We start from the raw sequence: 114,428 nt of genomic DNA, 5'->3' as shown, positions 1-114,428 counted from the left end.
CTCATGCATGATGAATCCGTGATTAACTGGCTTGGTTCATTCGACCCACGAAGCACACGGCTGGCATCTGTCTGTACTGGGAGTTTGCTTCTTGCCAGTGTTGGGCATCTTGACGGGAAGAGTGCCACTACACACTGGACTGTCCTTGATATTATGGAAGAAACATTTCCGAAAGTTAAGGTGGATCGGAGCCGCCACGTCATTATGGATGAAGAAGTTTTCACCTCCGCAGGAATCTCCGCCGGTATCGATCTTGCCCTTCAGATGGTCCGACTCGATTTTGGAGATGTACAGGCAGATTGGACTGCCCGTCACATGGAGTACGCCTTTGATAGTGACAACTTTCAGCGACGAATTGATATGAATCGTAGCTGACCCACGCGGTATGATATTATCCGTAGGCGTGAATTCCTCATTGGAATTCCTTAAACTCTCGCTCATTTCCATTTGAGACAGAAATAAGTAAGGAGTTAACCAGAATGAACAGACGACTTATTGCGTTGCTGGTATTTTTCACTTTTGTGGGGTGTTCCAATCCCCCATCTGATACCTCTCTTGTCGCCGTGCCAGTGGTGGACGCTGTTTCTACTCTGGATGCTGGTTTTGATGCGGAAACCCAGCGGAAGCTCGAGGAAAGGTTCGATTCTTACCTTAACTCGGATAATCTCCGGGAGTGGATGAAACATATGTCCTCCAAACCTCACCATGTAGGTTCTCCATGGAGTAAACAGAACGCTGAGTATATTGCCGCCAAGTTTGAGGAGTGGGGTTATGAAACTGAGATTGAACAGTTTGATGTTTTGCTCCCCATCCCAAAGGTGAGACTTTTAGAAATGGTCTCGCCTACCCGATTCACAGCAAAGCTTAAGGAGCCAGTTCTGGAGGAAGATGCTACTTCGTCCGTCATGGAAGATCGTCTCCCTGGGTACAACGCATACTCTGCCGATGGTGATGTGACAGCCGAACTGGTCTATGTCAATTACGGCATTCCTTCCGATTATGAAGTCTTGGAACGTCACGGTATCGATGTAAAGGGAAAGATTATCATTGCCCGCTATGGAGGTTCGTGGCGTGGGATCAAGCCGAAAGTGGCCTACGAAAAGGGGGCCATCGGCTGTATCATTTTCTCTGATCCCAGGGATGACGGCTACACACAAGGCGACGTTTATCCTGAAGGACCGTATAGAATGGAACACGGTATCCAGCGGGGATCGGTGGTGGACATGCCTATGTATCCTGGAGACCCTCTAACTCCGGGTTACGGCGCTGTGGATGGAGCCGAACGCCTCGATTACAAGGAAGCGCCCACTATTATGAAAATTCCTGTGCTTCCCATTTCCTATGCTGATGCCCAGCCGCTGCTGAAAGCTATGGAAGGTCCTGTGGCGCCGGCCAACTGGCGGGGGGCGCTGCCCATCACTTATCACCTGGGACCAGGACCTTCAACAGTACACCTGAAACTGGAATTTGAATGGAAACTGAGGACTGCCTACAATACCGTGGGGAGATTGGTTGGGAGCCAGTATCCCGATGAATGGGTTATGCGAGGGAATCACCATGATGGCTGGGTGTTCGGAGCTACGGACCCCATCAGCGGTATGGTTTCTCTCATGGAAGAGGCACGGGCTGTTGGTGAACTGACAAAAACGGGATGGAGGCCGAAGCGGACCATCATCTACGCCGGCTGGGATGCGGAAGAGCCAGGACTGCTCGGTTCCACTGAGTGGGTGGAACACCACAAGAAGGAACTCAGCGAAAAGATGGTGGCGTATATCAATACAGACGCTACCAGCCGGGGATTCCTCGGTATCAGTGGTTCACATACGCTGGAGAAGTTCGTGAATGAAGTAAGAGAAGAGGTGGATGATCCTCTTGTGGACGCTTCCTTACAAGAGAGGCTTCGGGCTAGGATGATGGTGAGCGGAAGTAAATATGCCGGCAGGGAAGATCTTCCCATTGGCGCCCTCGGTGCAGGCTCAGACTATACCGCCTTTATCCATCATGTTGGCATCGCTTCTCTGAATATGGGTATGGGGGGGGAAGCCGGCGGTGGTTCTTACCACTCCGTTTACGACTCCTTTGATCACTATACCCGCTTTATGGATCCAACCTTTGAGTACGGCGTGACCCTTGCAAAATCAACGGGCAGAGTGACACTTCGGCTTGCTGATACCGATGTGCTGCCATTCCGGTTCACCAATTTTGTGGATCATGTGGAGCAGTATGCAAAACAGTTGAAAGAATTTGCGTTAGAAACGAGAGAGAAGACCAAACACAACAACAAACTTGTTGATCAAAACGCATATTCGTTGATGGCTCACCCGGATAAAACTTATGTGGTGCCTAAGAAGCTCGATTCTGTTCCTTCGTTCGATTTCTCACCAATCGACAATGCTCTTGCCCGCCTGAGAGCGAGTGCGAACAGATATGAAGTAGTACTGACGAATATCATAAAAAGAGACGACCGACCGTCCGGAAGTGATGCGCAAACCTTGAACCAGATTCTCATGAAAAGTGAACGGGCCATGACGAGGGCGGAGGGCCTCCCCCGTCGGGATTGGTTCAAGCACATGATTTATGCGCCCGGTTATTATACCGGTTATGGTGTTAAAACATTCCCTGGTATACGGGAAGGGATAGAGGAACGAAAATGGGATGAGGTCAGTCTGTTTATCGGTGAAGTGGCGGCAGCACTCAACCGCGTTGCTGATGAGGTGGACAAGGCTACTTCTCTGCTATTGTAAAGGAGATCCATATCATGAAGAAGGTGCTTACGGTATTAGTCTGTTTCTTAACTATTTTTTCAGTCAGGGCCGCTAACGGCAGGCTGGCGATAATAAACGCAGAGCTCATCGATGGAAAAAGCGACCGTGTCCAGAGCGGTGTCACAGTTCTCATTTCCGATGGGAAAATTGAGTCAGTCAAGCGCGGTGGTAAAGTACCGAAAGATTATGAAACTATTGACATTGCCGGAGCAACACTTATGCCCGGATTCATTGACGCCCATACACACATCAGGTCTCTTTCCTCAGCAAAGCGTGCGCTGGAGTCCGGAGTTACTACGGTCCGGAGCGCCAGCACACCCAATTATCAGGATGTCAATCTTCGGGAACTGGTGAAATCAGGTGTCCTCTCCGGCCCCGATATGGTGGCGGCCGGTGTGTTTGTGACACCAAATCTCGGCGAAACGGCTCTGGCCGATCCGCGCCTCTCTGTTCTCATGAATGGAGTCAACAGCGAAGAGGAACTTCGAATGCTGGTTCGCATCAATGCCGACCGAGGAGTGGACTTTATCAAGACGCGGGGTACTGAACGGGCCGGGTTGCCCAACACCGATCCCAGGAAGCAGACTTATACCCAGGAACAGCTGGCCGTAATTGTGGATGAAGCCAACAAACACAACATTCCGGTTATGGCTCACGCTCATGGTGATGAAGGAGGTTATGCAGCTGTGGCCGCAGGGGTCAAAAGCATTGAACACGGCACCTATCTCAGCGAAAAGACCCTGAAGCTGATGAAGCAGAAGGGGACATATCTTGTTCCCACATTTACAACAGTGGTGGACCTTACCGAGCCGGGCGGCGACTACGACAATCCTGTTCTTTTCATTCGTGGTCAGCACATGTTGTCAGCCCTAGAAAAAACGGTAAAACGTGCCTATGAAATAGGCATTAAAATTGTCACTGGTGCGGACACCGGATACGGCCCCAACAGCGTCACTCGGGTGGGAATGGAGATCACCAACTTTGTGAAGCTGGGGATGAAACCGATGGATGCCATCCGCTCCGCTACAAGCGTCGGTGCGGAGCTGCTACAAATTTCTGACAGAACAGGTACTGTCACCGTGGGCAAGGAAGCTGATCTTGTTGTGGTTCCTGACAATCCGTTGGAAGACATACGTTCCGTTCAGGATGTGGTGTTGGTCATCAGTAACGGTGTGATTGCCATGAACCGTCTGCCATTCAGTAAGGAGTAGATAATGAAGTTTTCCAGATACCAGTTAGTAATCTCTGTAGCGATTGCGTTATCTTTTCTTTCCGCCACTCCTCAAAAGGCGCTTAAGATTTTCATCTCCGTGGATATGGAAGGCATCGGCGGCATAGGCACGGGGAAAATGACCAGTTATGGCGGAAAGGATTATGAAATAGGACGCAGGCTCATGACAGGAGAAGTAAATGCGGTGGCACAGACCATTTTTGAGAATGGACCGGCCCATATTCTGGTGAACGATTCCCATGGTGACATGCAGAATCTGATCCATCAGGACCTGGATCCGAGAGTCATCTACATTCAGGGAAATATCAAGCCGTTGGGGATGGTGCAAGGTCTCGATTCATCCTTTGACGCAGCCATTTTTCTCGGTTATCATGCCCGCGCGGGAACTGCCCGGGGATTCCTGGCCCATACAGGCTCTGGAGCTGTTAAAGGACTCTGGCTCAACGGTTTGGAGGTGGGTGAAGGCGGACTGAATGCCCATTATGCCGGTGAACAGGGTGTTCCTGTTATTCTGGCGGCGGGGGATGACGTTTTCACTGCTCAATTTGGTATACTTGTGAAGTGTGAACTGGTTACCACCAAGACAGCGGAGACTGCCCAGGTGGCTCGCCTGAAACATGGTGAAGTGGTCCGCCAGGAACTGGCTGAAGCCACCAGAAAAGCTCTGAAGAATCTGAAAAAAACCAAACCACTCAAAGTAAGTAATCCCGTTAAAATTAAAATGAAATTCTCAACCACCACTCAAGCGGATGTATTACAAGCCATCCCTGGAGTTGCTCTTGTTGACGGTTTCACGGTGTCTTATGAAGCCAATAATATGCGAGAGGCCTATCCTTTTATAAGACTGATGTATAAGTATGTGAAACCTTAAAAGAGGCTTAATGAATTCAGCATCTCCCGGACTCAAACGATCTCTTGGCATCTTTGACGGCATAGGCCTCCTTGTGGGGATCACTATCGGTGCCGGGATCTACTCCACTCCCCAGATCATCGCCGGCTACCTCAGTTCCTACGGCACGATCATGCTCCTCTGGATCGGTGTAGCTCTCTTTGTCTATGTAGGAAGTCTCATCTACGCGGAGCTAGGTAGTCGCTTCCCTGAAACGGGCGGAGAATATGTTTATATTCTTAAGGCTTTTGGGCCGTTCTGGGGATTCCTATTCGGTTGGGCTCAGCTTTTTATCATCCGCACCTCACCAGCCGCAGGCCTCTCGCTGGTTACCGCCAACTATATCGGTTTTTTCATTGACCTGAATCATACAGAAAAAATCATTATAGCACTGTCAGTCTTAGCCCTGTTCGGAGCATTGAATGTGGCTGGAGTTAATAAGGCCAGTTTCTACAATAAGCTCTCTTCAGCCGTAAAGATTGGTGGGTTGGCGATATTGGGTGTCATCGGGATGCTGCTGGTAAACAGTAAAGGGGATTTTCTGAGTCAAGCCTCTCATCCAACAGCGACACTCGGTCCGGTGGGGAATGTTATTGCGGCGCTTATGCTTGTCCTCTTTTCTTACATCGGCTGGGACAGGGTCGGCTATGTTGCAGGGGAGATGAAGAACCCGCGTAAGGTTATACCTCTCAGTATGTTTCTAGGTATGGGTATCATCATTGCTCTTTACCTTTTGATGAATACGCTTTATCATGCTACGCTGGGGATAGAAGGAATGCGGGATAGTACCATCGTCGCTTCCGACGCTGCGGTAAAGATTTTCGGCTCGGCCGGAGCCGGCGTTGTATCGCTGCTTGTGATTGTTTCGGCTACAGGCAGTATTAATGGTACCATTATGTCGGCAAGCCGTGTTTATTACGCCATGGCGCAAGATGGCCTGTTTTTCAGATGGTTGGACTATATCCACCCCAAGTTTCAGACCCCCACCCGTGCTATCTTTGCTCATTGCGTATGGGGAGCCGTCATCCTGGTCGTCCGTGGATCTTTTGAAACAATCGTTGCCGGGATGGTTTTTGCCATTCTTATCTTCTACATCTTTACCACTATCGCCTTGTTCAAATTCAGAAAAGAAGGGGCTGGATCCGAGGATGCCTATGAGATTCCCGGTTTTCCCGTTGTCCCGGGGCTCTATCTGGCGGGAATCGTAATTCTCATTTGCCTCCGGGGCTACTATGAGTGGGGGAAATCAGCCCAAGATCTAGCATTTGTGCTGACGGGGATTCCAGTCTATTTTCTCTGGTTCAGATCAAAAATAGACAGCTGATGGGATAAAGTGATGGTAACAATGCTTAAAGGATATTCTATGAAACATGTACTTCTACTTGCTTTCGTGACCACTTTAATCTTTGCAGGTGAAAAACCGGACAGCCTGGGGAATGCGCTTCCTATGGAGGCCACCAGGACAGTCTCCTTTACAACAGATGAAGGAACGTGGCTCTCTCTGGACATTTCTCCCAAGGGAAAGACTATCGTCTTCGAACTCCTTGGTGATCTTTACATACTTCCAATCCGAGGTGGCAAGGCCACCCGTATCACTTCCGGGATGGCTTTCGATTCCCAGCCGGCCTATTCGCCTAGCGGTGATTGGATCGCATTCCTGAGTGACCGTGACGGTGCGGAAAATTTGTGGATTGCCAGAGCTGACGGGAGTGAACCAAAGCAGCTAAGTAAGGATACCAACAAGTCGTTTGCTTCTCCCACATGGACGTCGGATGGCGACTACGTCATCGTATCTCGGTCTGGCTGGGGGACTTTTGAGCTTTGGATGTACCACGTGAAGGGCGGTTCAGGTGTGCAAATCACAAAGGCGAGCCCAGATAACGACACACCGAGAAGCCGTCAGCACAATGCCCTTGGTGCTGACCTTTCTCCCGATGGAAAGTTTATTTATTATGCTCGGCGCATTGGAGGTTTTTCCTACAATGCCCAGTTTCCCATGTGGCAAATCGCCCGTCGTGATATGGTCACCGGGGATGAAGATATCATTACCAGGAATGAGGGGAGTGGCATCCGCCCGGCCATTTCTCCGGATGGCAAAAAGATGGTCTACGGTACAAGGTATAAGACCAAGACCGGGCTCCGGATTCGCGATCTTGAAACAGCTGAGGACAGTTGGCTCATCTATCCTGTGCAAAGGGACGACCAGGAGTCTCGCTTTACACGGGATCTTTTGCCGGGCTACGCCTTTCATCCCAACGGTAGGGAAATTTTCCTCACTTATGGTGGGCAGATTCACAGTGTGGATATCAGGACCGGAAAGTCAAGGCGAATCCCGTTTGAGGCCAAAGTTGAACAGGATTTGGGCCCTAACCTCAACTTTCCCTATAGGGTTGCAGATGGCCCTGTCCGTTCTCGTATAATCATGGATCCAGCTCAGTCTCCAGATGGAAAACAACTTGCTTTTTCTACGTTTACTCATCTTTATACCATGGAATTGCCTGAAGGAATACCTCAACGGCTTTCTTCAAAGGATGTGGGTGAATTCCAGCCTTCCTGGTCCCCGGATGGGAAATGGCTAGCTTATGTAACCTGGACTCACGCCGGTGGTCATATTTGGAAGATTCGTGCCCGTGGCGGGAACCCCATCAAACTTACAAAAACCCCCGCCTTTTATGCTGAACCGATATGGACCCCGGATGGCGAAAGAATTATTTCGTTGAGAGGATCATCTTATCTGAGAATTCAATCACCCAGTGAATTTGGTGGACCAAACACTCCTATGGATCTGATTAGTGTGGATGCCAATGGCAGCGATTTTAAAATGATACTTCCTGCCCGGGGTTTGGGCAAACCTCACTTCCTAGAAGGTATGTCCGATCGTGTTTACCTCTACAGTGGAAGAAACGGGATTGTTTCCGTGAGACTTGACGGCTCCGACAGGCGGGAACACCTCAATGTCAAAGGGAAAGGAAATTATGCCTCTACAGAACCGGTGCCCGCTAGGGACGTTCAGCTTAGTCCCAATGGAAAGTGGGCCTTGGCCAGTGTTCAGAACCAGCTCTACTTCCTGGCGGTTCCCAAGGTTGGCGGTTCGGCGCCAGTGGTGAATGTCAGCTCTCCCTCAGTTCCTGTAATAAAATTGACGAATATCGGTGCTGACTATTTTGGGTGGAGCGATGGCGGGAAAAAGGTCACATGGTCCATCGGTTCAACATTCTATAGCATGCCAGTCGATTCTCTATCTTTTGAAGAGATTGAGAAGGAAAAAAGTGAAGACACAGAAGATGATTCAGATAGCGAGGAAGAGCCAAAACCATTACTGGAGGAAGCTCCTTTTATTCAAGCTGTAGAGGTTATTGTTGAAAAGGAAAGATATTCACCTACCGGTACAATTGTTTTAAGTGGTGCACGCGTTATCACCATGAATGATAATCAGATTATTGAGAACTGTGATATTGTTATCGAAAATAACAGAATCTTACGCATTGGTAGAATCGGTACCGTACGCATTCCCGACGATGCTGCAATCTTTGATGTATCAGGGATGACGATTGTTCCCGGTTTTATCGATACTCATGCCCACTGGATGGAAGTGAGGAAGGGTATACTGGATCTCCAAAACTGGAGTTTCCTTGCCAACGTTGCTTACGGCGTGACAGCCGGACTAGACGTTCAGACATCCACAAATGATATGTTTGCTTATCAGGATCTGGTGGAGACGGGACAGATCATCGGTCCCCGAGCCTACAACACCGGCCCCGGAATTTTTTCCAATAACAACTTCCAGAGTATGGAAGAGGCTAAGGGTGTCATTAAGCGGTATCGGGATCACTACCGGACACGGAACCTGAAATCCTATGTAGTGGGTAATAGGAAGCAGCGTCAGTTTGTCGCCATGGCTGCCCACGAGCTGGGTATGATGCCTACTACAGAGGGTGCGTTGGATTTAAAATTAGATCTGACACATGCTATCGATGGCTTCCACGGAAACGAACATGCACTTCCCATTGTGCCACTCTACAAAGATGTGGTTGAGTTAGTTGCTCGGAGCGGCATGACTTATACACCAACCCTTCTTGTGGCTTACGGAGGCCCCTGGGCGGAGAACTATTTTTACACCAACACGGAAGTTCACGATAATAAGAAAGTTCAGCGTTTTATACCCGATAACATCATTCAGTCGAGGACGCGTCGCCGCCCTTGGTTCCGGGATGATGAACATGTTTTTCCGAAGCTGGCGGCCCAAGCCGCTAAAATTACCCGCGCCGGTGGGCGTGTGGGCGTGGGTGCTCACGGACAGCTTCAGGGCATTGGTTACCATTGGGAGCTGTGGGCGCTCCAGAGCGGTGGAATGACAGAAATGGAAGCGCTGAGAGCTGCCACCCTCCACGGCGCTGAAATTATTGGCGTCGGCCGTGACCTCGGCTCTATCGAAAACGGAAAACTGGCTGATATGATCATTCTTAAAAAGAATCCTCTGGAAGATATAAAAAATACCAATACTATCAGGTACGTCATGGTAAATGGCGAACTTTTCGACAGCAACACTATGAAAAAATTGTGGCCTGAAGAGAAGGAGATAGAACCGCTCTGGTGGTGGGACGACGGTCCGGCAGAAAAATGAGAAAACTTTTTTTTATTGCTGTTTTGTTCATATTTGTTGTCTGTGAAGACGAGGAAGAACCACTCGAAGAACCACTCTGCAACATAAAGGCAACACTTGAAGACTACAGCGACCTGGATGGTTGCGGATTTGTCATAATGTTAAAGGACAGTACTATCCTTGAGATAGGAGATTATGATGAAGAGCCAGACTTTAGTTTCAGAGACGGAATGGCAGTGAACATCTCCTACGAACAGATGGAAAGCATCGCTACTATCTGCATGGTAGGTCCTATTGTCAGAATTACTTGCATGGAAAAGAACGGGAATGATGGCTGAACTGATTTTTAGTGATGTCTGGGCTAGATCCTGGGGTGAGAGGCTAGCTACCAGCGATGCCTATCGTACCGCCGCTGATAAATGGGAAGGTGATATTGTCATGGTTTTGGAACCTGATGCCAAAATGGGTATAGAAAAACAGAGTGTTTATCTTGATCTGATGCACGGTGACTGCCGAGAAGCGCGGGCTGCTACGGAAAGGGATTTGGATGAGGCAGTTTATGTCATATCAGCACGAGCGGAAAACTGGAAAAAGATTCTTGAAGGATCACTGGACCCCATCATGGCACTCATGCGGGGCAAGTTGAAACTGGAAAAAGGGAATTTGGGAAGCTTGTTACCTCACACCTCTGCTGCAAAGGAACTTGTGGTTGCAGCCCGTGAGATTGAAACCGATTTTCCTGAAGGTTGGAATTAGCTGTATTAACTTTGTCTTATCATGTTAGAGTAAATGTATGAGAACTGAATTCACGACTCTCTCCAACGGTCTTAACAGAAATCATGTTATGTCTCGCCTCTGGGAAAAGGCGAAAAAGCTCGGCACTTGGAACCCGGATGACATTGACCTCTCTAAAGACAAAACTGACTGGGGAAACCTATCCGATTCTGAACGTGACCTTACATTGAATGTTGCCACACTCTTCCTGTCTGGAGAAGAGGCGGTCACCCTGGATCTTTTGCCTCTTTTAAGTGTAGTTACCGGTGAAAATCGTCTGGAAGAGGAAATGTATCTCACTTCTTTTCTCTGGGAAGAAGCCAAGCATGTGGATTTCTTTCACCGTTATCTTGATACTGTTATGACAGATTCGGGTGACCTCAGTCGTTACCATACAGAAAGTTACAGGGCCATTTTTTATGAGACTCTTCCCAAAGCCATGGCACTTCTTAAGAATGATAAATCGCCTCAAACCCAGGCCGAGGCTTCCGTGACTTACAATATAGTGGTTGAAGGGATTTTGGCGGAAACGGGTTACAATGGTTGGTACCAGATTCTTCAAGAATCAGGTCTTCTTCCAGGCATGCTGGAGGGGATCAAATTTGTACAGAGAGATGAATCCCGTCATCTTCGTTTTGGTGTCTATTTTATTTCTCGCCTGGTGGCGGAACACGGCGATTCCGTCTGGGATGCGGTGGAGAAGAAAATGGAGACCCTTCTGATGCCGGCCATCGGTGTTATCAACGAACTGTTTGATTATCAGGAAGCTAAACACGGTGAGGTAGCATTTGGATTGAAGCGGGAGGATTTTGTGGATTTTGCAGTTGTTCAATTTCAGAAGCGGATGGATCGTATTGAAAAATCCCGTGAGTTATCATTGGAAGATGTCATGTTTAAGGACTTAACAGAGGACTTTGATCCCGAACCTTTCTGAAGTCGGTTGAACATATAGATGTTCGAACCAACGGAGAGCTCATTTATCTGGAGGATTCAACCCACTGGCTTCAGCACGAAGTGCCGGGAAAAGTTAATTCTTTGCTTCTGGAATTTCTCAGCGCCTGAACTCTCCTAAAAAACCTGATTAGCCCTCAAATTACAATGACTAATAACAGATTCAATTGTAAGTTAATAGAAGGGAATTTTTCCTCAGTTTAAGCACGGGGCATTTTTGGAAGATCTTTACCATAAACGAAGTACATATTTCGGTTTTCAGAAGGAGTACATAGCCGAATTCGTTTACGGTGGTATTGATGGTACTATCACCACGTTCGCGGTTGTTGCCGGTGCTGCTGGTGCGGAACTCGCCCTTCCCATTGTTTTGATTCTCGGGTTTGCCAACCTCATTGCCGATGGCTTTGCTATGTCTGTGGGGAGTTATTTTTCCGCGAAGGCTGAGCATGAATCGTATGAGAAACACAAAGCTGTGGAATATTGGGAAATTGAGAACCTTCGTGAAAAGGAGGTTGAGGAGATTCGGGAGATCTACCAGAATAAGGGATTCACAGGGGACTTGTTACATCAGGTGGTGGATGTTATAACATCCGATGACGACGTGTGGGTAGACACAATGATGAAAGAAGAGTTGGAATTGATGAAAGATGAAAGGCCGCCGTGGAAACGGGGGCTGGTCACATTTATCGCATTCAACCTTATCGGTTTTATTCCGTTGATGGCTTATGTCCTCGCTGGGTTCACAAAAGCCAATGCGTCCGATCTTTTTATGGTCTCATCTATTTCTACGGGGGCCGCCCTGGCTCTCATCGGTGCCTTAAAAGGATTTGTCACCGAACAAAGCCGAATCAAAGGGATTGTTGAAACAGTTCTGCTAGGCGGTGTCGCCGCTACCATCGCCTTTTTTGTTGGTGACGTCCTGGAGAAAATCCTTTGACATTGGCATTCTAAGTTAAGGTACCCTGTCAGCTTTGCCGGAAGCGGTCACAAATGGTCTTATCGTTTCAGTAGAGAGTGAATTCATTCCTGAACGCTCCAATCCTGACCAGCCTCTCTTTTTCTTCGCCTACCATATCACGATAAGGAATGAGGGTGACCACCCGCTTACGCTTAAGAACCGCTACTGGCACATCACCGACGCAGCCGGACAAGTAGAAGAAGTTCGGGGCCCTGGTGTTGTAGGTTATCAACCGCGGCTGGAAAAAGATCAGTCATTCCAATATACCAGTTTCTGCCCCCTTCGGACGGAATTCGGCATCATGAAAGGGACCTATGAGATGGTTTGGGACGACGGCGAAACCTTCGATGCAGAAATTCCTGCCTTTCAGCTGGTGACACCTCATTCGGTCAACTAATTATACAATATTGAAAAAGGGGGAATTATGAAAACCGGTACAGTAAGAGAATATGATCAGTCGAAAGGATTTGGTTTCATCGAATCTGATGACGGGGACGATCTCTTCGTCCATGTCAGCGGATTGCGTGTAGATCTCCAAAAACAGGGATTGAGACAGGGCCTGCATGTTCAGTTTGATGTGCAATATGATGTGAAAGGTGATAGGGCTGTAAATGTGAAGATTGCTGACTGACTGATTTCTGAATGACGGATTGGTTCAGTGCTATTGCCGAGCTAACGGCTGATTTGTCCGATATCGTCTGGGGTGTCTGGACAATCATTCTCCTTTGCGGAGTTGGTTTACTTCTTACTTGGAAAACCAAGTTTGTTCAGGTCACAAATTTTGTAAAATCCCTCAGGTTAATCTCCAGTGGTGCTTTGAAACGGGACAGTTTAGTAGAAGGAACCGGTGACATTTCTCCTTTCCAGGCTTTCACCACCGCACTCTCCGCCACCATCGGCAATGGAAATGTAGCGGGCGTTGCAACTGCCATTGCCATAGGTGGTCCCGGCGCCGCCTTCTGGATGTGGACAGTGTCTTTATTTGGAATGGCAACCAAATATGCGGAAGCTGTTCTTGGTGTAAAATATCGTCAAAAAGCTGAGGATGGGACCATGCTGGGAGGGCCTATGGTTTATCTCAAAGAAGGTCTTGGTATGAACCGGTTGAGTCTCTTTTTTGCTATCTCAGCCCTTTTCGGTGGGATCGGGGCCGGCAACATGACTCAGTCAAATTCTATTGCTTTGGTCCTGTTCAGTGATTTCGGCATTCCAAAATGGTTCAGTGGGCTGGTGCTGGCATTGGCACTTTGGGCAGTCATCATCGGTGGCATTCACAGGATAGGCCGCGTAGCGGAGAAACTTGTCCCTTCAATGGCGCTGGTTTATGTCCTCAGTTGTCTTGCTATACTCGTGGTGAATATTACAGAAGTACCCGGGGCATTTGCTTTGATTATCAGGAGTGCATTCAGTGGTACGGCTGCCGCCGGGGGATTTGCTGGTGCTAATGTGGCCAGAGCGATGGCTTACGGTTTTCGTCGGGGGACTATCTCCAGTGAGGCGGGTGTCGGTACTGCCGCAATTGCTCACGGTGCGTCACGAACCACGGATCCTCACCAGCAAGGTATTATCGGAATGATGGGTGTATTCATTGACACCATGGTTGTTTCAAGTATGACAGCTCTTGTGCTTGTTTCCACCGGTGTATGGTCCTCCGGCCTTATCAGTACCGAAATGACATCAGCTGCATTCAAAAGTGTGTTACCGTTCGGCGGTGCCATTATTGTGCTTGTATCGGTACTCTTCGGGTTTACAACAATGGTGGGATGGGCATACTACTGTGAACAGTCCCTCCGTCATGCCGGTGGAATAAAACTGTCCATCCCTTTTCGATGGGTCTATTGCGGACTTGCTGGTTTGGGTGCAATATTTCAGGTGAAACCACTCTGGGATTGGGCCGATATCTTCATGGGTTTCATGGTGTTTGCAAACCTTACAGCCCTTGTTGCCCTTAGCGGAGAGGTAAGAAAGATTAGTAGATCATGAGTAAGGTAAATCCCGTTGTTATTTCTACCTGGTATCACGGAGAGAAGGCCAATGATGCATCAGCAAAAGTCCTTTTGGGCCGTGGTTCTGCACTGGATGCGGTGGTGGCTGGTGCAGCGGTTTCAGAGGAGGATCCCACCGTCATGGACGTTGGCTACGGTGGACTGCCAGATGAGGATGGTATCGTCACTCTGGATGCCGCGGTCATGGGATCTGATGGTCGCAGCGGTTCGGTGGCAGGAATGGGAGGGATTGTCAATGCGGCAGCGGTGGCTAGGAAAGTGATGGAAGAGACCAAACACGCCATGATTGTTGGTGAAGGAGCGAAAAGATTTGCACTTAAGATGGGGTTCCAGGAAAAAGATCTTCTTACTGAAGAGGCACAAAGGCGGTGGCTGGAGTGGAAAGAAAATCCTGAGCAATCGACGTCATGGCTAAATGGTCAATCCAATCACGAAACATTGGGAATTGTTGCCATGGATCAGAAAGGTGATCTGTCTGGGGCATGTACCACCAGCGGTGCTGCATGGAAGATTCACGGTCGAGTGGGTGATTCACCTCTCATTGGTGCGGGGCTTTATGTGGACAATGAAGTAGGTGCTGCCGCAGCCACCGGGGCGGGTCTGGAAGTGATCGCCGTCTGTGGAAGTTTCCTAGTCGTAGAAAATATGCGGCAGGGAATCTCAGCCCAGAAAGCCTGTGAAAATGCTCTCCAGAGGATAATCGACAGGCACGGGGGAGATGTGGAATTTCAGGTCGGTTTTGTGGCCCTCAGGAAAGATGGTGAAACGGGCGCTGCTTCAATCATGAATCCATTTGAATTTGCTCTCTTTCGTGATGGTAAGAACCGGTTGGCGAAGGCAAAAGCAATGCTGGATAAACACACTTCGTTTTATAACATCTATCGATGAAATTGGTCTAATGAGTCTGAGACCTTCAACAGCTGAAATGGAATCTTCACTGAGCATCATCCGGGAATTTTTGTCTATAACTCCCCTGAATATAGAAAGTGACCTCAGTACACTTACGGAAACCACAACCTATGTGAAACATGAGTATAAATCACCAGTTAACTCATTCAAAGCCAGGGGGGCTTTAACACTTGTACATAGTCTTTCGCGATCCGGTGATGTGACAAAAGTGATCACCGCTTCAACGGGTAATCATGGTTCCGCCATGGCTTATGCCTGCCAGAAATTTGATTTGCCAATCACAGTGGTTGTGCCGGAAGGAGCAGATGAAAGTAAAGTTGCCTTGATCCGCAAATTTGACGCCGATCTTCAATTTTTAGGCAGAGATTTGGACGAAGCGAAAAACCAGATCTTGGAGTGGACTCTGCCCAAGGGTCATTTGTTTATTGAAGATGGGGCTGTACCAGAAATTGTGGTTGGTACCGCTACCATTGGTTACGAGATCGCGCAACAAATCGATGAAAATCTTGATGTAGTTATAGTTCCTGTGGGAAACGGCTCTCTTATTAGCGGTATTGGCACTGCTTTGAAAGAGAAGAATCCTTCCACCCGGGTCATAAGTGTGCAATCGGAAGAGGCTCCTTGTATGACCTATTCATTTCATGAAAAGAAGCCTGTCAATACAGACAGTTGCAATACCTTTGCTGGCGGTATCGCTGTTCGTGTGGCTATCCCGCAGGCGGTAGACCTTATGCTGGATGTTGTGGATGATGCCATACTGGTTTCCGAAAATGACCTCAAAAGGGCAATGGGACTCTTTTTTAACAACGTGGGCGTGTTGGTAGAAGGTGCAGGTGCCGCGGCCTTGGCAGGTGCATTAAAATTGAAGGATGATCTTAAGGGAAAATCCATTTGTTTATTGGCCACAGGCTGCAATGTGGATAGTTTTCTTGAACAGGAGATTCTCAGGGACTATGTGTAATAGGATGAGAGGCATCCGTGGTTGATCTAGTCATAAGAGGCGGGAAAGTAATTGATGGAACGGGTAAACCGGCAGTGAGGGCTGATGTTGTTATCAGTGGCAGCTCTGTTGTATCAGTAGGCGATGCGTCGGAAGTGAAGGGAAATCTTGAATGGGATGCCAGTGGCAAAGTTGTCTGCCCTGGTTTCATCGACATCCACAGTCATGCCGATTTTTCTCTTATGGCTGATCGTCGAAACGAAGGTGCTATCCGTCAGGGTATCACCACGGTGGTGACCGGCAATTGTGGTCACGGTCCGGCCCCTGCTAATGACATGGACCTCGCAAAACGCAATACTGCAGGTTTCAGCGAAAGCTGGGATGTGGACTTTTCATGGGGTTCTTTTAGCGAATATATGGATGCCCTTCTCTCTCCGGGACTTTCTACAAATGTAGCACCCCTTGTGCCGCACGGCTCGGTTAGATTAAGTGTAATGGGTCACTCCACTGGAAAAGCTTCTACTACTGAACTTGAACAGATGAAATCTCTTGTTGAGGAGGCCATGACTGCCGGTGCCGTGGGGTTCTCTTCAGGTCTTGAATATTCCCCGGGGATGTACGCGGATGAGGATGAACTGGTGGCCTTGACAGCAGTTTCGGCAAAACATGGGGGTATCTACGCCAGTCATATCCGAAACAGGGGGGAACAGTTTGAAGAGGCGGTAGAGGAAGCCCTCAGTATCTGCCGAAGGGCTGGACTTCCCGGGCAACTGTCTCACCTAGCGCCAAGGCCCTATGCGCCGGACGGAACTTTTGACCGTGTCCTTGAAATGGTTAACCGTGCCCGCGAAGATGAAAACTTGACCGTTGGTATAGATACTTTCCCTGACGAATGGGGTCCTGGCATGGTTGTGGCACTGCTGCCTCCATGGGTCTATGAAGGGGAGCGACAGGAGGTCCTTAAGCGTTTGGGATCGCCTGAAACAGTTGAAAAATGTCGCGATCATTTTTCTGACCCTACAAATTATCTGCTTCGGCTAGGAGGATTGGAAAAATTCTATCTCTCCTCGTCAATAGCTCATCCCGAACTTGTCGGGAAGAACTTTGTAGAAATCGGCCATATGTTTAATTGTGATCCTGTTGAAAGCATTTTCAGGCTGGTCCTGGCTGATGGAGTCGACTTCTATAATGTTATGTTAAGACATATCTTTGCCACCAGGCCTGAACTTGAAAAACTTCTTATGGATCCCTACTGTAGTATTGAAAGTGATGGCGTTGTGACTGCAACTGATGGTCCACTGTCCAACTTTACCATGAACCGGTCAAGTTTTGGTTACACCATTCGATTTGTCGAAGAATACGTTCTCCGTCACAATCTGTTTACCCTGGAAGAGGCCATCCGTAAAATGACCTCTCTTCCTGCCACCTCAGCCGGTTTGTCAAACCGTGGTTGCATTCAAGCCGGAAAAGCTGCTGACCTTGTTGTCTTGGATTTAGATAGGTTGTCAGATAATAGTACTGACCAGGCGCCTCAAGCTTATCCTTCTGGTGTTGAAATTGTGGTGGTTAATGGTGAAGTAGTGTTGGACCACGGTCACCGTGCGGATAAATTGCCGGGTGGCCTTGCATAAGTCAGCCTAGCTAATGCTGGCAGATAGTCGTCTTGCTAAAGTGTTTTAAAAGAATGCTTTGTCATTCAGCGGGGCTTCATTCTGTTATTGAATAACCCCTTAAGGAGAATCAGTTAATCAGCTGCATACTGAGTTGATCTTGCTGATGGTTTTTACATCATCCATCAATTTGTTATTGTACGCGCGCAGATGATAAGGCCAAATTATTCAGGTACATTATAAGTTAAAACAGACAACTTTTGGTTCGGTCATTTCCTGTAACGCAAACTTAATTCCTTCTCTGCCGAGTCCGCTGTTTTTCACACCACCAAATGGCATGAGATCCACTCTGTAATCAGTGGAGTCATTGATAATAATTCCTCCAACATCCATGTGCTTAATGGCGTGAAAAGCGTTGTTAATATTGCTGGTAAAAATCGCTCCATGCAGACCATAGTTTCCTTCATTGGATTTTTCAATGGCTTCATCCAGGGCGCTGACTTTGTACAACGTCACAACGGGTCCAAAAATCTCCTCGCAGTCCAGTTTCGCTCCAGTGGGCATGTTTTCCATAACCGTGGGTTGAACTAAGCTCCCTTCACGAATACCGCCCGTGAGACAAGCCGCTCCCATTTCCACGGCTTCATCCACCCATTTAATCACGCGTATTGCTTCTTTTTCATTGATCATGGGACCCATGTCTGTGTCTTCATCTAATTGAAACCCAGTTTTGTATTGTTTGGTGCGGACAACAAACTGATTTCTGAATTCACTGTAAATGTTTTCATGGATGTAAATCCGCTGAACGCCGATGCAGTTCTGTCCCACCGCCCAAAAAGCACCGGAAACACAGGATTCCACAGCTGGATCTAAGTCGCAGTCATTCATTACGATCACCGGAGAATTTGACCCAAGCTCCATGCCGACCTTCTTCAATCCAATTTTCTTCATAATCTCTTCCCCTGCTTCCACACCACCAGTGAAAGAGATCATTCGGACACGATCGTCAGAGACCAGAGCATCACCGATCTCATTCCCGTAGCCTGTTACGACAGATAAAACCTTTTCAGGTAATCCTGCTTCTAATAAGCATTCCGCAAGTTTCAGCGCTGAAAGCGGGGTAACGGTTGCCGGTTTCAATACAACAGAATTTCCACCGGCTATGGCTGGCCCCAGTTTATGAGCAACCAGATTCAGCGGATCATTAAAAGGTGTAATGGCAGCGATGATCCCGATGGGGAAACGATAATAGTATCCGACCCGATTTTCAGAACCTTCCGCAGAATCAAATGGAATGGTTTCACCGTTAAGCCGCCGGGCTTCTTCTGCAGAAATTGTGATCGTATTTATCGCTCTTCCCACTTCCTTTCGAGCTTCTTTTATTGTTTTTGAACCTTCTGTTGCAATAGTTTTTGCCAACTCATCGAAGCGGGTTTGCATTATTTTAGCTGTCTTTTTCAAGATGGAAATTCTTCTGTGTACGGGCATGTCTCTGTTAATAGTAAATCCTTCTGCTGCAGATTCTATTGCCTTCTTGACGTCGTCCACAGTTCCTGCTGGAACTGTATCCAACACATTACCGTCGTATGGATTTAGAACGTTGATTTTTTCAGGTTTATCGACCCATTTCCCATGGATGAGCATTTTCATGATTCATTCCTTTTTTGCAAATTATTAATAGACAGAATGTCCGATAAAATGGAAAAACCAGTTTCTGTTTTCCCCGCCCCTGCTCCAACGATAGTTACATCACCTAAAAGGTCTGTAGCAAATGTCAGTGCGTTGGTCGATCCCATTACCCCTGCTAAAGGATGATCCATCGGAATCATTTTCGGTTTTACACTTGCCGCAATTTTGCCATTTGATTTTTCTACAGAACCGATAAGCTTCCATCTGGCATTTTTCTGCTTAGCATCATTGATCATTTCTGGGGTGATACCAGTAATCCCTTCACGATCCACATTTTCGGCAGAGATGTCGGCACCCATGACAACATTGGCAAGAATAATGACCTTTGCCATCGCATCATATCCTTCGACATCTCCAGCTGGGTCTGCTTCGGCATATCCAAGTTCCTGTGTTGTTTTCAGAACATCCTCATAAGATTTCCCCGCTTCCATTTCTGTTAATATATAATTTGTTGTTCCATTCAGAATCCCGCTCACAGCGGAGATGGAACAACCAGCTAACGGTCCCTTTGCAAGGTTCAGTACTGGTGTACCGGACATGACAGTCCCCTCGATGAAAAATTGTACACCATATTTTTCAGCTGATTGCTTCATTTCACTATATTTTATTGTCGCCGGACCTTTATTGCTCGTAACAACATGTTTGCCGTTTTTAAATGATGTTTTACAATGAGTAAGTGCCGGTTCTGCTGTTTTTACATCCGTGTAGGATAATTCGCACACTATATCAGCATTGGAATTTTGAATTGTTGTTACCGCGTCCCACCCGAATTCACATGGTGCTTTTTCACCTTTGGGTTTGTACTCTTCCAGTGATGTACCTGATTTTACTAAATCGAGGAGCTGATTAACATTCAGTCCGTCAGGGCAATAAACAGATCCTTTCAACAGGTCGGAAACTGCCACTACTTCCCAATCAAGATCGTGGTTTTCTTTTAATTCAGTCTTTTTGTTAATTAGAATTTCACAAAGACCTTGGCCTACTGTTCCGAAGCCGATTAACGCAAGTTTGTATTTCATGGGATTGCCTTATAGAATGTATGGTTTATTTAATTCAGGTTTTATTAGAGTGTTTTCAAGATCAAATATGAAAGATCAGGGTGCTCAATCCTGACAGAAATCCGAATCGCAAATGGGTTGATGTATGCCAGTTTCCGGCCTTCTTCCTCTTCTTGCTGATATAATAGATGGAGGGAATATGCTTGTGAAGTTAATTGATCAGCTCACCCATTCTCGGGTCAGTTCCAATCTGTATGGGAAAAGATATCTTCCACCGTTTCTCGGCGTCTGATAAGGCGTGGCTTACGGTTCTCCAATAGCACTTCTGCCGGTTTGGGTCTTGTATTATATTGATTTGCCATACTGAAGCCATAAGCACCAACGTCCATGACAGCGATCAGATCACCTTCCTCTACTTCCGGAAAAGATCTGTCTGTTGCCAGCCGGTCGGTGTTTTCACAGATGCCACCGGTGAAATCGGCCACAAGCTTTTCCGGTGCGTCCGGCTCCCCGACCTTGAAAATCTTGTGATACGTTTTGTAAAGGGCGGGACGAAGGAATGTATTCATACCTGCGTCCAGGCCAACAAAGTTCTTGTAGCTCTCTTTGATTCCTGTGACGCGGGTCAAAAGGAAACCAGCATCAGCGATAATGATCTTCCCCGGCTCGATCATAAACTTCGGGACAGGACCGTTTTCAGGCTCATAGAATTCATGGAATGTTTTACCCAGCTTTCCAAAAAGTTCTTTTGAATCCAGCGGCTCCTGATTGTTCTCATAGGGAATGCCGTAACCGCCCCCTAGGCTGATAAAGGAGAATCTGAATCCAAGTTCTTTCTCAAGTTTCCGAGCGTTTTCCAGTATTGCAGTGAGGAGATGGACAAAATAGTCATTGTCTAGGTTCCCTGAGCCGCTCATGCACTGAATCCCGAATTTCTTAACACCATCCTCTTGGGACATACGATAAGCGTTGGCGATCTTTTCTTCTGGTATCCCGAATTTGGCTTCTTTGCCGGAGGTGACAATTTCAGGGAAGCTCCCGCTACCGAAACCGGGATTGAGTCGGAATGAGACCTGTTTTGGAATAGCGAATCTCCTGAGCCTCTCATAAGATGAAATATCATCGAGGTTCAAATGTTCTGCCGATTCAATGGCCAGTTTCAGTTCCTTGGTGCTCTCATAGTTTCCTGTATAAATACGCCGCTCCTGTTCAATGCCCACTTCGTCGGCAATATACAGTTCACCGGGTGATGAACAGTCGGCGCCCAGGGTCGGGAGCGATTCCTTCATAAGTGAGAGCAAGTGGGGGTTTGTGTTTGCTTTCAGGGCGAAACAGATCTGATAATTAGAGAAGGCTGAAGAAATGTCATTGTCAAGGTTGGTAAGATTTGACAGGAGCTGTTTCTTGACATACACATAAAGGGGAGTACCGTACTGTTGTGCTAGTGCCTCCATGGCTCTGTCATCAGCGATGACGGGGAGCAAAGGGTGGTTTAATTTAGATGCCGCCATAGATTGATTCTGTTTCTTCTTTGAAAATATGACGTTGTGATGAGCTACTCAACCTGTTTAGTATCATCATCAATCTGTTGCACTCTCATTCGGGATGAGTAAATTTGACGGTGAGATGAAAACAGAGGAAGTCCAAAATCTAATTGAAATTGGCCTGGACGGTGCCGAGGCAGAGGTAACCGATCCTCAGAGAACCGGTGATCATTTCTCCGCTACAGTAGCCTGGCGCGGTTTTGAAGGCATGTCTCTCATCCAGCAGCATCAGGCTGTCTACAAAACTCTTGGTGACTACCTTACCAAGGAGATTCATGCACTGCAGTTGAAAACTTCGGCTCAATAAAATAAGGAAGTAAAATCATGGATATGAAGGATGAGATTCAGAAAACAATTGATGAGAATATGGTGGTTCTTTATATGAAAGGGACTAAGGAAATGCCCATGTGCGGTTTCTCCAATTCTGTTGTTCAGATGATGAACAACTACGGAGTTCCTTATGTAGATGTGAATGTTCTGGAAAATCCTGAGATCAGGGTTAATCTTTCTGAGATTACCAACTGGCCCACTATACCGCAGCTTTTCATCAATGGTGAAATGGTAGGCGGCTGCGATATCGCACTTGAACTTCATCAGTCGGGGGAGTTAAAGAAGATGCTAGAGGTTGCTGAAAAGAAGGCGCTCTCAGAAGACGGCTGACCAGACCTTCATTTGTCCTCTTTTTAACTTCGGCTTATATTCCCGCGCAATTTTGGCCCCTTCGTCTAGCGGTTAGGACTCCAGGTTTTCGACCTGGCAACAGGGGTTCGACTCCCCTAGGGGTCACGCCAGATAAAGTCCGCATAAATTGCGGACTTTTTTGTTTGACCGCGTCCTAAATTCCGGAAATTTCTATCTCATGGGTATTTTAATCACAGGATCGTCTGGTTACATCGGGACTGAGCTTTGCCGGCGTCTCCAAGCCGACCGATCAATAGGTGAGATTATCGGTATTGATGTTCTTCCCCCAAGAGAAACATTTGAAAAACTGATATTCTATGAGCGGGACTGTTGTAATGATCTCGCCGATATTTTCCAGAGACAAAAGATTGAGACAGTTGTTCATCTTGTGTTTGTACTCAACCCCATGCACGACAGCAAAAAGATGTACAGGATAAATGTGGGGACCCTGGAGAATGTCCTTGATAATGTGAAAAAGTTTGGAATTCAGCGTCTGGTGGTGACCAGTTCAGGGACAGCTTACGGGGCCTATCCTGACAATCCTGAACGGATCACTGAAGATATGCCTATCCGTGGCCATACATACCAGTATGCCAATGACAAGAAGATTGTTGAAGAAAAACTGGCCGAATTCGAAAAGGAAAACTCTGGGGTAGATATAGTAATTGCCCGCCCAGCGGTGGTTTGTGGTGCCCATATTGGAAACCTCATTTCTCGCTATGTTTCCAAACCTTGGGTTCCTTTGGTGAAAGGCTCTACTGCAAGAGTACAGCTTCTCCATGAAAAAGATGCCGCCGACGCACTGTTTGCTCTGGTTAAAGAAGCGAAAGCCGGAGCGTATAACCTTGGTCCGGAAGAAACTTTAACTCAGGATGAACTGGTCTCTATCACTGGCGGTATACAGTTGAGACTGGGGCCAAGGATCATCCGGATGTTTTCTGGTCTCGGGTGGGCACTCAGGTTAAAATTTCTTTCTGAGGCGCCCAGTTCCATGCTCGATTTTGTGGAGTTTTCCTGGGTGGTGGATGGTTCCAAAATAGAAAGAGAGACTTCTTTTCGGTATAAGCACTCTTCGAAGGATTCCTTGCGTGATTTTGTGGCTGCGACCAAGCAATAATCTGTGGCGGTTCTCCACCCTTTTGTAACACATTTCCCAATTGCACTTATCACCGCAGCGGCGATGATGCAGTTAATTGTTCTCATCCGTCCCGGCTGGATGGACAAAAGAGCGCCCATCTGGACTCTCGGTTTTTCACTGGCCATGTCCTTTTCTTCAATGCTTTCAGGACAAGCTGCCGCCAATGCCTCCATAAGTGAATCTGGACTGAATGGGCCGGTTCAGTCGCTCATGGAACAGCATGAAAACTTTGCTACTTTCACTGTCTGGACCTCCCTGGTGGTTCTCATCGGTTGGTTGTGGCTACACTTCCGATTTCCTGGTGACCGGCGGATTGATCTGGTTGTATTTGCGTTTTTGATACTCCTGACTGTGGCCGTTCTTTACACCGGATATTTTGGTGGTCAGCTCATGCATTACGGCGTTGGGGTTGGTCAATTTTGAATCGGCGCCGGTTCTTTCGTAACCTTGCCGCAGTAACCCTGCCCCTGGCCGTCCCACGACTTTTTTCCCGTGATGAAGATCCAGCTGGCGTCCACCTTCCATCAGGGCCCATCGCTGACGTTCACGTACACCTGTTGGGGAGCAATCCGGATAACGGCTGCTTTTTAAGTAAACGTTTCCAGCGATCCTTTGCTTTGAAATTCTCGCGGCTGTTTGTGGACTTCGGCTCCGGCGAAACGCCCGAAGAACAAGACCGGGCATATGTAAATCGGCTCATGGATCTGATTGCCAAACTTCCCGACAGTTGGCGTGGGGTTCTTTTAGCAATGGACGGCATTTATGACTCATCCGGTCAGCTCGATTTTGGCGAAACTCTGTTTTTGATCCCAAACGATTATGTCTTGTCCGTAGCGTCTGAGACTGAAAAGTTGGTGCCGGGTGCTTCCATCAACCCCTACAGAAAAGAGGCCCTTTACGAGCTGGAACGTGTCGCTTCCCTAGGGGCGGCTGTGGTGAAGTGGATCCCCAATACCATGGGCATCGACCCTTCCGACAAACGAATAGTTCCTTTCTACCGGCGCTTGAATGAACTGGAAATGGCACTACTTACACATACGGGTACCGAATATGCGGTGGGCGGTGCGGTGGATCAGAAATTGGGAAACCCTCTGCTCCTTCAGTTACCGCTGGAGGAAGGGGTGACCGTAATCGCGGCCCACTGCGCATCGGGAGGAGGGGACTCCAACGGTCCTTACTTCCGCCAATTCCTCAATATGATTGATGACTTTCCAAATCTCTACGGTGATATTTCAGGTCTTTCTCTTCTTCACAAATCATCCAGCTTGCGACACCTGATAAGGAATCCTCACTATTTTGACAAACTGTGTTACGGCAGTGACTTCCCTCTCTATTATACTCCCGCTACCAGTCCGTTATATTTTCTCGGTCTCATCTCTATGTCAAAGGCACTGGAACTTCAGAAAATTGACAACGATCTGCTGAGAGATGTTTCTACTTTAATGGAGCTGAATGCACCGCAACCATTTTTCAGGCGGGGGTTTGAAGTTGTGAAAAAGTTGAGAACTGCCGGCTCGTGAAACATTTCTGGAAAATGCTCACCATTGTACTCAACGTGGTACCAAATCCGGTCGGCCGGCTGCTGACACTATATCGCCGGGAGCCAGCTGTGGAAACATCATTTTACACCACAACCGAAGGTGAAACTGTGCCCATGCGCATCTATCATCCCGCAAAGTTGAAGAATGCACCGGCACTTGTTATCTATCCCGGTGTCACACCAGCAGCAGAAGAACACGAAGCCGTCAATATGCTTGCCCGTGCCACAGCTCTGGCAGGGGTCAGGACGTTCCTGCCACGCATACCCGCCATGAAGGAGGTTTTTGTTCGGGAGGAATCAATTGAACATATGATAAACGTTTATGAAGCTGTAGAGATACGAGAGGATATTGATAAAGAACGGATTGCGTGTGCAGGCATGAGTTTCGGTGGAAGTCTTTTTATAAAGGCGTGCTTGGATGAGCGGTTAAAAAACCGGCCGGCCAGTGTAATCTCCTACGGGAGCTATTTTGATATCAAAGAGTCGCTCCAGTTTGTTATCACCGGCCGCTGTTCAGACGGGAAAAAGGAATATGTTTTCGAGCCACACAACTGGGGCCGAATTGTCTTTTTCTATAACTACCTGGAATATCTCGATAACCCATGCAATCCTGAAAACATACGCGCCTACCTGCTGGATCAGGTGGCCAATGACGGAGAAAACGAGGGAGAACTTTATGCTTCTTTTCCAAAAGAAGATAGAATCCTTATTGACAAAATTGTATCCGACCAGAGCAAGGAGTCTGTGGAGATGGTGCAACAAGTGATGGATAAGATTGAAAATATACTGTTGCCGCTGTCCCCGGTTCAATTTATTGATGAAATTGACTTTCCACTCTATCTAATTCATGGTGCCAGCGACACCATGATACCGTTTACGGAAACTGTCAGATTCAGACGGGCTCTCGAAGAGAGAGGGAAAGAGGTTCACACGTTCATCAGTACTCTTTACGCTCATTCGGAAATAGAGGGACACGGTAAAGGACCTCTTGGATTCATCTCTGAGCTTTGGCGGATGGGCCGCTTTATAAAAATGATGTTGAAGCCGGTTTTGTAGCGTTAGGCCCGCGAATATTGCCGAAAAACCGCTCGTCGGGCACTCGTCGAAAAAACTTGACTTTCTCGACGAGAAAGTGATAATATCCGCGGCGGGATGCACTTATAGCATTCTCTAACTGAAAAATAAGGAGAATATCATGGCTGAAGTCGTCGCAAGAACAGGCGTTAGAAAAGAATCTGGATATCTGTATTACCTCGGAAAGAACGGTAATGTATGGCGTTCCAAGATGGCCCGTGCAGGTAAAGGTGGAGGCAATGCGGAAGAAGTTGCCAAAGCTGGTGTTAATCGGCAGTCAGGTTACCTGTACTATATTGATAAAAATGGTGATGTTTCCAGATCTCCAATGGCCAGAGGCCGCTAATATCTGAGTCATAAAGACGGTAGAAAACCCCCGGACTCCGGGGGTTTTTTTTGTTGTTGTAGCGGAACTTCATAATCGCCGTTAAATTCCCAGCAATTCACATAGATTGGAAAGAACGCAGATGAAACGTCTTATTGTTATTGCATTATTTTTCTCAGTTGTTGGAGCTCAGGTTGACTACAATTCAAAAATCCAGCCCATTTTCAATCAAAATTGTATCAGCTGTCACACAAGTGGCCACAGCAGTGGACTCAACCTAACCTCTTATGCTGAAATGATAAAAGGCGGGAACAGTGGTGTGGTAGTCAAAGCTGGAGATGCTGCCAACAGTCTGGTGATACAACGTTTGGAGGGGTCTGTTTCTTCACAGATGCCACCAAGCGGTGCACTTGCTGATTCCACCATTGATCTAATTAAACAATGGATAAATGAAGGGGCGGCGGAGAATATTTCTATTACTACTGAAAGTCAATTGCCTTCACACTTTGAGATTTTAGGAAACTATCCCAATCCGTTTAACCCCTCCACAAGAATCGTCATTAACACGATGACTCACGTCCAAGGGCAGGCAAGTATAGTTACGATTTCCGGTCGGTCGGTCTACGATTTTGGCCCTATCACTCTTAAGCCCGGGAGCAATTCTCTTGTCTGGATGGGAAAGAATTATCGTGGTATCACGCTCTCTTCTGGCATCTACATTTTTATTCTAAAGTACGATGATCGCATCCTGGCGCATAGAATGGCACTTCTGAAGTAAGGCGTTACATTTATAGTTTCACTAACGATTGAAAAATAAGATTCCTCGAATCGGATCCCCTATAGGTCTATTCCTGCTACTTGGCTGCGTTGATATGGGGAGCGAACCAAAAACAGATGACAATTCCAATGAGTCAGTCAGTTTCTCCAGTGACATCCAGCCTGTTTTTGATATCAGCTGTGCCACGTCAGGATGCCACAGAGCGGGACACTCAACCAACCTCAATCTAACGAAAGGGAACAGTTACACAAATCTCGTTAATGTGAAATCAATGAATTATGCTCCATTAAAATTGGTGGATCCTGGCAAGTCGGAGGATTCAGTCCTTTATCTGAAAATAGTGGGAAGTTCCGAGACCGGTTCAAAAATGCCGCCTGGTGGTACACTCAGTGATGCCAGTGTCGCCAATATCCGAGCCTGGATTACCGAAGGTGCTGAGAACAACTAAAGAGAGTCAACGATTGCTTCTCAGAATAGCCATCTCCTTTCTATTGGTACAATCAGCTAGCGCTATCCCTCGTTTTGCCATCAAAGAGGGGTCATCGTGCAATACTTGTCACGTGAATCCCGCCGGAGGAGCCTTAAGAAATGACTACGGCATGCTGATCGTCTCAACTGATGAACTGCCCATGCCTACAACAGGTTCGCTCATCACTCTGGATGACGTGGGTCAACTGACTGATCATCTCCGGATCGGTGCCGACCTGCGAATACAGGCCATCACCGATAGCGAGGAGTCAACTGCTTTTCCCATGCAGACAGATTTGTATGCCTATTTTGATCTAAAAGGGATGATGGGTCTTTACGTAGAGTTGGAGGTACTGCAGGAAAATACGGAGTACTGGACAAACGCTTTCTTTCCATTCCTCAACAGCTACGTCAGGGTAGGAAGAATGCGACCCATGTACGGACTCATGCTGGACGATCACACCTCTTTCATCCGGGGAGGGAATCTACAGAGAACTCACGGCCTTCTTAAAGAAGGGCTACCCTTTTCACCTTTGACTCCTCCGGTTAATACTGCAGAGCTGGGTATGTTCAGGTCAGACTTCCTGTTTACTGCGAGTCTCTCAAACGGATTTTTGGCAGGCGAAGCAGCTGAAGCCACTTTTCTCGGGCCGCCATCTAATCGAACAGCAGTCATCAGAGCTGAGTATTCCTCCTCTCTAGGAGATTATAGTGGTTTAGCAGGTGCATCGTACCTTTCCGAAGGTGACACAGAGATTAAAGGTTTTTTTGGCGGTATCTCCCGTGATCGGCTCACTTGGACAGGCGAGGTGGATTTTGCCGGTGGCTGGACAGGTGACGTAAACAGTGTGGCTTCCTACAGTGAGATCGCCTGGATGATAAAACCGGGAATACATTTGCTTGCTAAATATGATTTTTTTGATGAGGATATTGAATTACTGGAAAATGCTCTTTCTAGATTTTCGTTGGGTGCTGAACTTTACCCATTCAGTTTTCTGGAGTTAAAGATTCAAATGAGAAAAACACATGTGTCGGGCACCGGAATGTCACCGATTGAATTCCTGTTTCAGACCCATGCCTGGTTTTAGAGAGGAGGAAAATGAAAAGAATATTGATAACCCTTCTTTTGGTGGCCGTTTCCCACACACTGGAGGCACAAGACACGAAAAATATCAAGATACTCTCTTTCAAAACGAAGAAAGAGGTGATGGATTTCATGAAAAAGAACATTGCCCCGTCACTTGGCGTAAAATGTGCCTACTGTCACAATGTACGTGATTTTCCATCTGATGAGAATAAACATAAGGAGATTGCTCGCCAGATGATGATCATGACCCAGAACATAAACAAGAACACCCTAAATCCACTGGCTTACGAACCTGTTACTTGCTGGACGTGCCATCGAGGGAACATTTATCCTCCAAGGAGCAAAGATGATAAGAAAAAAGGCCACGAGCATTGATTTGAGGAGGTGAATTATGTCTATTGAAAAAGCAGTAGCGTACGCTGAAGAAAACAGGGACCGTTTTCTTCATGAACTGAAGGAACTGGTAGCCATCCCCAGTGTCTCCAGTAGTTCGGAGCATAAGCAAGATATACAAAGGTGTGCTCAATACGTCAGGGATGCGATGAAAGTAGTTGGTTTTGAACGGGTAGAAATGGTGGAGACAGAAAGACATCCAATCGTCTATGGAGAATGGCTTGGTGCTCCAGGTTGTCCAACGGTATTACTGTATGGTCACTACGATGTTCAACCTGTGGATCCACTTGAATTGTGGGAAACGCCTCCGTTTGAAGCATCTGAACGTGACGGACGCCTTTATGGCCGAGGAACGGTTGACGACAAGGGACAGTTTTATCTTCACCTTAAAGCTATGGAATCTTGGATGAAAACAGCTGGCAAGCTTCCTTTGAATATCAAATGTATTGTCGAGGGTGAAGAAGAGGTCGGAAGCGAAAGTCTGGAACCTTTTCTCAAAGAAAACCAGGATATGCTCGCCGCTGATGTGGCTGTGATTTCAGATACCAGTATGGTAAAGAAAGGATGGCCTTCCATCACATACGGTTTGAGAGGTATCGCCTATTTCCAGATCGATCTCAGGGGATCAGAACAGGATCTCCATTCCGGTATATTCGGTGGTGCCGTGAAGAACCCGATTCATGCATTGACGGACATCATAGGGCAGCTGAAAGATATTGATGGGCACGTCACTATTCCCGGTTTCTATGACAATGTAGTGAATGTGGCAGAGGAAGAGCGGGCCGCTATGGTTGAGCTCCCTTTTGATGAAGAAGTTTTCCGGCAGGAGGTGGGTGCACCGGAACTGACCTGGGAAAAAGGTTATTCTGTGCTGGAAAGTCTCTGGTGCCGTCCGGCCCTCGATGTGAACGGCATCTGGGGTGGATTTACGGGCGAGGGGTCAAAAACGGTTATTCCGGCCGAGGCACACGCCAAAGTGAGTGTGCGACTCGTCCCAAATCAGGAACCGGATGTAATTGGTAACCTGTTTGAAAAATACATTAATGAGATATCCCCACCTGAAGTGGAAATAACAGTGCAGCGCATGCACGGCGGCAGGCCTTTTTTAGGTGATCTGACTCATCCTGTCTTTGGTGCCGCTAGCCGGGCCCTGGAAAAAGGGTTCGGGACAAAAGCAGTTTTCATCCGTGAAGGTGGATCAATCCCCTTTGTAAGGGACATGACCGACACTCTGGACCTACCGTGTCTCCTTATCGGTTTCGGTCTGCCCGGAGAGAACGCCCACGCCCCCAATGAATGGATCGATTTGGAGAATTACGCCTTGGGGACGCTCAGCGCCATTCATCTGTACCAAGAACTCAGCGAGATGTAAGAAGGTGCAACCAGTGTTCCTGTCGGACATTCATCTCGGCCGGTTCATTCCATTCTTATTGATTGCTCTCCATCTAGAAGTTATGGGGCAGTCAGCACCTGTCGTCAGTAAGATCAGTGTGGAAGGTAACATTGTCACCAAGGAGTATATTATTTGGCGGGAGATCCTGCACCCGCTAGACGTGCACTTGGACAGCACAATCGTCAGCGAAGACCGAGACCGCATAGATAACCTCGCGATTTTTAGTAGCGTTCTCTGGGGTACGGTTCCTCAAAAAGATGGGTCAGTGGAGCTTGTCTACCAGGTGTTAGAGAGTTGGCGAATCTGGCCCGCGGCATCACCCATATATTGGGAAGACAAAGGGTGGTCTCTGGGAGGCGGCGTAAGAATATTAAACTTCCGGGGCCGAAATCAGGCATTTGCGGTAGGTGGTGCTATTGGCGCTATCCAAATGTTTGGTTTCCAATATTCTGATCCTTGGATTGCCGGGGATCATATTTCTCTATCTATGAATTTGGGAAAGAATCTATTCATTCACCCGTTTCTGCCTTATGTTCAATCTACTGAAGCTTTTGAAGCAAACTTAGGGCGGTGGTTTGGATATCGCTGGAAAGTGCAAGCAGGTTTCGAGTTGGAGCACAAACAGTTTACTGAAGAAAGCGATACACTCTCATTCACCTACATAGCTCCTCAGGGATCAGTCATTTATGACACTCGCGATATTTACCGAGACCCCAGTAGAGGAGGAATGATTGCTCAAAGTTTTTATTCTATGATTGACTTAACCCAAGGTGATGGGAATAGACTTGTGTGGACGCAGTCCGTCAGCCAATACTGGTCGCCCATTCAAGGGCGAAAAAAATTGACTTTTGGCGTTGGTGTCAAACTAGCTACTTCTTTTGGCTCTATGGACGAGGTATGGCTGAGCTATTTCGGTGGCAATTCAACTGTTCGAGGTTGGTCAGTGCCCAATAGTGAAGATTATGCAAATCCATCACAATCATTCAGGTTTGGTAACCATCGATTCATTTTTTCAGCGGAGGCACGCCAAACAATTATTCCAACTTCATCGGTTTCAGCATCGATGTTCAATGCGGAATATGGATTAACCGGTGTCGCTTTTTTTGATTTTGGTTATACTTCCAGGCAGCTTCATGATCTCTTTAAAGGTGACCCTCTTTTGGGCACAGGCTTTGGTATCCGAATGCCAATTCCGGGTGGCGTTATTCGGTTCGATTTTGGGTGGTCATTCTATTCGGGAGCATTCATCTCAAAAGGAATTAACTTCGGATTAGGACAAAAGTTTTAAGCTGTATTAAGGGTTAGAGTGATTCTTGCGGCCTAACAGAACAGCCTTCTCAAACAGTTCCTCATTCCCCTGACGAAGTCGGCTGATATTGTCCCGGTGAGTTAGGAACACAAAGACAGGCACTATGACGGAAAAGATTACCAGGGGCTGGGACGGTGGCGGGAAACCGATCAGCGGCAGAAGAATGACCACCAGTGGCAGAGTAACCGATGCTGTCATGGAACTGACGGAAACATATCCCCAGGTAATTAAAGTGATCCCAAATGTGAAGATGCATACGCCTACAGCAATGGGATAGAGGGCAATCATCATGCCCGTCAGTGTGGCAATTCCTTTCCCTCCCCGAAAACTGGCGAAGATTGTGAATGTGTGACCCAGAACAGTTGCGGCCCCGGCCACTATCTGAATGATGGCAATGTCCATTTCTATGGAATTAACATAAGGGAGATAAGGGACCCATGCCGTTGCAACCCATCCCTTAATAATATCAACTGCACCTACTAAAAGTCCCGGTTTCCATCCGATTACTCGGACAACATTGGTCATACCGGCATTGCCACTTCCGTGCTGGCGAATGTCTATTCCGGCCACTGACTTTGCTACAATTATACTTGTAGGGAAGGATCCAACTACATAACTAATGATTATAATGATTATAAAGGTCAAAAAAAGTTCAAATAAATTTTGTTTTGTTGAGGCAACTTTTCATAGGTTTGAGAGTAGTATTAGCATTTCATCGGCCCGGGAGATCTGTCTCACCCTCCTTAACCCCACTTTTCTTTCGGGCCGTTTTTCTATTCAGATTTGCTGGCAATCATGTTTTTTTCAGGTGCCAGCATACCGCCAGAGATAATTGCTTCCAATCCTTCTTTTACGGATAGGTTTGGATCTATGGCGTCTTCCTGCGGAATGATTAACATAAAACCTGAGGTGGGATTGGGTGTGGTAGAGACGAACAGATGGTAATAGGGTTTGCCGTTTTCGTCTTTTGACTGGCCGGTGACAAACGCCAGAGTCCAGCTTCCGGGCCGGGGATAGGATATCAGCACTGTTTTCTGGAATGCTTTGCTGGATCCACCGCTGAAGGATTGGGTTAATTGCTTTGCAGTTCCGTAGACAGAATTCGCCAGAGGAATCCTGTTCAAGATAGCTTCTCCAAAAGAAACGAGTTTTCGGCCAAGAATGTTGGTTACCAAGACACCCAGAAAATACATGAACAGAAGTGTAATGATAACGCCTAGGCCTGGGATATGAATGGGAAAGAGCGGGTCTAGAATGGGTGCTGCAAACCCATCAAAAAAACGAAATAGAATAGTCAGTAACCAAATAGTTACAATTATTGGGGCACTGGTGACCAACCCTGCCACAATCTTCCCACGGAGGTGTTTCATTACTGACGTCATAATTCTTTGAGAATAAAGTTAACTCGTCCCTCTAAACAGGTCAATCAGAATGGTGCCTAGAGACAGCCTTCATGCTTAAGGAACCATTTCTTCGTGGGGAGGCCCCCGCCATAGCCACCCAGGGAACCATCGTGTGCGATGACGCGGTGGCATGGTATAACGATTGGAATAGGGTTACTTCCGTTTGCACTCCCAACGGCACGAACCGCTTTTTCTTTGTTAATTTGAACAGCTATATCCTTGTAAGAAGCTGTCTCCCCGAAAGGGATATCCGCCACTTTCTGTAGTGTTTTTTTTCTAAAGGGTGTGGTGCGCAGATCTAGAGGGAAAGTGAACTCTGTTCGTTCGCTATTGAAATATTGTTGGAGCTGACTGATTTCATCAGATAAAGATTCGGAATCTTCAATAATATCTTCCTCCGGAAACCGATCTTTGAGCCAGTGAAAAAATGAGCTATCGTGTTCAGAGGGGAGGCTGATCTTACAGATGCCGCGGCCTGTTTTGGCCATTAGCAGTCTTCCTATAGGAGTGTTCAGAGAGGCGTAAGTGATCACACCCGGAGATTTTCCGGTCGGATGGGCAGCTTACGAATTCGAATACCGGTAGCATCAAAAATGGCATTGGCTACAGCTGGAGCAACAGGTGGAAGTCCCGGTTCGCCGGCGCCGCCGGGGGCCTCGTTGCTTTCCACGATGTAAGTTTCAACTTTTGGCATTTCATCTATTCTCAAAAGTTCAAACTCATGGAAATTGGACTGTGCCACGGCACCGTCTTTAATAGTGATCTCACCTTTCAGTGTGGATGTGAGACCGAAAACAATGGAGCTCTCCATCTGCATTCTTACACCGTCGGGATGGACAGCAAGTCCGCAATCAATGGCACATACAATACGATCCACACTGAAATTGCCATCGCTGTTCACTGTTACTTCAGCTACATGGGCAGCCCAGGATCCGAATGATTTATGTACAGCAATGCCTCGACCTCGCCCTTTGTCAAGCTTTTTACCCCATCCTGCCTTTTCAGCGGCAAGTTCCAGGACGCCAACGTGCCGCGGTGATTTCTTCAAAAGTTTCAGACGAAATTCGTATGGATCGATATCGGCGGCATGGGCCAGTTCATCAATGAATCCTTCGTTGGCAAAAGCGTTCTGGGAGTTGTAGACCGACCGCCACCATCCAACAGGCACCTCTGTATTGGTCATTACATAGTCCACAAGAATATTAGGGATTTCATACGGCACATTGCTGGCCCCGTTTACAGCACTCCGGTCCAGCTTTCCTTTAGAAAATGTCTCAGGGCTCCGTTGAGCGGAAATGGATGGCGCTATGACGCGATGAGACCAACTGGTGGCCCGGTTCTTTTTTGTCATGGATGCTGATAGTTTATGGATACTTGTGGGCCGGTAAAAACCGTGAGCCATGTCCTCCTCCCGGGTCCAGAGCATTAATACAGGTTTACCGGTTTTCTTTGATATTTCTACGGCATCTGTGACGTAATCTGCCCATAACCGCCTGCCAAAGCCGCCACCTAGCATTGTCACGTGAACTGTCACTTTCTCTTCAGGAATACCCAGTGCTTCGGCGGCCGTGGTCTGAACCCGTTGTGGCACCTGAGTAGGGACCCAGATTTCACATTTCCCGTTATTTACATGCGCCACACAGTTCATAGGCTCCATGGTGGCGTGCGATGTGAACGGAACCTCGTAGACCATTTCTAGAACATTGTTAGCATCTTTTTGGGCTTGGGCAACATTCCCTTCATCACGGGCCACCACAGCATGGCCAAGACCCTTCTTTTTCATCATGGCTCTGATACGGCTACTGTTCCACTTGACAAATTTGCCATGCTCCCATTTGATTTTTGCAGCCCGCTGCCCTTTAATAACTGCCCAAGTGTTTGTACCGACGACGGCGATCCCTTTTTCAATTTCGAAAATATCTTTTACACCATTAATCTTCTTGGCTTCGCGGGAATCGAAAGATTTTACTTTCCCGCCAAAAGTAGGGCACCGGATAACGGTTGCATAGAGCATATCAGGCAGTTGAACATCCATACCGAACTGTGCTGAGCCGTCAACGCGAGACGGTGTATCAAGACCAGGCATCGATTTTCCAATAAACTTGAAATCTTTGGGGTTCTTTAACGGTGGGTCATCCGGAACGGGCAAATTGGCCGCTTTTTTAGTTAATTCTCCAAAGGTGAAATGGCGGCCAGTTGAACTGTGTACCACCTTTCCATTGGAAACTGTACACTCGGATTTATTCACATTCCATTCATTTGCTCCTGCTTCAATGAGCATCTCCCGGGCGGCAGCGCCCGCTTTTCGTAATTTCTCAAAAGAGCGCCTGATGGAACCGCTACCGCCTGTTCCCTGACTACCGTATTTGTCAGGGTGAGCATCCGCTTGAGCGATTTTGACTTGAGACCAATCCGCGTCCAGTTCGTCAGCAATAATCATGGGGAGGGATGTACGGACTTGCTGCCCCATTTCAGATTTCGCAACTGTAATGGTTACAGTATTATCAGGATTGATTGTTAGGAAAGCGTTTGGCTCGAACGGCTCAGCTGGTAATAGTCCTGCCTCCACGAGGCGCTCTTTGGCCGGTAGGAAAACTCCGATCATGAGCCCTGCCCCGGCAGTAGAAGAGACCTTAAGAAAATCACGGCGGCTAACAGTAGACTGAGCCATCAAATTTCCTTCGCTGCCCTATGTATTGCCTTGCGAATACGTTGATAAGTTCCACAGCGGCACAAATTCATTTTCATGGCCACATCAATATCATCATCGGAGGGATCGGAATTTTGCTCTAGCAAAGCCGCGGCAGTCATGATCTGACCGGATTGACAGTAACCGCATTGCGGAACTTCCTCATCAATCCAAGCCTGCTGTAGGGGATGAGAGACATCCTTCGAGAGGCCTTCAATGGTAGTAATTTCAGAACCGTCGGCGTATTCCACTGAGGTCATGCAGGACCGGGTTGGTTCTCCGTCCAAATGAATAGTGCAAGTCCCGCAGAGTCCTCTACCACAGCCAAACTTTGTACCGGTGAGTCCTATCTCATCACGTAGAACCCATAAGAGAGGCATATCGTCTTCTACATTGACGCGATGTTTATTGCCGTTGACGGTGAGTGTATATATTGCCATACCCTTGACGAATGTAACCCTTTGATTGGGTTATGTCAAGTTTGGGAGTGTTGTTGTCCCCAAAGGTTCCCCGATTTATATACCTTCCCGGCCGTGGACTTGGCGGGAATGGATTAGGTAAACGCCCAGAAAGACCAGAATACCGCCGGTGAAAAGTTCATAACCATAGTTTTCACCGAGGAAAATCCATCCAAGGATTGAAGCAAACACAGGCGGTATCAGTCCAAGTGTTGATATCTGATTCACGGAGATATGGTTATAGAGCCAGAAGTAAATAGTCCACGTTATGACTGTCCCGAAGATGGCAAGATAGACAAGGGTTATAATGCTTGTGCTGTTCCAAACGGTTGTCATCGGTTCTTCGAGAAGGAAGGATAAGGGTATGAGGACTATAGCTGCGATGGACTGTGCAATCACATTTACGTGAAGGGGATTCACAGTCTTATGATGTTTTTTTAGATAGACGTTTGGTACCGAAGCCAGGGCAACGGCCAGAAATATTGCCAGAACGCCCGCCATCTGAACCTCTTTCTCTCCACCGTTGGAAGTCAGTATGGCTGCCACACCTGCAAGTCCTAGCAAACCACCGCCGAAGCGCCTCAGTGTCAGCGGTTCGGACGGGAGCATAAAGTGGGCAAGGATAGATACGAATATGGGCAGCAGTGCCCAGATGATTGAAGCGAGGCTGGAATAGATGAACTGGGCTCCCCAGTAGGTGAGTGAATAGGCCGCCACAAAACTGGAGAGGCTGAAGCTGAGGTAGACCCTGATGGCGATGGAAGAACGGTTAATCTTTGGTTTTTTTCTTAGCAGGAATGGCCAGAGGATGAGCGATGAAATAGTGAATCTCAGCCCCAGTCCGAAAATAGGCGGGATATAGTTGAGGCTGATTTTGAGGGCCATCCAGGTTGTTCCCCAGATCAGGCACAAGAGTGCGTAGAGGATAAAGACTTTAGGTGTCATTGCTGAGGGGAGTTATGGAGAATTAGAGAAAAACGCAGTCGTGCAGTCAAAGAGTTACTTTGACTGTGGAGTAAACCACTGCTGCCAGAGAATGACCACCGGGCTTGCCACATAGATGGAGGAGTAAGTTCCGACAATTACCCCAATGATCATTGCGAAAGCGAAGTAATGAATCACTTCTCCGCCGGCAACATAAAGGATAAATACGACTGTAAAGGTGGTCAAGGAGGTAATAATAGTTCTTGATAGAGATTCGTTGATGCTTTTATTGAAAATGGTTTTATTATCGATGTTTTTATGCCGCTTCAGATTCTCACGGACCCTGTCGAAAACAACAATTGTATCATTCAGCGAGTAACCGACAATAGTCAGAAAGGCGGCGATAATGGACAACGATATCTCATAATTCAGTATAGAAAAAATGCCCAGCGTTATGAGAACGTCATGGACCAGCGCTGCAATTGCACCAATGGCAAATCTCAATTCAAACCTGATGGAAACGTAGATCAGGATACCGATGATTGCGGTGAATACGGCGAAGAAGGCCTTTCCTTTAAGTTCAGAACCAATCTTTGGTCCCACTGTTTCAACACGGCGGAAATCGAGGCTCTGCCCCGGAAACTGAGCTTCCAGTGCTGCCCTCAATTCTGTTGTAAGGTTTTCAGCATTTTGCCTCAACTGAAGCCGGATCAGTATCTCATTAGGTGTGCCAAAAGTCTGCACTTCGCCGATGCCTACGTCCAGAGTTTCGAGGGCTGAACGCACCTTTGCAATGTTGGGTGCCTCCTCGAACTGGATTTGTACAAGTGTGCCGCCCGTAAAATCGATACTTAGCAACGGTCCACCCTGGAGTAAAAGGGACAAAAGTCCCGCTAAAATAAATGAACCTGAAATAACAAAGCCGAAACGGCGCATGCTGAGGAAATCGATGTTTGTTTCTTTGAGAAATCTCATATACTTAATGTCTTGAGGTTCTGCTTAGCGGCAATCAGGTTAAAGATGGTCCGCGTAGTAAAAATGGCGGTAAACATACTGGTGGCAATTCCCCAGAAAAGGACCACCGCGAAACCGCGGATGGGACCAGTACCGAACTGCATAAGAACAAGAGATGCCAGAATCGTTGTCACATTGGCGTCAATAATGGTGGTGATAGCGCGGGAGTAACCGCTGTCAATGGCCGAACGCGGTGTTTTGCCTTTATCCAGTTCTTCCCTAATTCTTTCAAAAATGATGACGTTGGCGTCTATAGCCATTCCCACTGTGAGAATGAGACCTGCGATACCGGGGAGCGTCAATGTAGCTTTCAGCATGGCAAGGATGGCCAGGACCAGAATGAGATTCCACAGCAGTCCAAAAGAGGCGATGAGCCCAGCCCCTTTATAATAGAAGACCATAAATACCAGGACGAGAACAAGTCCGATGATAATGGAACGGGTACCCTGATCGATAGAATCCTGGCCCAGAGACGGTCCAACGGTGCGCTCTTCAATAATATCAACAGGTGCCGGCAGTGCTCCGGCTCTCAGAACAATGGCAATATCTTTCGCCTCATTTATATTGGCAAAGCCCTCAACCTGTGTCTGCCCATCTGTGATCTTTGTCCGAATTACAGGCGCCATGTGGACGTTTCCATCCAGGAGGATGGCCAGGCGTCTGCCTACGTTTGCCCCGGTCATCCGGGACCATGTTTTAGCTCCTTCCGAATTCATGCTGAGGGTGACGATTGGCTGACCGTTGTAAAGTGTGGCTAGTGCCTCCTCGATTACACCTCCAGTGAGGCCAGCTTCGGCCTCAAGGTGATACATGCGGTAGAAGAATTCACTATCGCCCTCAGGTAGAGTCCATGTTTCTTTCTCCTTACTCATGGAGAAACGCCCCTCATCACCCTTGAGAATATCTTGAATGTCCTGTATTTCCATAATTTTGTTCACGGCGCGTATATTTTGCTCAGGGACACCAAGATCGTTTCCAATCTGCCTTAACAAGGAAGAAAAAGGCTGCTCCTCAAACAGGTTTCTGTCCACCAGAACTTCAGTGGTGTCTTCTGTTGTCGTATCTTTTTCTATACTCCCAAAAAGTTCTGTGAGGGAAACTTCCTGTTCATCGGCCACCCGTGTTTCTGTCTCAGTCGGAGTCTTTTCTTCATCGGTTGCCTCTTCTTTGATTTCCAGCAGGTTTTCCAGATCTTTGCTTCCTTTCAGCGCCCGGTCCACCCTAGCGAGGAGATTTTGCGTGACGGAACCGTCCTTGAGGAGGGCAAACTCCAGGAGAGCGGTACTTTGCAAGAGCGATCTCGCCCTCTCAGGATCCTGAATGCCGGCCAGCTCCACGATGATTCTGCGATTGCCCTGTTTCTGTATAGTTGGCTCAGAGACGCCGAACTCGTCCACTCTGTTTTGCAAGATCTCCAACGCTCTGTTGATGGCATCCATCGCCTCTTCGTCCAAAGCGGATTGAATGGCAGCCTGATCGCTGCCGAAATCCATATAGTAGCGGTTCAGCCTTAAGTCCTGACTTCGGGCTTCAGTTACGAATCGGCTGATGAAATCTTCCGCTGAAACCTCGTCTTCAGTCTTGACCTTGTTGAAAACCTCATAAAAGAGGTCGTTCTTATTTGAAGCGAGATTTTCTACAAGCGTTGGAATATCGACTTCAAGGACAATATGCATTCCGCCCTGAAGGTCCAATCCCCGCCGGAGTGTCTTTTTCTCTAGGTCCTCCAATGTTCCATCTTCTTCCATAGATGCCTTCTCATTTTCAGAGAGGGTGTTGTATTTGATGGTAGGGAAGAGGGCATAGAGTGCCCAGAGCAAGACAACACCAATAATGATTAATCTCGGTGTATTTTTTTTGAACATATTTAACTTCTGCTTCTTAGGGAACAGAGCCGGAAAAGCGAGGCGAATTTACCTTGAGGTCTTTATCACAACAACCGGTTTTTGGGTCCTTTCTTGAGAATTAATTGCTGTTAACGGGTCATCTGAAGTGAAATGACCCAATTTCTTCCCGGACTGTTCACACCGGAACCGTGCTCTCGGTAGTTTCGGTCGAGAATATTTTCACAAGCGACCTGAACAATGAGAGAGTGACCGAAGGTGAGTCCACCGCGGAGATTCACAGTAAACCACCCCGGTGTCCCCTCTGCCGGTATGCGCGGATCATCCAAGTCATCTGCTGAAAGCCTGTCTTGCCTCCCTGAAAAGCGGCTATACCCATCAAGGAATAAACGCCCGCGGCTCCACCTGACGCCGGCCAGTCCGAATAGTGGCGGAATACCGCCCACAGGCTCATTGTAGGTTGTGTTCTCTCCGTATGTTGTGGTGAGATTTCCCCTGAAACTGAGTGAACTAGCCAAAGAGTAATCAACAGCTATCTCGGCACCCTGTATGATAGCCTCACCCAAGTTCTTCTTGGTTTTCACATTAAATACCTGATCGTCGTTGACAAGGGTGTCGGCGCCAGCATAGGTGGCATCAACACTGACCAGAAGATCAGTGATGAATGACCTGTAAACAGTAATATCAGTCCTCGTGGACTCTGTTGAAATCTTCAGCCCCATATCGATGTTCATTAACTTTTCCGGCTGAAGATTGGTATTAGGCACTTCGTAAACATCGCCTTTTGACTCTCCCAACTTTGCCATGTCGCTCAGGTTTGGCGCCCGGAACGCCTGAGCAAGATTTAGGTTGGCTGAAACATAATCGGACAGTCTGAAGACCGATCCCACCGCTCCTGTGAAAGATGAGAATGTTTGACTGTAAGGAACCGCAGAATTCATGTCGAATTCCGCTCTGTATTGGCTGTGCCGAACACCTAGCTTTATCATCCAGCGATCCGTCATTTTCATTTCATCCTGAAGATAAAGGCCAATGCTCTGGTATGTGGCACCATCAGGATACCGGCCCCTGTCATCATCTGTGCTGGTCCCTGTAAGCGGATCAGAATATGAGCGCTCACTGGCCACATCATCATGATAAAGCTCGGCGCCGGCGACAATCTGGTGCCGACCCCTCCCTCGGATACCGCTGAGACTAAATCCTTTAGTGGCTACCTCATCCAGCTCATTCTGTATTGAGGAGGATTCTTTTTTCTGAATATTCCGACCTTCCTTTTGAAGATGAAGAGATACAGTGGCTCGGACCACATCAAAGATGGCGTTAATGCCCTCGTTTTCATACACAGCATAGGTGAGCATTCGATTCTGAGGATGGTAGAGCCAGCGGTGATAACCGCTGTAGTGATATTTGTCGTATCGAGGGACCTCTTCCTGTTTGGCAAACTGATGAGCCAGTGTGATGGTCTGATCGTCTGTCAAATTGGTGATCAGTTTTGTATCAATGTCGTAGCCGCCGAAGCCGGTGGGAGACTGGACCAGTTCATTGCCGGAAATCTCGTGATCATTCCCGTTGGCACCTCGCCGGAGATCACCGAACTGTTTCAGGCTGAAGGCTGTCCTGAAGGCGTAGCGGTTGCTGCCCAATATTACCTCTCCCCGAACTGTTTTTTCCTGATCGGCGGTGGCGTAGCGGAGAAATGACCTGGCACCTAATGACCTTTCAATATCTTCAACTGGCGGCTTCCTTGTAATGAGATTGATGGTGCCACCCAGGGCGTCACTGCCGTAGAGGACAGACGTGGGTCCCCGGACAACTTCAATCCTTTCCACCATCTGGTGATCAACAGTGGTGAGGTATTGGTGATTGCCCAGACGGTAGATGGAATTATTGAGACGTATGCCGTCTACCAGGAGCAGGATCTGGTTTGAGCTGAGCCCCCGGATGATGGCTGATCCACCGCCGTGATTTGTTTTTTGAACGAAAACGCCCACCTCTTCTCTGAGCGCCTCCGCGGAGGTTCTGGAATTACGCTCTCTTATCTCTCGGGAGGAAACAAGATTGACAGACTCGGGGATCTCCACCATGTCACGCTCAGCTCGACTTGCGGTAACAAAAACGTCTTCAAGATCTAGAACATCGAATTCTAGAGTAAGGGGTTGCATAATGATGTTGCTGTCCTGAACTGTTACATCTTTCACTCTTGATGTCAGGAAACCGATGTGCTGAAAAGCAAGAGTGTAGCTGCCGGGGAAGAGGCCTTCAAAACGAAACGAACCATCCTGAGAAGTGTAGAGTGTGAAAAATCCCGGTGTGAGTGTTACATGGACTTCAGAGACAGGTTTGCCATCGGGATCGGTGACCAAACCGGAAACGGAGTAAGTCTGCGCCGCCAACGGAACTGACATCAATAGAATCAAAACAAGGCGGTGCATGATTATCAGATCCTATCCCCACGGTATTTCATAAACAGCGGTCAATTTACGACACGAGGCGGAAAGGGAAGGAGGATTGGTCAGTCAGGAGATAACCGTCTATGGGCAGCAAGTAGATTACTCACAAGTCACCCTCAATTACATAAAGAATCCTTAAACCGTTTTCCGAGACCTTTCAGCCTCTCTACTGGCTCGTTGGAGAAGACGATCCGGACATACTTGGTGCTGTTTTCGCTTCCCCAGTTGACCATGGGCGTGGCAGCGATCTTTCCCTTGTCCAGTAGCCGTTTAGAGGCGGTAGGGCCGTCCATTCCCAATGGTGAAACATCCACCAGAAAAGACCACCCGCCGTCAGGTGGTATAACATCAAAATCTTTCAACTCCTCCACCGCCACGTATCGGCGCTGCTTCCATTCCTCCACAGAGGCCTCTATTCCGTCATCTGGATCTTCAATGGCTACCGCCGCCGAACCCATGGCGATACCAGTCTGGCAGACCACATTGCTGATGCTGACGCGCATAACATCGGCCATGATCTCGGCGGGGCCAACTGCCCAGCCCACACGCCAACCGATCATGCGGTATTCCTTGGTGACAGCACCGCAGGTGATGACTTTATCACGCATGCCGGAAAAGGATGCGGGGTGAATAGCCGGCTTGTCATTGTAAAGGATTCGCTCCATGGCAGTGTCATCAATGAGCCAGCAGTCGGCCAGTTTGCAAAAATTGGTTAATGCACCCCATTCATCTCTCGTAAAAACACATCCCGTCGGCATGGCGGGACTCATGAGCAAGGCTACTTCCACCGGTTCGGGAGCGATCTTTTCCAGTGCTTCCATATCCAATTGCCACCCCTTTGGTGAAGGAATAAGAGGAACAAACTTAGGAACGCCACCTGCAAGTCGGACACGATTGATAAGACCCACGTAGATGGGATCAGTCAAGAGTACTTCGTCACCTGGCTCCAGCGTTGCGAGCAGTACATTGAGAATACTAGACATACCTCCTGCCCCAATAACGCACTCTGTTTCCCAGTTGTAGGTTTGACCCGACTGACGTTCTACTAGAGCCGTGGCCGCCTTCCGGAGTGGGTTTAGGCCAAAGAAAGGAAGATAACTGTTCGCTTCATCGTCATCTACGGCGCGCTTTGTGAAATCGACGGCGGATTGAGGAGGACGCAGGTCAGTGTCCAGATTTTCCAACCGCAACACCTCGGGATCCGACAGCTTATCAGCCAGGTCTCCCATGACTTCAACACCGATCTTGGTTATGTGATCAAGGCGCGAGACTGACATATTTTGTCCTCTTCATATTAGACCTTTACCACAGATTTCTTACCTAATTCAGGCCTCGTCGCTCAAGGAGAGGCTGGATATTTGGCTCAGCACCCCGGAAATTTTTAAAGAGTACCATGGCCTTTTCGCTGCCACCACGGGATAATAGTGTTTCTCGGAAGTGGTTCCCATTTTCACGCTTAAGGCCGCCGTTTTCCTTGAACCATTCTACTGTATCTGCATCCAGCACTTCGCTCCAGATATAGGAATAGTATCCGGCAGAGTAGCCGCCCATGACGTGTGAAAAATAGGTCGACCGGTAGCGGGGCGGGATGGCTTCCAGGGCCACACCAGCGGTTTTGAGAGCATCCGCTTCAAAGGCTAGGAGTCCATTCCCATCAGGGACTTGCTCCGGCGTCAACTGATGCCACGTCTGATCCAACAAGGAGGCCGCCAGGTACTCAGTTGTGGTAAAGCCCTGGTTAAATTTCTGTGTAGCTAGCACCTTGTCCAGAAGTTCCTTTGGCATCGGTTCACCAGTTTCATGGTGAACGGCATAATTCTCCAAAATCTCCTGCCAGTCGGCCCACATTTCATTCACCTGGGATGGATATTCCACAAAATCCCTTGGAACTGAAGTTCCTGAAAAGGAAGGGTAAGTCACATCGGAGAACATGCCGTGAAGGGCGTGGCCGAACTCATGGAAAGCGGTGGTCACTTCATCAAAAGTGAGCAAGGTCGGTTCCCCCTCCGGTGGCTTCACAATGTTGAGATGGTTGGCCACCACAGGTTTGGTTTTCATTAGTTTTGACTGAGAAACGTAGGCATTCATCCAGGCGCCGCCTCGCTTAGAGGCGCGGGCGTAGGGATCAAAAATAAACAGGGTTAGAGTAACTCCGTCCGTATCAAAGACTTCAAACACTCGGACGTCAGTTTGATACACCGGCAAATCGGTACGTTCCTTGAAAGTGATGCCGTAGAGGCGGGTGGCGGCGTAGAACACACCGTTCTTCAGGACATTGTCCAGTTCAAAGTAAGGCTTTAATTCGGATTCATCGAATTCGTACCGCTCCTGCCTCACTTTTTCTGTGTAATAATCCCAATCCCAAGACGCCAACGAGAAGCCGCCTCCTTCGGCATCGATCATTTTCTGCAGATCTGCTGCTTCGCGGTTGGCATTGCGGACTGCAGGCGGGGCAAGATCAGACAAACGGTCATTCACAGCATCTGTGGTTTGGGCGGTTTGATTCTCCAATATGTAGGCGGCATGGTTTTTGTAACCCAACAGTTGAGCCCGCTCTGCCCTGAGTTGCACAACCTTAGAGAATACTTCGCGATTATCGAATTCACCGCCGCGGCTGCCCCGGGATAGAGATGTCTTGTGAATGCGCTCCCGAAGGGCGCGGTTCTCGAGAGAAGAAAGCGGCGGCTGTCCGCTGGTATTCTGAAGGGTAATGACATATTTGCTCGTCAAGTCGCGGGATTCCGCCTCTTTCGCCGCCGCCTCTATCATGGCCTCGGAAAGACCTGCAAGCTCTTCACGGGAATCCACCACCACAGCCAGATCGTTCACTTCTTTCAGTACATTCTGACTGAAAGTGGTCTGCTGGGTCGCCAGCTCCGCGTTGATGGCCTTAAGGCGTTCTTTATCATCAGCCGACAGATTAGCACCGGCACGGATGAAATCTTTGTAGGTCTCTTCAATCAGGCGAACAGCTTCTGCATCGAGGCCCAGATTGTTTTGTTGTTCATAAAGTGTCCTGATGCGCTCAAACAGTTTGCTGTTCAACAGTATCTGATCGCTGTGGGCAGAAAGTTTTGGAGCCATTTCGCTACGGACCACCTCTAGGCTATCATTGGTGTGGGCGGAAGACAGGCTGTAAAACACCGTGGCAACCCTATCCAGAAGCTGGCCTGATTTTTCCATTGCCACAATGGTGTTATCAAAGGTGGGTTTCTCACTTTGATCGGCAATGGCTTCAATTTCCTCCAAATGCTCCCCCATCCCCTTTTCAAAAGCGGGGGCATAGTGGGCGTTCTTAATCTTGTCAAAGGGAGGATACTTGAAGTAAAGCGTACTTTCCTGATAAAACGGGTTTGTTCTGGTTGCTTCCACTTTGCTTAACTTCCCGGGTTTAGGCGAAGAAACGTTTTCGCCGCTGGTACCACAGCCGGGAAAAATCATCATCACAAAAACGGCTGATGCGGTGGTGAATAATATTCCGAATTTCATTTTGAAAAGTCTCCATGTTTAAATAATAAAAAGCTACACTGAACATTGGCAAAAGTATGAATTAAGCCCGAATAACTGAAGATATTAAGGGCTCAAACAAGCTGATCCTGAAGGCTCGTTCCAACACCAAGGCTGAGAACTTTCAACGATTGAGTCTGCTGGAAAGGCAGAACCTCAAGAGCTACTTCAATCATTTTGTGATGGAGAGGGTGCATGATGTCCATGTCGGCATCGTAGGTGCGCACCCGTTCCGGAATATCGTATGCTTCTACACTTTCATTATGTGTCATTTAATTACTGACAGATTGATTTAACTGGACGGATAGGAGCGCCGCGGCCCAGAGATCTTGTTGAGCGATTTGTTATGCGCCGCATATGTTGCGGCGGCGTCTTGAAACACATGAAACGCTGAACGCAGAAACAGCACTGCAATGCCCAGTCCCACAAGAAGATCTGGCCACTGAGAATTGGTGAGCCACACACCCAGCGCAGCAAGCAAAACGGAAGTATTGGCTATGATGTCGTTGCGTGAGCAGAGCCAGACAGAACGCATATTTACATCTTCTGCGCGGTGATGCCACAGCAGTGAAAGACAGACCGCATTTGCCGTTAGGGCTATCAGTCCAATCAAACCAACCGTTTCGAACTGCGGAGTTATTGGGGTAAGAAACTTGTAGGCAGCTTGGCCGAGCACAAACAGTCCAAATAGAGCCATGATCCCGCTCTTGATTACGGCTGACACTGCCTTCCACGTGTCGTTGCGAGAGACGACGTACAAGCTAAACCCATATACCAAAGCATCGCCGAGCATATCCAAGGAATCTGCAAGCAGCGCTGTCGAGGCGGCCATGAGCCCCGCCACGAACTCGAGCAGAAACATTCCAAGATTGATGGAGAGTACTACCTTTAACATCTTGGACTGCCGTGCCTGAAACTTATTGATCTCACATGCGGTGTCAGTACAACAGTCTGTCATATCACTCGGTTAATTTACTTGCCTCTTAGATCTGATTCGCAACTGTCTCTACTGTTTTTATCATTTTATCAATCTGTGCTTCATCGTTGAAAATGTGGGTAGAGACCCTGAAGGCATAGGTCCTTCTGTCCCGCTTTAGGTCCGAAGGTTTATCCAGAAAACTGACCCAACGGATCCAGATCTTATGTTCCCCGTAAACCTTTTCCCAGATTTTCTCCACATATTCTTTTTCATACCTCCTCTTTATATTGGGGTTGAATGAGGCCATGCCGCTGGTGAGGTCTCGATTTTCTTTACCTGGAGGAGGGACAAAGAGGCTCTTTTCACTCCAAGTCTCCACGATCCGCTGCCTGAGGTAATCATTCAAATCGAGCACCCGATCCTCAATTCGTTTCTTTCCAATTTCAGATTGAAGGTCTATTGCGGCGGCCATGGCCACGTAGGCGGGCGTATCATTTTGTCCTCGCACCTGAAGTTGTGTGGCAAGATCGAGAGGTTCGTCATTCTCATCTCGAACATCATAGGTCTCAGACAGGACAGGCCACATCCCTCTGGGGTTATTACTGCCGCCTTTCATGTATAAAACACCTGTTCCTGGGAGACAGTTGAGCCATTTGTGGCCGGCCGTTGAATAGTAGTCGCATCCCAGTTTTTTCATATCGAGATCCAGCATGCCGAGTCCGTGGGCGCCGTCAACCACGGAGATCATGTTGTGTTCTTTGGCCAGCTGGCACAGTTCTTTTACGGGCATGCGTAGGCCTGTGGTGAAATTGATATGACAGATGAGCAGCACCTTTGGCTTGTTCCGCGACTGACGGATCGCTTTGCGAAAAGCGGAGAGAATCTCTTTCTTATCACTCGGTGGGGAAGGGATTGCTATTTGTATGAACTTCACATCCCGCCGCTTGGCAAGGATCTTAGCTGGCGATAGTTCAGCCACATGGTCGTGATGGGTTGAAATGATCTCATCACCGCTCTTATAATCGAGGCCAAAAAGGACCACGTTTACTCCCATGGTGGTATTACCAGTAATAACGATCTCGTCTTTCTCAGCACCCATGAACTTCGCCACCTTCTCTCTGTTAGTCTCCTGGAAGTAGTTGAGATCTTCGTTCAGAAAAGCAGCGTCTGTTGGGCTCGCGGTAAACTGTTTAAGCGAAGCAATGTATGCGTCGTAAACGGGTCGGGGGAGAGACCCCTCCGTGCCGATGTTCATATAGATAATTTCTGGATCCAGCATGAATTGTTTCTGGACCTCGGCCCAGGATGAATCTCTGCTCAGCGGGGTCGGTTTTTTTGAAGTTTCTTTCATTGTGCCCGCTTTTGCGGTGGGAATCAGGGCCGCTCCCCCCGCCACGGCACCAAACCGTTTCAGAAAACTTCGTCTGGAAGTAGACATAACCTTTCCTCCAATGAACTGAGTTTCGAAATCACTGTTTCGTCAGGATGTGATATTAAAGAACCTCGTGCTGTTTCGCTACAGCGATGAAAGCATTAATGGCCTGGTCTAAATGTTTTTTTGTGTGCGCAGCACTGATCTGTACCCGAATTCTAGCCGCGCCATTTGGAACCACAGGATAAGAGAACCCTATGACATAAATACCTTTCTCAAGCAGATCCGCCGCCATTTCCTGGGCCAGTTTTGCATCACCCAACATGATGGGGACAATGGGGTGGACGCCACGCTTGATGTCAAATCCCGATTCGGTCATCCGTTCCCGGAATTCAAGTGTGTTAATTTCCAATCTATCTCTCAACTCGGTAGTTCGAGAAAGCATATCGAGACAGGCGATGGTGGCGCATATGATGGCTGGCGCAACCGTATTGCTGAACAGATAGGGCCGCGACCGCTGCCGCAGGATATCCACTATTTCCTGTCTTCCGGAGGTAAACCCACCGCTGGCACCGCCCAGCGCTTTGCCCATGGTGGATGTGACGATATCCACTCGGCCCATGACATTTCTGTGCTCAATGGAACCGCGGCCGGTAGGGCCGAAAAATCCGGTGGCGTGGGAGTCATCTACATGAACTAGAGCATTATGCTTCTCGGCCAGATCGCAGATCCCGTCAAGTTTTGCAACAAACCCGTCCATGGAGAAGACGCCGTCTGTTGTGATAAGGCGCGTCCGGTGGTTTTGCGTCTTTTTCAGTATCGATTCCAGTTCATCCATATCGTTGTTGGCATAGCGGAAACGTTCTGCTTTGCAGAGCCGGACTCCGTCAATGATGGAAGCGTGATTCAACTGATCTGAGATGACAGTGTCCTCAGGGCCGAGAAGGGTTTCAAAAAGGCCACCGTTGGCATCAAAGCAGGAAGTGTATAGGATCGTGTCTTCCATCTGGAGAAACTGTGCAATCTTCTTTTCAAGTTCTTTGTGAATAGTCTGAGTGCCGCAGATGAACCTGACAGAACTGAGCCCGAAACCCCATTTTTCTAGACCTTCCTGGGCAGCTTTGATGAGCTCCGGATGGTTTGCCAGGCCGAGATAGTTGTTCGCACAGAAATTGATGACCGATTCATCATTGACCGTGATCTTGGCACTCTGCTGGGATTGAATCACCCTCTCCGACTTGAACAGACCCCCATCACGAATTTCCTTCAATTCATCTGTTAGTCTCAACTTAATCGTATCCATCTTTATCCTCTATTAACCAGATGAGAATATTCTGTGGATTCTCCATTTCTCCAACTCATTCCCCGTATCTTTTGTTGATCTCCGGAACGAGATAATTGTCAAAAGCAGCGTCAAAGTCGAACTCCGGCTCCCAACCCCAGTCTGTTCGTGCCGCTGTGTCATCCAGTTCTGAAGGCCAGCTGTCAACAATAGCCTGGCGCTTATCGCTCACCTTAAATGAGATTTCACCTTTTTCGTAAAGGTTCGAAATCTTGTCAGCAAAATCCTGAGCGGAGGCCGAAAAGGATGATATGTGGTAGACTGTTCTTGTGAGTGATTGGGCGTCAGCTTCCATCAGTTTCTCCATGGCGGAGATGGCGTCGGGCATAGTCATAAACGGCATGGTGGTGTCCGGCCGGACAAAACAGGCGTAAGGCTCTCCCTGTGCTACCGCATGGATCATCTCCGGTCCGTAGTCGCTTGTGCCTCCGGACGGTACCGTATCCGCGCTGATGAGGCCGGGGAATCGAATAGTCCTAAAATCGATCATGCCACCGGGGGAAACAGCAGAAAGGCGCTGATAATATTTGGAAAAGTATCTTCCGAGATGTTCACAGTAGAGTTTATTGCAGCCGTACATTGTTTTTGGTTGGCAATATTCATTCTCAGTAATGGCACCGGCATTCTTTTTTACGTCAGCATCGCCAAGGCCATATACGGCAATGGAGCTGGGAAAGAAAAATTTCACAGCTTTCCCCTGACTGGATGCCTGTTCCACAGCAATCTTGAGTAAGTTCAGTGTTCCTCCCACATTTACGTCGTGGGCGATGTGGGGGGAAAATTCAGCTCGAGAGCTTAGGATTGCTGCCAAATGGTAAATGGCTGATATCTCATATTTGGCGTTGATTCGTTCTAGCATATTAGTATCCAATATGTTTGCTGTGACGGCGTCCTGAACCATCAATTTTAGGTCGCTTTCCAGCGGATCCAGGTCCATCGCCACAATGTTGAAATCGTTACGTTCAGCGATAGCTTTGATCAGTCCGTGTCCGATTTCGCCGTTGGCACCGGTAATGAGGATAACAGGTTTTCGCACGGTTAAATAAGGGTGAAAATCTTGCTTGCAATATAGGCGGGGCACCTCGCCTCCGCAAGCATAACTTGGGAAGTTTCTCGACGAGAAAGTCGTTTTAAGACACCTTGTTTCTGGACGAGCCTCGGGTTAAATTCAATTTTCTTACTCCGTCGGAATCGCATGGGAAAGATAATTGCATTTGCCAATCAAAAGGGTGGTGTCGGCAAGACGACCACAGCCATCAATGTTGCGGCGAGTCTGGCTGTTTCTGAATTCAAAACACTCCTCATTGACCTTGACCCTCAGTCCAACACGACCACAGGTCTCTCTGAAATGTTTTCCCCCAATGGATCAACTATTTATGATGTCCTTATAAGGGAGAAGCCCATATCCAAGGGGATTAAGAAAACAGCTTTAGAATACCTCGATCTTGTACCCAGCACCCATGATCTCGTGGGTGCCGAGATAGAACTCGTGGGGATGATGGCGAGAGAGTACCGGCTCCGGGACTGTATTAAGAGACAGGTGAAGAAATACGATTACATCCTGCTGGACTGTCCACCATCGCTGGGACTGTTGACACTGAACGCGCTCTCCACCGCTGATTCTGTCCTCATCCCGATTCAGTGCGAATATTTTGCCCTCGAGGGATTGAGCCAACTGCTTCAGACCATCCGTCTCGTACAACGCCACCTGAACACTAAGCTCGATATTGAAGGTGTTCTCATTACCATGTATGACGGACGGCTGAACCTTTCGAAACAGGTTGAAAAAGAGTTGCGTGAATATTTCAACGGGAAAACGTTCAAGACCGTGATCAGACGAAATGTACGTCTCAGTGAAGCGCCCAGTTTCGGCAAGCCGATCTTATTGTACGAAGCCAATTCACCTGGTGCTCAGGATTACTTAACTTTGGTTCAGGAGATGCTTGATAGTGGCAACAAAAAGGCTAGGTAGAGGAATAAACGCACTTATTCGCGAGACGACGGATGAGTCGGTCCGGACTGATTCAATCTTCCATGTCCCTTTAAATCTTGTCTTACCGAATCCGCATCAGCCCCGGCAGAAATTTGATGATAAAAGCCTCAGAGAACTGGCAGAATCCATACGTGAAAAAGGGATAATACAGCCTGTCACCATTCGGACCCGGGATAAAGGTTATGAACTGATAGCAGGAGAGAGGCGTCTGCGGGCGGCGAAGCTTGCGGGTCTCACGGAAGTGCCGGCTCATGTTCTGGAGATCGAAGATGATGTTGAAATGGTGGAGATGGCGCTGATTGAAAACATCCAGCGGGAGAATCTCAATGTTGTGGAAGAGGCTGAAGCTTATGCCATGCTCAGCAAAAAGTATAAGCTGTCCCATACGGCAATTGCCAAGGCGGTAGGAAAAAGCCGTGCCAATATTTCAAATACTATGAGGCTGCTGAAACTGCCTGCTGAAGTGATTGAAAGCCTGCGGAAGAATGAAATCTCAGCCGGACATGCCCGCGCCCTGTTGAGACTGAAAAAGACCTCCCAAATGTTGTCTCTCTGTAAGCGGGTTGTGGAAAGGCAGGAATCTGTTCGTACCGTGGAAGAGCTTGTGGCGCAGATGAGCGACGGCAAGGTCCCCGTTAAAAGGCGGAAGAAAAAACTGAAGCTCGCCAAATCGGCGGACATCAGAAAACTAGAAAATGATCTGATCTCAATTTTCGGCACAAAGGTCTTCATTGCCCCTAAGCGAAAAGGGGGCACCATTGAAATCAGCTATTTTTCTGATGATGACCTAGAGCGACTCCTAGAACTTTTTTCAGAGATTGAAGACTAAAACATGGCAGGTGAGAAGTACACAATTCTGTTCGTTTCGGAAAAGGAAGAAAAAACCAAGCGATTCCGGCTCAGCCGCGGCGGCCTCCGGTTCCTTGTACTGGCTGTATTGCTCTCTGTGGTTGGCGGTATCACTGCACTCTTATACTCTGCTGGTCAACTCAAACAAATTGCTGACCTGAACGCTGATAACCAAAAAATGAGGAGCGAGAGAAAGGAAGTGTTTGCAATGATCCGCGACCTTCAACGCATTCAGGAAATGGACACATATGTCAGGCAGTCTTTGGGCGTGCCGGCCACCACGGAACCAAGCGCATCAGGAGGTGGGGAATTGCCTCTAACAATTCCTGTTTCATACTTGGAGAATGTACCTTCCCATGTGCCGGTTCACGGTTTTGTTTCGCAATCATTTTTGGAAGGGGCATCCTCCACTCAGCAGGGACACTCCGGGTTGGATGTGGCTGCGCCGGTACGGACGGCCGTTCACTCAACGGCCGATGGTCTGGTCGTTTTTTCCGGCTGGCACTACTCTTACGGAAATCTGATCATAATTTATCACGGTAATGGCTATTTTTCGCTTTACGGTCACAACGCTGAGAACCTTGTGAAAGAGAAGCATCGCGTAAAGCGGGGTGAACTGATTGCACTGGTAGGAGAAACCGGTGTTACCAGTGGTCCCCATCTGCATTTTGAGATCTGGAAAGATGGAAACACCATGGATCCGGCGCTTTTCATAGCGGAGTACAGAGCAGATTATATGACACTGGGGAGTGATGAAAAGAGGTAATCAGAAGCACGTCGAAACAATGATTGGTGAAGATGCCGTTATCACCGGTGAGATTGTCCTGAAGGGTGGCGCCATCATCTCCGGGAAAGTCATGGGCAGTGTGAAAACATCCGGCATAGTCCGCATTACAAGAACCGGAATTGTTAAAGGTGACATGGAAGCGGGGGAGGTGATGGTAGGTGGCACCGTCCACGGCAACGTTCAGGCGGGGAAGGTTGTTCTGAGGGGCAATTCCAAAGTTTACGGGGATATTGTGTATAAACAGCTTGTGATTGAGGAGGGAGCCAGTTTCGAAGGTCGATGCGATATTGCCACAAACCAACAGTCGCTGGAGAATGCTGAATCTCAGCCTGAAATACCCACCGTCCAAGAGTATCCTGAAAAACCGGACGAAGAATCCTCTGTTTAATACAGTAATTGAGTTCCAATCAAAAAAGTGAAAACTTCACCACCAGTTCATTTCGGTGGATGTCGGAATCGTTGCGCCAGGCAGGTCCATACATCGGGGCGGTCTACGTTCAGGCGGGGGCCATCATTCTTCTGGGGGGTGTCGGTTATTTTGTTGACAGGTGGCGTGAATCTTTCCCTCTCTGGTTTATGATAGGGATTGCCTGTGGGATTGTGGTAGGTCTCTACGAGATGGCGAAAGTGATCTGGCGTGATAAGTGAGCGTAAATCGCTTCTCTATTTCCCTCATTTTATTTTGTTTTGGCTCCTGGTCTCTGGTCTCCTGGATCTTTATTGAGGATTACATTGTTGAGATATTCCTGGGTATGGTCATGCCACTGGCTGTTGGCCAATTTACAATCACAAGGATTCAATCCATCTTTGTCAGCGATCCCAGGAAACTGACCTCTTTTATGATGAAATCATTCATTGGGAAAATGGTTATTTATGGGGTCTATATGATAGGGATAGTTGCTTTTTCTCCTTTCAACGAACGCACCTTTTTTGTTAGCTTTATAAGCTATTTTATAACGCTTCATGTGCTTGAAGCGTTTTTTATTAGATCGGTTTTTAAAGGCTCACGAGTGCGGGATGAAAACAACAGCGGGAAGTGAAAATACCTCTGGGAGTGTGATGGATCAGGTGGGTGGGTACATTATCCATCATATTTCCAATTCTGATATTCACCATCCTATTATTCAACTCCCCACAATTTTTGGGATCGATTTTTCCGTAACTAAGCATGTGTTCATGCTATGGGTGGTCGCGGCCATTGTTGGTATGGTGGTTATAATTCCAGTACGAACCTACCTTAAAAGGAAAGACGATGTACCCACAGGGCTAGAGAATGTAGTTGAAGCGGTTGTCATGTTTCTTCGGGATTCTGTTGTTAAACCGAATGTGGGTTCGAAATGGGTGGACACTTGGGCACCTATAATTTTTACTTACTTCTTCTTTATACTCACAGCGAATGCCATTGGGCTCATCCCAATTTTTGACACCATAGGTGTTGTGGGACGATTAGTTTTAAATGTTTCTCCGCATGATGATCATTCTCTTATCAATTCGCTTCTGCATGGGGGAGCAACCGCCACAGGTAACTTTGTGGTCACTTCTGCCCTGGCTTCTATCACGTTCGTTTGTATTATGATTGCCGGCACAAGAGCTCACGGTTTTCTGCAGTATTGGAAGAACCTGGTCCCTCACGGACTTCCCTTGTTGGTTTATATTATCCTGATACCTATCGAAATCATCAGTATGTTTGTTAAGCCGTTCGCTCTTACGATGAGACTTGCAGCAAATATGATGGGTGGCCATATTGCAATATTGGCGATCTTATCTTTCATTCCCATCTTTGCTGAAGTTTTTCATAGTCTTGGTGCGGGTATTGGAATTGCTGCTTTTTCTGTACCCATTGCAACAGGTCTTACCGGCCTGGAAATCATTGTGACACTAGTTCAAGCTTATGTATTTACTTTACTGTCAGCCGTCTTCATCGGGATGGCCATTAATGTTCACCACTAATCAATAGGAGATAGTTCAATATGGAAGCCACAGCCTTTATTCCGTTGGGTATGGGAGCCGCCGTCATAGGCGCCGGATTAGGTATTGGAAAGCTGGCCGCTGCGGCAGCTGAAAGTATCGCAAGACAACCTGAAGCGGCTTCAGAGATTACCGCTGCGGTTAACCTTCCACTTTTTCTTCTGGAAGGAGTAGCAATTATCGCGTTAGCGCTCACATTTGCCACGCTGTTTTTTAAGTAATCGGATAATATGGATAATCCGCTCGTTCAGCTAGATCCTGGACTTTACGTCTGGACCATTCTCACCTTTCTGCTGCTTTTTTTCCTCCTGGCAAAATTCGCCTGGAAGCCGCTTCTCAAGGCACTATCGGAAAGAGAGGAGAAGATTCGTTCCTCTCTGGAAAAGGCTGATGAGGCTCAGCAGAAACTGGAACGCCTCAGTGCCGAGGGCGAAAAGATTATCGGCAAAGCACGCGCCGAAGCCCAGTCCATCGTGTCTAACGGCAAAGTGGTAGCTGAAAAGGTCCGGGATGAGATTGAGGCGAAAGCGAAAGAGAAAGCCAAAACTATCGTAGCCCAGGCTGGAAAACAGATTACCGCTGAAAAGGAGCAGGCTATTAGCGACATACGCGGTGAAGTGGCGTCACTTTCCATTCAGATTGCCGGAAAGCTCATTCGTAAAAATCTCTCCAAAAAAGACAATATGGTACTTATCAAGGAATCTCTTGAAAAGGCGGAGAAGGTTAATGAAGCTTAACCGCAAGATAAAACGTTACGGGGAAGCGCTCTATACCGCCTCTACTAAAATGGAGGCAGTTGAAGAGGTGTACCAATCCCTATCTTTTGTTACCCAGCTTTTAAAGCAAGATGCTTCCTTTCGCGCTTTCTTCCATACTCGGAGAATTGATAGTCACCAGAAAGATGCCATAGTCGGCAAAGTGCTGGGTAGTAATTCTCACCCGCTTGTATCAACACTTTTTGGCATTCTTTCTGAGAAAAGAGAATATCGCCTCATGAGTGGCATTCACCGTTGGGTAAAATCAAGACGGGAGCGAGAATTGAATTTGCTGGCAGTAACAGCCTACACAGCGGAAAAGCTGAACGAAGATGAAATTGGTAATATTACACAGGCGCTTGAATCGTCTATGGCTAAACGAGTTGAAATGTCAGCTGAAACAGATGGGTCCCTCCTCGGTGGAATCAAGTTGCGCATGGGCAATCTCTTTTTAGATGGTTCTCTTCAGGGTCAACTTGCGAGATTGAAGAGCGGATTGATATAAACGAAACAGGATTAGTATAAACATGGATATTAAAACAGCCGAGATCAAAGATTTGCTAAAAGCCGAGATTGAGAAATTTGATCTGAATATCGATGTATCGGAAGTAGGCGAAGTGTTGGAGATCGGTGACGGTGTCGCCCGGGTCAGCGGACTGGAAAACGTCATGAGCTCAGAACTGGTTGAGCTTCCCAATGATGTTTTCGGCATGGCACTCAATCTAGAAGAGGACAGTGTGGGTTTGGTTCTTTTTGGCGAAAGTCAAAAAGTGAAAGAAGGTGATATTGCCAAAAGGACTAAACGTGTTGTGGAAGTTCCGGCGGGGGAGGGAATGCTTGGTCGGGTTGTTAACCCTCTTGGTCAGCCCATTGATGGCAAAGGTGCCATCGAGACCCATGAGTCTCGACCCATTGAGCGGAAGGCTCTAAGTGTTCTTCAGCGTCAGCCGGTGAAGGAGCCCCTACAGACCGGTTTGAAGTCCATTGATAGTATGATTCCCATCGGCAGAGGCCAGCGTGAGTTGATTGTTGGTGACCGCCAAACGGGGAAGACAGCAATTGCCATTGATACTATCATTAACCAGAAAAGCACTCATGGTGGTGACAGCCCGGTTTATTGCATTTATGTGGCTATTGGGCAGAAGGCGTCCACCGTTGCTCAAGTGGTGGCAGAGTTGGAAGAAACCGGCGCTATGGATTACACCATTGTGGTAGCTGCCAACGCCTCTGATCCAGCACCGATGCAGTTCATTGCTCCCTATTCTGGATGCACCATGGGTGAATTTTTCCGCGATGACGGCAGACATTCGCTAGTAATCTATGATGATCTTTCAAAACATGCTCAGGCCTACCGGCAGATGTCTCTACTGTTGCGGCGGCCTCCCGGACGCGAGGCGTACCCCGGCGATGTGTTCTATCTTCATAGCCGTCTTTTGGAGCGAGCCAGTAAACTGAGCGACGATCTTGGTGGCGGTTCCCTGACTGCACTGCCTGTCATCGAGACGCAGGAGGGTGATGTTGCCGGTTATATTCCCACCAATGTGATTTCAATTACGGACGGCCAGATATATCTTGAAACTAATCTGTTCAACGCCGGCGTTCGCCCAGCAATTGATGTAGGTATCTCTGTTTCCCGCGTGGGTGGGAATGCTCAGATCAAGGCCATGAAAAAGATTGCTAGTATGCTCCGGCTGGACCTGGCTCAATTTAGAGAGTTGGAGGCGTTTGCCAAGTTCGGGTCTGATCTGGACAAGGCGACACAGCAGCAGATTACTCTTGGTCAGCGGATGGTGGAAATCCTTAAGCAGGATCAATATGCCCCAATGTCCGTGGAGAAGCAGGTTGCCATCATTTGGGCCGGTAATAATGGCCATCTGAATGATATTGAACTGGATGAGGTGAAGCGCTTTGAAGAGGAGTTCCTCTCTTATCTGGAAACCAACTGTGCATCGACTCTTGACGGTATCAGAGACAGCGGCGAGCTCAGCGATGAAATTGTAGAAAATCTCAAGAAGGCCGTTGACGAATTCAAAAAAGGTTTTACAGTTTAGAGGAGAGCCGTGGCGAACCTTAAGGACATTCGAGACCGGATCAAGTCGGTTAAAAGTATTCAGAAGGTGACCAGAGCTATGAAGCTTGTGGCCGCCGCAAAAATGCGCAAAGCCCAAGAGCGGATGGAACAGGTCCGTCCTTATGCTAACCGTCTCTCTGAAGTAATCACATCCCTCCTACCCGATGTAGATCGATCACTTCTCCCTCTGCTGGATGTGAGGGAAGTAAAACGGGAAGCGCTGGTTGTGGTGACTTCTGACCGGGGTTTGGCGGGTGCATTCAATGCTAACATCATACGCCGGGCCGAAGAAGAGCTTGCCGAAGCCGGGCGGGGAAATGTAGATCTCATTTGTATCGGTCGCAAAGGAAGGGATCATTTCAGGGTTCGCGGTTATGAAATCATTAGAGATTTCACAGATTTTTGGAGTGATCTTTCCTTCGAGCATGCCATGGATTTTGGCAGCGAGATCGTCAGTCATTTTACCGGTGGGGAAGTGGATAGAGTATGTGTGGTCTACAACTGGTTCAAGAATGTGGCTGCACAGGAGATTCGTGTGGAAGACCTGCTCCCGTTGACCTACAAGGGAGATTCTATTAAGGCGGTTGATCGCCTCTATGAACCGTCAAAAGAGGAGATTGTCCACTCTCTTATCCCGCGGCATCTCAATGTACAGATGTGGAAATATCTATTAGAATCCTTCGCCAGTGAGCAGGCAGCACGGATGGTGGCCATGGATAACGCCATGGAAAATGCTCAGGAACTAATTAAGGATCTGACCTTGGATTTCAATAAAGCGCGCCAGGCAGCGATTACGAAGGAGATACTTGAGATTGTTGGTGGCGCGGAAGCATTGGCAACATATTAAGGTGAAAAAAAAAGAATGAAAAAGTTTGGAAAAGTATCACAAATCATGGGCGCTGTTGTGGATGTGGCATTTGAAGATGGTCACCTGCCCGAAATTCTTAACGCCCTTGAAATTGATCGAAATGGAGAAGGGACACTGACCCTTGAGGTGGCTCAGCATATCGGCGATTCTGTTGTACGGACCATAGCCATGGATTCCACTGACGGGCTTGTTCGTGGACAAGCGGTTGGGGACACCGGCAATCCCATCTCTGTTCCTGTAGGTAAAGAGACCCTAGGCCGCCTGTTTGATGTTCTTGGGAATCCCATCGATGACAAGGAACCTCCGAAAACAGAGAAGACCTATCCAATCCATCGTCCGGCGCCTGAACACAAGGAACTCAGCACAACGCGGGAAGTTCTCGATACTGGTATCAAGGTTGTAGATCTTATAGAGCCTTACACCAAGGGGGGAAAGACCGGTCTCTTCGGCGGCGCCGGTGTAGGGAAAACAGTCCTCATTCAGGAACTGATACACAACATTGCCACGGAACACGGCGGTTATTCTGTGTTCTCTGGGGTGGGTGAAAGGACCCGTGAAGGGAATGACCTTTTTCTTGAGATGACGGAATCGGGTGTTATTGATAAGACGGTCATGGTATTTGGTCAGATGAACGAACCACCGGGGGCCCGACTCCGTGTTGGTCTGACTGGTCTAACTATGGCGGAGTACTTCAGGGATGAGGAAGGTCTTGATGTTCTTCTTTTCATAGACAATATATTCAGGTTCACACAGGCCGGTTCTGAAGTGTCTGCACTTTTGGGGCGCATGCCTTCGGCCGTGGGTTACCAGCCTACCCTTTCTACGGAAATGGGCGAGCTGCAGGAGCGGATCACTTCCACTAATAAAGGATCTGTCACTTCCGTACAGGCGATCTACGTTCCAGCCGATGACCTTACAGATCCCGCTCCCGCGGCCAGTTTTGCACACTTAGATGCAACGACAGTGCTGGATCGACGGATCTCAGAACTGGGCATCTATCCAGCGGTGGACCCATTGAATTCCACATCTCGTGTCCTTGACCCAAGAGTTGTGGGTGACCGCCACTACAATGTTGCTCGAGAGGTCCAGCGGATTCTTCAGAAGTATAAAGAACTCCAAGACATTATCGCGATCCTTGGTATGGAAGAACTTGCAGATGACGATAAGTTAACTGTGACTCGCGCCAGGCGGATTGAACGTTTCCTTTCACAGCCATTCTTTGTGGCAGAACAGTTCACTGGAACACCGGGACGTTACGTTAAGCTTGAGGACACGGTAGATGGGTTTGATCGTCTTATTAAGGGTGAGTTTGATGACTTGCCCGAAAGGGCATTTCTCTATGTGGGTACTATCGATGAGGCCGTTGAAAAAGCGAAGGATATATCCTCTGATTGAGCACTTTCCAGCTTGAAATTGTAACGCCAACGAAAACGCTTGATCAGGGTGATGTCTCATATATCCGGTGTCCCGGCACAGAGGGACTCTTCGGCGTCATGGCCGGTCATACCGACGCGCTTTTTGCTCTTGCTGTAGGAGAAATCAAAGTGACAAAGGATGGCAACAATAGCTATTTTGCCACAAGTGGAGGGTATGCAGAAGTGGCCAGAGAAAGGGTTCAACTTTTGCTCGAGACGGTGGAAGAAGCTCAGGTAATTGATACTGCTCGTGCCCAGCAAGCCTACGACAAGGCGAAAAAACGCCTCTCCTCAGATGAAGGAGATGAGGTTCGGACTAAGGCAGCACTCTCCCGCGCAGCCAATCGGTTGAAGATTTCAGGGCAATAAAAGAAGGAACACGAATCAGAAAAAGGAAAAGAATCAGATTTCTTACAATATTTTCACGGAAGTTCACAGCTCAGGTTCCACTTTGGCCCTGAGCTTTTTCTTTATTAGAAATGGCTTCTCATTCTTGATTTCTCATGAAAGATTCTTACATGTTTAAGAGGACGCATACGTGCGGTGATTTGACCTCGAAGCAAGTGGATAAAGATGCTTCTCTGAACGGCTGGGTGGCCTCAAGCCGGGATCACGGCGGACTCATTTTTGTTGATATCCGGGACCGCTACGGTGTTACACAATTGACTTTCAATGAGGAGACGCATCCCGAAGCATTCGAATTGGCGAAGCGGCTATCCATGGAAGATGTGATTTCTGTGAAAGGAACGGTAGCAGCAAGGCAGGAAAGTGCCGTTAACAAAGATTTAACTACCGGTAAGATTGAAGTGAGTGTCACTGAAATCGTGGTGCTCAACGAAGCAAAACCAATGCCGTTTTTGATCAGTCACAGAGAAAGTGCCAGTGAAGAAACGCGCCTCACTTACCGGTATCTTGAGCTCCGCACGGAAGAGATGCAAAAAAATATGCTTCTTAGGCACAAAACTTACCAGGTAGTGCGGAACTACCTTACATCTCAGAACTTCATGGAATTTGAGACGCCTATTCTCATGCGAGCAACGCCGGAAGGTGCCAGAGATTTTCTCGTTCCGAGCCGGCTTCACAAAGGACGATTTTTTGCGTTGCCCCAGTCGCCGCAGCAATATAAGCAGATTCTCATGGTGGCGGGGTATGACCGGTATTTCCAGATCGTGAAATGTTTCCGAGACGAAGATTTCCGGGCCGATCGCCAGCCCGAATTCACGCAGATAGATCTGGAAATGTCTTTCGTGGATGAGAGAGACATCCGACAGGTCGTAGAAGGACTCGTATGTACTGTTTTCGATGATGTGCTCGATCTGTCTCTGGAGTCGCCCTTCCCGGTTATGTCCTATCACGAAGCCATGGAAAACTACGGAACAGACAGGCCTGACATCCGGTTTGAATTGCTGATTGTAGATTTTTCCGGATTTGCTGAGGAATCAGATTTTCAGGCATTGCAGTCTGTTGAAACTGTAAAAGCCATTGTGGTCTCCAATGCAGAAGGCTATTCACGGAAAGTGATTGATGAACTGACAGCCTTTGTGAAAGAATTTTCTTCTCAGGAGAAGAAGACACCTTTGGGCGGTTTGGCTTGGATGAAGTGCAATGACGGCGATCTTTCTGGTGGTGTATCAAAGTTCTTTGGTGAAGAATTGCGACAAAAGATTATGGAATCTCTGGGGATGGGAGAGAGCGATCTACTGTTGGTGGCTGGCGGGGAGCGAGAGACTGTCCTTGCCACTATGGGGGCGCTGCGGCTTGAAATCGCAAAGCGGGACGGCCTGGCCAATGATGATGATTTCTGGCCACTCTGGGTACAAGATTATCCTCTTTTTGGAAAAGATGAAGAAACGGGCAAGTGGACATTTCTCCATCACCCCTTCACGTCACCGGCTCTTGGAGATATGGACAAATTCGATTCTGACCCCGGGAATGCCGGGTCAAGGGCTTATGACCTCGTGATAAATGGTTGGGAAATCGCCGGTGGCTCCATCAGGAATCATGACCCAGCCGTTCAGTTGAAGATTTTTGAGTTGCTTGGCATCTCAGAAAAGGAAGCCAAAGATAAGTTCGGCTTTTTGTTGGAAGGTCTCACGTATGGCGCACCACCCCATGGGGGAATCGCTTTTGGGTTTGATCGCTTTGTCATGATTCTCGCAGGAGCGAAACAGATCAGAGATGTTATTGCCTTTCCCAAGACCACTAGCGCCCTGAGCCTCATGGACGGATCGCCCAGCGAAGTGTCTGAAAATCAGTTGAAAGAGTTGGGCATCAAAATCAAAAAGCAACCCTGACTTGACACTGGATCGAGCCATAGCAATAGCTGCTGAGGCCCACACCGACCAGAAGGACAAAGCCGGGATCTCGTACATCCTTCACCCCATCCGGTTAATGATTCAGATGGACAGCGAAGAGGCAATGATAGCAGCGGTGTTGCATGATGTAGTTGAAGATAGTGTATGGACACTGGATGATCTCAGGAGAGAGGGTTTTTCTGATGAAGTTTTAAATGCTGTAGACTGCCTGACGCACAGAGAAGGGGAGGGAGAAGATTATTGGGATTACATCAAAAGGGCCGGGAGTGATCCCATTGCCATTAAGGTCAAACTTGCGGACCTGTTTGACAACCTCAATCCAAACCGGCTAGATAAGGTGACGGAAGAAGACGAAAAACGATTTGAGAGGTACAGGAAAGCTCAGAAAATGCTGTCATAAAAAGCCCCGTGAAGCTAGTCACGGTGGCGGCCTTCATTAGTTTCTGAGAGGTTTGCCTTTTTTGAGGAAGTGGCTGATACGGTCCTGAGTTTTTTGTTCACCGCAAAGCGCTATGAATGCTTCACGCTCAATGTCAAGGAGGTACTGCTCATCCAGCGGTTTGCCGGAGCCGCCTTTGTCTCCACCTGTAAGAACGTAAGCCAGTTTCTTAGCTACTGTTTCATCGTGGGCTGAAATTTTGCCCTGCACCCGATATCCTTTTAGGGCCACAGTCATGGCTGTCCGGCCGCCTTTGCCCGCCAGGACGATGTTATCTCTATAAACAGGTGGTTCAAAATTTTCCGCAAGTTCAAGCGCCGCCTCTTTAGCGCGGTGGATTAGATAATCCCGGTTCATGACTATTTCATCTTCAGGACGGAGGTAGCCCAATTTGTGTCCGTGACTCGCAGAAGTCGATACCTTGGCAAAGCCGATGGTCTCCAGCGCTTTTTGGCCAACCTGGAATGGAGGGATGGGCTTGTCTCCTGCCCTGTCCAGAATGTTTAGGATAAACCTCAGGTTTCCGCCGGCACCGGGGATGAGGCCGACGCCCACCTCTACAAGGCCTATATAAAGTTCGGAAAAGCAGACCCGCTTGGCGGCGGGGGCTGCCAGTTCGTAACCGCCACCCAGTGTAAATCCAAACGGTGCCGCCACAACAGGTGCTTTGGAAAAACGTATTCGCTGTGTCAGGTCCTGGAGATTTTTTATGGTGCCTTCGATAATATCCCACGCTTCATTTTCACACCCTTCCAAGATCAGCGCCAGATTGGCTCCGGCGCAAAAGTTCTGACCTTGGTGACCGATGACCATAGCCTTGTAGCGCCCTGCTTCAAGCAGATCGAGGCCATCATTGATGGTGCTGGCCAGAGAAAGATCGATGGGGTTCATGACAGCTTGCAAAATGCTGTGGAATTCTACATTCAATACGCCATCTCCCAAATCAATCAGTGAGGCGCTCCAGTCTCGTTTAATGAGATTCTCACTTGATTTCAACAAAGCAAGATTGATCTCTTTTTGTCGAAGTAGTACCTCCACGTTCACTGAATCAGGGATGGAATAATATGTCCGTTTACCGTTCTCTTGTTGATAGAATGACTCAACTCCTGAATTCAACATTTCTTTCACCCAAGAAGGCACTTTTTTCCCCTCTTCTTTCATGCGGTTGACCGATGATCTCACACCAATGGCATTCCACGATTCAAAAGGTCCTAACTCCCAGGCGTATCCCCATTTCATGGCATTGTCGATATTTACGATATCATCAGAGATCTCCGGGATTCTATTTGCGGTATAGATGAGCGTTCTCGCCATTGCTTCCCAGAAAAATGTTCCGGCTTTATCATCACTGTATGCAAGTGCCCGGATTCGGCCGGCAGCGGTGTTCTGTTGTTTTGCCAACCGATAACCATCGAATCTGACACGTTTCTGAGGCACATACTCCAATGAATCAAAATCTATGGAAAGAATTCCTTCACTTGTTTTCTTGTAGAATCCTTCACCACTTTTTTGACCGAGGCGTCCTGCTTCTACAAGCCGGTTAAGAACAGTCGGTTTTAAAAAAAGTTCTCGCTCTTCGTCATCAGGGCAATTATCGTAGGTGTTCTGAGCCACATTGAGACCAACGTCTAGTCCCACGATGTCAAGAGTGCGATACATGGCGCTTTTTGGCCGTCCGATGATTGTACCTGTAAGTTTATCCACTTCTTCAATCGTCAGTCCCATGTCTTCCGTGAGGTGGAGTGCAACCATCTGAGCGTGGACGCCGATACGGTTGGCTACAAAGTTTGGTGTATCTTTTGCCCAGACGATGCCTTTACCAAGGTATTCTGATGTAAAGGCAGCTAGAGTATCTATCACCTCCTTGTCAGCACTCCCGGGTACGATTTCCACGAGACGCAGATAGCGGGGAGGATTGAAAAAGTGTGTAAGCACAAACCGGGATCGGAGTTTCTCCGGCAGTGCTTCAGCAATCTTTGCCACCGGCAGACCGGAAGAGTTAGATGAGAGAAGTACGTCACTTTTCAAGTGTGGCGAAATCTGTTTATAAACGGTATGTTTGATCTCCAGATTTTCCGCAACTGCTTCCAGCACCCAATCGGCTTCACCAAGCCGTTCCAGGTCTTTGTCATAGGTGCATGGTTCTACAAGATCGATATTATTTGGGCTATAAAGAGGAGCAGGTTTCATTTTGGTGAGGTTATCTCTTCCCTTGGTGACTAGTTCATCATTTAGATCAAATAATAATGCAGGAACTCCGGCATTAGCTAGATGTCCAGCCAACTGAGACCCCATGGTCCCTGAACCAAGTACCGCAACTTTTTCAATCTGTTTGGTCATTTCATCCTCATTTTAATCGAGTATTGAGATATAGTTGTACATAACCCAGAAATGGGAAAAGCTCCCCATCATGACAAAAACGTGAAAGATCTCGTGTGATCCAAAAACTTTGGGGATGGGATTGGGTCTGCCTAATGAATGTATAACAGCACCAACTGTGTAGAAAATACCGCCCAAAGCGATCCATACCATAGCGCCTATTTGTACAGCTTGCACTAGCGGCCAGCTTGCCACGACAGCCAGCCACCCCATAAAAATATACGAGGTGATGGAAAACCAATCGGGAAAATTCTTCCAAAAGATTCGCAGCAGAATCCCGAAAAGGGCAAACCCCCAAATTATACTGAGAAGACTCCAGCCCCACAAGCCGCGGAGTGGGATGAGACAGACAGGTGTATAGGTAGCAGCGATGAGAATATAGATCATGGTCTGATCGAGTTTTCTAAGGAATGTCACAGCTTTTGTAGAGACGGCCAGCCAGTGATAGAGGGTACTTGCTGTGTAGAGCAGGAACATTCCACCACCGAAAATAGAAAAGGCGGCAAGATGCCATGGTTTTATAGGGTTAACCGATTCCAAGATAAGGAGCACCAACCCCACAGCTGACAGAATGATACCGATGAAATGAGTCAAGGCACTGGCTGGTTCTCTCAACGTTGGCAACATGTTATCGCTTCAATACCGTTGCAATTCCCTGGCCGGTACCGATGCACATGGTGGCAAGACCATATTTCCCATCGATTTGTTCCAGAGCATTCAAGAGCGTCGTAACAATACGTGCGCCGGAACAACCGAGAGGGTGACCAAGTGCGATTGCGCCACCGTTGAGGTTCACTTTATCCATGGGCCATTCGCCGCTACGTATAACATAAAGCGACTGAGCTGCGAACGCTTCATTCAGTTCGATGGCATCCAGATCATCTAATGAGATTCTCGCCTTAGCCAACGCCTTTTCAGTGGCCGGGAGAGGCCCCTTGCCCATTCTGTCCCATTCCACGCCGGCAATGGATCGCGACACGACTTCGGCACGACTGGTGAGGTCGTGTTCCTCTGCATAGGAATTGCTTGTGATTAAAATAGCAGAAGCACCGATGGAGAAAGGTGAACTACTCGCCGCGGTCACTGTACCATTCTCAATAAAAGCGGGCTCCAGGGACTGTATCTTTTCCATATCAGGCGTCATGGGACCTTCATCTTTATCCACAACTGTGCCATTTTCAAGAACCACAGGAACAATTTCATTATCAAGTTTTCCATCGGCTTGGGCTGCTAAAGCTTTTTCGTGGGAGGCAACTGTGAAAGCATCTTGGTCTTCCCGGGAGATGGTGAGGTCCTCCGCAAGCAGTTCGGCCGTCTCGCCCATACCTATATAATAATCCTTCTCCGCCAATTCCGGATGGAAGTCGGGATTGAATCCCCCCATAGGGATGGAGAACATATCTTCAACACCGGCGGCGATGCCCACATCCATATCACCAGAATCAATGGCTTGGCTGACCTGATGGAGGGCATCCATGGAGGACCCGCAAAAACGATTCACCACTTTAGCTCCTGAATTGATGGAGATGCCTGCCAATATTGCAGCTGATCTGGCGATGAGCATGCCTTGAGAACCTTCCGGGAAAGCACATCCCATGATCACATCTTCCACATCGTCCCTAGAAACGCCTGTATTCCGATCCATTAACTGAGACAGAACTTGTGCGGACAGATCATCTGCACGAATATTTCCGTTCATCATACCGCGCTTGACTCCAATGGGGGAGCGAACGGCATCAATTATGACACTCTTTCTACCAGACATGATTTTCTCCTAAAATGGGTATTTCTTTTGAGCATATACATAATCAGCAATCTCCCGCTTCAGTTGTGCTACATCTGCTTTTGGCAGCATCCTCTCTTGAAACTTGCTGTACATTTCCAAAACAGTTGGAGGAAGCTCACCATGATAAATGTCATTCAGAGATAAAAGACATCTGTTCAAAAGGTTTAGAGACGTCTCCGCCGCGAGGACCTGTGCTATTTGCATAATTACATTGGATTGACCATTGCTCTCCAAAACCTGGTTCACTCTGGCCAGTGTGGAGTCTGTGGCATAAATATCCATAAAGCAGTCAGCTAACGCTTCACCGAGGATTTGCTCGTTCTTCAGATCCTGACCGAACTCATTCAGTGCTTCGTTAAAGACAGTCAATACCAGATGTTTTCCTGCTTCCACCATTCCCATCTGCCGTGAGAGAAGGGAGTGGGGGGCGATCGGTTCATCTGAAGCTAGGAAGAGTTCCCTTTCGCTAATGCGCTCCCGGATGGGAATCTCGTCCATGAGTGCTTTTTTCATGAAATAGCCCGTGATGATCTGCCTGTTGATTTCGTTGGTACCCTCCCAGATTCTATCGATGCGGCAGTCGCGGTAGATTTGTGCCATGGGATACTCTTCTATGTACCCATATCCACCATAGATTTGAACGCCATTGTCAGCGCAGAAACCGATGGTTTCGCTTCCCATGACCTTACAGATGGAAGATTCGATCGCATACCGCTCCATCATCTGCCCCATCTTGATATAATAATCGTCACTGGTTTTATCTAATTCTCCCACCGCATTATCAATATCAGCGATCGTTCTGTAGATGAGACTGTCAAGGGCGTAAGTGCGTATGGTCATGTCTGCGAACTTTTTCTTGATGGCATCGAAAAATGCAATGGGTTGTCCGAACTGACGCCGATTCAGAGCATATTGTGATGCCACTGTAATCAGAAGTTTACAACCGCCTAAAACATGAGCACCGAGTTTGAGCCGCCCCTGATTTAATACGTTGAAAGCGATGGTGGCACCATCACCGATGTTTCCCAGAACATTCTCTACAGGGACCTTTACGTTGGTCAGTTTTAGAGGCGTTGTAGATGACCCATTTGAACCCATCTTATGCTCTTCAGGACCAGATTCGAACCCTTCCATGGTTTTCTCAATGATAAAGGCACTGAATTTCCCACCATCTGCTTGTGCAAATAGAGTGAACACATCAGCCAAACCACCGTTAGTAATAAACTGTTTCTCACCATTTAGGATGTAGTGTTTTCCGTCATCACTCAGGACTGCAGTTGTCTTCGCCGATGTAGCGTCCGAACCGGAGGACGGTTCAGTAAGCGCATAAGCACCGATCCATTCGGCGGCGGCAAGCTTGGGTAGATATTTTGCCTGCTGATCTTTGTTTCCAAACCAGACGATAGGGAGCATTCCTATACCCGTCTGCGTTGAAGCCGTTACTGTGAAGGCAGCCGTACTTGAAACACTAAAAGCCTCCGCCACGACAACACCTGTAATCTTGTCCATTTCCATGCCTCCAAGATCATTAGGGATATCTAGAGAAAGAAGTCCAAGTTTGCCCATTTCCCTGAGCAGCTCTCTTACTAAATCATAATCTTTTTCCTCAATTTGTGCACGGACAGGCACTACCTTCTCGGTACAGAAATCTTCTACCATTTTCTGAATTTCTTTCTGTTCTTCTGTCAATTGCTCTCTGGTAAATATGGGAGAAGAGCAGACAGTTTCTACCATAAACCTGCCACCTGTTTTTCGGCTGAGTGTAACATCACTCATAATGAACTCCTTCATGTTGTTTGGATAGTCCTGATAAGATAAAGCCTGTGATAGTTTCAAAGTAGTGTCTGGCGCTTAATTCATCTGAGTCGAAAAGAGAGAACCAAACAATGCCCTCAATATTGACCATGATCGACAGTGCTGCCACTTTCACATCAAGGTTCTTGAACTCTCCGGAATCCACACCGTGTTTTATAATGGCTTCGATCAGTTCAAGAAACTCGTTATATACCTTCTGAGTTTTGGAGTGAAAGTCTTCGTCCCGGCTGGAAAGCGACCAGAACTCCAGTTCAGCTTTAAATACATTGGGGTTCTGTTCGTATGCGTTGACAAAGAAATCGAACAGTGATTTCAATTGGTCGGATGCCGGTTGTTCTTTCTGAACAATATGATTAAGTGTTACTCCGAAGCTATTGACCCAGTGGTTTACAAGAGAGAGAAAGATATCTTTCTTGGACTTGTAGTACCAGTAAATAGCTCCTTTACTAAGGTTTGCTTCAGAGGCTATGTCATCCATCCTGCAGTCAGAATATCCTTTCCGGATAATGACGTTGAGCGCGGCGTTCAGAATCTGATCTTTTCGATGATCTTTTTTACTATTTTGAGCTTTTTCTGCCATAGACCGACCAGTCAGTCTAATAAAAAATACCTTTACAAACCTTCAGTTGCAATAGCCATTTGCCTATCTATTCTTGAAAGATTTCTTAAATCAGACTAATTTAGTCTAGTTTTAACTTACGCGATTGATAGCATATTTATATATTTATGAAATTGAGAATCAATCTCAACAAACCATTGTGATCATTTCTGGGAATCCAGTGTTAGGAAAGTATAAGTGAGATTAAAGAAATTATTTCCGTTCTGTATATTACTTTGCTCAATATCGCTTGCCGAAGTTGGCCTGGAGAACGAACAATGGCAGTCCTATCTGCGTTTCCGATACGTAGATGCTATGAGAACGGTCGCTGGCGCTGGCCAATTCGATCCCTTCTTTTCCACCGATGTGGTCACTCTGCTTGATTTTTCCAGTGAATATGTAGTCACATCAGCGAGCCATCTTTTCCTGAAGGTCCACAATATTCTTGACAACCATCCTGTTGCGGCTACCAGGCCCGCTGGGGTTCGACCAACCATGCCGAGGAGTATTGTGGCAGGTGTCAAAATCATACTCTAATCAGCGAAGGGTTAAACAATGGCTGAATTACTAATCAGTTTTCGCGAAGTACTTGAGGCGTCACTCATTATTGGAATCCTTTACACATATCTCGTGAAATCAGAGAGACGGGACATGCTTCCGGTAATGTGGAGAGGTGTGATGGCAGCACTGGTACTCAGCCTTACGGCCTCTTTTATTATCCAAGCTGTGGCCGGAGGGTTTACAGGAAAGGCCGAAAAGATCTTTGAAGGTGCAGTGATGATTGCCGCCGCTGCTATTCTGGGAACCATGATTATATGGATGGCCAGGAATATAAACATAGCAGAAAAATTGGAGAGTCGGGCCGAGACTGTCCTTGGGCGAACGGATACGGCAACCTGGGGCATTTTCTCTCTCGCTTTCATTTCCGTTTTCAGAGAAGGGATAGAAACTGTCCTTTTCCTTTATGGTGTATTTGTCAATCAAGGGGGGCTCTCATTTGCATCATCAATGACCGGTGCTGGTATCGCATTGGGTCTTGGATACATGATTTTTGTTCAAGGACAACGGGTTCCTCTCAAAACCTTTTTCAATGTTAGCTCTGTCTTTCTCATTTTTGTAGCGGCGGGTATGATGGCTTACGGCATTCATGAGTTGGAATCGGCCGGAATTATAGCAGACACAGGCCGGATATGGGATGTGAATCCTCCAGTATTACCGAACGGTAGTTACCCTATTTTCCATGATAAGGGTGCAATTGGTGCCATTGCTAAAGGGCTCTTTGGTTGGAACGGTGATCCCAGCTATTTGGAAGTGGGGATATGGACTTTGACCTTAACGGGCCTTATGGTCACTTGGCGCCGTATTATCGCCGCACCACGGCCGGTGTGAGAGTAAAGTAGGAACAGAACACTACTTGATTTTCCCCAGCTGCCGGTACTTTTCCTTATACTTGTCGTAGAGGACTTTATGACGGTCGCTCATATCTATCTTTTTCCCTTGGATATAAACCTGCTCTACTTGGGTGGTAATCTCCAGCGGATCGCCGTCTGTAATCATGAGTGTGGCATCTTTCCCTTTCTCAAGAGAGCCTGCTTTGTCAGCGATGCCCAACACTTCAGCAGCGTAGAGCGTAACTGATTTTAAAGCCTCATTCTTGGGAAGTCCGTATGAAGCGGCCTTGGAAGCTTCGTAGGGAGTGTTCCGGTGATTGGATGCGCCGCCCGTTCCCATGGATATGCAATACTTTACACCTGCTTCATACAGTTTAAGTGGGCCGGTGAATGGCGTGTCAAAATCTTCCCAACGCCTGCGGGGGAGAGAATTGACCGTCTCATAGATTACCGGTATTTCATACTTCTTCAGTAAGTCCGCCACGCGCCAGGCGTCATACCCTCCCACAATGACCATTTTCAGGTTGTGACGATTTGCCCATTCTACAGCGCTTTCAATCTGCCTTACCTCGCTGGCATGCATGAAAACAGGTACTTCCCTACGCAGCACGGGGAGCATAGCTTCCCAGCGCAGGTCAGTTTCAAGTTCAATCCTACCTGACTGATTTGCCGCTTCTTTTGCCACAAGGTAACGTTGAGCTTCTTCGAAGGTTGAATCCAGTTTTTTCATCGCTTCTTCTCGACGTTTTGCCACCTCTTCTTCACTTCTACGAAATCTTCTGGAACTAATCGCGCCCATGTTGGGCCAGTTAATGTGGAGACCCGTCTGTGCTTTTAGTGTTGCAGTTTCCCACGTCCAGCCATCCAGCATCATGACCGCTGATGTACCTGAGATTAGTCCACCTGTGGGGCAGGAGTGAGCTAACAACACGCCGTTTGAGCGGGTAACAGGGATGATTTCAGAATCGGGGTGGTAGGCAACCTCGGCTCTCACATTGGGATTGACATCACCACGTTCCGCGAAGTCCCGGGTTACAGCCACGGCGCCGATTTCGGTTAAACCGATCACACTGGCAGCGGCGATCATACCAGGATAAACATGTTTTCCCTGGAGATCAATGGTTTCTGTGTTATCCGGCAGATTGGTTATCCTTCGGCCTATGGCAGTGATAACCCCTTTCTCGAAAAGAATAGCGCCACGCCGTATTTCATCTGCTGAGACAGGATGAATGGTTGCGTTCATCAGCAAAATGGGGTGTGTCTGCGGAGGTGCTGGCACCTGATCCGAGGAAATGGAAACAGTGATAACCGTAAGCAGTAAAGTAGTTATTGTTGTTCTCATCGCAGTTCTCCTTCCACGCAGCTGTAAGATTCCGCTTCTCCAGGTCTTCTCATTTGTCGGCCTTTACCGGAACCTTTTTCTATTTTATCCTCTTCTGAGGAGAGTATTTTCTGAATAAGAGTATTTCGCTCTTCGTTCCTTTTAGCTCTCATTTCTCTATCCCGGGTCAGGTCGAAATACTTTTTGCCATCAATCCAAGTTTGTTCGCAAGCGGTATACATAGACATGGGATCGCCGTTCCATATAACGAAATCAGCGTCTTTGCCGGTCTCCAGCGAACCGACCTTGCTATCGATACCGAGTTGAATTGCAGGATTAATTGTCACAAACCGGAAGGCATCCTCTTTGGACATAGGGCCGTACTTGGCGGCTTTTGCAGCTTCTGTGTTCAGGCGTCGCGCCAGTTCACTGCTGTCGGAGTTGTATGAGACTACTACGCCTACCTTCTCCATGAGCGGACCGTTGTAAGGGATGGCATCTATCACTTCATATTTGTAAGCCCACCAATCAGAAAATGTGGAAGCGCCGGCCCCCACTTCCGCAATGGCTTCCGCAACCTTGTAACCCTCAAGTACATGCTGAAAGGTGCCGATCCTGAAATTGAAATCTTGAGATACTCTCGCTAGCATGAGGATTTCATCCTGCCTGTAAGAGTGACTGTGAACCAGCCGTTTGCCATCAAGGATTTCCACCAGAGCATCCAGTTCAAGATCGCGGCGAACCGGGATCAGTTTGCCTCCTTTTCCACCGCCTCGAGACGCTTTTTTTGCCTTGTATTCGGCAGCAGCGGTGAATGCATCGCGGATGACCTGCTCCACGCCCATCCTCGTCTCAGGATACCGACCCCAGCTCCGTTCCCGCTTTACATTCTCTCCAAGAGCAAACTTGATCCCTTTCGGTGCACCTTCAAACAGAAGTTGATCCGGGGCTGATCCCCACCTGAGTTTGATAACGGCATTCTGTCCACCGATGGGATTGGCGGAGCCGTGGAGTACGTTAGCTGTTGTTAAACCGCCGGCAAGTTGTCTGTAGACATTAATGTCATCGCTGTTGATCACATCTTGAATCCGCACCTCTGCCGTGACAGACTGTGCTCCTTCATTGATCGAAAATCCAGCGGTATGGCTGTGACAATCGATGATGCCAGGCGTTACATGTTTTCCCTGTGCATTAATTATAACCGATTTTTTCGCTTTGGGAGAGATACTAAGGTTCCTTCCCACTTTCCAGATCTTACCGTCTTTTATCAGAAGGTCACTGTTTTCCATAACGCCTTGTGGTCCCATGGTCCAGATTGTGGCGTTTTTTACAAGAATCAGTTCGGGCTGAGAGGGCATCTTCTCAAAGCCGAAAGCTCCTTCGGGATAGCGAACCACCAGTGTACTGGTCTTTTCCTGAGTCTCTGCTTTCTCCCCTTTTTTTTCTTCATAAGGAGCTACCCGTCTGGCGAACCAACTGAGGGTACCACCGGTAGGTGTCCGTCCCTGACCTTCGGCATAGTCTCCTTTGATAGATCCGGAAAACTGGATTATGCCATCCATGCCTAGAGTATCACCCTTCATCGCAAAACTGAACATATTGTTGGAAGAGAGCGTCACTGATTTGAGTGGTATAGTCATTTCATCGCCGGCTAGTTTGCCTTGTGGTTTTGTTCGTTCGCCGGTGATCTTTAGTGAATCGATGCGCACTTCGTCGTCGTATCTCCACTGCATAGTCCAGGTCCCTCGGGCATCGGCTTCCGATTCTGTGATGACTGGATATTCTACCCCTTCAATCCAGACTGATTCTACACGAGTCTTTTTATCGAAATAGTCACCATCAGTTACCACAAGGTTTGCAATCTTTCCTTTTTCCAGCGTTCCCAAAACTTCAGAAAGACCGAGGCGTTCTGCCGGTATAGTTGTAACAGTAGCCAGCGCTTCATCTTTTGAAAAACCTCTTTTAACCATTTTTATAAGATTGTTTCTGAACGTTTTTTTGTCTTCAAGTTCGCTGGTGGTGAGGACAAACGGAATTTTCGCTTTGGCAAGTTTGTAGGCATTGTCAGGTGCCATCTCCCAGTGCCGGAGTTCTTCACTGGAGACTTGAAGTGCTGTTTCCCACGTGCTCACGTCCGGCGCCTTCGGGAAATTAATGGGTAGGACTACAAAACTGTTTAACGCTTTAATCTCTTTTAATCTCCGGTATTCGTAACCGCTCCCTTTCAGCCAGACATTTAGATCAAATTCTTTACCGATTTTTCCAGCCCTGAGTGATCCCAGCTCCTCGCCTGTCATAAACAGGATTGCTCCTTTATTTTCCATATGAGTACTTAAGGCCGCAAGCCCCCGGTCTTTTTCTGGCTGATCATTGGTCTCTGGAAACCGCCCGTACGTTTTCCACGCCTCTTTGTACCACTTTGCATCGTAGAATGTCTGACGTGTCAGCGCCACCGCACCCAGAAGAGAGTTGGGGTAAGTAGGATCGCTCCAGGTGCCATACTCAAAACCGATAGCCTGCACCGGGCCGGCTTCCCTGATAACAGAGCCGGGCGACCAGTTCCCAAGATGGATCAGTGCAGACTGTCCTCGGAAGATTCCTGAACCGGGCACCAGATGAGCTGTTGTAAAGCCCATGCTTCTTAAGGTTTCACCTTCTTTTTCCGGTAAGCCATATTGTTCCAGTACAGAAAAATCAGGCTTGACTTTCGGATTCCAATGAGAGGTGGCCGTTGCGGTGGGTTTTTCAGCTTGATTTTGCTGAGGCCGACGACCCATTGCTGGGGTCTTTTTATCTGATCTTTCAAGATAGCTTTCGATAAAACCTGAATAAATGGTTTTGCCTGAAAGGTTCACTTCATAAGCGTCGGCCGGGATTTTTGCACTCTTACCCATGGATTCGATAAGGCCATCCCGAATGACAATTTCACCGGTTTCAATCACCTTACCCGGTTCAGGAACGATGGTAGCTCCTTTCAGCACAAAAACCTTCGGCGTTTTATGGTGAATGGTCTGGCCAGGATCAATCGGCTTTACCTGTCCTTTTGCTGTAGCAAAAAAGCAAAAGAATATGAGAAAAAAGGCGGTTAAGGGAAGTCTCGATTTCATCGTTGTTTCACCCCACATTATGATTTTACTTACGAAGAAGCAAAGTTAAGGAATGATAGATAGACTAGCCGTCATTTTTTGGCCTGTTCCAGTAGAAGTAAACCGGTAACCCCAGTAGCATTAAGCTGATACCGGCAAGGGCTTCCTGTGGCGCATCCAACAGGGCAGCAAGAACGAAGAATATCGAGGAAATGATAAACAAAGCAGGAACCCATGGGTATCCCCATGTTTTGTATGGTTTCGGAAGCTCGGGGCGATTCTTGCGAAGAGCAAAGACAGCGGCTGCGCCGGCAATCCAGAGGATAAGGTTAACTACAACCACAAATGTAATGAGCTGATCGAATGTGCCTGAAAGTGTAAGGATAGACGCCCAGACGGCTTGATAAACAATTGCCTTTGCGGGCGTATGATAACGGGGATGGATCTCAGCCGCTCGCTTGAAAAACAGACCGTCCTGCGCCATGGCATAATAGACTCGCGGACCTGTGAGTATTGCTCCGTTCAGTGCGCCCAGGACGGAAATAATGATCGCGACAACCATAAGACGTCCCCCTAATGAACCGAAGAGCACATGAGCAACAGTCTCGCCAATGGTCACAACACCGGCCATCTCGTCCATCGGGAGCGCTCGTAAATAGACGATGTTCAATAGAAGGTACAGTACTGTAGCCGTCGTAATTCCGATCAAAAGTGCCCGGGGCAGGGTCCTCTGCGGATTTCGAATTTCGCCCCCTACAGCTGTGACATATTCCCATCCGCCAAATGTCCAGAAGACAGCTACCAGCCCGCCTCCGAATGAAGCGATCTTAGAGTTGAAGCCGTCAAACTGAAATGACAATCTGAGGTCAGGCGTCTCTGTACCGATAGCCAGGCCAGCCATGACAAAGATGAGAATTGAGGCGATCTTGATAACAGTGATGACATTCTGGACGGTTTTCCCGACACCGAGCCCAATATAATTCACTGCTGAGAATAGTGTAATCATTGCAACGGCAATCACCTGTCCAGCCGAGACTGTGATGGGAAATGTAATAATAATATTGTTCGGGGAGATGGATGGGAAAAAGGTTGAGGCGTAAGCGGCGAAGGCAACAGCGACTGCCGCCACAGCTCCAGTGAGGTAGACAGTGAAAGACACCCATCCAAAGAGGAATGCCGGCAACCGCCCGAATGCCTCGCGGAGGTAAATGTATTGGCCTCCCGCTTTTGGAATGGCGGCGCCAAGTTCGGCATAAGTGAGCCCTCCTGCGAGCGCATGGAGACCTCCCACTATCCACGCCAGAAGCAGCAGGGCGGGTGAAGGAAGCGACTCAGCCATAATGCCGCTGGTCATGAAGATTCCCGAACCAATAACGACACCAATGACTATCATAGAAGAATCAAAAACACCCAATTTTCTGACTAAACCTTCGTGTTTATTCTCTTTATGAGTTGATGAGATCAATGGATTTTGTCTTGAGGAGTTAAGAGGAATTTATCCCCCCGCCGTGGAATTTAGTTGTCCCAGATGAATTATCTTTTAAGAAATGGGACTCTTACTTAAGTTAAAATCGTGCGATTCTGAATGGATTAACCGTGGTCAATTTCGAAGAAAAAAATCTTATTGATATTAGGAAATATCCTCTTCATTCTCCTGCTTCAACATCGTATCTGGATCTTGTTTCACAATGTCAGCAGGATCTGAATAGGAATGGAGCCAGTATGCTTCCCGGTTTCCTAACGCCGGAAGCTATTACTCAAATAGTTGCTGAAATAGATCGAGCAGCTCCAAAGGCCTACTCCTGTAATGAAGTTCACAATGTTTTTCTTGAGGAAGATGACATATCTTTTCCTGAAGATCATCCCCGACGTCAAAATGAAAAGACCTCTCTGGGCTCCTTAGCTTATGATAACATAGAACAGGGTGATGCTCTAAGAACTCTCTATGAATGGGATCCGCTTCTTCACTTTGTTACAGCTGTACTGGGAGAAAAAAAAATGTACCGGATGGCTGATCCTATGGCAGCTCTTACTGTAAATGTGATGAATAATGGTCAGAACCATGGCTGGCATTTTGATGAGTCACTTGTGACTACTACAGTCATTCTTCAAAAACCTCTGGAAGGGGGAGAATTCCAGTATATCACTGATCTGCGTGGAGAAGATTGGAACGACTATGTGTCACTTAATGATGTATTATCGGGGAATGAAGATAGAATTCAAACTTTGCCAGTTGAAGCAGGAACCTTACTCCTCTTTGCCGGTTATTTCCAATTGCACCGTGTCACTCCAGTGGTGGGAAACGTAACTAGGTATGTAGCAACCCTCTGTTTCAAAGACAAACCTGGTGTCTGCAACAGTCCTGAAGTCCAGAAGCTTTTCTATGGCAGAACTGCTTCAGTATGAGTTATGAAGTAACAGATAAGGATATTCAAAACTACAGTCGAGATGGTGCTGTGGTGATCCGTGAACTTTTTTCCGCTGAAGAGGTTGAGTGCTTGGTGGAAGGGATTGAAGCTAATATTTCTGCTCCCAGCTGGCGATCTAAAGTGGCCAGCAGTTCTGATGATCCTGGATGGTTCATGGAAGACTTTTGCACCTGGCAGGACAATCCTACATACAGGCGTTTCATCGAGGAAAGCAACTTAGCAGCAGTGGCAGCTCAATTAATGCAGTCAAGAGAAGTACGCCTCTTTCACGATCACATGCTGGTAAAGGAACCTGGCACCATGCAGCGGACGCCATGGCATCAGGACCAGCCCTACTACAACATTGACGGATTTCAAAATGTCAGTTTCTGGATTCCGGTGGACCCTGTACAGCGGGAGTGGACGTTGGAATTCGTGGCAGGGTCGCATCGTAAAGGATGGCTCATGCCGCGCACTTTTATGGATGAAGAAGCAAAATGGTTCCCCGAAGGGTCAATGAATGAGGTTCCCGACATCGAAGCGGACCGGAGAAAGTTTCAGATCCTTGGCTGGGCCCTTGAACCGGGCGATGCGGTAGCGTTTCATATGCTTACCCTGCACGCCGCGGCCGGGGTTCAAGGGAATGAGCGAAGAAGAGTTTTTTCTGTCCGATTAATCGGAGATGATGTTGTTCATTCTCCTCGATTATGGGAAACATCTCCTGAATTTCCAGGTTTGAAAGATGAGTTACCGGCCGGAGCTTCTATGGATCATCCACTTTTCCCGCCGCTATTAAGCCGGTCGCGCTAGTCCACCGTATTATCTGATCATTCAGGCTTACCATAACCACCCCCTCCAGGTGTTTCTATGATGATGGTTTCACCTGGTTCCACCACTCGTTCTACCTTACCGGCAAGAGGTTCCAACTCACCTGACACTTTTTCTAGCCAATTCTTTCCGCATTTGCCCGACGATCCGCCAGCCATGCCGTAGGGCGGATATTTACGTCTCTCGGAAAGGATTGAGACTTTCCGTTTCTTCAGAAATTTGACTTTGCGTATGGTTCCATTTCCACCTTTGTATAGGCCGTCACCGCCTGAGCTTTGCCGCAGCCCGAAACGTTCCAAACGGATCTCAGGGAAGCGATGTTCCAGAACTTCAGGATCGGTTGCTCTAGTGTTGGTCATATGTATCTGAACACCTGAAGCGCCGTTGTGGCCTTTGCACGCTCCTGAACCGCCAGCTATGGTTTCGTAATACTGCTTTCCCGAACCATCCTCTGAACCGAAAACAAAATTGTTCATAGTTCCCTGAGATGCGCCGGCAAGTTCAAGAGCACCTATGAGTACATCCGTTATTCTCTGAGACGTTTCCGTATTGCCTCCCACCACAGCTGCTGTGTCTTCAGGTCTCAGCAGGCATCCTTCAGGGATGATGATCTCAATCGGTTCAAGACAGCCTGAATTAAGTGGGATTTCCTCATCGATCATGAGCCGGAAAACATATAGAACCGCCGCTTTGGTCACTGCCACAGGCGCGTTCTGATTTCCTTTCATCTGAGGACTGGTTCCTGAAAAATCGACTATGGCCCTGCAAGTGTGCGGAGGATTGTCTCCTTTTTCAATGGAAATTCGTACGGCGATCGTGTCTCCACTGTCAAGATGATCCTTGAATTCAAGATCTAATTTCTCCTTATCACCGAGATATACTGACAATGCGGCTTTCATTGACTCAGTTGCGTTGTCTCGAACGTGATCCATATAAGCGTGGACAGTCTCAAGTCCGTATTTCTTGATGAGCTTTTCAGTTTCCATGATTCCTTTGTTTACCGCTGCCATCTGTGCTTTGACGTCAGCAATGCGTTCATCAAGATTCCGTGCCGGGTAGTCGTTATCAGACAGCAGGCTTATGAGCTCGTTCAGCCGGAGTTCTTCATCTTCAATGAGACAGAAATTGTCAATAACCACACCTTCTTCGTGGATGGATGTCGCAAACGGCGGCAAGGAGCCGGGAGTTGTGCCGCCAATATCAGCGTGGTGTCCTCGGCTGGCAGTGTAGAAGATGGGATTCTTCCCATCAGCGAAAACGGGTGCAATGACCGTCAAATCGGGAAGATGGGAACCGCCTCGATGAGGGTTGTTCATTAGATATATATCCCCCGGTTTCATGGATCCTTTGTTGGCCACAATAATCTCTTTCACCGATTCGCTCATGGCACCAAGGTGGACAGGCATGTGAGGAGCATTGGCCACAAGATTGCCCTCAGGGTCAAAGATAGCACACGAAAAATCGAGACGCTCTTTGATGTTAACCGAGTAAGCTGTGTTGATCAGTGTATAACCCATCTGTTCAGCAATACTCATAAAAAGATGATTGAATACTTCCAGCATGATGGGGTCTCTTTCCGGTCCTACAGAGACTTCTGAAATTGTATCTTGAGTCAGAATAATATGACCGTATTTGTTGAGCTCGACTGAAAATCCTGGTTCCACAACTGTGGTGGAAAACTCCTCTGTAATGATGGCCGGTCCTTCAATGAATGAATCTAAATGAAGATCAACCACCTGGTAAACCGGTGTTTCATTATCGCTTTCTTCGAATGTGACTTTTACGGTACCCCTCGGCTTGGGCTTACTTCTGGCGTGGGACTGAGATAGACTTTCTTCGAAATGATGTTCCCTGCCGTTCACCTCAATCCTCAAATTGACAAGTTCCAATTCAGTGGTGGGGTCAAAGCCAAACAGTTGCTTGTGGAGTATAGAAAACATTTCCACTGTTTCTTCATATGTGCCCAGTGGAATGGTGAGATAGTTGTCTGTGCCAAGTGGCCTGAGATCGAGAAACTTTTTAACCTCAATATTGTCCTTAGATATTCCATATTGGAGGATTTCTTCCACCAAGGGTGCGGCCATTTCATTAAGCTGAATTTCGAATTTTCGGAGCATATTCTTATCATAAGGCGTCACTATGGAGTGGATGGCGTAGCGAAACTGATCGGCCATGGCAATACCGTAGGCGGAAAGAAGCCCTGCCATGGGGTGGATGATCATCTTTTTTATGTCCAGAATCCGGGCAATACCGCAAGCATGCTGTGCGGCGGCACCACCGAAACAGACAAGGGCGTGTGTCCGTGCGTCAAAACCCCGGGCCACTGATATTTCTTTAATTGCCGAAGCCATGGTCTCATTGGCAATTCGGATAAAACCCCGGGCCACATCTTCTGGTGAAAGGTTTCTGTCGAGTGCGACGTTAATCTGTTCGGTAATCTTTTTGAAACTTTTTCGTGTTTCTACTTCATTCAGCGGTTGATCGTAAGTTTTACCGAAAGCTTTGGGGAAATATTCCGGCACCAGTCGGCCAAGGAGGAGATTGGCATCTGTGAGTGCAAGCTGGCCGCTTTTACCGTAACAGACCGGCCCGGGGTCAGCTCCTGCTGATTCAGGACCAACGCGCATCTTTTGACCATCGAACCAAAGAATGGAGCCGCCGCCCGCAGCCACCGTGTTGATTTTTAGGCTAGGAGTCTGAAAGTGTATACCTGCTGTTTCCATTTCCAATACTTTTTCAAATTCACCACCATAGCGAGAAACGTCTGTGGAAGTGCCTCCCATGTCAAAACCGATAGCTTCACCGATCCCATTTAGCTCAGCAACTGCCGCGGCACCAATAACACCTCCTGCCGGGCCTGACATGATGGCGTCTTTTCCCCTGAAGTTGTGGGCATCGGTCATGCCGCCTGAGCTCTGCATAAAATCAAGAGGAATATCGCCTGTCTTCTTTTCCACCGATTGTATGTACTCAAAAACAACAGGGCTGAGGTAAGCGTCAACTGCTGTTGTTTGGCCCCGTCCAACAATTTTGATGAGCGGCATGATTATGTGAGAAACTGAGATCTGGTCAAATCCGATATCAAGGGCGATTTCGGCAACACGAGATTCGTGAACTCCATTTTTCCATGAATGCATGAGCACGATAGCAAGAGATGTAATACCGCTATTCATGACCTCCTCCAAATCTTTTCTCAAAACAGATTCATCTAGAGGTCTCACCACATTTCCTTCGTGGTCTAGACGTTCATCTACTTCTCTAACATTGCTATAAAGTTGCTCTGGCTTTTTTACAGCAAGGGCAAAGAGGTCAGGCCGGGCTTGATTGCCGATCTCCAGAAGGTCACTAAAGCCCTTTGTTATGAACAGTGCAGTTGGTGTACCCTTTCGTTCCAGAAGTGCGTTGGTGGCCACGGTGGTGCCCATTCGTATTCGACTCACTTTATCTTCAGGGATTGGACTTTCGGCGGGGATTTCCATCATTCGCCGAATTCCTTCAATAGCGGGATCGGCATACTCCTTTGACAGCGAAAGGAGCTTCAGGCTGTGGGTCTTTCCTTCAGGATCAACACCGATGATGTCGGTAAATGTTCCGCCACGATCGATGGCGAAAAACCACATCTTTTTTGCAGCTCGACTCATAATGGGCCAAAATCTACCTTATCAGCAACGAGTAAACAGGAAGGAAGTTCGAGACTCGATTGTCTTCTGTTGAGGCTGTTTGTTCAGGAATTTTATCCCGGTGATTAAATAAAAAAGGATGCTAATCCCGTACGAGAGAACCGAGGAATAAAATAGCAGTCGGATCAGTATGGGATTGACATCAAAGTCATCACCTATACCGGCACAGACACTGGCCGATTTTCCTTCGTCTCTGTTTCGATAAAATCTTTTCATGTCATAATTAATACATAAAAAGCGAAAAGGTTGTTAATTGAGTTTCACCTCGTGGTGGCCTAACTTCACTTTCCTTCACAAACACCAACAAATGACAGGAGACACAATGATTAAGCATATTGTTATGTGGCGTTTAAAGAAGATTGAGGGGAAGACAAAAAATGATAGTGGTTCTAAGATCAAGACTGAGATCATTAAACTTCCTGATCTGATCAAAGAAATCAAAGCATTGGAAGTAGGCATCAATGTGAATCCGTCAGAACGTGCCTCTGATGTGGTTCTTGTATCTGAGTTTGAATCCATGGAAAAGCTGAAAAAATATCAGGATCATCCTGAGCACTTGAAAGTTGTGGCTTTACTTCAGCCGTTGACAGAGGAAGTCCGAGTGGTGGACTATGAGTTGTGATGGTTGATTTTTCGTTAGAACAATGTATTGAAGAATTTTTAGCTGATTTGGTGGCTTCTAATTCAGTAAACCCCAAATGGGAAGGGGGCCCTGGTGAGGCTTTTGTTTGTGATAATATATCCGGTGTTCTTTCCTCATTGGGGTTTATTCCAGAGACTCAAGAAGTTGCTCCTGGACGGACCAACGTGGTGTGTACAATTTCTGGGAGTAGGGGTGCACCAAGTCTCATATTGAATGCACATGTGGATGTTGTGGGTGTGGAGGGGATGAATGATCCATTTAAGCTCCGCCGGGATGGTGACAAACTTTATGGCAGAGGGACATATGATATGAAAGGTAGTGTGTCTGTCATGCTTGCTCTTGGCAAGTTTTTTGCGAAGGAGCCACCGCCGGGTGATGTCCATCTGACTTTTGTGTGCGATGAAGAAGATTTGAGCATAGGGATGGAACACCTCATGAATGATTGGCTTCCAACGCTAAAGGAAAAACCAACTGCCGCCATCATTCTGGAACCTACAGAAGAGTCTATTGGCATCTGTCACAAGGGGTTTGCCTGGTATGAGATAGTTATTGAGGGGAAAGCTGCCCACGGTTCTCGTCCTGAGGAAGGAATCGATGCAATTTTTCCACTTGGAGCTGTGATTCAAGAAATTTCAGAAGTGGAGAAAAAATTGTATGCAAAAGATGCCCACCCCTATCTCGGACACAGTTCGCTTCATGTTGGGACATTAATGGGTGGAACTAATCTTCCAGTTATCGCAGCCGAATCAAGGCTAGATTGGGAACGAAGGATTCTTCCGGGAGAATTAGATGCCGATCTGGAGAAAGAATATGAGCGAATTGTTTCCACGGCGAAAAACTATCCTGGGAAGCATAGAGTTGAGCCGAAAAAGCTGTTCGCCCGTCCGCCTATGGAAACTTTGGAGACCACTGAAATTGTCCAACGATTGAGGAAAGCGTCACCTGTTTCATACCTCACGGGCATGTCCTACTGGGCTGATTCGGCACTGGTTTCTGAAGCGGGTATCCCCTCAGTCCTTTTCGGTCCCATTGGACATGGTGCTCACGCCATCGATGAATGGGTGAGCGCTAGAAGTTTACATCGCGTTTATGAGACGGTGAAAACAGTAATACTTGGAATGTCTGAGGCCGTCTGATTTATCTGGTAAGTCATCATTCTTTGCGGTAAAGATGTTAATCTTTTTTCTCCCACCACCATCTGGGCGTTTTTCGTTTCCCGCCTCCCAAGGTGTTGTCCAGCCATAGCATAAAGCTGCGGAGGAACGACCCCATTAGTCGAAACCGTAGGCGGTTTACCCAGGAGGGATAATCACGATTGTAGGGACAGACGCGGAGGCAGATGGAACAGTCGGTCACCTGCTTCACCCAGAAGTCGAAACACTTTTCCGCATCCACTGTCCATTTTCTGATACCACTAATATTGGAACTGTTGTAGATACGTTCTGATGGATCATCAAATGGAATAGCTTTCGTCGGACAACCATCACTACACCGTCGGCATATCTCGCAAAATTCTTTTACGCCGAACCGTTTCGGGCGATCGTGTGCAAGAGGAAGATCAGTAAAAACCTTTCCGATACGAAGACGAGGACCAAGTTCTGGTGTAATTAAAAGCCCGTGACGGCCGTATTCTCCTAACCCGGCTTTAATAGCTAGAGGAATGCTGAGAGCCGTATCGTTCATGCTGGCCACGGCATTGTAACCGAGATTCTTGATATACTGAGCAAGGGCAAGAAGTGTGATAGCATCTTGAGAGTAGCCAACGCCCGTTGCTGTTCCACTTAGAGCTGATGGGACGGTCTCCAGCAAATCGTGGTCCATCTCATGACATACTACAATTACAGAAACGAAATTATCCGGAAGATCCATCTCTTTCTCGTCTTCATGGTCTCGACTATACTTGTGCGTGTAGACCCACCGTTCATCATGATAAGTGATGCCCACAAGATCAGCACCAAAAAGTTTGGCGGCTTTCTTTACTTCTTCTGCCATAGCCTCAGGAGATTCAACATTTCGCTGTTCTGAAGCACCCTCCCTTTGGGAGGTGAGGTAATCCAGAAATCCTTCCCGGCGGTCCTCATTCTCCAGCCGTTCGGCGAAAAAATCAGCCACGTACCAGCCAGCATTACGGAGAGCAAAATCTTTCTGATCATAACCATCCACGTGGCGCCACTCTTCCAGCGGTTTACGATACGATTCATAAAAAAGTTCTGTCTTTTCTGAGTGAATTGACGGGTCCCAGAAGGAACGGTTGAAAATATCGTTTTTCTGATTGAATGGCCCGAATTGTTCTGTGATCATGAAACCTGCATCTTCATCGGTAGCACACCCACCGGGGCAAGTGGTACACTTTCCTTCAAACGAGTTCATGAAATTAAGTTCTCCGAAGTTTCGGCTCTGGTTCGAGATAGGAAGGCGACAAACTCTGTACCCCCCGTTCCAATGACATTTTCTTCATCTTTGACTTGATCAAGAACGTAGTGGACAACAATCTGCATATGTTTCTTTCTAAAACTGTCCAGCGTACTGATACAACTATTGAGTGCATCATTCAACTCACGGCTTTCATTTTGCTCAACATATTTTTTCAAGGAAAGTTGCGTTTCAAGGTATTCAATGAATTTACGATGGGCGGGTGGCATGTATTTTCTCATTTTCTTCAGAAAAGGTCCCGAATCAGCATGAGGATGAAAAATTCCCATCGCCGCATCGATAGACTGCAAAAGTGAACTTTGTGCCGCACTTCCGCCAATATAAACTTTTGGTTCGTCACTCACACCTTCATAAATAATTCCTTCCTCTGGCCATCCGGCCAGGAAGGGGCGTATCTGAGAATAAAAGATATGAGGCGCGCATTTTTCCGGTATACGGTCCAGAACGTTGGTACAATTGTTTATAGCATTTCCAATCCGTTCTATGGCATCAACGAAATTTTTGTTATTAGATGAGGCAGCAGCTTCCAGTCCATCCAGAACAGCAGAAAGAGCAGGGGCACCGAGGGATTCAATGGCAACTGTTGTGAGAAAGAACCATTCCTCGTCTTGTCCTCCTAAAAAGTTCTGAACAGTTCTAAGGTTTTCCAGCTCAATGGGACCTTTCGGGTTTACGCGACGCCAGTTGTTTAATACGATTGAGGCGTGGCTTGCAATAGGAGGACGTCCGGACCTAGCCGCCACTTCAGACAACGGTACAGCAAGAGCCAAGGGGATTTTTCTTACCGGGTCTGGGTCACAGCTGATATAGGCATTGGCAAACATGGACAACAACAGCATAGCCCTGTCTAACTCAGAGTCATCTTTAAGTTTATCAGCGTGGATTAAGGGGAGATTTTCCACAGCTAAGCGAAAATTGCCTTTGGCAAGCAGGGATGGCATCTCCGCCCCGAGTTCATCCCACACCTCAAACAGTGGATGAAGTGCTAGAAGAGGATCGGGATTGGGAAGAAAACCACGTTCTTGATCAACTGAAAATCTTTTAAGCAATTCAGTGATCATTGACTTTATTAACAGGGTAGAGGATTGGCCTGCTGGGAGCGGCATCAGAAACGAAAGCGGGAAGCTGAAGGTTCATTAGATAACAGCCATCCGGAAGCAAATCGGGAGTGTAAATCATTTCTGTAATTGTCCTTTTAGAACAAGTTTGAGAATCGATTTTGGAAATACCGGGAGATACGCCCCAGTAGATCCGATGATTTCCAAGCTCTCCGCCGTCATCTGTTCTATCCACGGAGGGCGTATCCACCAGCAGATGGCGAACGCCGAGAATTCTGATGTGATGCATGGCTTCATTCGTAAAGAAAGGAAACGATTTCTCGGAGTAATTGTGTGATTTTTTTGAGGTTTCATTGGGTAGAGTTCGGATGACGAGCCCCTTCAGGAAATCTGTATTAGCATTTTCGAGAACTTGGGTCAGACAAGACTTCGTCAGTAAGTAATCATTGTTTTCTGTAGAAACATGGTATGATTCATCGCCGATCTTTGAAGCGTCCATAGAGATAAGTGTGACTGGAATCAGGCTGTTATCAATAATGTTGGAAATTGAGACCTGATCTTCGGATATGTGTCCAACACATTCAGTATGGGTACCATTGCAGTGATAATTAGCGGTTATGGTATCCACGTTGCAGCTTCCGCCGGCTTGAACCGAACCAATAAAGCCTCCAGACTGTACAGGGATCGAATGGGCATTCTCACTTTCAAAAAACCGGGGTTGATCACCTTGAAAATCAAGTTGGATTGCAATAGAGATTCCTTCTTCAAGTTTCACCTCATATTTCCGATGGCCAATCTGGATTTTGGTTTGATCGAGCATGGGATAGATTTCAAAAGCGGAGAAGGGAAAAAACCACTTCACCGTCCGAAAGTTAACTATTAAACTCCTTCTGGATTAAACACTTTATCCATCCCTAAATGAAACGCGACTCTTTTGGCGTAGCACTTTCCCTGATCGTTCTCCTTTTTCTTTCCTTTATCTATTTACCTCTGCCTGGCCTTGATGTCCCATCGGGTGGTTCTTTGGATTTTGATGTTGCAAATCAAGGTCAGGGGGATGAGTTGTTTGCTCAAATAAGGGAGAGCCGTAATCTTGATCGTCCTTTTCCCGAAATGCCTATGAGAGAGGATAATCCTCAATCCAGAGAAAAAGTAGAACTTGGCCAATTGCTCTTTTTTGACCCTATCCTTTCTGGAAGCAACGATATCTCCTGTGCTCATTGTCACCATCCCGATCTCGGTTTTTCGGATAATCGAGGGCAGTCCATGGGAATGGGTGGAAGTGGCATTGGACCAGAACGGATGGGCGGTGCAATCATTCGCCGGGGTTCACCAACGATTTGGAACGCTGCGTTCAATCACCGTCAATTCTGGGATGGCCGGGCAGCCGATCTTGAGGATCAGGCCACGAATCCTATCCAGGATAAAACTGAAATGGCGCAAGACCCCCATGAACTTGTGAGAGAACTAAAAGCTATACCAGAATATGTGCGGATGTTTGATCGCGCTTTTGGGGGAAGTAAAGTTCCCGGCGTTACGTTTCAGAATGTGAGCTATGCAGTGGCTGCTTTTGAACGAACCATCATTTCCAACAATTCACGCTTTGACCGTTATGCCAGAGGTAAAAGAACAGTTTTGTTAGATGCGGAGCGCAGCGGACTTAATGTCTTTCGTTCTTTGAAAACCCGCTGTTTTGAATGTCACAACATTCCAACATTTGCGAATCCAGATTTCAAGGTTGTGGGCGTGCCTGATCTGGAAGGGCTAGCGCCAGATTTAGGTCGAGGCGAAATTGAAGGCGAGAATTATAATCGTGCATTCAAAGTTCCCACGTTACGCAATGTTGCCCTTACAGCACCTTATATGCATAACGGTGTTTTCAAGACTCTGGATGAAGTTCTCGATTTCTATTCCGGGGGAGGTGGTCCTGGTTTGGGACTGGATGTACCCAATGTAGATGACAAAATTCGAAGCTTTACTCTTACCCCAAGAGAGCGATCTGACCTTATTGCTTTTCTGCATTCACTAACAGATGAGTCGGCAAAGCCGGAGATTCCCAAGTCAGTTCCTTCAGGGCTTGATGTTGTCCCACCACTGGAAAACCAATCACCCGAACTTGCAGCTTTTTCCAAAAGGCCTAATGAGCGACCAAGGACTGTATTTGAGAGAAAGGGATATGTTATTACGGTCAATGAGGGGCAATACATTCAGGATGCTATTGACATTGCTGAATCAGGTGATACGGTACTGGTAAAGCCTGGAATCTATCACGAAACATTGACCATGGATATTTCTGGTATTACTCTCTTGGGTGAAGAAGAAGATGGGCAGCGACCTATTCTAGATGGAAAACATGTTCTCACGGATGGGATGGTTGGCTCTGGGAGCAACATTGAAATCCGGAAATTTGCTGTCCGGAACTACACTGCTAACGGCCTAATGATTAACGGTGGTACTAATATTGCTTTTCGTGATCTCTACCTTTACGAAACGGGACTTTATGGCGTTTATCCTGTGGAGTGTGTAGGCGTTACCATTGAGCGCTGCGAGGTGACGAAGGTACGGGACGCTGGCATTTATGTAGGTCAATCAAGAGATATTATTGTCCGCAATTGTGTTGCGTACGGAAATGTCGCAGGTATCGAAATTGAAAACTCAGTTGACGCCGTGGTGGAAAATAATGAGGTTTACAATAACACCGCTGGTATCCTTGTTTTCTTGCTTCCCAACAATCCTTCCAAGATTTCGCTTAACTGTAAAGTTGTTAACAATCGAGTTTACGACAATAATCATGAAAACTTTGGTGATGAAGGTGCTATCGTGAGTCTTGTCCCTTCCGGGACAGGGATACTCGTAATGGCTGCTGATGAAGTTGAGGTGGCTTATAACGAGATCAGGGGAAACAACACCACCGGTATCGGCATGGTGGAACTTGATATTGTTTTCGGTGAAGGCGCCATTTATGATGTAGATCCACTTCCTGATCGAAACTGGATACACGACAACATACTGGAGAATAACGGTTTAGATCCTGATCCTTCTGTGGTGGAGCTGGGCCTTGATGGAGTCGATCTCCTTTGGGATCTTTCCGGCGCCGGAAACAGGTGGGATCAGGAAGCCTCCTCAAAACTTCCGCCTCTTCTTCCGGGCAGCGACTGGCCGGACATTGCTAGGCGTGCTAACTGGCGCCTCTGGAAAGTACTTTCCTCTCTGTAGCAAGTCGTTGTTTTCAGAATCTCATGCTTGAAAAACAGATCTCTCTTGTGGGTGTTCCCTTTGATGCAAAATCTTCTTTTCTAACCGGGCCAGCTGAGGGTCCTTCCGCTATTCGAAAAGAACTCTTCTCCGGTGCCTCCAACCTTTTCAGTGAAACTGGGATTGATCTGGACAGTGTGAATGGCTTCAAAGAAGTGGTTGACTTGAAAATAGAAAACAGTGAGGCTGGTTACCTTCAAATTGAAAGAGAAGCAACAAGGCAGCTGTCTGATGGTGCCATCCCTCTCTTTCTTGGTGGTGATCATTCAATCACTTATCCGTTAGTGAAAGCGGTCGTTGAATCGAATAGGCCAACAATAATCATTCATTTCGATGCCCACCCAGACCTTTACCATGAGTTTGAGGATGACCGTTACTCTCACGCCTGTCCATTTGCAAGAATCATGGAAGATAGTCTGACAGATCGGTTGATTCAGATCGGCATACGTACTGCCAATGATCACCAGCGGCAGCAGGCAGAAAAGTTTGGAGTGGAGTTATATCAATTACCTGAGATGCCCGCTAATCTTGGCTTAAGCAGTGATGACACAGTCTATATCTCTCTGGATCTGGATGTTTTCGATCCTGCCTTTGTTCCAGGTATTTCCCATCATGAACCGGGCGGTCTATCAGTTAGGGACGTTATAGGTATCATTCACAATATCAATGCACCCATTATTGGTGCCGATGTGGTTGAATTGAATCCACGACGCGACCTTAACGGGATGACTGCGACGGTAGCGGCAAAAATGGTGAAAGAAATAGCTGGGAAAATGGTGGCGAACTAAAGTCGACTTGTCACTTCCCAGATAATCGAACTAATTGCAAAACCAATATAAACCAGAGAGGCAATGATCATCATGGTGGTTGCAGAAATTCCTGGCCTAACTGATTTAGGAAGATATCGCTTATTAAGATAAAGCAGCAATGGGACATATATTGCCATGGCAAAACCACCGAGGTAAGCAGCGTTAAAAATAAAACCTAGATCAGAGACACCGACGCGTTCCATAATAAAGGTGAGTAGACATCCAAGAATCATCCACCCACCACAGAAGATCATATACCACCATCCCACATTGCGTGAACGAGCCTTTGCCACATTAGTATAAATAATATCAGCGAAGGTGCGACTGACGCCGTCAAGTACGACCAGTTGAGTTCCAAAAAGGGTAGCAAATCCGACAATAAGGAAAATTACTTGGCCAGCATTTCCCCAAACTTCACCCAAGGCCACAGCTTCATCCCAAATGAGAGTGCCTGGTGCAGGAACAATTCCCTGGGGATGTAACACTGCCAAGGCACCGAACATGAAGAGAATTAATGTAACAGTATTAAGTGCCCAAAAGAACAGTATCTGATCTTTCTTGACATAATCCCACCAATCGGAAAATCTTTTCCTATTTTCAGGTGTATCCTCAAAACGAAATCCAACGGAGGGGATTGCTTCAATTTTACCTCTTATAGGATTAGTCATTTTAGCTATCCTACCTCCCATTCCAATATTTTTATCCCTTAAATAGAACCCATAGAAGAGATTGTATACTCCGCCGGCACCGGCAAACACCATTGCACTGAAAAGAACCTTTATTGAAATATTTGGATCACGGTAGCCAACTTTGAGCATTCCTTTACCCAGTTCTTTCCAGACATCAGCGGACCCGATTGCAATAACTACAGCAATAAGTCCAAGAGTAACAATAACGATTAGAGCCTCAACAGTTCGCTCTACAGACTGGTAAATGATGTTAGGACCAAACAATATAATTGCAATGAGTCCAAATGTGATAACTGTCCATAAAGTGTCTGAACCCAACCCTGTTGGGCCGACAATTAGTGCTTTCAGTGCAAGGCCCGAAGCCCTTGCCCAGCCTGGAGCAATGCTTCCAAGAGCAGTTAAAAGTATGAAAAGAGGTCCAAACCCGATCCAGATTCGGGAGAATCCCATAAACGGGGTCTCACCCGTAGCGATTGTCCACCGCCCAATTTCCATATTTATCCACAATTGAAGAAAAACACCCAGCACTGCTGCCCAAGCCATACTGGCTCCAAATTCCGCTATAATCCTTGGCCAGATAATAATTTCTCCAGCGCCTATGGAAAGCCCTACCAGGACGGCACCGGGACCAGCAAGTTTCCAAAAGGATTGTGTCCGTTTAGGGATGTCTGCTTTTTGTTGTTCAGCGATCATTTTTTCTGAGGACAATAAAGACCGAAAGAAAGAGGAGTAAGGGATCTATTCAAGAATAAGAGAATAATAGATCGAAAAGCAATTTCCCCCAGGCAAAAAGCAAAACGAACCAGCCCGCGATGAAAACTGATGATCTGTGTAAGAGTTTTGTATGATCGATAATCCGGATACCGCTGTGAAGATATCTTGAAGCTACAAATAGCCAAGCGAGGGACAGATCTAACGTGTCAACATTTCCCATCATGAAAAGAATACCAGTCCAGACGTAGAATAGAATAGGCAATTGAAATATGTTCTTATAGTGATCTCGTGCAGCTTGCAGATACTCCGGCCTGTCGCCTTCATAAGTCTTGAAAAAACCGTATTTGACATCCCATTTCTTTATGGCTCTTTTCTGTACTAAATAAAGGTGGGCGGTGACGAAAAATGTGAGGGCCGCCATGGCGATAAGAGGGTAGAGAATGAGGTTTGATTTCATTTCCCCGATGTCAGGTTGAAGAAATCAGTCCCTGGCGTTCAGCTTCTTTTCTAATGGGACCCCAGAAACCGATAGGACGAGACATGACGTAATAGGCGACTAGGTGATCCATATCTTCGGGTTCACTCATAAAGGTAACTGGCAGGTAAATTATTGCATTGAGCACAATTAATATCCAGAACTGGAGATAATCGGGCAAAGCAGGGATCACACCGAATCGGGGGAGGATCCAGACAACAAGCCAGCTGAGGCCGAGATTGGCCATCCATGCTGAGAGGTAACCCCAGGAATTGAATCGCCACCAGATCACCTGGAGGATATTCGGAAGCCAGACACCTGCCGCCATGATCCATAGGGCGAAAATGAGCCAGGCGGTAATCTCTTCACCTATAATGATACCGAAAACGAAAGAACCGAGGAGAATTACAAACGTGGAAATTCTGCCTACTTTTACCAGTATTGCCTCGGTGGCTTTTGGATTTACATAATGGTGATAAAAATCACGGGTGGCATACAAGGCTCCCAGGTTAAGGTGTGTAGAAACAGTGGAAAGGTGAATAGCAAGAACTCCAGCAAAAAGGAAACCGACGAGTCCCACCGGCAAATACTCAAATCCAATCCTGTACCATGCCATCTCATAGTCACCGCTCTTTGCGATGCCAGGATATAAGACAAAGAACCCAATGATAGCCGCTGCCCAAATGGAATTTCGGATCAGGACAAGGGCGGAACCTGCCCAAATGGCGTAAGAAGCATCCTTTACCGTTTTTGCCGATTGTATACGTTGTGCTTCAGGATACCAATCGATGGAGGTTCCCATGCCAAAACCGCCGATAAGGGCGATGATCATCATGGTGATGAACCAAGCTACCGGAAATTGTCCTTCGAACATACCTGTGAAGCTGAAAAAGTTTAACCGCCAGGACTGGCCATTAAAATGATGAGAGGCTACACGAGACCACGATGCACCGCCATTCACACTGGCATCTACGTTCAGACGCTTGTAAGAATCGTCAACGGCCCAAACAATGGTATATTTTTCTCCCGCCTGTAGTTCATTAATATTCGTTGGAAAAAGGATTTCACCGGTGTTTGTTTCTTTGGATTTAATTAAGGTTGTGGCGCGTGATTCTAGGCGAGACTGTGCATCTTGAGAAATCCGACTTGCGATAGCAAATGATTCACTATTTTGAGCAATAGGTTTACCAGTTTCAACATCGGAAACACGGATTATTGCCTGCTGATCTTTCCAGTCATTTGGAACTTCCCATTCAACGCTACTGTTGTAAGATCCAAGTTTTGAAATAATTTCATCGGGACCACCAGCAGCTACCACTCCCCAAATCGATACGATCACAATAATGAGAAAAGCAATAACACCTTGCTGAAAATCGGCCATGACCACGCCCCAATAACCCGATGACAGAACGTATATTGCCCCTAGTGTTGTGAAAACGAAGAGGCCTATCCAAATCTCCCAACCAAAAATCATTTGACACAGTTTTCCCATGGCGATACCTACCCATCCAAGGATGAACATATTCATAAACACCTGCCATCCGGCAAGCCATCCGCGTAGTAGCTCAGCGCCAAGGCCACCAAATCGGAGACCTTGCCACTCAGCCTGACTGTAAGCGAGAGATCGCCTGAATATTCTGGTAGAAACAAAAGCGCTAATGGCACACCATGCGGAGAAAAAGGCGTACCAAAGCCCTGCAAAACCATATTTGTAAACGACACCTGCCACCCAAATCGGGGTATCCGTAGCTGTGTGAGTGGCATACACGGAAGAGGCAGGTAGCCACCATGGCAATCCCCTACCCGCCAGAAAAAAATCGGATTGTGATCGTTTTCCCATCCGATAGAAATAAACACCAAAAAAGATCATCAGCGCCACAAAGAGCACGATCCAGAGCCAATCGAGGAACTGGAAAGTGATCATGTCTCTGAATCTTCCTGCTGGTTTCTGGCAAAGTATTTTATAAGTAGGTAAGTAAGGAAAAAAGAGAGGCACAGTATAATTGCGGGGATGATAACACCCAGGATGGGTGCTCCAATTCTGACAACTGTTACCGTCATGAAATTAGGTATCCTTGTGCTTATTCTTCTTGTAATGCAAGTAGGCGAAAATCATTCCTACGAATGAAGCCAGATAAGCGATGGACATACCTAATACCACAGCCAATCCCTGATTCATTTTTCAGTCTCCCATTTCTGGATATCTTCCAGCTGTCGGAGATAGTCCTTCTGCTTTTTTTCGTATTCACTAGAAATTTTTTTCAGTTTTGGATCAATAATCCATATCATAATTCCTGCTGAAACGATACCGAGAGCAAGGATAACGAAACCTACTGTAATGGTAAGAAAGGATAGGGCGGTTCCTATCACAAGAGCGATGTAGGATACTACTGAGAATATTATTGCCAACCAGTCTTCTTTATGCCAATCGTCGGCGTCGGCAGATGTCCATTCTCGTCTGATGAAGCTCATTTTAGGAGTGGGAAAGTATCGAGTAGTTTAAACACTACTTTATTCAATGACAACTTCATCCACGAATATCCAAGCTTTTCCACCAGCACCTGGATGCCAGTCAGGACAAGTTTTCACATTTTCAGCATAAATTTTGACATAGCGGATATCTTTACCCCCTATTGACTGGATAAAATCTTTTGTGAACGATCCATCTCTTTTCACTGAAACGTTGTGATTTCGGCGTTCTAGAGAAGTGAAGTTCGAACCATCAGTTGACACAGAGAAGACGACCGATTTGGGGAGCCAAATCCATGATGGATAACTCTGAAGGAATGTTGTTCTGATTTGATTCACATTTCTCAATTTTCCTAGATCAATCACAATATCGAAATCAACCGCATGAAATCCTTGCCATGAGCCCCAAGCATTAAGTGCCCCACGAACACCATCAAACAGACCATTATTCCCACCCGCTGTATAAAGAGGGCTGTATTGTTGTTTGTAGGCAACGGAGACTTTGTAAGGTATCTGTGTAAAAGTGACGTTTTCAATATAGCTTGGCAAATATTCAGGTTTGACTGCTAGGGCCTGGACTTGTGTTGTTTTGTTGAGTCGGATAGGAGTTTTGTAAATAGGCGATGTTACAGAGGGTTTTGAACCATCGATGGTATAGTGGATGGCTACTCCAGGGGTAGGCGTTGAAATGGAGACTGTCATTGTGTCAAGAAATCCCCGTTCTTTATAGTCAAAAACGGGATTCGCAACAATGTCCAGATTCATTGCTGACACGGGTCGCTGAGAACGATCAGTGGCCCAATTTTGATTAGGTCTATCACCCATTTTCAGATCCAGGGTGCCCCCGGCTGTAATAGTACTGTGTGACAGGTATGACTGATGCAAGGCAGTGCCACCCAAGGAAGCTTTTTGAATATATCGGTTCTCTGATGAAGCTTCCTGTGCTCGAATTGTGAACGAATTGCCATTTTGCATATGGATGGTTGCTTCATCGAAAATTGGTGTACCTAAAACATAAATATCTTCTCCCGGCGTGACAGGATAGAATCCAAGGGCACTGAAAACATACCACGCCGACATTTGGCCACAATCCTCATTTCCTGGCAGCCCATCTCTTCCAGTGTGGTAGAGGTTATCCATAATCTGACGGGTTATGTTTTGAGTTTTCCAAGGTTTGCCAGCATAGTTATAAAGATAAGCAAAATTGTGACTAGGTTCGTTTCCATGAGCGTATTGTCCTATGAGTCCGGTAATATCCGGTTGGTGTCTTCCAGAGAGATCTGTTGGAGCTGAGAACAAGTCATCCAATCGATCAATGAATTCTTTTTCGCCACCCATCATTTCCATCATTCCGGAGATATCGTGTGGAACAAAATATGTATACTGCCACGCATTGGCTTCCGTGTATGAAGATGTTACCGCAAAAGGATCGAAGGACGGCTCCCACCGGCCTCCCTTTTTTCCACGCATGAACTTTGTTTCACTATCAAACACCTGACGATAGTTCATTGCCCTTCGCATATAATTTTCACGGTCACGCAGTTTGTCAAGATTTTCCGCCATCTTGGCAATACACCAGTCGTCATAGGCGTATTCCAGTGTTTTGGACACACCCTCATTCTCACGATCGATGGGTATGTACCCTTTCTTCTTATAGAATTCAAGCCCCAAGTGATTGGCCTCAGCACTTGCCTTCATTGCGTTAAAAGCGGCTTCCACATCAAAATTGGTCAAACCTTTAGCGTACGCATCGACGATGACCGGAATTGAATGATAACCGATCATGGTTCCTGTTTCGTTGCCGGCCAGTTCCCAGACAGGGAGGAGGTCACCCTCTTCATACTTTACAAGAAGTGTTCTGACCAGTTCAGTAGCAATATCCGGATATAAGAGAACAAACAGGGGATGAGCAGCGCGAAACGTATCCCACAGTGAAAACACGGTATACATTGACCTGCTGGGAGGGAGTTGATGAATGTCCAAATCTGCACCGCGATATCTTCCATCTACATCATTGAATATGTTTGGAGCAATGAGGCTGTGGTAGAGGGCGGTATAGAAATTAGTCTTTTCACTATCAGTACCGCCCTTAACGGAAATAACAGATAACATTTCTTCCCACCGCGTGTTGGCTGATCGTCTTGCTTTATCAAAATCCCAACCCGGCAGTTCTTTTTCAAGATTTTGTCTTGCGCCTTCAATGTCGACAGCTGAGATGGCCACTTTCATTAATAATTGTGACTTCGCCGGAAGAATAAAGGAAGCAAATGTTTTCAAATTGAGACCTGCACTTTCATTCCCATCTTGCAGCACATTTCCATCTTTTAATATTCCCGTTGCTTCAAAAGAATTGGAAAATTGGGCCACAAAGAAGATGACCTGATCCTTTGCCCAACCTTTAGATCTGCGCATACCCACAATTTCACGATCATTTGTGATCTTTACCCACGATTCGGTAGTGCGATCACCAAGACCGTGCTTAAGATCGATGAGAATATGAGAAAGACCTTCTTTTGTAAATGTGTACCTGTGAAAGCCGACCCGCTCCGTCACTGTCATTTCAGCTTCGATCATATCATCTTCAAGGGTGACACGGTAGTAGCCAGGCTTTGCCTTCTCAGAAGAATGTGAAAAGCTTGATCTGTAACCAGTCTCAGGCTTTGTTTCTTCTCCTGGTTCCGAAAGAAGTTTTCCGGACATGGGGACCACCAAAATGTCACCATAATCGATTGCGCCCGTTCCTGAGAGATGGGTATGACTAAAGCCAAGAATTGTAGGATTCGAACTGTGGTATCCGGAACAGTTGTCCCATCCGTTCTGGCGGGTATCAGGGCTGAGCTGAACCATTCCGAAAGGCAAAGTTGCGCCTGGGAAAGTATGGCCCGTACCCGCGGTGCCTATAAATGGGTCAACATAATTCGTTAGATTGATTGGGTCATTTTGAAGACATCCCAAAAAAAGTAAAACAGTTATAACTGCAATTTTTTTTATTTTATTTATCAAGGGTATCAAATAAGCTTCGAATTTGAAAATGAGGGGGCTTCTTCCCCCCAGATTTTTTCGGTTGAAACTGAACCTTGACCGGTTCACCGGGAAACAGATTAAAAAAGTTATCTGAGAAAAAGCCTTCAATATCTATACTGGACAATTCCACACTTTTTACAAAGACATCCGATTGAAGTTGGAGATGGATCAATTCATTTTGAAAGGTTGTTTGAATCTCAATTTTGGGTTCAGTTAGTATTAAAGATTTAGATTTCACAAACAAATGATAGTTCTGATGAATGACTGCTCCCTTTTCTAACAGAATCATTTGAAGTATGGCACCCTCAGCAGTTACCTCAGATAGGAGGTCTATTTTGTCATACATGGCGATTATCTTCGGTTGGTCATTATCGGTTACTACCTGTATGGAATCTGCTAAATAGATTCCTTTCTCTGTGTTTCGTAACCGAATGATTGCTTCACCCTGAAAATTGTTAAGTCTTTCCGATATAACAGAGACCTCAATTGAATCACCATGATCGGAGGCAGATATAATGACTTCCCTATAGGCTCTTTCAATAGCAAAGTATCCAGCTTTACGTCTGCCGAAAAAATCGATAGTAGACCATGAAACAGTTGGCCAGCAATCAGCCAACTGCCAGTAAAGAGAACCCATGGTGGTTGGTTTGTTCCGCCGATGGGCCTCTGCGGCACGTTTTAGCGCATCGGCCTGAGCAAGCTGACTTAGATAGATGAAGGATTCAAAATCTTTTGCAGGTTTATACTCAAGGGAAATGTAGTGTTCGATCATATCATAACCATCAAAGCCTGGTTCAATCCACGGCATCTTGGAACGTTGCCGGGCGGTGAGGACTGGAGAGGAAAGCCCATTATTCCAGTGCTGTGGATCGAATTGTTTTACGGTTTCCAAGGAGGGTAGAGCCTGCAAGCCGTATTCGCTGATGAAACGACCTGCATTTGATTCATAGTGTGACAACGGCATTTGACCAAACCAGACACCCCACTCGTGCTGATCACCAGATGACCGGTTTTGGAGCTCATTTTTTTTACCGGAGGGAGATGAAGGCCAGTATGGTTTACCAGGATCAAAAGTTTCAACAGCAGTCGGGAGAATATTGTAGAACAGTTCTTCATAGGTTTCCCAGATAGCAACAGAATCATTGTCGGAGTGATTGTATTGTTTTTTCCAGCCCCATTCTCTCCAGCCCGTAAGGTTTTCATTATTTCCACACCATAAGGCCACCGATGGGTGATTTCGCAGTCGTTTTATATTATGTTCTGCCTCGAGGCGGATGTTTTCAAGATGATCTTTATTTCCAGGGACCATGCAGCAGGCGAACATGAAGTCTTGCCAGATCAAAATACCATTCTCATCACACAGCCGGTAAAAATCATCATTCTCATACACACCGCCTCCCCAGACACGGAGCATATTCATGTGTGCATGCTTGGCCGCGCTGATTAAATCTTCATAACTTTTGGTGGCTCTTGGATTGAAGAAATCTGGCGGAATGTAGTTGGCGCCTTTCATGAAGACCGGTTCACCATTAATACGAAAGTAAAAACTGGTTCCAACGTCATCTGGCTCTCTAATGAGCTCCAACGTCTTGACACCTATCCTTTCCTCTTTTGAATCAAGGATTTCACCTTTTGACAGGACTTCGGTGGTGATTTGATACAGGTTTTGTTCGCCAAGGCCGTTTGGCCACCACAGTTTGGGATTATCTATAATGAAGTCTACTGACAGGAAATTCATTCCTTTATTTAATTTAGTTTGCTTAGTTACCTCTCCTGCTATTTTAGAGTTGAGGGCAATATGTGCGTCAATTTGCATCTCCTTAGCTGCCTCAATTTCTAGATGGGCTGAGTAATGAGCATTTGCTTCAGTAAGTTTGTTGAGTTGATAGAAGACACTTCTTATTTTTACACTGCTCCATCCACTTAATACAATTGGACGCCAGATTCCCGACGTCACTAGTCGAGGTCCCCAATCCCAACCGTAGTGATACTGTGCCTTTCGTGTGTGGACACTGGTTTGATATCCAACGGGTTTAGGCTCATTAGAAGTTGGGATGAGATAAGGGGAGGTTTCAAGTTTTCTTTGGCCAACTCTAACAGGGGAATGAAAGTGAATACGTAATTCATTTTCCCCTTCACGCAAGATTTTCTTACAAGCAACTCGCCATGCTCGGAACATGTTATCTGCTTTCAGAATGGGTTGTTCATTGAGATAAACATCGGCATAAGTGTCGAGACCGTCGAATTCAAGCTCTATGACATCATTTCCCATAAGCTCCCGGTCAACGAAAAAAATTGTCTTATATTCCCAATTTTTATCCTCAATCCATTGTAAATCCTCCTCGTTGTTGCCGAGGAATGGATCATTTATAAGATTATTATTAAGAAGATCAGTATGAACAGTGCCAGGGACTGTTGCCGGAAACCAATCTGAAGAATTCGACTCTCTGAACAACCAGCCTTCCGTAAGCGTGATCTCTGTTGGCAAGTTCTCAGCGTTATTGCATCCGAGTTGAAAAGATAATGCGGCGACTAATAAAATTAGGGGAAGGTGTTTCATTAAACTGGTGAGTCTAACATCAATAGTAGCTTTCTTCAAAGCGGAGTCCCCTCTCACACAAGTGCTGATTCCAAACGTATTTTATTCTGTCCGGCTCAATGGTTAGCTTGTATTTTCCTATTCGCAATAGAGTCTAAATATGTTAATGAGAAGAGCAAAAATGAAAAAGTGGGTTCTTCCGCTGATCTTATTTTATTTCTTTTTCTTTGAAAGCTGTGCACCGCCATCCTCTGCCAAAGAGGACCTCTCTCTGGCGGCACCACAGAAAGTTGCCAGATCCAGAAATGGTGTTGTTACCACGGCTCATCCTCTAGCGACTGAGGCAGGCGTAGCCATGTTGGAGCAGGGAGGCAATGCCGTAGATGCAGCAGTAGCTGCTGCCTATGCTCTGGCTGTGGTGGAGCCGAGCATGAGTGGCATTGGTGGAAGGGCACAAATTCTTATCCATACTACTGAGGGAGAGATTCACGGAATTGATGCCACGACACAGGCTCCTTTATCCTACGATCACGTTACTGCACCAAAAGCAAGATACGGTTATCCCACGGTTGGTGTTCCAGGGGTAGTGGCTGGTTTGGATAAAGCACTTAAATCCTATGGTTCGCTGCCTAGGGCAATAGTAATGGGACCAGCGATAAAATATGCAAAAGAAGGAACACCTATTCTTCCAGGGGAAGTATTTCGACGTAAGTGGGTAGTTAATCAGTTAAATGAATTTGAGGGGACCAGGCGCCATTATCTTAAGAAGGATGGAACCGTCCATGATCCCTGGGAGATCATGAAGCAAGAAGATTTGGCAAAGGTTCTGCAGGCCATTTCCGATGAAGGCTCTACTCAGTTTTACAGGGGGTGGATCGCTGAAAGAATGGTCGATGATATTCAGCGAAACGGTGGTGTTCTTACCATGGAATCTCTCGCCGAGTACAGGGCTGAGGATTCTCACATTGTTAGAGGCAGCTACCGAGGATATGATCTGGCCGCTCTTTGGTTGCCTTCCTATGGTGCTATCACTATAGAAGCACTTCATATCATGGAGGAATTCCCCGACTCACTTTTTGATGATGCTGACTGGGCGCGGGTAATTTATCACGCCATTTCAGCCGCGTACCTGGATCGTGACGGAGATCTGCCTATAGAAGATGCGAATCGTCTCACATCAAAGGCGTGGGCTCAAAAGCGAGCTCTTGAGACTGGATTACTTTCATCAAAGGCGTTTCCATCTGAGCCTTCAGCCACAGGACTTCCTCCGGCATGGACAGAACCGGTCGGTCATACCTCCCATTTAACCGTAGTTGACCGTAACGGAATGGTAGTGGCTTTGACTCAGACATTAGGCCCCGCCATGGGCTCAAAGGTTGCAACTCCGGGGCTTGGCTTTATTTATGCCGCAACCCTAGGCGGATACTTAGGGGAAATGAAGGCTGGGCAGCGGGCGGCATCACACATTTCGCCTCTTATTGTGATGAAAGATGGTAAACCAATTCTGGCTCTGGGTGCAGCGGGTGGTTCAAGAATACCCTCTGCAGTGGTAGCCATCACAAGCCGTGTTATAGATCAAGGCTATTCTTTGGATAAAGCTCTGGCTCTTCCACGAGTCCATCCTCTCGAACATGGAATTGATCTAGAATGGACTGGTGACAGTGGTTGGTCACATCAAGACAGTAGCTATCTTGCTGGATTGAACTACAATGTATTTATGAAACGGCGCCCCGGTATGTTCGGGAGGTCAAATGCTGTAATGCTGGATACGTTGACTGGAGAATGGCTAGGAGTCTCGGATCCCGATTGGGAAGGGTCTGCTGACTCACCCAAAAATTAGTTTACTTTGCGAAAATCCTGGCTACGTCTACACCGTGACAGGAATTACATCCTCCCATTGAAATGCTGAAAGAAACTGGCATGTGAAGCTCACCCTCTTTACTAACAATAGTAGGATAAAGAGAGCCGAAATCCCCATCACCAAACCCTCCTATCATCCTCTTGGTAGTATAAAAGTTTCCGTTTCCGTCAACTTCCAAAATTGCAACAGGGGTACCCAATCTATTTTTTCCCGGGTATAGTTTTATTTTGAGATTTGGATATGGGGTTTCACCATCAGGTTTGTAAACACTACCTGCCACCACAAAAATACCTCTGCCGGCACCTTCAATGGAGTGACATGTAAGGCAATCTTTTCCTGCGTTGTGACTTATTACAGCACCCAACTTGCTTACCTTAATTTCACCTCCGTGGCAGACTGAATTGTTGCATTTTGCTTCCGGCATGTGCTGCATTAGATTTTTTCTTTCACTATTATTCTCTTCTTCATTTGACAATATTCTGCCTGATTCATCACAAGCATTTAACATAATTAACGCTAGAAGGATTAATAGGTTATGAAAGTTTAAATGAAGTTTTTTTTGCAATTGTTTTCTTGAAGATATTTTATTATCTGAACACAGTGAAAATCTAGCCAAAAGGTATGTTAAAGCACATTTTTTACTGATAGTTAAGTCAAAAAAATCTTATTTCATTAATAAATCTAATTCTTCTTTCAATTCTTTGAAGCGATCATAGGCGTCTTTCCCAGGCAGCTGGTCAGCTTGATCTATCATTGATGCAAGGTATTGAATTTGATCAACAAGCATGGGTTGAGGATAAGGTCCATCATCTGTAACAAGCATACGGTAAGATTCTGATGATTTGTCTGAAGATTTTTCTTCAGCGAGCCGCCTCGCGCTGGACAGAAGATCTCTTACTTGGAGTGCAAGCTTCTCCTGTTCAGACAGATCTTGAGTGGTGACGCCACTTTGCTTTATCCTTGGATCAGCCATTAGTTGAAAAGACTGTTTGTGTTCTTTACCATCAACAGTCATTCTGACAGTATAGCGACCCGCCGCCGCCATAGGGCCGTTTCGAAAGGCTCTTCTGGGATTTATGTCCCAAGCGCCTGCGTGACGAAGATCCCAGCGGAAACGGTGGGTTCCCGCACTTTTTTCAAGAGTAGTAATTCCGCCTCTCATAAAGAATCCAGTGGCCATATTCGTCTGGGCTTGTGAGTCCCCTGTTTCTGATGATGTACTGCTATATGATCTCACAATACTACCTCGGCTGTTAAGTATGTCTATTGTTACATCAACAGGTGGTTCATTCGCCAAAAAATAATCAATGATCACAGATGATGGTGGATAGTCAGGAACACCAGAGCGACCAAAACTACGATAGCGGTAACGGTGCGTATCCTTTGGTTTAAAGAGTGTGGTATAGCCTGTGTCGACAGACTTTTCCCATGTATGCAATGCGGAAATATCATCAAGAACCCAGAAAGAGCGCCCCATGGTGGATATGGCAAGATTATTACGGTAAACCTTAATGTCTGTTACCGGTGTAACCGGCAGATTTTGTTGAAATGCTCGCCAAGTTTCTCCGTCATCGAAAGACATAAACAGACCAAATTCTGTACCGGCATATAGGAGCCCTTTACGGTTAGGATCTTCTCGTACCACTCGGGTTGGATAATCAGCCGGTATTCCGTTTTTCCCGTTCGTAAGAAGAACCCAGCTTTTTCCATAGTTTTCTGTTTTATAAATATATGGTTTCCAGTCTCCCAGTTGGTAGCGGAGGACCGCGATATAAGCTTTTGATGCCTTGTGCGGCGATGGTTCTACAGCATCTACACGGCCGCCGGGAAGAAGATCTTTGGGTGTAACGTTTTTCCAATTCTTACCACTGTTCCGGGTAACATGGACGGGTCCATCATTGGCGCCTACCCATATGACGCCTTTTTTTAAGGCGGATTCACGAATAGCATAAATTGTGCTGTAATTTTCCTCACCAGTTATATCCCGTGTTATGGGTGATCCGGAGAAAACCTGCTTGTCCGGCTCAAAGGCGGTGAGATCGGGGGAAATGATCTCCCATGTTTCTCCATCATTAGTTGTTTTGTGCACAAACTGTGATGTGTGATAAACAGTATTCGGATTATGCGCGGAGACATGGATAGGTGACACCCGCTGGAAACGGAACTTCATGTCTTTGGGGTTATGTCCGTAAATGTTTGCTGCGCCGACATAATACCGTTTTTCCTGGCCGGTCCGCTTATCAAAGGTGCCAAACCTTCCTTTGCAGTTGGAGTAAACAATCCATGGTGCGCCGGGTTTAGGAACAGCGGGCCCCGTTTCACACCCGCCTACAGCCATCCAAAGGTTGATTCCCCCACCAGGCGCATTCAATGGCGGCAGACTGGGCACGGCGATAGTTGAATTATCCTGTTGGCCGGCATACAACCAGTACGGATACTGATCATCCACCTCAACCTGGTACAGCTCCGCCGTCGGTTGGTTGAATTGGGTTGTCCATGTTTTGCCTGAGTTGGTTGTTACATTAACACCACCATCGTTGGCTTGAACCCATAGGGAAGTGTCGGCTGGGTGGATCCAGATATCGTGATTGTCGCCGTGTGGTGTTGAAAGAATCCGCCACGTTTCACCGCCGTCGTCGGATCGCATGAACCGGTTGGCGTTAGAAAAAAGAATATCCGCGTTCAGCGGGTTGGATTCCAGATTTGCGTAATAGAAAGGCCTGTTCACCAGTTCCTTGCGGTCGCTGACTTGGCGGAAGGACTCGCTCCTGTCATCGGACCGATAAAGACCGCCGGAATCTCCTGGTGCCTCAACAATAGCTGATAGCCTGTTTGGATCAGCCGCTGAAACGGCCAGATCGATTTTTCCGATGAGCCCCTCCGGCAATCCGTTTCTTTTTAGTCTCCAAGTGTCACCTCCATCTGTGGACTTGTAAATACCTCCGTTCTCGCCACCACTGATGATTGTCCACGGCTTCCGCTCAGCCCGCCAAGCTGTGGCATAAACAGTATTGGGGTCATCTGGTGCAAACTCCAGGTCGGAAATACCCACCGTGTCAGCGATGAAAAGGACCTTTTTCCATGTCTTTCCGCCGTCTTCCGTCCTGAAAACACCGCGCTCTTCGTTTGGCTGAAAAGCCTGCCCGATGGCCGCCACAAATATAATTTCCGGGTTTGTGGGATGAACCTCAACAGCACCAACCTGACCAGTATTTTTCAGTCCCACATGTTGCCATGTTTCACCACTATCAGTTGATTTGTACATGCCTTTTCCAGTAATCACATTTGAGCGAAGCCCGTCTGAGCCAGTTCCGACATAAACCACTTCAGGATTGGATTGAACAACAGCAATTGCTCCAATGGATGGGGTAGCGAAATAACCGTCAGAGACGTTGTTCCAGGTTACACCAAAATCAGTGGTCTTCCAGACACCGCCGCCGGTGGCACCCATGTAAAAAGTTCCGGGATGTTTCACCACACCTTCCACGGCTGTAACACGGCCTCCTCGAGTGGGTCCAATATTTCGGTATTGGAATATATCAAATGGATTTCCGTTTTCGGCAGACAGAACGGCTATGAGCACGAACAAAACAGTTACTCTTTTCATGATTTAACCTACTTTTTCTTTTTAAGTATTCTCTAGAAACCCAGAGATGAAATAGCAATATAGCTATTGTCGACCTTAGCGATAAAAATTATGATTGATCTACTTCTTTATATATTTCCTTAACATCTGAGGACCTACTTCCGCCCCGTAAATGTTGCCCTGAGCATCAGCGGCGACTCCCTCAGCGCCGGTAGTGCTTGCATTGTCTGGGTCTGGTTCTGGATCGGGAATTAATGCTGTTACCCAGCCGTCTATGGCACTCCCAACTCGAATACCTCGTTTCCAACCTGGGTTATTGCCCCAAGTAGCATTCGATTCTGAATCAGCACTGTAGAGAATATTATTGGCATCAATGAAAAGACCACTGGGACGACCGAACTGAGTCCATGTAGAAATATGTTTTCCATCTTGATCAAAGATTTGTACTCTGCTGTTCCCTCTGTCTCCTACAAAAAGTCGGCCCTGGGAATCCATGGCAAGGGCATGGGGATCTCTGAATTCTCCGGCCTCAGCCCCGGTGGTACCCCATGTTTTTATAAAGCGGCCCTTACTGTCGAATTTAACGATACGGTTATTTCCTCCGGTACCATGCCCGTCTGCCACAAAAATATCGTTATTGGGTGCTATAAGAACATCGGAAGGACCATTGAATTCATATTTCCCGTCGCCGGCCACACCTTTTTCACCTAGACTCATGAGGAGTTTACCATCGGAGCTGAATTTATGTACCTGATGGCCCATGCCATTTTCGCCTTTGGCGTCGGTGACCCAGACGTTGTTATTTCTATCTACATGGATGCCGTGGGGCCAGACGAAAATATTCTCTCCGAAACTCTTCAGCAACTTTCCTGACGAGCTGAACAGTAGAATAGGCGGTTCATCTTTGCCGGCACAACTGTTCTCGCCACATCGCTCACCCACCCAAATATTTCCACTTCCATCGGTGGCGGGAAAAACTGCGCTGGTAGAGCCCCAGGTTCTTCCTTTCGGGAGTTTTCCCCAGACCCCTTCAACGGTACGGTATGGGTTGGGCTGGGCGGTCAGAAGAAGCGGGAGAATAAGCGTCCCGAAAGCAACTTGTTTTGTATTGGTCATCATTCCAACTCTTCCTCATCCTCATCGGGAAGGGCCAGTGCCACCAGTTCTGCTGGATGTCCGGGTGCAGCCACGGGCATGACAATATATTGTTTGCCGTTGTGCATATAGGTCATGGGAGGGTGATTAGTTTGTGCCGGGAGTTCGATCTCGGCCACTACCTCACCTGTTTTCTTGTCGTATGCCCGAAACCACGGATCACCGCCACGACCTTCACCGGAGAAAAGGAGCGTTTTAGTGATGACGAGGCCCGCGTGTGCCATATTACCGGTTTGAGGGAGGTCAACCCCTTCTAGCGCCGGATGCTCACTTAATGACTGGGGAGTATTCCCGTTGGGAATGTTCCACAGATGTTTGCCCGTGTTCATATCAATGGCAACTATCCTGCTGTAGGGTGGTTTCAGCAGCTGAAGGCCTTGGGGGCCCCGGATACCGCCGGGACCAAGAGATATATAGTTCATGCTGGACTTTTCTGGGTCATTCACCAGACGGATAACACTGTGTCTCTTTTCTGATGCAACATAGAAGATTCCAGTCTCAGGATCGACCACTGCCCCGCCGGGAATATTGGCGCCACCGTTGGCCCCCGGCATGACAAAGGTACCCTGTGTGCCGTCTTCTGGATCCTCCGCTAGCGAGGGGGGTGTAAAGATGGGACCCATACGGAACTTGGAGGCGAGCTCCACCGCCTGGGCCCGGAGCTCCGGCGTGAAATCAATCAACTCATCAACAGTAATCTCCTGTAGCTCGAAGGGCAGCGGCCAGGTGGGATATATCTGGGTGGGAGAGGTCTTTTCACCGGGGACATCGGACGCCGGCACATTCCTCTCTTCCATGGGCCAAACAGGTTTACCCGTCCTCCGGTCAAAAACATAAGCCCACCCCTGTTTTGTCGCCTGAACAATTGCCTTAATCTTTTTCCGTTTCACCCTGATGTCCAGAAGGTTTGGCGCCGTCGGCGTATCGTAGTTCCAGATATCGTGTTTAACGAACTGCTGGTGCCAGATTCTTTTCCCTGTTTTCACATTAAGTGCTACAAGAGCGGTGCCGTAGAGGTTGTCGCCGTGGCGATGACCGCCATAGTAGTCTCCCGTAGGGCAGTCAGTGGGGATGTAGACAATGTTCAGCTCCGGGTCCGCACTCAGAGGTGCCCAAGATGAGATATTGCCGGTGTAGGTCCAAGAGTCACCTTCCCACGTGTCATGTCCATATTCGCCCGGCTTCGGGATAACGTGAAATATCCACAGCTGCTTCCCGGTCCGGACATCATAACCGCGAATGTGTCCTGGAATGTTTTCCTTCTGTTTGGGGTAATAGCCTCGTCCGTGGGCGTTTCCCACAACGATGATGCCGTTGACCACGATGGGCGGCGAGCCGTGAGTAATGAGTCCGTATTTTGGATCGATCCCGTGGACCGGATCGACCTCGAATCCAAGGCCCTCTTGAAGATCGATGATACCACTGTTTCCAAATTCAGTTACTGGCTGGCCCGTGACGGCATCAAGAAGAACCATGTAGTACCCTGGGGTGACGACGATTATTCTGCCTTTTCCGTCAACTTCCGCATATGCCAGTCCACGGCCGGAGAATCGCCTGGGAGATTTCTCCCATCGGGGGTTATTCTTCATTCGCCACATCCAGAGTGTTTCTCCCGTACCGGCGTCGATGGCAATGGCGGCGCGCCGCTCCCCGGCAACTGTGTAAATCACACCCCCCACTTCAAGCGGTGTAGCACGAAAATAGAATTCTGGAATGGGACCGTAATTGGCGGAATACCAACGCCAGGCGATTTCAAGTTTCTGTACGTTATTTTTGTTGATTTGATCCAGTGCAGAGTAGCGGGTGCTTCCTGCATCTCCACCCCAGTAAGGCCAGTCGCCGTTAGGAGCACCATGCTGAGCTGAGACTGGAGTAACAATCAGCATGATGAAACTGAGCGACCAAAACATCAATCTTATTTTTAGGTCTTTTTTTTGTACCATATCGAATTATCCTTCATTATCGGATTTTTTAGTTGGTTTTGTCCATTTGAAAGGTCCTTCAATCCGGATCTGTTTAAGATCAGCAGATTTGCTACTCATCTTTTTATCACCTGGCGGGAATGAGTTTATTTTTAGTAGGAATGCAATGATGGCCGTATATTGACCAGGCTTCAAACTGCCTGGGTTTTCTGTCGGCATAGTTCTGCGAATAACCTTCAAAAAATCATGAATACTCGCACCCGCCCAACTATCCATATATGCCGGACCAGTGAACTGCTTGGGATGGTGGCACTTTAAGCAAGATTTTCTGTAGACTTGTAAACCGCGTTTTGCTTGTTCAATCGAGTAAACCCCATCTTTTACAGTCCTCATTTTTCCCCCACTTTCTTGAATTGCCATCAATAAAGTATTGGCAGGTGCTATGGCCAATACACTCAGGAAGAGCCATTTTATTTGGTTTGATAACCTCACGGTCAAACAGCGTGGCTAAGAGGGTCTATTTAAGGTGTTTGGAGACAGGTTTACGCCATCACATTCTTGAAGTCCTTGGCAAATTTCCGCATTTCGTTTGGTTTCGCCATGCTGAGACGGCACCAATCTTCAAATGGCGGAAAGGGACGCCCTACCTTGATCCCCTTTTCTTCCATCATAGCCTGAAATTCCTTAATGGGCTTTCCGGTGTGAAAGAAGATGAAGTTGCCTTCAGAATTGGCATACTTTCGTCCGGTCTGTTCAAGGACTTCGTAAACGGTTTGCTTTGCCTCAAGATTTTTCTCGCGGCTCATTTCCTGAAATGAATCATCCTCAAGGCTGGCCATGGCTGCACGGAGCCCCAAAATATTGATAGTACCTGTGTTAAGCGGCTCCAGTCTACTGATGATTTCAGGTTTGGCAACACCGTAACCGACTCGAATCCCGGCTAGGGCATGGATTTTGGAGAAGGTTCTAGTGACAATGACATTCAAGCCTTCTTTTACAAGGTAAACCATGGAACGGTAATCTTTATCCATCACATAGTCATTATAAGCTTCATCCACAAAAACCAGAGATTGGGATTCCATTTTTCTGCAAAACGGTTCCAATACGGGAGCGCCTGTGGCCACACCTGTAGGATTGTTGGGATTACAGATGTTGATCACTTTTGTATTTTGGTTAACCGCTTTTTCCAAACCGGTGAAATCGGGTGACATGTCATCCAAGACACGGATCCGGTGAACTTTTGCACCAAGGTTTTCCGCGTAGCGGTTCAATTGTTCATAGCCTGGATAATTTGCCACAACTTCTCCACCATCACTCAGGTAATGCAACGCAGTCACATTGAGGATTTCCCTTGATCCAGAACCAATAATAATTTGTTCCGGCGAGACACCTTCCTTCTTTGCAAGCATTTCTTTTAGTTCAAGTGAGGCTCCGAAATGAGCATAAAGATTTCCTTCTTCAAATGCCCGGGTCATGGCCATTCTGGCTGTTCTTGATGGCCCGTACGGATTCTCATTGAACATCATTCTGATGGGAGCGCGATTTCTCCTTGCGGTTGGTGTAGGTGATGCCATTACGCCGGGTCCCACTAATACGGTGCCTCCCAGCATTAGCCCACTTCGTCTCAGCCAGTCTCGACGTGTCAATACTTTTGTCATTTCTTTCTCCCTTAATGTATAAGTGTTGATTATTAGAGGTTAATCATTGGTGGGCACTTTGTCAACCTGGAAACAGAATCTTGCGACTGAGCTATTCAACGAATTGAACTTGCCAACTATAAAGGATACATTTGGCACCTTCAAATGGATTTAGCCAAAGCAAACACGTCTTAAATGTTAAAGGCATTCTCAAGTTTTTTTTCATTTACGCTTTTTCTTACCTCTTTATCATGGGGGTTTCAATCTGTAACTGGAAATCCAGTGGCTGACACGCTCCATTTTGAGCTCCGGCCTGTAACAGTAACAGCCTCACGTTTGGATGGGACCGATCTGAATGTTCCCGTAGCCGTTACCGTCTTGAGCCGTTACAGAATTCAGGGCGGCCAGCAGCAGTTGGTGCTTAATGAAGCACTAGCCGCCATACCGGGGCTCTACACCATGAACTCGGAAAATTTTGCTCAGGATATGCGAGTCTCCATCCGAGGCTTTGGGGCAAGAGCGGCATTTGGAATTCGGGGTATCAAGATTTTAGTAGACGGCATTCCGGAATCTACGCCGGACGGTCAGGCGCAAGTTGATAACATTGATCTCGGTTTCATCGACAGGATTGAGGTACTCCGCGGTCCAGTTTCTGCTCTTTATGGAAATGCTTCAGGTGGTGTCATCAGTTTTTCATCATCAGAACCACCTGAAGCATCTTATCTGGATATGAGGGTATCCACTGGCGATTTTGGTTTTCAACAGATTCAGCTGAAGGTGGGGCAGCAGCGAGGCCCATTCAGCTACATCATGAATTTTTCCCGCAATCAGGCAGACGGTTTCCGGGAACACAGTGCCATGAAAAACTCGGTGGTCAATGGGAAATTGCGCTGGGAAATAGATCCGAATTTGAGCTTTACTTTTCTGACCAACTATGCGGTAAATCCCCTGGCCAACGACCCTGGCGCGCTGACAAAGGATCAAGTTGTGGAGAACCGATCGTCAGCTCGTGACAGGAATGTTCAATACAATTCAGGCGAGTCGGTCTCCCAGTTTCGAATTGCTTTGGTGGCGGAGAAAAAGTTCTCGCCGCACCAGACACTTCAAACAAGGGCGTATTTTACAACACGCGACTTTGAGAACAGGCTTCCCTTTGAGAGTGGTGGACAGGTTCAGTTCAGTCGATTGTTTTCAGGAAGCGGTATTACCTATTTCAGCTCCGGTCTCATCTTGGGCATTCCATACAGATTATCAGCGGGGATGGATTTGGAAGATCAGCAGGATGATCGGCAACGTTTCAATAATCTGGAGGGCTTGCGGGGAGATAAAGTTCTGGATCAGCTTGAGCAGTTCCGGAGTATCGGTGCATTTGTGGAGGAAGAGCTTTCAATTAATAAAGTGACTAAAGTAACGGTGGGAGGACGATTCGACGGTATTGATGTCAGTGCCCAGGATGCATACCTGGAAGATGGTGATGCTTCCAGCGGCAGGACGTTCACAGCAGTGAGTCCTCTTTTAGGCGTGGTTTACACTTTGTCAACCGGAATCAATGTTTACAGCAACATTGCTACCAGTTTTGAAACGCCTACCCTGAATGAACTGTCAAACAATCCGGATGGAGGCGGTGGATTTAATGCCGATCTGAGGCCTCAACTCGCCACCAATTATGAAATAGGTATTAAGGGGCTTTTCAAAAAGCGTCTGAAGTACGAAATGGCTCTATTCAAAATTGATCTCAACGATGAGCTTGTACAGTATGAACTGAAGGACTTTCCTGGCCGCACATTTTACCGAAATGCTGGTAGTTCGAAAAGGGAGGGAGTAGAAATTGGACTGACGAGTTTCATAAGTAAGGGGCTAACTGGTTCTGCTGTTTATACGTTTTCTGATTTTACTTATCTTGATTTCAAAACTCTGGATGCAGTGAATGATGGCAAATTACTTCCCGGTATTCCAAAGCAGTTTGGTTATGGGGAACTGTCTTATGTCCACCCCTCAGGCTTCTACTCAAAGCTTCAGGCCCAATCCACTGGCGAGCTATATGCAGATGATGCTAATGAGGTTAAGGAGCAACCGTACTCGGTTTTTAATATCAGGGTTGGTTATCAGAAAAGATTTTCGGAATGGCTGTTCGAACCCTTCGCCGGTATAAATAATCTGTTTGATAAAAAGTATAATTCAAACGTCCGTCTGAACGCTTGGGGAGGCAGATACTTCGAACCGGCGTCTGGATTCCATATTTATGGGGGAGTCAGGGTCAGGATCGGGGGTTGACTAAAAGTCAACTCTTAACTTCAAAACTATTTTACCACTTTCCTGAACTTAAGCAGGTAGCGGTCCATCGTGTGGCGCCCTTCATCAAATCCCATGATGGAATGATCGTCGTTGGGGTTTCGAAGCATATCAGAGCTTCCTTCCAACGCAAAACCGTGAGCGGTGAATTCATCAATAACTACTTGTTCGTTCAGCCGGTGTGTCTCCTCGTCCCATCCGGGGCGATCGGTGGCCACATCCACAATGCCGATAACACCGCCGGGCTTCAGGGCGGCACTTAATTCAGCGATGAGTTGGTCGCGAGGCGGATCTGCATCGTGGTAATTCCGGATGGACACCATAACATCGATGGTGTTGGTTGGCAGATCGGCGGGGGTGTTGAATATTTCCACATTGGAAAGGCCGGAGTCAACAATGCGTGCTTCGATCTTGTCCAGCATCATATATCGTCCGCCGGCGTAGAACCCCATCATGCAATATACCTTTCCATCTTTTCCCATGAGACGGGAAAGGAGATGTGTATTGTATCCTCCACCTGGCCAGAGATCAGCCACTGTCATACCGGGTTCAATCCCCAAGAACGTGTAGACATCGATCGATTTCCGTTGTGCATCTTGTTCTTTCTCTTCAGAAGGGCGAGTGGGATCGTCAAGAACGGATAAATCAAGAGCAGCAGTATTTTTACTACATGATGAAATCAATATCATTCCGAGTAAGGACACCAAAACAGTTAAGTTTTTCATATTCTATTCCTTTTATTAAAGGATCATTGAGAACGTGTCGATAGAAAATTGTATGTAAAAACTGAAAATTGGTCTACTTATGTCGGTATACGATCCTTCCCCTGGTGAGATCATAGGGTGATATTTCAAGTGTGACGATATCACCAGGAAGAATCTTGATGAAGTATTTACGCATTTTTCCGGAGACGTAGGCAAGAACTTTATGGGGTTTATCCCCAATTTCTATCTCCACGCGGAACATTGAATTGGGTAACGCCTCCTTTATGGTACCATCAATGGTAATCGGTTTTTCTTTAGCCAATCAGCCCCCCTCTTTTTTTTTGCGGGACCGACGAGATTTGAACTCGCGACCTCCGGCTTGACAGGCCGGCGTTCTAACCAACTGAACTACGATCCCGAAAAATCAATTTTCAAG

At 47.3% G+C, this 114,428-nt stretch carries 100 protein-coding genes and 2 tRNA genes; 55 read left to right on the top strand and 47 right to left on the bottom strand.

Annotated features, from left to right (window positions below):
• The 16 genes from EYO21_03340 to EYO21_03265 all read left to right on the top strand — a co-directional run.
• A partial coding sequence (locus EYO21_03340; GenBank protein HIB02846.1) for a DJ-1/PfpI family protein occupies positions 1–375 on the top strand: 375 nt, incomplete at its 5' end.
• A 104-nt stretch (positions 376–479) separates the two neighbouring features.
• Complete coding sequence (locus EYO21_03335; protein HIB02845.1) at positions 480–2,744, top strand: M28 family peptidase; 2,265 nt, start codon at positions 480–482, stop codon at positions 2,742–2,744.
• A 14-nt stretch (positions 2,745–2,758) separates the two neighbouring features.
• The gene (locus EYO21_03330; protein HIB02844.1) at positions 2,759–3,976 is read left to right on the top strand and encodes an amidohydrolase family protein; all 1,218 of its coding nucleotides are present in this window, start codon (positions 2,759–2,761) and stop codon (positions 3,974–3,976) included.
• Between the two features lie 3 nt (positions 3,977–3,979).
• Positions 3,980–4,867, top strand: coding sequence for a peptidase M55 (locus tag EYO21_03325; GenBank protein ID HIB02843.1), 888 nt, complete (start codon positions 3,980–3,982; stop codon positions 4,865–4,867).
• Positions 4,868–4,877: 10 nt separating this feature from the next.
• The gene (locus EYO21_03320; protein ID HIB02842.1) at positions 4,878–6,209 is read left to right on the top strand and encodes an amino acid permease; all 1,332 of its coding nucleotides are present in this window, start codon (positions 4,878–4,880) and stop codon (positions 6,207–6,209) included.
• 12 nt (positions 6,210–6,221) lie between these two features.
• Positions 6,222–9,509 (top strand): amidohydrolase, encoded by a 3,288-nt coding sequence (locus tag EYO21_03315; protein HIB02841.1) that lies wholly within the window; start codon positions 6,222–6,224, stop codon positions 9,507–9,509.
• A complete protein-coding gene (locus EYO21_03310; protein HIB02840.1) occupies positions 9,506–9,826 on the top strand; it encodes a hypothetical protein in 321 nt (106 codons plus the stop codon). The genes EYO21_03315 and EYO21_03310 overlap by 4 nt, the downstream gene beginning before the upstream one ends.
• Positions 9,819–10,244, top strand: a complete 426-nt coding sequence (locus EYO21_03305; protein HIB02839.1) for a Fis family transcriptional regulator — start codon at positions 9,819–9,821, stop codon at positions 10,242–10,244. Before EYO21_03310 ends, EYO21_03305 begins: the two co-directional genes overlap by 8 nt.
• 37 nt (positions 10,245–10,281) lie before the next feature.
• Positions 10,282–11,196 (top strand): R2-like ligand-binding oxidase, encoded by a 915-nt coding sequence (locus EYO21_03300; protein ID HIB02838.1) that lies wholly within the window; start codon positions 10,282–10,284, stop codon positions 11,194–11,196.
• A 234-nt stretch (positions 11,197–11,430) separates the two neighbouring features.
• Positions 11,431–12,150, top strand: a complete 720-nt coding sequence (locus EYO21_03295) for a hypothetical protein (protein ID HIB02837.1) — start codon at positions 11,431–11,433, stop codon at positions 12,148–12,150.
• 34 nt (positions 12,151–12,184) lie between these two features.
• Entirely contained in the window at positions 12,185–12,568 is a 384-nt protein-coding gene (gene apaG / locus EYO21_03290) for a Co2+/Mg2+ efflux protein ApaG (GenBank protein ID HIB02836.1), read from the top strand.
• A gap of 27 nt (positions 12,569–12,595) precedes the next feature.
• Positions 12,596–12,802, top strand: a complete 207-nt coding sequence (locus EYO21_03285) for a cold-shock protein (GenBank protein ID HIB02835.1) — start codon at positions 12,596–12,598, stop codon at positions 12,800–12,802.
• Between the two features lie 32 nt (positions 12,803–12,834).
• Positions 12,835–14,154 (top strand): sodium:alanine symporter family protein, encoded by a 1,320-nt coding sequence (locus EYO21_03280; GenBank protein ID HIB02834.1) that lies wholly within the window; start codon positions 12,835–12,837, stop codon positions 14,152–14,154.
• Entirely contained in the window at positions 14,151–15,065 is a 915-nt protein-coding gene (locus EYO21_03275) for a glycosylasparaginase (protein HIB02833.1), read from the top strand. Before EYO21_03280 ends, EYO21_03275 begins: the two co-directional genes overlap by 4 nt.
• Positions 14,992–16,047: a pyridoxal-phosphate dependent enzyme gene (locus EYO21_03270; protein HIB02832.1), complete on the top strand. Its 1,056-nt coding sequence runs from the start codon at positions 14,992–14,994 to the stop codon at positions 16,045–16,047. The genes EYO21_03275 and EYO21_03270 overlap by 74 nt, the downstream gene beginning before the upstream one ends.
• Positions 16,048–16,064: 17 nt before the next feature.
• The gene (locus tag EYO21_03265) at positions 16,065–17,657 is read left to right on the top strand and encodes a hypothetical protein (protein HIB02831.1); all 1,593 of its coding nucleotides are present in this window, start codon (positions 16,065–16,067) and stop codon (positions 17,655–17,657) included.
• Between the two features lie 216 nt (positions 17,658–17,873).
• Here EYO21_03265 and EYO21_03260 read toward each other — a convergent pair whose 3' ends face one another.
• The 3 genes from EYO21_03260 to lysA form a co-directional block, all read right to left on the bottom strand.
• On the bottom strand, positions 17,874–19,286 hold the full coding sequence (locus EYO21_03260; GenBank protein ID HIB02830.1) for an aldehyde dehydrogenase family protein: 1,413 nt from the start codon (positions 19,284–19,286) through the stop codon (positions 17,874–17,876).
• On the bottom strand, positions 19,283–20,344 hold the full coding sequence (locus tag EYO21_03255) for a homoserine dehydrogenase (GenBank protein HIB02829.1): 1,062 nt from the start codon (positions 20,342–20,344) through the stop codon (positions 19,283–19,285). Before EYO21_03255 ends, EYO21_03260 begins: the two co-directional genes overlap by 4 nt.
• Positions 20,345–20,562: 218 nt before the next feature.
• Entirely contained in the window at positions 20,563–21,834 is a 1,272-nt protein-coding gene (lysA, locus tag EYO21_03250; protein ID HIB02828.1) for a diaminopimelate decarboxylase, read from the bottom strand.
• A gap of 115 nt (positions 21,835–21,949) precedes the next feature.
• Between lysA and EYO21_03245 the strand changes: the two genes are divergently transcribed.
• The 14 genes from EYO21_03245 to EYO21_03180 all read left to right on the top strand — a co-directional run bounded on the left by EYO21_03245 (position 21,950) and on the right by EYO21_03180 (position 32,032).
• Positions 21,950–22,174 carry a BolA family transcriptional regulator gene (locus EYO21_03245; GenBank protein ID HIB02827.1) on the top strand — a complete coding sequence of 75 codons (225 nt, stop codon included), beginning with the start codon at positions 21,950–21,952 and terminating at the stop codon, positions 22,172–22,174.
• Between the two features lie 17 nt (positions 22,175–22,191).
• Positions 22,192–22,527 carry a Grx4 family monothiol glutaredoxin gene (grxD, locus tag EYO21_03240; GenBank protein HIB02826.1) on the top strand — a complete coding sequence of 112 codons (336 nt, stop codon included), beginning with the start codon at positions 22,192–22,194 and terminating at the stop codon, positions 22,525–22,527.
• A gap of 54 nt (positions 22,528–22,581) precedes the next feature.
• Positions 22,582–22,653 (top strand) — tRNA-Glu (locus EYO21_03235).
• A gap of 73 nt (positions 22,654–22,726) precedes the next feature.
• The gene (locus tag EYO21_03230) at positions 22,727–23,665 is read left to right on the top strand and encodes an NAD-dependent epimerase/dehydratase family protein (protein ID HIB02825.1); all 939 of its coding nucleotides are present in this window, start codon (positions 22,727–22,729) and stop codon (positions 23,663–23,665) included.
• Positions 23,666–23,668: 3 nt separating this feature from the next.
• On the top strand, positions 23,669–24,109 hold the full coding sequence (locus EYO21_03225) for a hypothetical protein (protein ID HIB02824.1): 441 nt from the start codon (positions 23,669–23,671) through the stop codon (positions 24,107–24,109).
• Entirely contained in the window at positions 24,106–25,206 is a 1,101-nt protein-coding gene (locus EYO21_03220) for a hypothetical protein (GenBank protein ID HIB02823.1), read from the top strand. The genes EYO21_03225 and EYO21_03220 overlap by 4 nt, the downstream gene beginning before the upstream one ends.
• Positions 25,203–26,282, top strand: a complete 1,080-nt coding sequence (locus tag EYO21_03215) for a hypothetical protein (protein ID HIB02822.1) — start codon at positions 25,203–25,205, stop codon at positions 26,280–26,282. Before EYO21_03220 ends, EYO21_03215 begins: the two co-directional genes overlap by 4 nt.
• A 139-nt stretch (positions 26,283–26,421) precedes the next feature.
• Complete coding sequence (locus EYO21_03210; GenBank protein ID HIB02821.1) at positions 26,422–26,646, top strand: hypothetical protein; 225 nt, start codon at positions 26,422–26,424, stop codon at positions 26,644–26,646.
• Positions 26,647–26,767: 121 nt separating this feature from the next.
• Positions 26,768–27,403 carry a hypothetical protein gene (locus tag EYO21_03205; GenBank protein ID HIB02820.1) on the top strand — a complete coding sequence of 212 codons (636 nt, stop codon included), beginning with the start codon at positions 26,768–26,770 and terminating at the stop codon, positions 27,401–27,403.
• Positions 27,404–27,497: 94 nt separating this feature from the next.
• Complete coding sequence (locus EYO21_03200) at positions 27,498–27,851, top strand: hypothetical protein (GenBank protein ID HIB02819.1); 354 nt, start codon at positions 27,498–27,500, stop codon at positions 27,849–27,851.
• A gap of 13 nt (positions 27,852–27,864) precedes the next feature.
• Complete coding sequence (locus EYO21_03195; protein HIB02818.1) at positions 27,865–28,959, top strand: hypothetical protein; 1,095 nt, start codon at positions 27,865–27,867, stop codon at positions 28,957–28,959.
• Between the two features lie 11 nt (positions 28,960–28,970).
• Positions 28,971–29,333 carry a c-type cytochrome gene (locus EYO21_03190; protein HIB02817.1) on the top strand — a complete coding sequence of 121 codons (363 nt, stop codon included), beginning with the start codon at positions 28,971–28,973 and terminating at the stop codon, positions 29,331–29,333.
• A gap of 16 nt (positions 29,334–29,349) precedes the next feature.
• Positions 29,350–30,723 carry a dipeptidase gene (locus EYO21_03185; protein ID HIB02816.1) on the top strand — a complete coding sequence of 458 codons (1,374 nt, stop codon included), beginning with the start codon at positions 29,350–29,352 and terminating at the stop codon, positions 30,721–30,723.
• Positions 30,644–32,032 carry a hypothetical protein gene (locus EYO21_03180; GenBank protein HIB02815.1) on the top strand — a complete coding sequence of 463 codons (1,389 nt, stop codon included), beginning with the start codon at positions 30,644–30,646 and terminating at the stop codon, positions 32,030–32,032. The genes EYO21_03185 and EYO21_03180 overlap by 80 nt, the downstream gene beginning before the upstream one ends.
• Before the next feature lie 6 nt (positions 32,033–32,038).
• On the opposite strand, the gene plsY is transcribed toward EYO21_03180, so the two are convergent.
• The 16 genes from plsY to EYO21_03100 all read right to left on the bottom strand — a co-directional run bounded on the left by plsY (position 32,039) and on the right by EYO21_03100 (position 51,011).
• The gene (gene plsY, locus EYO21_03175; protein ID HIB02814.1) at positions 32,039–32,698 is read right to left on the bottom strand and encodes a glycerol-3-phosphate 1-O-acyltransferase PlsY; all 660 of its coding nucleotides are present in this window, start codon (positions 32,696–32,698) and stop codon (positions 32,039–32,041) included.
• 128 nt (positions 32,699–32,826) lie between these two features.
• On the bottom strand, positions 32,827–33,435 hold the full coding sequence (locus tag EYO21_03170; protein ID HIB02813.1) for a DUF502 domain-containing protein: 609 nt from the start codon (positions 33,433–33,435) through the stop codon (positions 32,827–32,829).
• 56 nt (positions 33,436–33,491) lie between these two features.
• Complete coding sequence (locus EYO21_03165) at positions 33,492–33,944, bottom strand: methylated-DNA--[protein]-cysteine S-methyltransferase (GenBank protein HIB02812.1); 453 nt, start codon at positions 33,942–33,944, stop codon at positions 33,492–33,494.
• A 41-nt stretch (positions 33,945–33,985) separates the two neighbouring features.
• Positions 33,986–36,127 (bottom strand): xanthine dehydrogenase family protein molybdopterin-binding subunit, encoded by a 2,142-nt coding sequence (locus EYO21_03160; GenBank protein ID HIB02811.1) that lies wholly within the window; start codon positions 36,125–36,127, stop codon positions 33,986–33,988.
• Positions 36,127–36,585, bottom strand: coding sequence for a (2Fe-2S)-binding protein (locus tag EYO21_03155; protein HIB02810.1), 459 nt, complete (start codon positions 36,583–36,585; stop codon positions 36,127–36,129). The genes EYO21_03160 and EYO21_03155 overlap by 1 nt, the downstream gene beginning before the upstream one ends.
• 75 nt (positions 36,586–36,660) lie before the next feature.
• Positions 36,661–37,548, bottom strand: a complete 888-nt coding sequence (locus EYO21_03150) for a DMT family transporter (GenBank protein ID HIB02809.1) — start codon at positions 37,546–37,548, stop codon at positions 36,661–36,663.
• A 54-nt stretch (positions 37,549–37,602) separates the two neighbouring features.
• Positions 37,603–38,502, bottom strand: coding sequence for a protein translocase subunit SecF (gene secF, locus EYO21_03145; protein ID HIB02808.1), 900 nt, complete (start codon positions 38,500–38,502; stop codon positions 37,603–37,605).
• A complete protein-coding gene (gene secD, locus EYO21_03140) occupies positions 38,499–40,406 on the bottom strand; it encodes a protein translocase subunit SecD (GenBank protein ID HIB02807.1) in 1,908 nt (635 codons plus the stop codon). Before secD ends, secF begins: the two co-directional genes overlap by 4 nt.
• 110 nt (positions 40,407–40,516) lie before the next feature.
• Positions 40,517–42,817: a TonB-dependent receptor gene (locus EYO21_03135; protein ID HIB02806.1), complete on the bottom strand. Its 2,301-nt coding sequence runs from the start codon at positions 42,815–42,817 to the stop codon at positions 40,517–40,519.
• 134 nt (positions 42,818–42,951) lie between these two features.
• Positions 42,952–44,112 carry a pyridoxal phosphate-dependent aminotransferase gene (locus tag EYO21_03130; GenBank protein ID HIB02805.1) on the bottom strand — a complete coding sequence of 387 codons (1,161 nt, stop codon included), beginning with the start codon at positions 44,110–44,112 and terminating at the stop codon, positions 42,952–42,954.
• Positions 44,113–44,155: 43 nt separating this feature from the next.
• On the bottom strand, positions 44,156–46,279 hold the full coding sequence (locus EYO21_03125) for a M3 family peptidase (GenBank protein HIB02804.1): 2,124 nt from the start codon (positions 46,277–46,279) through the stop codon (positions 44,156–44,158).
• A 137-nt stretch (positions 46,280–46,416) separates the two neighbouring features.
• Positions 46,417–46,614, bottom strand: a complete 198-nt coding sequence (locus EYO21_03120) for a hypothetical protein (GenBank protein HIB02803.1) — start codon at positions 46,612–46,614, stop codon at positions 46,417–46,419.
• A gap of 20 nt (positions 46,615–46,634) precedes the next feature.
• Complete coding sequence (locus tag EYO21_03115) at positions 46,635–47,300, bottom strand: cation transporter (GenBank protein ID HIB02802.1); 666 nt, start codon at positions 47,298–47,300, stop codon at positions 46,635–46,637.
• Between the two features lie 25 nt (positions 47,301–47,325).
• A complete protein-coding gene (locus tag EYO21_03110; GenBank protein HIB02801.1) occupies positions 47,326–48,699 on the bottom strand; it encodes an aminotransferase class V-fold PLP-dependent enzyme in 1,374 nt (457 codons plus the stop codon).
• A gap of 55 nt (positions 48,700–48,754) precedes the next feature.
• Complete coding sequence (kbl, locus tag EYO21_03105; protein ID HIB02800.1) at positions 48,755–49,936, bottom strand: glycine C-acetyltransferase; 1,182 nt, start codon at positions 49,934–49,936, stop codon at positions 48,755–48,757.
• Positions 49,937–49,991: 55 nt separating this feature from the next.
• On the bottom strand, positions 49,992–51,011 hold the full coding sequence (locus tag EYO21_03100) for an NAD-dependent epimerase/dehydratase family protein (protein ID HIB02799.1): 1,020 nt from the start codon (positions 51,009–51,011) through the stop codon (positions 49,992–49,994).
• Positions 51,012–51,170: 159 nt separating this feature from the next.
• Between EYO21_03100 and EYO21_03095 the strand changes: the two genes are divergently transcribed.
• From EYO21_03095 to EYO21_03025, 15 genes are all read left to right on the top strand, one after another.
• Entirely contained in the window at positions 51,171–51,947 is a 777-nt protein-coding gene (locus tag EYO21_03095; protein HIB02798.1) for a ParA family protein, read from the top strand.
• Entirely contained in the window at positions 51,919–52,797 is an 879-nt protein-coding gene (locus tag EYO21_03090) for a ParB/RepB/Spo0J family partition protein (protein ID HIB02797.1), read from the top strand. The genes EYO21_03095 and EYO21_03090 overlap by 29 nt, the downstream gene beginning before the upstream one ends.
• A gap of 3 nt (positions 52,798–52,800) precedes the next feature.
• Complete coding sequence (locus tag EYO21_03085) at positions 52,801–53,583, top strand: hypothetical protein (GenBank protein HIB02796.1); 783 nt, start codon at positions 52,801–52,803, stop codon at positions 53,581–53,583.
• Positions 53,570–53,992: a polymer-forming cytoskeletal protein gene (locus EYO21_03080; protein HIB02795.1), complete on the top strand. Its 423-nt coding sequence runs from the start codon at positions 53,570–53,572 to the stop codon at positions 53,990–53,992. The genes EYO21_03085 and EYO21_03080 overlap by 14 nt, the downstream gene beginning before the upstream one ends.
• 8 nt (positions 53,993–54,000) lie before the next feature.
• The gene (locus EYO21_03075) at positions 54,001–54,252 is read left to right on the top strand and encodes an AtpZ/AtpI family protein (GenBank protein ID HIB02794.1); all 252 of its coding nucleotides are present in this window, start codon (positions 54,001–54,003) and stop codon (positions 54,250–54,252) included.
• Between the two features lie 315 nt (positions 54,253–54,567).
• Complete coding sequence (gene atpB / locus EYO21_03070) at positions 54,568–55,554, top strand: F0F1 ATP synthase subunit A (protein ID HIB02793.1); 987 nt, start codon at positions 54,568–54,570, stop codon at positions 55,552–55,554.
• A gap of 20 nt (positions 55,555–55,574) precedes the next feature.
• Entirely contained in the window at positions 55,575–55,793 is a 219-nt protein-coding gene (locus EYO21_03065) for a F0F1 ATP synthase subunit C (protein HIB02792.1), read from the top strand.
• Positions 55,794–55,802: 9 nt separating this feature from the next.
• Positions 55,803–56,309, top strand: a complete 507-nt coding sequence (gene atpF, locus EYO21_03060) for a F0F1 ATP synthase subunit B (protein ID HIB02791.1) — start codon at positions 55,803–55,805, stop codon at positions 56,307–56,309.
• A complete protein-coding gene (gene atpH, locus EYO21_03055) occupies positions 56,299–56,832 on the top strand; it encodes an ATP synthase F1 subunit delta (protein ID HIB02790.1) in 534 nt (177 codons plus the stop codon). The genes atpF and atpH overlap by 11 nt, the downstream gene beginning before the upstream one ends.
• A 22-nt stretch (positions 56,833–56,854) precedes the next feature.
• Positions 56,855–58,378 carry a F0F1 ATP synthase subunit alpha gene (locus EYO21_03050; protein ID HIB02789.1) on the top strand — a complete coding sequence of 508 codons (1,524 nt, stop codon included), beginning with the start codon at positions 56,855–56,857 and terminating at the stop codon, positions 58,376–58,378.
• Positions 58,379–58,387: 9 nt separating this feature from the next.
• Positions 58,388–59,245 (top strand): ATP synthase F1 subunit gamma, encoded by an 858-nt coding sequence (atpG, locus tag EYO21_03045; GenBank protein HIB02788.1) that lies wholly within the window; start codon positions 58,388–58,390, stop codon positions 59,243–59,245.
• Between the two features lie 15 nt (positions 59,246–59,260).
• Complete coding sequence (gene atpD, locus EYO21_03040; protein HIB02787.1) at positions 59,261–60,661, top strand: F0F1 ATP synthase subunit beta; 1,401 nt, start codon at positions 59,261–59,263, stop codon at positions 60,659–60,661.
• On the top strand, positions 60,658–61,050 hold the full coding sequence (gene atpC, locus EYO21_03035; GenBank protein ID HIB02786.1) for an ATP synthase F1 subunit epsilon: 393 nt from the start codon (positions 60,658–60,660) through the stop codon (positions 61,048–61,050). The genes atpD and atpC overlap by 4 nt, the downstream gene beginning before the upstream one ends.
• A gap of 149 nt (positions 61,051–61,199) precedes the next feature.
• Complete coding sequence (aspS, locus tag EYO21_03030) at positions 61,200–62,975, top strand: aspartate--tRNA ligase (protein HIB02785.1); 1,776 nt, start codon at positions 61,200–61,202, stop codon at positions 62,973–62,975.
• A gap of 1 nt (position 62,976) precedes the next feature.
• Complete coding sequence (locus EYO21_03025; GenBank protein ID HIB02784.1) at positions 62,977–63,396, top strand: HD domain-containing protein; 420 nt, start codon at positions 62,977–62,979, stop codon at positions 63,394–63,396.
• 36 nt (positions 63,397–63,432) lie between these two features.
• On the opposite strand, the gene EYO21_03020 is transcribed toward EYO21_03025, so the two are convergent.
• The 5 genes from EYO21_03020 to EYO21_03000 are packed head-to-tail and all read right to left on the bottom strand — an operon-like array spanning position 63,433 to position 69,995.
• Positions 63,433–65,775, bottom strand: a complete 2,343-nt coding sequence (locus tag EYO21_03020) for a 3-hydroxyacyl-CoA dehydrogenase/enoyl-CoA hydratase family protein (protein HIB02783.1) — start codon at positions 65,773–65,775, stop codon at positions 63,433–63,435.
• A 12-nt stretch (positions 65,776–65,787) separates the two neighbouring features.
• Positions 65,788–66,441 carry a hemolysin III family protein gene (locus EYO21_03015; GenBank protein HIB02782.1) on the bottom strand — a complete coding sequence of 218 codons (654 nt, stop codon included), beginning with the start codon at positions 66,439–66,441 and terminating at the stop codon, positions 65,788–65,790.
• A 1-nt stretch (position 66,442) separates the two neighbouring features.
• The gene (locus tag EYO21_03010; GenBank protein ID HIB02781.1) at positions 66,443–67,579 is read right to left on the bottom strand and encodes a thiolase family protein; all 1,137 of its coding nucleotides are present in this window, start codon (positions 67,577–67,579) and stop codon (positions 66,443–66,445) included.
• Between the two features lie 9 nt (positions 67,580–67,588).
• A complete protein-coding gene (locus EYO21_03005; protein HIB02780.1) occupies positions 67,589–69,391 on the bottom strand; it encodes an acyl-CoA dehydrogenase in 1,803 nt (600 codons plus the stop codon).
• A complete protein-coding gene (locus EYO21_03000) occupies positions 69,369–69,995 on the bottom strand; it encodes a TetR/AcrR family transcriptional regulator (protein HIB02779.1) in 627 nt (208 codons plus the stop codon). Before EYO21_03000 ends, EYO21_03005 begins: the two co-directional genes overlap by 23 nt.
• A 333-nt stretch (positions 69,996–70,328) precedes the next feature.
• On the opposite strand from EYO21_03000, the gene EYO21_02995 reads away from it, so the two are divergent.
• Positions 70,329–70,550 carry a hypothetical protein gene (locus EYO21_02995; protein ID HIB02778.1) on the top strand — a complete coding sequence of 74 codons (222 nt, stop codon included), beginning with the start codon at positions 70,329–70,331 and terminating at the stop codon, positions 70,548–70,550.
• An 18-nt stretch (positions 70,551–70,568) separates the two neighbouring features.
• Complete coding sequence (locus EYO21_02990; GenBank protein ID HIB02777.1) at positions 70,569–71,402, top strand: high-affinity iron transporter; 834 nt, start codon at positions 70,569–70,571, stop codon at positions 71,400–71,402.
• Positions 71,403–71,423: 21 nt separating this feature from the next.
• Here EYO21_02990 and EYO21_02985 read toward each other — a convergent pair whose 3' ends face one another.
• From EYO21_02985 to EYO21_02975, 3 genes are read right to left on the bottom strand one after another with little or no spacing between them, the layout of a single operon-like run.
• On the bottom strand, positions 71,424–72,746 hold the full coding sequence (locus EYO21_02985) for an imidazolonepropionase (protein HIB02776.1): 1,323 nt from the start codon (positions 72,744–72,746) through the stop codon (positions 71,424–71,426).
• Complete coding sequence (locus tag EYO21_02980) at positions 72,743–75,850, bottom strand: amidohydrolase (protein ID HIB02775.1); 3,108 nt, start codon at positions 75,848–75,850, stop codon at positions 72,743–72,745. The genes EYO21_02985 and EYO21_02980 overlap by 4 nt, the downstream gene beginning before the upstream one ends.
• Positions 75,851–75,896: 46 nt before the next feature.
• The gene (locus EYO21_02975; protein HIB02774.1) at positions 75,897–77,204 is read right to left on the bottom strand and encodes an amino acid permease; all 1,308 of its coding nucleotides are present in this window, start codon (positions 77,202–77,204) and stop codon (positions 75,897–75,899) included.
• A gap of 203 nt (positions 77,205–77,407) precedes the next feature.
• On the opposite strand from EYO21_02975, the gene EYO21_02970 reads away from it, so the two are divergent.
• Complete coding sequence (locus EYO21_02970; GenBank protein HIB02773.1) at positions 77,408–78,217, top strand: 2OG-Fe(II) oxygenase; 810 nt, start codon at positions 77,408–77,410, stop codon at positions 78,215–78,217.
• Positions 78,214–79,029: a phytanoyl-CoA dioxygenase gene (locus tag EYO21_02965; protein ID HIB02772.1), complete on the top strand. Its 816-nt coding sequence runs from the start codon at positions 78,214–78,216 to the stop codon at positions 79,027–79,029. Before EYO21_02970 ends, EYO21_02965 begins: the two co-directional genes overlap by 4 nt.
• Positions 79,030–79,046: 17 nt before the next feature.
• Here EYO21_02965 and EYO21_02960 read toward each other — a convergent pair whose 3' ends face one another.
• Together EYO21_02960 and EYO21_02955 are read right to left on the bottom strand one after the other, a co-directional pair.
• Positions 79,047–82,667 carry a 5-oxoprolinase gene (locus tag EYO21_02960; GenBank protein ID HIB02771.1) on the bottom strand — a complete coding sequence of 1,207 codons (3,621 nt, stop codon included), beginning with the start codon at positions 82,665–82,667 and terminating at the stop codon, positions 79,047–79,049.
• A 42-nt stretch (positions 82,668–82,709) separates the two neighbouring features.
• Positions 82,710–82,943 (bottom strand): PspC domain-containing protein, encoded by a 234-nt coding sequence (locus EYO21_02955; GenBank protein HIB02770.1) that lies wholly within the window; start codon positions 82,941–82,943, stop codon positions 82,710–82,712.
• Between the two features lie 106 nt (positions 82,944–83,049).
• Between EYO21_02955 and EYO21_02950 the strand changes: the two genes are divergently transcribed.
• Positions 83,050–83,349, top strand: coding sequence for a Dabb family protein (locus EYO21_02950; GenBank protein ID HIB02769.1), 300 nt, complete (start codon positions 83,050–83,052; stop codon positions 83,347–83,349).
• On the top strand, positions 83,349–84,506 hold the full coding sequence (locus tag EYO21_02945; protein ID HIB02768.1) for a M20/M25/M40 family metallo-hydrolase: 1,158 nt from the start codon (positions 83,349–83,351) through the stop codon (positions 84,504–84,506). Before EYO21_02950 ends, EYO21_02945 begins: the two co-directional genes overlap by 1 nt.
• A gap of 37 nt (positions 84,507–84,543) precedes the next feature.
• Here EYO21_02945 and EYO21_02940 read toward each other — a convergent pair whose 3' ends face one another.
• From EYO21_02940 to EYO21_02930, 3 genes are read right to left on the bottom strand one after another with little or no spacing between them, the layout of a single operon-like run.
• The gene (locus tag EYO21_02940) at positions 84,544–85,740 is read right to left on the bottom strand and encodes a reductive dehalogenase (GenBank protein HIB02767.1); all 1,197 of its coding nucleotides are present in this window, start codon (positions 85,738–85,740) and stop codon (positions 84,544–84,546) included.
• Positions 85,737–86,909, bottom strand: a complete 1,173-nt coding sequence (locus tag EYO21_02935; protein ID HIB02766.1) for a hypothetical protein — start codon at positions 86,907–86,909, stop codon at positions 85,737–85,739. The genes EYO21_02940 and EYO21_02935 overlap by 4 nt, the downstream gene beginning before the upstream one ends.
• Positions 86,854–87,723, bottom strand: coding sequence for a cyclase family protein (locus tag EYO21_02930; GenBank protein ID HIB02765.1), 870 nt, complete (start codon positions 87,721–87,723; stop codon positions 86,854–86,856). Before EYO21_02930 ends, EYO21_02935 begins: the two co-directional genes overlap by 56 nt.
• 56 nt (positions 87,724–87,779) lie before the next feature.
• Here EYO21_02930 and EYO21_02925 point away from each other — a divergent pair, with 56 nt between their 5' ends.
• Positions 87,780–90,077 (top strand): hypothetical protein, encoded by a 2,298-nt coding sequence (locus EYO21_02925; protein ID HIB02764.1) that lies wholly within the window; start codon positions 87,780–87,782, stop codon positions 90,075–90,077.
• Positions 90,078–90,100: 23 nt separating this feature from the next.
• Positions 90,101–90,904 carry an agmatinase gene (speB, locus tag EYO21_02920; protein ID HIB02763.1) on the top strand — a complete coding sequence of 268 codons (804 nt, stop codon included), beginning with the start codon at positions 90,101–90,103 and terminating at the stop codon, positions 90,902–90,904.
• Here the strand turns inward: speB and EYO21_02915 are convergent.
• The 6 genes from EYO21_02915 to EYO21_02890 form a co-directional block, all read right to left on the bottom strand.
• Positions 90,901–92,307 (bottom strand): hypothetical protein, encoded by a 1,407-nt coding sequence (locus EYO21_02915; GenBank protein HIB02762.1) that lies wholly within the window; start codon positions 92,305–92,307, stop codon positions 90,901–90,903. The two genes, speB and EYO21_02915, sit on opposite strands and share 4 nt — an antisense overlap.
• A gap of 49 nt (positions 92,308–92,356) precedes the next feature.
• Entirely contained in the window at positions 92,357–92,785 is a 429-nt protein-coding gene (locus EYO21_02910; protein ID HIB02761.1) for a hypothetical protein, read from the bottom strand.
• 10 nt (positions 92,786–92,795) lie between these two features.
• Positions 92,796–94,727 (bottom strand): sodium:solute symporter, encoded by a 1,932-nt coding sequence (locus EYO21_02905; protein ID HIB02760.1) that lies wholly within the window; start codon positions 94,725–94,727, stop codon positions 92,796–92,798.
• 251 nt (positions 94,728–94,978) lie between these two features.
• Positions 94,979–95,275: a hypothetical protein gene (locus EYO21_02900; GenBank protein HIB02759.1), complete on the bottom strand. Its 297-nt coding sequence runs from the start codon at positions 95,273–95,275 to the stop codon at positions 94,979–94,981.
• A 39-nt stretch (positions 95,276–95,314) separates the two neighbouring features.
• Positions 95,315–98,119 (bottom strand): glycoside hydrolase family 92 protein, encoded by a 2,805-nt coding sequence (locus EYO21_02895; GenBank protein HIB02758.1) that lies wholly within the window; start codon positions 98,117–98,119, stop codon positions 95,315–95,317.
• Positions 98,120–98,264: 145 nt separating this feature from the next.
• Positions 98,265–100,895 carry a glycoside hydrolase family 2 protein gene (locus EYO21_02890; GenBank protein ID HIB02757.1) on the bottom strand — a complete coding sequence of 877 codons (2,631 nt, stop codon included), beginning with the start codon at positions 100,893–100,895 and terminating at the stop codon, positions 98,265–98,267.
• 100 nt (positions 100,896–100,995) lie between these two features.
• On the opposite strand from EYO21_02890, the gene EYO21_02885 reads away from it, so the two are divergent.
• Positions 100,996–102,675: a hypothetical protein gene (locus EYO21_02885; GenBank protein ID HIB02756.1), complete on the top strand. Its 1,680-nt coding sequence runs from the start codon at positions 100,996–100,998 to the stop codon at positions 102,673–102,675.
• Between the two features lies 1 nt (position 102,676).
• On the opposite strand, the gene EYO21_02880 is transcribed toward EYO21_02885, so the two are convergent.
• The 6 genes from EYO21_02880 to EYO21_02855 all read right to left on the bottom strand — a co-directional run bounded on the left by EYO21_02880 (position 102,677) and on the right by EYO21_02855 (position 111,017).
• Positions 102,677–103,261: a hypothetical protein gene (locus EYO21_02880; GenBank protein HIB02755.1), complete on the bottom strand. Its 585-nt coding sequence runs from the start codon at positions 103,259–103,261 to the stop codon at positions 102,677–102,679.
• A 99-nt stretch (positions 103,262–103,360) separates the two neighbouring features.
• Positions 103,361–106,303 carry a hypothetical protein gene (locus tag EYO21_02875; protein HIB02754.1) on the bottom strand — a complete coding sequence of 981 codons (2,943 nt, stop codon included), beginning with the start codon at positions 106,301–106,303 and terminating at the stop codon, positions 103,361–103,363.
• A 99-nt stretch (positions 106,304–106,402) separates the two neighbouring features.
• A complete protein-coding gene (locus EYO21_02870; GenBank protein HIB02753.1) occupies positions 106,403–107,398 on the bottom strand; it encodes a hypothetical protein in 996 nt (331 codons plus the stop codon).
• Positions 107,398–109,380 carry a pyrroloquinoline quinone-dependent dehydrogenase gene (locus EYO21_02865; protein ID HIB02752.1) on the bottom strand — a complete coding sequence of 661 codons (1,983 nt, stop codon included), beginning with the start codon at positions 109,378–109,380 and terminating at the stop codon, positions 107,398–107,400. Before EYO21_02865 ends, EYO21_02870 begins: the two co-directional genes overlap by 1 nt.
• Positions 109,381–109,386: 6 nt before the next feature.
• On the bottom strand, positions 109,387–109,809 hold the full coding sequence (locus EYO21_02860) for a cytochrome c (protein ID HIB02751.1): 423 nt from the start codon (positions 109,807–109,809) through the stop codon (positions 109,387–109,389).
• A gap of 92 nt (positions 109,810–109,901) precedes the next feature.
• A complete protein-coding gene (locus EYO21_02855; protein ID HIB02750.1) occupies positions 109,902–111,017 on the bottom strand; it encodes a histidinol-phosphate aminotransferase family protein in 1,116 nt (371 codons plus the stop codon).
• Between the two features lie 174 nt (positions 111,018–111,191).
• On the opposite strand from EYO21_02855, the gene EYO21_02850 reads away from it, so the two are divergent.
• Positions 111,192–113,270, top strand: coding sequence for a TonB-dependent receptor (locus EYO21_02850; GenBank protein HIB02749.1), 2,079 nt, complete (start codon positions 111,192–111,194; stop codon positions 113,268–113,270).
• Positions 113,271–113,296: 26 nt separating this feature from the next.
• Here the strand turns inward: EYO21_02850 and EYO21_02845 are convergent, their stop codons facing one another.
• The 3 genes from EYO21_02845 to EYO21_02835 form a co-directional block, all read right to left on the bottom strand.
• On the bottom strand, positions 113,297–114,013 hold the full coding sequence (locus EYO21_02845; GenBank protein ID HIB02748.1) for a hypothetical protein: 717 nt from the start codon (positions 114,011–114,013) through the stop codon (positions 113,297–113,299).
• Between the two features lie 73 nt (positions 114,014–114,086).
• Positions 114,087–114,314 (bottom strand): translation initiation factor IF-1, encoded by a 228-nt coding sequence (gene infA, locus EYO21_02840; protein ID HIB02747.1) that lies wholly within the window; start codon positions 114,312–114,314, stop codon positions 114,087–114,089.
• Positions 114,315–114,333: 19 nt separating this feature from the next.
• Positions 114,334–114,410 (bottom strand) — tRNA-Asp (locus EYO21_02835).
• Positions 114,411–114,428: the final 18 nt, after the last annotated feature.

The sequence above is a fragment of the Candidatus Neomarinimicrobiota bacterium genome (genome assembly GCA_012964825.1).
Taxonomy (GTDB): domain Bacteria; phylum Fidelibacterota; class Marinisomatia; order Marinisomatales; family S15-B10; genus UBA2125.
This window is presented reverse-complemented; position numbering and strand designations above follow the sequence as displayed.

Bases quoted from the DNA above. Each gene is read 5' to 3' on its own strand.
- EYO21_02850 (HIB02749.1), top strand. From the start codon at position 111,192: ATGTTAAAGGCATTCTCAAGTTTTTTTTCATTTACGCTTTTTCTTACC.
- EYO21_03255 (HIB02829.1), bottom strand. From the start codon at position 20,344: ATGAAATACAAACTTGCGTTAATCGGCTTCGGAACAGTAGGCCAAGGT.
- EYO21_03190 (HIB02817.1), top strand. From the start codon at position 28,971: ATGAAAAGAATATTGATAACCCTTCTTTTGGTGGCCGTTTCCCACACA.
- atpD (HIB02787.1), top strand. From the start codon at position 59,261: ATGAAAAAGTTTGGAAAAGTATCACAAATCATGGGCGCTGTTGTGGAT.
- EYO21_03005 (HIB02780.1), bottom strand. From the start codon at position 69,391: ATGAAGGAGTTCATTATGAGTGATGTTACACTCAGCCGAAAAACAGGT.
- EYO21_02940 (HIB02767.1), bottom strand. From the start codon at position 85,740: ATGAACTCGTTTGAAGGAAAGTGTACCACTTGCCCCGGTGGGTGTGCT.
- aspS (HIB02785.1), top strand. From the start codon at position 61,200: ATGTTTAAGAGGACGCATACGTGCGGTGATTTGACCTCGAAGCAAGTG.
- atpF (HIB02791.1), top strand. From the start codon at position 55,803: ATGGATAATCCGCTCGTTCAGCTAGATCCTGGACTTTACGTCTGGACC.
- EYO21_02955 (HIB02770.1), bottom strand. From the start codon at position 82,943: ATGAAAAGATTTTATCGAAACAGAGACGAAGGAAAATCGGCCAGTGTC.
- EYO21_03095 (HIB02798.1), top strand. From the start codon at position 51,171: ATGGGAAAGATAATTGCATTTGCCAATCAAAAGGGTGGTGTCGGCAAG.
- EYO21_03000 (HIB02779.1), bottom strand. From the start codon at position 69,995: ATGGCAGAAAAAGCTCAAAATAGTAAAAAAGATCATCGAAAAGATCAG.
- EYO21_03310 (HIB02840.1), top strand. From the start codon at position 9,506: ATGAGAAAACTTTTTTTTATTGCTGTTTTGTTCATATTTGTTGTCTGT.
- EYO21_03230 (HIB02825.1), top strand. From the start codon at position 22,727: ATGGGTATTTTAATCACAGGATCGTCTGGTTACATCGGGACTGAGCTT.
- EYO21_03125 (HIB02804.1), bottom strand. From the start codon at position 46,279: ATGATGATTTTTCCCGGCTGTGGTACCAGCGGCGAAAACGTTTCTTCG.
- EYO21_02845 (HIB02748.1), bottom strand. From the start codon at position 114,013: ATGAAAAACTTAACTGTTTTGGTGTCCTTACTCGGAATGATATTGATT.
- EYO21_03020 (HIB02783.1), bottom strand. From the start codon at position 65,775: ATGACCAAACAGATTGAAAAAGTTGCGGTACTTGGTTCAGGGACCATG.
- EYO21_03085 (HIB02796.1), top strand. From the start codon at position 52,801: ATGGCAGGTGAGAAGTACACAATTCTGTTCGTTTCGGAAAAGGAAGAA.
- EYO21_03120 (HIB02803.1), bottom strand. From the start codon at position 46,614: ATGACACATAATGAAAGTGTAGAAGCATACGATATTCCGGAACGGGTG.
- EYO21_03200 (HIB02819.1), top strand. From the start codon at position 27,498: ATGGGGAGCGAACCAAAAACAGATGACAATTCCAATGAGTCAGTCAGT.
- EYO21_02980 (HIB02775.1), bottom strand. From the start codon at position 75,850: ATGTGGGGTGAAACAACGATGAAATCGAGACTTCCCTTAACCGCCTTT.
- EYO21_02995 (HIB02778.1), top strand. From the start codon at position 70,329: ATGAGAACGGTCGCTGGCGCTGGCCAATTCGATCCCTTCTTTTCCACC.
- EYO21_02905 (HIB02760.1), bottom strand. From the start codon at position 94,727: ATGATCACTTTCCAGTTCCTCGATTGGCTCTGGATCGTGCTCTTTGTG.
- EYO21_02960 (HIB02771.1), bottom strand. From the start codon at position 82,667: ATGTGGTTTTTCGCCATCGATCGTGGCGGAACATTTACCGACATCATC.
- EYO21_03150 (HIB02809.1), bottom strand. From the start codon at position 37,548: ATGACACCTAAAGTCTTTATCCTCTACGCACTCTTGTGCCTGATCTGG.
- EYO21_03260 (HIB02830.1), bottom strand. From the start codon at position 19,286: ATGAAAATGCTCATCCATGGGAAATGGGTCGATAAACCTGAAAAAATC.
- EYO21_02990 (HIB02777.1), top strand. From the start codon at position 70,569: ATGGCTGAATTACTAATCAGTTTTCGCGAAGTACTTGAGGCGTCACTC.
- EYO21_02870 (HIB02753.1), bottom strand. From the start codon at position 107,398: ATGACCAATACAAAACAAGTTGCTTTCGGGACGCTTATTCTCCCGCTT.
- EYO21_03180 (HIB02815.1), top strand. From the start codon at position 30,644: ATGAATGGATCGATTTGGAGAATTACGCCTTGGGGACGCTCAGCGCCA.
- EYO21_03130 (HIB02805.1), bottom strand. From the start codon at position 44,112: ATGTCAGTCTCGCGCCTTGATCACATAACCAAGATCGGTGTTGAAGTC.
- EYO21_03160 (HIB02811.1), bottom strand. From the start codon at position 36,127: ATGGCTCAGTCTACTGTTAGCCGCCGTGATTTTCTTAAGGTCTCTTCT.
- EYO21_03170 (HIB02813.1), bottom strand. From the start codon at position 33,435: ATGACGTCAGTAATGAAACACCTCCGTGGGAAGATTGTGGCAGGGTTG.
- EYO21_02900 (HIB02759.1), bottom strand. From the start codon at position 95,275: ATGAGCTTCATCAGACGAGAATGGACATCTGCCGACGCCGACGATTGG.
- EYO21_02945 (HIB02768.1), top strand. From the start codon at position 83,349: ATGGTTGATTTTTCGTTAGAACAATGTATTGAAGAATTTTTAGCTGAT.
- atpH (HIB02790.1), top strand. From the start codon at position 56,299: ATGAAGCTTAACCGCAAGATAAAACGTTACGGGGAAGCGCTCTATACC.
- EYO21_03155 (HIB02810.1), bottom strand. From the start codon at position 36,585: ATGGCAATATATACACTCACCGTCAACGGCAATAAACATCGCGTCAAT.
- EYO21_03305 (HIB02839.1), top strand. From the start codon at position 9,819: ATGGCTGAACTGATTTTTAGTGATGTCTGGGCTAGATCCTGGGGTGAG.
- EYO21_03165 (HIB02812.1), bottom strand. From the start codon at position 33,944: ATGGCCAAAACAGGCCGCGGCATCTGTAAGATCAGCCTCCCCTCTGAA.
- EYO21_02935 (HIB02766.1), bottom strand. From the start codon at position 86,909: ATGCCGCTCCCAGCAGGCCAATCCTCTACCCTGTTAATAAAGTCAATG.
- EYO21_03335 (HIB02845.1), top strand. From the start codon at position 480: ATGAACAGACGACTTATTGCGTTGCTGGTATTTTTCACTTTTGTGGGG.
- EYO21_03115 (HIB02802.1), bottom strand. From the start codon at position 47,300: ATGACAGACTGTTGTACTGACACCGCATGTGAGATCAATAAGTTTCAG.
- EYO21_03320 (HIB02842.1), top strand. From the start codon at position 4,878: ATGAATTCAGCATCTCCCGGACTCAAACGATCTCTTGGCATCTTTGAC.
- grxD (HIB02826.1), top strand. From the start codon at position 22,192: ATGGATATGAAGGATGAGATTCAGAAAACAATTGATGAGAATATGGTG.
- kbl (HIB02800.1), bottom strand. From the start codon at position 49,936: ATGGATACGATTAAGTTGAGACTAACAGATGAATTGAAGGAAATTCGT.
- EYO21_03275 (HIB02833.1), top strand. From the start codon at position 14,151: ATGAGTAAGGTAAATCCCGTTGTTATTTCTACCTGGTATCACGGAGAG.
- EYO21_03210 (HIB02821.1), top strand. From the start codon at position 26,422: ATGGCTGAAGTCGTCGCAAGAACAGGCGTTAGAAAAGAATCTGGATAT.
- EYO21_03245 (HIB02827.1), top strand. From the start codon at position 21,950: ATGAAAACAGAGGAAGTCCAAAATCTAATTGAAATTGGCCTGGACGGT.
- speB (HIB02763.1), top strand. From the start codon at position 90,101: ATGCTTGAAAAACAGATCTCTCTTGTGGGTGTTCCCTTTGATGCAAAA.
- atpB (HIB02793.1), top strand. From the start codon at position 54,568: ATGTGCTTGAAGCGTTTTTTATTAGATCGGTTTTTAAAGGCTCACGAG.
- EYO21_03015 (HIB02782.1), bottom strand. From the start codon at position 66,441: ATGTTGCCAACGTTGAGAGAACCAGCCAGTGCCTTGACTCATTTCATC.
- EYO21_03325 (HIB02843.1), top strand. From the start codon at position 3,980: ATGAAGTTTTCCAGATACCAGTTAGTAATCTCTGTAGCGATTGCGTTA.
- EYO21_02855 (HIB02750.1), bottom strand. From the start codon at position 111,017: ATGACAAAAGTATTGACACGTCGAGACTGGCTGAGACGAAGTGGGCTA.
- EYO21_02910 (HIB02761.1), bottom strand. From the start codon at position 92,785: ATGAAATCAAACCTCATTCTCTACCCTCTTATCGCCATGGCGGCCCTC.
- EYO21_02885 (HIB02756.1), top strand. From the start codon at position 100,996: ATGTTAATGAGAAGAGCAAAAATGAAAAAGTGGGTTCTTCCGCTGATC.
- EYO21_02875 (HIB02754.1), bottom strand. From the start codon at position 106,303: ATGAAAAGAGTAACTGTTTTGTTCGTGCTCATAGCCGTTCTGTCTGCC.
- EYO21_03065 (HIB02792.1), top strand. From the start codon at position 55,575: ATGGAAGCCACAGCCTTTATTCCGTTGGGTATGGGAGCCGCCGTCATA.
- EYO21_02895 (HIB02758.1), bottom strand. From the start codon at position 98,119: ATGGTTCAGCTCAGCCCTGATACCCGCCAGAACGGATGGGACAACTGT.
- EYO21_03270 (HIB02832.1), top strand. From the start codon at position 14,992: ATGGTAAGAACCGGTTGGCGAAGGCAAAAGCAATGCTGGATAAACACA.
- EYO21_02950 (HIB02769.1), top strand. From the start codon at position 83,050: ATGATTAAGCATATTGTTATGTGGCGTTTAAAGAAGATTGAGGGGAAG.
- EYO21_02925 (HIB02764.1), top strand. From the start codon at position 87,780: ATGAAACGCGACTCTTTTGGCGTAGCACTTTCCCTGATCGTTCTCCTT.
- lysA (HIB02828.1), bottom strand. From the start codon at position 21,834: ATGGCGGCATCTAAATTAAACCACCCTTTGCTCCCCGTCATCGCTGAT.
- EYO21_02865 (HIB02752.1), bottom strand. From the start codon at position 109,380: ATGGTACAAAAAAAAGACCTAAAAATAAGATTGATGTTTTGGTCGCTC.
- secD (HIB02807.1), bottom strand. From the start codon at position 40,406: ATGTTCAAAAAAAATACACCGAGATTAATCATTATTGGTGTTGTCTTG.
- secF (HIB02808.1), bottom strand. From the start codon at position 38,502: ATGAGATTTCTCAAAGAAACAAACATCGATTTCCTCAGCATGCGCCGT.
- EYO21_03330 (HIB02844.1), top strand. From the start codon at position 2,759: ATGAAGAAGGTGCTTACGGTATTAGTCTGTTTCTTAACTATTTTTTCA.
- EYO21_03080 (HIB02795.1), top strand. From the start codon at position 53,570: ATGAAAAGAGGTAATCAGAAGCACGTCGAAACAATGATTGGTGAAGAT.
- EYO21_02975 (HIB02774.1), bottom strand. From the start codon at position 77,204: ATGATAGTCATTGGTGTCGTTATTGGTTCGGGAATCTTCATGACCAGC.
- EYO21_03205 (HIB02820.1), top strand. From the start codon at position 26,768: ATGAAACGTCTTATTGTTATTGCATTATTTTTCTCAGTTGTTGGAGCT.
- EYO21_03315 (HIB02841.1), top strand. From the start codon at position 6,222: ATGGTAACAATGCTTAAAGGATATTCTATGAAACATGTACTTCTACTT.
- EYO21_03185 (HIB02816.1), top strand. From the start codon at position 29,350: ATGTCTATTGAAAAAGCAGTAGCGTACGCTGAAGAAAACAGGGACCGT.
- EYO21_02985 (HIB02776.1), bottom strand. From the start codon at position 72,746: ATGAGAACAACAATAACTACTTTACTGCTTACGGTTATCACTGTTTCC.
- EYO21_03135 (HIB02806.1), bottom strand. From the start codon at position 42,817: ATGCACCGCCTTGTTTTGATTCTATTGATGTCAGTTCCGTTGGCGGCG.
- EYO21_02965 (HIB02772.1), top strand. From the start codon at position 78,214: ATGAGTTATGAAGTAACAGATAAGGATATTCAAAACTACAGTCGAGAT.
- EYO21_03110 (HIB02801.1), bottom strand. From the start codon at position 48,699: ATGTCTACTTCCAGACGAAGTTTTCTGAAACGGTTTGGTGCCGTGGCG.
- EYO21_03300 (HIB02838.1), top strand. From the start codon at position 10,282: ATGAGAACTGAATTCACGACTCTCTCCAACGGTCTTAACAGAAATCAT.
- EYO21_03285 (HIB02835.1), top strand. From the start codon at position 12,596: ATGAAAACCGGTACAGTAAGAGAATATGATCAGTCGAAAGGATTTGGT.
- EYO21_02915 (HIB02762.1), bottom strand. From the start codon at position 92,307: ATGATCGCTGAACAACAAAAAGCAGACATCCCTAAACGGACACAATCC.
- EYO21_03010 (HIB02781.1), bottom strand. From the start codon at position 67,579: ATGTCTGGTAGAAAGAGTGTCATAATTGATGCCGTTCGCTCCCCCATT.
- EYO21_03050 (HIB02789.1), top strand. From the start codon at position 56,855: ATGGATATTAAAACAGCCGAGATCAAAGATTTGCTAAAAGCCGAGATT.